This window comes from Escherichia sp. WS1152 (assembly GCF_046487665.1).
In the GTDB taxonomy this organism is placed as follows: domain Bacteria; phylum Pseudomonadota; class Gammaproteobacteria; order Enterobacterales; family Enterobacteriaceae; genus Escherichia; species Escherichia coli.
This window is the reverse complement of record NZ_JBJQJA010000013.1, coordinates 1-108,641: the sequence shown is the minus strand read 5'-3', so window position 1 is coordinate 108,641 and position 108,641 is coordinate 1. Positions and strand designations below refer to the sequence as shown.

The window sequence follows — 108,641 nt, the reverse complement described above, 5'->3', positions numbered from 1 at the left end:
GGTGGTCCCACCTGACCCCATGCCGAACTCAGAAGTGAAACGCCGTAGCGCCGATGGTAGTGTGGGGTCTCCCCATGCGAGAGTAGGGAACTGCCAGGCATCAAATTTAGCAGTAAGCCGGTCATAAAACCGGTGGTTGTAAAAGAATTCGGTGGAGCGGTAGTTCAGTCGGTTAGAATACCTGCCTGTCACGCAGGGGGTCGCGGGTTCGAGTCCCGTCCGTTCCGCCACTTATTAAGAAGCCTCGAGTTAACGCTTGAGGTTTTTTTTCGTCTGTATATCTATTATTGCCAGAATCGCAAAAATCCTCTGCATTTTACGCTCTTTTTCCTCAACAGTCTGAAGCCCATAATCACCTCAGTTAACGAAAATAGCATTAAAAGAGGCATATTATGGCTATCCCTGCATTTGGTTTAGGTACTTTCCGTCTGAAAGACGACGTTGTTATTTCATCTGTGAAAACGGCGCTTGAACTTGGTTATCGCGCAATTGATACCGCACAAATCTATGATAACGAAGCCGCAGTAGGTCAGGCGATTGCAGAAAGTGGCGTGCCACGTCATGAACTCTACATCACCACTAAAATCTGGATTGAAAATCTCAGCAAAGACAAATTGATCCCAAGTCTGAAAGAGAGCCTGCAAAAATTGCGTACCGATTATGTTGATCTGACGCTAATCCACTGGCCGTCACCAAACGATGAAGTCTCTGTTGAAGAGTTTATGCAGGCGCTGCTGGAAGCCAAAAAACAAGGGCTGACGCGTGAGATCGGTATTTCCAACTTCACGATCCCATTGATGGAAAAGGCGATTGCTGCTGTTGGCGCTGAAAACATCGCTACTAACCAGATTGAACTCTCTCCTTATCTGCAAAACCGTAAAGTGGTTGCCTGGGCTAAACAGCACGGCATCCATATTACTTCCTATATGACGCTGGCGTATGGTAAGGCCCTGAAAGATGAGGTTATTGCTCGTATCGCAGCTAAACACAATGCGACTCCGGCACAAGTGATTCTGGCGTGGGCTATGGGGGAAGGTTACTCAGTAATTCCTTCTTCTACTAAACGTAAAAACCTGGAAAGTAATCTTAAGGCACAAAATTTACAGCTTGATGCCGAAGATAAAAAAGCGATCGCCGCACTGGATTGCAACGACCGCCTGGTTAGCCCGGAAGGTCTGGCTCCTGAATGGGATTAAGCCTCTCTGACAGCTCCTCCGGGAGCTGTTTTTACATGCTCGCTAAGGAAATCGATAAAAGCCCGGATGCGCGTACTTACCGCACGGTCGCTGTAATAGACTGCACTGAATGGCATTTCCACTGGCAACACTTTATCTGCCATTAACTCCACCAATTCTCCGCGAGCGATTTCTCTGTCGATCATATAGTCGGACAAACACGCAATCCCGTTGCCACTCAGGCAAAGCTGTTTCAGTGTTTCCCCACTATTGGATGACAAACCGTACTTCACCTCATGTAATTGTCCATCGCTACAGGCTATCGGCCAGGTATTGAGGGAAGCGGGTTCAGTGAATCCCAGGCAAACATGTTGCTTTAAATCGTCGATCGTTTCTGGCTTCCCGTAGCGGGAAATATAATCGGGGGAGGCGATAATTTTTCGATAACTGTTAAATAACGGCCTGGCACGTAAGCTGGAATCCGTTAACGTACCAGCGCGTATCGCGACATCCACTTTTCTTTCGATCAAATTAATAATCGTTTCGGACGAGACTAGCGACAAAGTGACTTCCGGATAGCGTTCACGGAAAGGCTTAATTAACGGCATCAGAAAGTGCAGCACCACTGGAGTTGCGGCATCGATCCGTAACAGTCCACGCGGTGTATTACGCGTCTCCATAATTTCTGATTCTGCCGCTGCCATCTCCTGCAAAATTGACTGTACGCGACGGAAATAACGCTCGCCTTCTTCCGTCAGGCTAAGTTGTCGCGTGGTCCGATTAAGCAGGCTAACGCCAAGTTTCATCTCCAGCTTTTTCACCGCCCGGCTTACCGCTGAGTTTGCTTGCCCTAATTGTTCCGCTGCCCGGCTAAAGCTGCCGCTTTCTACGACCGAAACAAAAATGGCGAGTTCTTCCGAAGTGGCTTTCATTTTTGCTCCTGTTGCAAAATAGAAGAGATATTTTGAATTTATTTGTCATTAAACCATCAGGATGCGTGATATGTCATCCGATTTAATGTTCTCAATAATGAGCAAAATTCTGACCGGTGTAAGCACTTGCTTACATAACAATATACAATTGCTCGTTGAAAGAGTGAGCTAAAATCCCTATAACAGTAGAACCCTCCCGAGTGCGGAAGGGTTGACGTAATAGAGGTTTCAAAGTCAAAAGTGCGAAAAAACACCTATGCCATGCGCTATGTTGCCGGACAACCTGCGGAAAGGATCTTACCGCCGGGGTCTTTTGCGAGCATCGGCCAGGCATTACCACCTGGAGAACCGTTAAGTACCGAAGAGCGTATTCGGATCCTGGTGTGGAACATATACAAACAGCAACGCGCTGAATGGTTGTCGGTATTAAAGAACTACGGCAAAGATGCACATCTGGTGTTATTGCAGGAAGCGCAGACAACGCCAGAGTTAGTACAGTTTGCGACCGCTAACTATCTTGCCGCCGATCAGGTACCCGCTTTCGTGCTGCCACAACATCCTTCTGGCGTAATGACCCTTTCGGCGGCGCATCCAGTGTATTGCTGCCCGTTACGTGAACGAGAGCCCATTTTGCGTCTGGCGAAGTCGGCACTGGTGACGGTCTATCCATTACCTGACACCCGCCTGTTGATGGTGGTTAATATACACGCCGTCAACTTCAGTCTGGGCGTGGATGTCTATAGTAAGCAGTTACTTCCTATTGGTGATCAGATAGCTCACCACAGCGGCCCGGTCATTATGGCGGGAGATTTCAATGCCTGGAGCCGTAGAAGGATGAACGCGTTATATCGTTTTGCGCGGGAAATGTCGCTGCGTCAGGTGCGTTTTACCGATGATCAGCGCCGTCGGGCGTTTGGTCGCCCGCTCGATTTTGTTTTCTACCGTGGTCTGAACGTCAGTGAAGCTTCTGTACTGGTTACGCGCGCTTCCGATCACAATCCGCTACTCGTTGAATTCAGTCCCGGCAAGCCTGATAAATAAGGTATGTCAGGTCTGCCACAGGGCAGACCAACGTTTGGCGCTGCCCTTTTATACTCAAATAACAAAAGGACAGCGCAATGACAATACAATCCCACCATGACCATGTAGAAAAGCAGTTTAGCTCTCAAGCCAGCGAATATCTGACCAGTACCGTACATGCATCCGGACGAGATTTACAGCGCCTGGCGGTGTGTCTGGCTGATTATCCTGATGCAAGTGTACTTGATATGGGCTGCGGAGCAGGGCATGCCAGCTTTGTCGCTGCGCAAAACGTGAGCACGGTGGTGGCGTATGACTTATCTGCCCAAATGCTGGATGTCGTGGCACAAGCTGCCGAAGTCCGGCAACTGAAAAATATCACCACCCGCCAGGGTTATGCCGAAAGTCAGCCATTTGCCGATAACGCATTTGATATTGTTATCAGCCGTTATTCTGCCCATCACTGGCATGATGTTGGTGCAGCACTGCGTGAAGTGAACCGGATATTGAAACCTGGCGGTAGGCTGATTGTGATGGACGTAATGTCTCCGGGCCACCCAGTGCGCGACATCTGGTTACAGACGGTAGAAGCATTACGCGATACCTCTCACGTACGAAACTACGCCAGCGGTGAGTGGTTGAGGTTAATCAATGAAGCCAATCTGATAGTTGATAATTTAATTACAGATAAGTTACCGCTGGAATTTTCTTCATGGGTCGCGAGAATGCGTACGCCAGAAGCGTTAGTAGACGCTATTCGCATTTACCAACAGAGCGCATCGACAGAGGTGAGAACGTATTTTGCCTTGCAGAATGATGGCTCTTTCACCAGTGATATCATCATGGTAGATGCACATAAAGCGGCATAAATAAAAAAGGCACCGGGGGAATCGGTGCCTTTTTATTATCTGGTTTGTCAGGAATCTGGCATGTTGTTGTTTTTCACAAACAACGTCAGCTTATCGCCTGGTTGCAGATTCGCAGTGTCGCTGTTCCAGCGCATCACATCTTTGATGTTCACGCCGTGGCGTTTAGCAATGCTTGAAAGCGAATCGCCTTTGCGCACACGATACGTAATGCTATCGCTGTTGTTTGCCAGTCGCTGTGCGCTACTGCCTGCACCAATCGTCAAACTTTGGCCTGGCTTCAGCTTAGATCCGCGCAGTTTGTTCCACTGCTGCAAATCTTTGGTGCTTACGCCGAGACGTGAAGCGATGCTTGAAAGCGTGTCGCCAGAGCGTACGGTGTAAACACGGCTGTTAAGCGGCGTATTGTCGGCAACCAGCGTCGACTGTACAGCAGCAATCTCGCCTGAAGCGAGAGATTCACGCAGTTGATCTGCATGCTTCTTTGGCACCATCACGTACTGCGGACCACTTGCGCCCAGCGTGGAGCCTTTCACGCCAGCGTTGAATGTCTTCAGCTTGCTGACGGAAATCCCCGCCATATCTGCAACCTTCGCCATTTCAACCGGGCTGCTCAGGTGCACACGCGCCAGAGCACGGCTTTCATCGGTCGTTGGCAGACGTACGCCATAACGCTTGCTGTTTTTGAGAATATCACTCAATGCCAGCATTTTAGGCACGTACTGCTTCGTTTCCTGCGGCAACGGTAACGACCAGAAGTCCGTGGATTTCCCACGCGCTTTGTTCGTTTTAATTGCCTTCATGACCCGACCTTCGCCGCTGTTATAAGCCGCTACGGTCAGAAGCCAGTCGCCGTCAAACATTTTGTTCAGACGCTGCATCATGTTCAGCGCGGCAGTTGTTGAAGCAACAACATCGCGACGCGCGTCATAATTGCGGGTCTGTTTCAAACCATAATTGCGCCCCGTGCTCGGAATGATCTGCCAGATGCCTGCGGCATTGGCGCCAGACGTTGCGTGAGGATCAAAAGCGCTCTCCACTATGGGTAGTAGTACCAGTTCCATAGGCATGTTACGTTTTTTAACTTGCCCGGCTATCCAGTACATATACGGCTCTGCCCGTAAAGTTACATCGTGGAGATAGCTCTTATTGCGTAAATATTTCTGTTTCTGTTCGCGAATCCGGTCATTTTCCGGAATTCCCATCTTTAGCTCGTCGCCAATGAAAGCCCACAAGTCACCATCTGGCGCGATAGACGTCCCATCGTCCATCCATCGTGCCTGACTTGTAAACTTTGCTGCTTCCCCTTGACCAGCTGCAGAAAGGCTCTGTGCGTGCTGTTGTACGTTGCCGGTACTCTGGCAACCCACGAGCAGGACAGAGGCGAGTAATATCGCTTTTGCCTTCATGTGTGTGTCAATAGTTGCTTAAAAGACGACCGATCATAACGGCGAACGGAGCCGATGACAAGAAAGTTTTATCAGAACCTATCTTTCTTTGACCTTAACCATGCAAAACGTTCTTCAGGTTGTTGCAATAATGTTTCTTCATTAATTACATTAATTAAATCAATATCTTCTGTTCTTAAAAAAACATTAATTTGCCGCTCATTTTTCAGAATTACGGGTAGTGTTATTTGATTTTTTGCCCGTAACTCCTTAACTTTACGATAATAATCATTTATGGACAAATCGTGCGGAAGAATACTCAAAGCAAACTTCATATTTGATAACGTATATTCATGAGCACAACATACCAGTGTATCGTCAGGTAACGCACTTAACTTTTTAAGTGATTGATACATTTGTGATGCTGTCCCTTCAAACAACCGACCACACCCACCAGAAAACAGCGTGTCGCCGCAAAATAGATAAGGTTTACTGAAGTAACAGATATGTCCTAAAGTGTGACCCGGTGTGGCAATTACACTAAATTCATGCCCCAAAACGAAGGCAGTTTCGCCATCTTTGACTACCTGTGTTGTTCCCTTATCTTGTGTCTCTTGTGGGCCATACACCACAATTTGCGGAAACTTTTCCACCAGTTCTTTTACGCCGCCAACGTGATCGTGGTGATGGTGGGTGAGAAATATGGCCTCCGGTTGCCAGTTATTGGCGGCAATGGCGTTTAATACTGGCTCTGCGTCTCCGGGATCGACAATCAGGCAGCGACCTGCTTCATCATTCAAAACCCAGATGTAATTGTCATCAAAGGCGGGAATACTGTTAAGATTCATAGATTACCTCTCAGTGTGAAACGGAAGGTTGTGATGAAACCGGCAAGAGTCCCTCAAACTGTCGTGGCTCCTGATTGCTGGGGCGATTTGCCCTGGGGAGAGCTTTATCGCAAGGCGCTGGAGCGCCAGCTCAACCCGTGGTTCACTAAAATGTATGGTTTTCATCTGCTTAAGATTGGCAATTTAAGCGCAGAAATCAATTGCGAAGCGTGCGCGGTTTCTCATCAAGTGAATGTTTCTGCGCAAGGAATGCCCGTCCAGGTGCAGGCGGACCCACTTCATCTTCCTTTTGCCGATAAATCCGTTGATGTTTGTCTACTGGCACATACATTGCCGTGGTGCACAGATCCGCATCGTTTATTGCGTGAAGCCGATCGGGTATTGATTGATGATGGCTGGCTGGTCATTAGTGGCTTCAATCCCATCAGTTTAATGGGATTACGCAAACTTGTGCCGGTATTGCGAAAAAACTCGCCCTATAACAGCCGGATGTTTACTCTGATGCGGCAGCTGGACTGGCTCTCTTTGTTGAATTTTGAAGTGCTACACGCCAGCCGTTTCCACGTTCTCCCGTGGAACAAACACGGAGGAAAACTATTGAATGCGCATATTCCTGCGCTTGGTTGCTTACAACTTATTGTTGCCCGGAAACGGACTATTCCTTTAACGCTAAATCCGATGAAACAGAGTAAAAACAAGCCACGAATTCGCCAGGCGGTTGGTGCCACCCGGCAATGCCGTAAACCACAGGCTTAAGCTTCGACTTGATAGCCCGTATCTTCCAGTGTGGGATTCATCGCTGCGGCACGAGCCAGTTCATCGCAACGTTCGTTTTCCGGGTGTCCTGCATGGCCTTTAACCCATTCCCATTTGATTTGATGCTGCCCCAATGCAGCATCAAGACGTTGCCAGAGATCGACATTTTTTACTGGTTTTTTGTCTGCGGTTTTCCAGCCACGTTTTTTCCAGTTATGGATCCACTGGGTGATACCCTGGCGGACATACTGGCTGTCGGTACTCAAAATGACTTCGCAATGTTCTTTTAACGCCTCCAGCGCGACAATAGCGGCCATCAACTCCATGCGGTTGTTGGTGGTGCGGGTGTAGCCAGCGCTAAAAGTTTTCTCGCGTCCGCGATAGCGTAAAATAGCGCCGTAGCCCCCAGGTCCAGGATTACCCAGACACGAACCATCGGTGAAAATTTCTACCTGTTTAAGCATCTCTGGTAGACTTCCTGTAATTGAATCGAACTGTAAAACGACAAGTCTGACATAAATGACCGCTATGAGCACTGCAATTACACGCCAGATCGTTCTCGATACCGAAACCACCGGTATGAACCAGATTGGTGCGCACTATGAAGGCCACAAGATCATTGAGATTGGTGCCGTTGAAGTGGTGAACCGTCGCCTGACGGGCAATAACTTCCATGTTTATCTCAAACCCGATCGGCTGGTGGATCCGGAAGCCTTTGGCGTACATGGTATTGCCGATGAATTTTTGCTCGATAAGCCCACGTTTGCCGAAGTAGCCGATGAGTTCATGGACTATATCCGCGGCGCGGAGTTGGTGATCCATAACGCAGCGTTCGATATCGGCTTTATGGACTACGAGTTCTCGTTGCTCAAGCGCGATATTCCGAAGACCAATACCTTCTGTAAGGTCACCGATAGCCTTGCGGTGGCGAGGAAAATGTTTCCCGGTAAGCGCAACAGCCTCGATGCGTTATGTGCCCGCTACGAAATAGATAACAGTAAACGAACGCTGCACGGGGCATTACTCGATGCCCAGATCCTTGCGGAAGTTTATCTGGCGATGACCGGTGGTCAAACGTCGATGGCTTTTGCGATGGAAGGAGAGACACAACAGCAACAAGGTGAAGCAACAATCCAGCGCCTTGTACGTCAGGCAAGTAAGTTACGCGTTGTTTTTGCGACAGATGAAGAGCTTGCAGCACATGAAGCCCGTCTCGATCTGGTGCAGAAAAAGGGCGGAAGCTGCCTCTGGCGGGCATAAATACATGTAAAAGGCGCTAAAAATAGCGACTTGGGCGATTTTTGCAGCAAATGATTCAAAAGATGAGAAAAACCGTTGACGAAGGGTGAGGCAATCCGTAATATTCGCCTCGTTCCCAACGGAACACAACGCGGAGCGGTAGTTCAGTCGGTTAGAATACCTGCCTGTCACGCAGGGGGTCGCGGGTTCGAGTCCCGTCCGTTCCGCCACTATTCACTCATGAAAATGAGTTCAGAGAACCGCAAGATTTTTAATTTTGCGGTTTTTTTGTATTTGAATTCCACCATTTCTCTGTTCAATGATTTTACTCTGGCGTAAGTGCGTGATTCTCGCTTGTTGTCTCATTCATTAAAATTCAATAATGATATCGAACCATTCAGCTTAAATATATTTCCAGAGAATAAATTTATATTGATTAAATGAATGTATATTTCAAATTGATTTTGTTTGTTATTATTTAAGTGGGGTATATAATTAGAGTCCGTTATCAATGCTAAATATTCTAATCATTATGACAGGCGAGGGAGTGTCCAATTATGAATTCAAAAAAGCTTTGTTGCATATGTGTGTTATTCTCGCTGCTTGCAGGATGTGCCTCTGAATCTTCTATTGATGAAAAGAAGAAAAAAGCTCAAGTCACACAAAGTAATATTAATAAAAACACTCCCCAGCAACTGACAGACAAAGATTTATTCGGTAATGAAACCACTCTGGCCGTATCCGAAGAGGATATTCAAGCAGCGCTTGATGGAGATGAGTTCCGCGTTCCCCTTAATTCTCCTGTAATACTTGTTCAATCCGGCAACCGCGCACCGGAAACCATTATGCAGGAGGAGATGCGAAAATATTATACTGTTTCCACATTCTCTGGTATCCCGGACAGGCAAAAGCCTCTGACTTGTAACAAAAACAAAGATAAAAATGAGAACGAGGATGTTGCCCGTGCTGAGAATATGAACTGGATGCAGGCACTGCGTTTTGTGGCTGCAAAAGGACATCAGAAAGCGATTATTGTTTACCAGGATATGTTGCAGACAGGAAAATATGACTCTGCGCTGAAATCAACAGTATGGTCCGACTATAAAAATGAAAAACTCACTGACGCTATCTCCCTGCGCTACCTGGTACGTTTCACGCTGGTGGATGTGGCAACAGGTGAGTGGGCTACCTGGTCGCCGGTGAATTATGAATCGAGAGTAATTTTTCCGCCGGCTGGAATTACAAAAACGAGCAATAAAGAACTATCAAATGACCATGTTACGGAAGCGCAACTGTTTAATTTGAAACAAAAAGCATATGTATCGATGGTGAAAGACTTGGTGAGTCGATTCCAGTAATCGTTATTGTTATGCTGCCGCCTGTAGTTTAGGGTGGCAGCAAACAGGAGTTGAGTATTTCTATAATGTAAATATGATTGTTTTTATAAAGTTATAATATATATTACCAGTGTATTGCATGTGAGTTATTTTTTTAATTCTTCATAAATTAAAATAGTATCATCTGCAATGGAAAGAATTGCTATTATCTCTTCATTTTTTTTATATTTTTCTTTTAATGTCTTGTTTCTTTCTTTTAATGGAGTACATTCATTAATAATATCATTCTTAGCTGTCATTGAGTCAGTTTCGATATCGAATGCTAAATCTACAAAGCAATAATCTACGTAGAACATAAATCTACGTATATCTTCCGGTATAGCAGTGGAAAAATAACGGTATTGCGTGTAAGTGGTTTGATCATCGAATTCGTCTGATTGTACTGAATATGTAAATGTGGCCAGTATAAATAGTAATGTTAATCTTAAATTTATAATAATCATTTGCTGGATATCTCATCTGGATTTTGAAAGTCAGAAATGTAAGCATTGTTTAGTTGCATGGCTCTTATTTTGTTTAACTCAGTATAGCATGGATATAGCCGAGAGAATGCCAGTCGCCCTACTCTGGCCCCCCAGGTTAGAGTAAAAGAGCATTGAGCAAATCTGTAACGTATAAATTCCCTATTAGAAGACTCTAGTCTTTTTAAAGAAATAACTGCTTCTTTTCTTATTGCTTCGTCCTCATCACTATTCCATTTTTGAATTTTCTCTTTTATATTTGCTTCTGCTTTTTTAAGTGTAATAGTGCTCATAATAAATGAGTTTTTAACACAATCAATAAATTCAACTTCATCAACACCACTACATTCTTTAGACATGGAAATGTCAAATGCCAGACCTTTTGTACATGAGAATGTCAGCAGTAGAATAATTGTTATTTTTCGCATTCTCATAATACTCTGTTTTTTGTGAGTAATGTATAAACGAACTGAAGTTTTATTGCATACTTGGGATCGCCACCACCATTATAATTCATCGCTACATTTTTTATTGTGATAGGTTTCCATCCAGTAATTATTACTTTCATGGATGCTTTTTGATAATATAAAATATCTCCCGGGTGTATTTTATCGAGATTTTTTCCAGGATTGTTTTTCGTTAAGTTAGGTATGGTCGTTTTTCTCTCTTTTCTGATGTTGTCAGCCAAATCGCCTTTTTGGACAATGGCGCTATATAGAGTTGAGTCATATTGATCGATAGTTGATTCTTCCTTTGTATTAGAAAGTTTCATCATTAAGTAAGTAATTGCTGCTTTGATATTCTCTTCTGGAGAGCCAGTTATTTGTTCTTTTGCCCAGTAATTTCTTTCTGGATCTTTTAACCCATTGAATGCTTTGTTTCTCCATTGTGGTGGGGTAACAAGGGCTGTAGATTTTTCTCCAGAGATTAAGGCTGGCATCGCTTTATCTTTCCGAAAACGACCAATTTGTAATGGATACCCATTCCACTGAGAAGTATTTTCCGCATCGTTTTCAGTCCAGAGCATGGCTTTTATTATATACCAATCCAACGGCTGAAAGTATGGAGTGCTGGACAAATGAATGTTGATTTCATTAACAGATTTTAAAATTAATAAGTCATATTTATTCCATTCTTTATGATTGCTCACAAATGCCAACTCTCTTATTTTTTTCCATTTAAAAAAATCACTTTCATCTTCTGTTATTCTTGATGCGAAATCTTGTCTTAGTTGAAATGGGAATTTTTCATTAAATAACGTACTGTCAGTGCTTGTATTTTTGCTTTCACTGTCTGATGTTGAAGAGTGTAAAATATTGTTAGCCATTATAATAATCCCATATGTTTTTAAAAAAGACGATCTTCCCATAAACTGTATGCACTAGTGCCAGCGGAACAATGCTCCCATATAATTGACTCATAACTGAAAGAAACTGACTCTTCGGGTTGAACGCTGTTATCAACAACAATATGTGATATAGAGACATGAATGTCGCTTATCTTTGCTCCAGTTAATTTGATTTTATAGTACAGTTCATTAATTCCAAATTTATTTGTACGATAAAAGGAAAAATCACATGTCAATAATTCATTGTCGCAAATTGCTTTGCCTAATAAGGGTGATGCTTTATCTATAGGTTTTTTTATTGTCAAATGATGATGGTTGACGTTTTGATCTCGATTTAATCCATGCATGAATTCATAAATCATAATTTGATCAATGTGTGCTGTTTGAGCTTTATTTCCAATGGATGGTTGTGATGAACAACCACTTGAAATGAGCCCTTGATTATCACCATTTAGTGTTAAATAAATTAAATTCGCCATTTAAAACTCCTTTGTATTCATGAATGTTATTGAAATTCAATGCCTTTTTTTATCGTCGGTATCGTATTATTATTCAGCAGCAGCCAGCGGCTTAACACGCCTTCGAGTCGCTCATTAATTTGTTTTTCCAGCGCATCTGTATTCTGCTTCTGCGCACGGGCATCCTGGTACTGCGTCAACAGAGACTCAACGGGTGTTTCCTGCCCCAGTCCCCGCTCCGCCTGCCAGATGACATTTTTGATATAGGAAAGGGTTAGTCCCTCTTTCTCGCGCTGCATCACTAGATCTGCAAAAGCATGTAAGTCCTGGCGGGTCTGCAACCAGCCACGCAACTGCGGGCTATTCTGTGCGCGGGTTTTGAGTGCCTCATTCCATTGTGTCGAGGCCTGTTGCTGTTGCAGGCTTTCCGGCCAGCGACTGTCGGCAACACGCATCATCTGCATCCCGGTTTCCAGCGGCTGTACCGGGGAGGTATCAAGAAGTTGTTGCAGCCTGCGCTCATAGTTTTCGAGTTCAGGTGAGGCCATCCACACCGTTGCTGCGCCCTGAGCGGTGTCGTTAACCTGTAACAGTTGCTGCTGCACCGGATAGACCTGCCACCACCACAATGCTGAGGCGACAGCCACTGAACAGGCGATCCCTGCGATAAACCCTCTTACCGTACTGCCTTGCTTTATCACACTGGCCTGTGGGGGATTCTCTGTCAGACTGCGCACTTCCACTTTCATCTCAGGCAGGCCGGGCAGGGGAGGCACTACCGCTTCTGGTGTGGAAGATGCCTGTGTTTCCGGGGCATAAATCAGCGTTCTGACCGTGGTCTGTGCGGCGTTCTCAGTGTTACTCTTCAGCTGGGGTTCAAGCCGTTTACGCGTGTTCTGCATAAAATAGAGCAGATTCTCCACGCGCGGAACGCGCTTCAGTTCCACCTGCTGGAGCTTATCGCAGATAAGCTGCAATGCCCGCTCTGTGCGGTAGATCAGTGGTAGGTCGGATTCCGCAAAGGAGATTTGCTGACGCAGAATATTGCCGGTTCGGGAGTTAAACCAGTCCAGCATTTCAGTACGCGCCGGGCCGCCCTGCGGCCAGAACTTATCCCAGTCGTGGCTTACCATTGCCGCCAGCAGTTCCGCACCTTCGCAGAATCCCGCCAGTCCCTGTGTCCGTGTCCGGGCAAGCGTATAGTAGGTGGCGGTGTGTAAATCCACACCGTTGGCTTTAAAAATCGCCAGCGCCAGCGACTCCACCAGTTTCCAGTTCAGCTCAGGCTGTGACGGGTGGCTGGCTTTGTTTATTTCCTCGCGGATGGCGCTGAATTCCGGCAGCCCGCGCGGGTCACTGCCGGTAACGATAGTTTGTGTCAGTACGTTACTATTCATCCCTGCTTCCTCAGTACAGTGTGTCTGACAGACCAAACTGGCTGAACAACCCACCGCTGAACGGGTTATCTTCCGTGTCGGTATGCACACGGTAGGTCATCGCGCCACCGTCCACGCTAAAGCGCACGGTAAAGTTGCCATCCTGTACTCCGGTCAGTTGTCCGGCCCCGAACAGGCGGAACTGCGCCCACGGCCCGCTGAAGCTGATACTGCGCGGTGCGCCACCGCTGGCACCAACCAGCGTCAGTTTGCTTTCGTTGCCTTCGCGCATATTGTTAGGCCAGACCAGATGGGCGGTATAGTTACGGCCCTGGCTGTAATCGACTAACTGACCGTCAAGGTTCAGTACGCTGCGGCGTTTGTTGCCGGAGAGCGATACCGTTTCCACGGCAAAGGATGTTCCCAGACCGTTCTGTTTGCTGAAGAAGATGTCACGGATTTTCTGCGCGGTTTTCAGTTGCGCAATAATATCTTCGCGAATAATGACGCTGTTATCGCCATCCTCCAGACTCAGGTCATTGTCGATAAACAGCTTCAGGTTCTGCTGGTAGAAGGTATCCAGTATGCCATCCGGTTTAAAGAAGCGTTCGAAGGCATCCAGTGAGGCATCCTGTGCAGAACGCGGATTAAACGGATAGTTATTTGCCAGTTGCTCGTTAAACGGTTTCACCACGCTGTCGCGCCAGTCCACTTCCATATAGTGAACGGCCTCCACCATCACCACATGCCAGGCCTGGTCAGCCAGCCTGCCAACCCAGCGGTTGAGCGGAGCAGGCAGCGTTTTTGCCATCTGGCGGGTGGCGAATATCGGATCGCTGCTGTTCTGATCAAGCCGTAACTGCACGGCTTTCAGCGCCGATTTCCCTGGTACAGGCGCGTTCTGGATTGCCAGCAGGTAGCGGTGCAACTCGGTGAGTTGCTGATATACTGCCTGCATCGTGCTTTCTTTGTCTTTCTGTACTGCCAGGGTACTGTTTTCCGGGGCGAACTCATGCCCGAGACGGGTGAGTAACTGGTAGTCCGGCTCTGCCAGGGCCTCATCCCGTTCTTTGGCAGAGAGTTTTTCAGAAAAGACGCCTGGCTGTGTGTTGTCACGCAGCACGGTCAGCGCCCGCTGCAAAGGCTGGTCGCCGCTGATAACCTGCTCCAGCGCCCCGGTCAGTTGTCCGATGGACTCAAAATTGCGGATATTCAGATTGTCCATCCCGGCCCGCCAGGTGGCGGTGTAGTCGCTGATATACTGCTCGGTGAGCTGGCGCTGGATTTCCGCGCGGTCGGCGTCACTGTATTTCACGCTGCGGGTAAGGTTAAGTACCCAGGAATCCATCGCCGTCAGTTCAACCAGTTCATCGCGCTGTTTTACAAAATAGCTTTGCAGGCCGTAACGGGTAAGAAACTGTGGAACAACCAGTTTGTTGTCATCGGCAGATGTAAACACCTGGTCAAAGGTTGGCCCTACCTGGTCACGCAGATTGAGGTCGGCAGGAAGAACGCCCAGCGCCCGCGTTTTCAGGCTCTGGTAAACCCGCTGGTAGACAGGCAGTTTGCTCAGTTCTTTCTGTGCTGATACCACGGGCTTGTCATATGGCGTCCAGCGGCTGATGGCGTCACCGTCGCCCGCCTGACGCTCTGCGTGCCAGTCAGTATGAGCCAGCGCGTAGTCAAGATGGGACATCAGTTGCGCCTGGATATCGCGCTGGCCGTGGAACTTTTCGCTCCAGCGTTTTGCCATATACTGCTTCACCACCTCATTGTTACGTCCGCTTTTGTCCTCCAGCATTCGCATCACGCGCAGCACCGCGAGTTTTTCTTCACTCTCCGGCGGCGCGGCATTCATCGCTTTAACCAGCCCGTTAAACAGCGAGGGCAGGTAACGTTGCTCCAGCAGTTGCAGATAGGTCTGTTCCACATAAGGCCCGATACGTCGTCCCTGGTACAGTCCCATATCGGCCAGACGGCTGCGGTCGCCCCAGTCGCCATAGGCCAGTGTGGCATCGCGTACCGGGTTCAGCAGCGGCAGTTGCAGGTTGCCGTAGTCATCTTCCCCCTGTGGAGGCGGCACATCCATAAATGCTTTGGCCTGCTTAAGCACGGTGATGCCGGACTGATAGTTACCGTTGTAATAGTGATGCCAGCCGGTGATGAGCAGCAGTGCCGCCACGCCTCCTGTGGTAGAGAAAACCGTCAGGCGGCGACGGGAACGCATCAGCCAGGCGCGGCTCTCCGTTGCCAGATTAGGCTCTGCGAGTAATGCCTGCGGGAACAGGCTGCGGGTGAAATAAGGCGCGGTGTCCACCAGAGGCCAGGACGCCAGTGGGTTATTGCCCAGCCGGTACTGGCGGGCGGCAGACTGGGTGAATATATCATCCATCTGTCCGCGCTGAAGTGAAGAGGTGAGATAGACACCACGCAGCATCACGTTCATATTTTCACCGTCAAGCAGACCCTCAAGCAATGACACCAGCGGTTCACGGCTTCCCTGCATCTGGCGGGAAAAACTGAATAAAGACGCGCGGGTGTGAGTCTGGGTGATCATCAGATCCGGCAACGCCAGATTCATTCGATCCACCCATGTCTGCCAGAACGCATTCAACTCTGTTCGCCAGTCATCATTTTCATGGGCACGGCGGGTGAACGTGACGCCCAGAATCGCATCGCGATCCTGTCTGTTCAGTGACTGAAACAGGGCGGCAAAACCCTGTAATAAATCAAGCCGGGTCAGTACCACGTAAACCGGTAACTGGCAGTGAAGATGCTGGCGTATATCCTGCAAGCGGCTGCGTAGCGTCTGTAACAGATGCTCGCGGCGGCGTTTGTCTGCGGTAAGCAGATCGGGTAAATCGAGTGTCAGAATAATCCCGTTCAGCGGCTGGCGCGCGCGCTTTTCTTTCAGCCAGCCGAGGGCATGTTCCCACAGACGGCGATGCAGGATATCCGCATCAGCGGGAGCGCAGAGTGTGCCGTCGATATCAAAGATAACCGCCTGTTTACCGACATGGGGCGTAAGGTACAGGCGTTGTTCTGTGCCGCGCGCGCCCTCCGGGGCATAAATAATGTCTGACGGAAACCCCTCGCGCAGCAGTGTCGTTTTGCCACTGCCCGCCGGGCCGATGACCATATACCACGGCAACTGCCACAGGAAACGGCGGTTGTCGAGATGGCGTTGCAGGCGCAGCAGCCAGCGGTCAAGGTAACGCTGCTGGGCGTTCAGCTCCACACTGAGCGGATCAATGGCCTCCTCGCGCTGCTGCTTTTGCATTTTTTCAAGTTGTTGCAGGCGCTTCATCACCCGGACGGTAAGCCACACCAGGGCGATAATCCCCCATGCCGCCGTTGCCAGCCAGCGGTTCGCCAGTGGTTTGAGCCACTGTTCTTCATACAGCGTCCACGTCGGGCCTTTCCACCAGATCCATACCAGCAGAAAAATCCACGCCAGTATCAGCAGCCAGAAAGCGGAGACTTTAAACCGGGGCATCGCCGGGCGTAGGGCTGATTTGAGTCCGCTGAGTAGTCGGGGTGTTGGTAATCTGAACACAAAAACTCCTGTTATCGCTTATTGTTCTGCCGTGAATTTTTGTTCAAGCTGCGTAAGTAATGATGGCTCCCAGTCAGACACCATCATCTGACTCCCTATCATCAACAACATCCGGTACTGTTGCTGCGCAAGCTGTATCAGCCCCGCCTCCTCCGTCAACTGTGCGGCAAGGTACTGGCGGTGAAACTGATCGCGGGGATCGCCTTCGGGTAGCATGTCCAGATATCGCAGCGCCGCCTCCAGACCCTGCCCAGCAAAACAGGCTCTGGCTGCCTGCGATTCCTCACCGATTTGCGCAACCGGTGCAACTTTGCCGTCGGGCGAAGCAGCCAGCCATTGTTTCGTCTGCTCACTGAGAAACGGTGTGCGGTCATTAAACAGCAGCCCGGTAAGCTGGGGCAGACGCTCAAGGAAGCGGATGACCTCATCGCGGATGGTGTCTGCCACCTGTTTGTAACCCAGACGCAGTGCCGTCTGTGCAGAAAGACAGTGACCGTCCAGCCAGTAAGGAGCCAGCAATACGCTTTTCTCAACCTGCTGCCACAGCGCCATATCCGCGCTGGCAAGCCGGGACTGGTAATCCGCCACCATATCGGCAGAGACCGCAGCCAATGGGGTACGTCCATCGCTTTCCGCCTGGGGTGTACTGGTGATGGATTGCCACAGGGCATGGCGGCGCAGGCGATAGCCCTGCGGCGAGTCCGGCTGGCGTTCACATAAAATAGCCGCCACTTTTAACAGCGTGTCGCGCCAGGCTTTGTCGTCGTGACTGTCGATGGCGATTTGGGGAGTCGGAGCACTGGGTTGCGTCACGCCGCTTTCAGACGTGGCGGTGGTCTGTGGTGAACTATCGGAGGCCGCCGGAGTGGGGGCAGGAGCCGGTGCCGCACGATTAAACGCACGCTGGTACAGGGCAAAAAGATCATCGGTAGCCAGTGCCAGTTCCGGGGCGTTATGTGACTGCCAGCACTGCGCCAGTTTCGCCAGTTCCCCTGACAGTGCGTCGCGCTGCGCTGTGGCGGCGTTCTGTGAAAAGCCTTCAATACCTGTTTCAAAGCGTTTAATGACCTGGCTGGCAAAGCGTTTTTTATGTGCCATATTCTGCGGCGCAGCCACCGACCAGTAATGCTCCACATACAGCGCCAGCAGGCGCAATGCGAGATGAGGATCACCGGCGTGTTGCAGGGTTCTCAGCAGATGCGCCAGCAGACGAAAGTCCTTACTCTCCGAAGCCAGAATGACCAGCCCCCGGCGCTGGAGTTCCGGGATATCCAGTTGACTGTGGGCCAGAGATCCCAGTTTGACGATTTCGCCGTCGATATACTCCCAGTCCGGGTTGTCATCTTTCAGCGCCGATGCCAGTTTTTCTTCTGGCAGGTTTTCCAGCAGGTGCGATATCCAGACATTCGGATCGCGTAAGTCCATTGCCATATTTTTATTCTCCCGCCCAGTGGCAGGCATCGCGCAGGGGGGCAATCGCCCTTGCCAGCCCGTCAATGTTAAAGGTCAGCTTTCCTGCGGCGTTATCTGCGCCGGTATCCACTGTCAGCGTTTTTGCGCCGAACAGTTGCTTAATTTCATCAATCCCGGACAGCCCCCGGCTGGACTCCAGCAGGGTGCCGTTCTCGCGCACAAACCAGTGGCTGCGCAATGCCCGGCTGTCGGCATTCAGAGTGACGGCGATATCATGGACATCCAGAGGGTGCATCAGCGCCACCTGCATCCTGGTGATATTGTCCACGCAACTGAACATCAGCACCGGGCGCGGCGGAACATGGCCGATAGCCGGGGTGGTTATCACCACCGTCGGGCGCTCCCCCGGCACCTGCGTCACCAGCAGTTCTGTGGTGTTGCCCTCGCGGCGTTTTTCCTGCTCTGTGGCGCGGGTCCAGGCCTCGCCCACAAAACCGGCTTTGACCAGCGCCCCGTCAAACCCTGACGGGGACAGCGGTGCCAGCAGGCGGTCATAGCAGTCAAGCCGCTCCAGCGCCGCGGACTCCCGCCGACAGGACTGCATGGCCTGTAACGTGGCTGTCGCATCCGGCGGGGTCGTGGTGGCGACGGCGACCGCCACACCGGCCATTGACGATGCTTCTGCGGGCGCGGCAGTGGCGGGTAAGCCCGTCATCAGGCCCGCGATAAACCATCCTGTCTGCCGGAAAACGCGCAACCTGCTCATAAAACCGTTTCATCCTTTGTGACGGACTCGTCGTTCTGAGCATCTTCCACGTCTGCCGTAAATGCGCCGTCCACTGCCGACAACCGAATCCGGGCAATCGCCGTGTTAGCCGCCATTTTCTGCAACAGCAGCAGCGAGAGCGGCGGTAGCATGTCGCCATCGATGACCGATTCCAGCATCCTCGCGCCGTTTTCCGCGCGGGTGACGCGGCTCATGATTTCGTCCGTCACTTCCGGTTCAATGACCACTTCTGCACCAAAGCGACTGCACAGCACGTTATCCAGACGGGCCAGTTTCCCGGCGATAATGGTGGCGAGCGTCTCTTTCGACAGCGGCAGATACGGCACCACTTCCATACGCGCCAGCAGGGCAGGTTTGAAGAAGTCGGCCAGCACCGGATACAGTACTTCCTGCATGGTTTCCGGGTCATCGGCATGCTCGACTATTACCTGGTAGCCGAGGTTGGACGTCAGGAAGAAGACGATATTTTTGCAGTCAATCAGGCGGCCTTCACCGTCTGCCATTTCGCCCTTATCGAACGCCTGGTAGAACAGGTTGAGCACATCCGGGTGCGCTTTTTCCACTTCATCGAGCAGTACTACCGAGTAGGGTTTCTGGCGAATCGCTTCGGTCAGTACGCCGCCTTCACCGTAGCCAACGTAGCCCGGAGGCGAACCAATCAGCCGCGAGACGGTGTGTTTCTCCTGGAATTCGGACATATTGATGGTGGTCAGGTACTGGTGACCGCCGTAGAGCAGCTCTGCCAGTTGCAGGACGGTTTCGGTTTTACCCACACCGCTGGGGCCAGCCAGCAGGAACGCACCGAGCGGGCGTCCCGGACGACGCAGGTCGGCGCGTGCGGTCAGTAGATGCTTATGCAGGCTGGCAATCGCCAGGTCCTGGCCTTTGATGGTGTCGCCCAGCCATTTCGGCAGGTCGGTGATGACCGACATTTCATTCTGCGACAGGCGGTTGAGCGGCACGCCGGTCCATTCGGCAATCACCGCCGCAATCTGTTTTTTATCGACGTGCGGGGAGACCAGCAACCGGTCGTTATGCAGGGCGTCCAGTTCGGCAGTGAGCTGGGCCAGCCGCTGTACCGGGGAAACTGTTTCAGCGGTCTCTTCCGGCTGTGTACTGCCCGCATCATCAGCCGGTGCGGTACCGGTATTATCCTGTTCTGACTCTGGCGGCGTATCCACTACGGCATCTGTGTCCTCTGTCACACCCAGCAATAGCTGGCGCAGCGCGATAATTTCCCGTACCAGCGTCTGCTGCTGGTGCCAGGCCGCTTCCAGTTCATCCAGCGCCGTCAGCGTTTCATCGTACTGCACCAGCACCTCAGTCATCCGTGAAGTGTCGGTACGCAGCCCGATGCGAAGCTCGCGCTCAAGCTGGCGAATTTCCGCCTCCTGCTGGTGGCTCAGGGTGGTCAACGCCGAGATTTGCTTCGGTGGCGATGACAGGTTGATGGCCACACGGGCGCAGGCGGTATCCAGCACATCAATCGCTTTGTCCGGCAACTGACGCCCGGAGAGATAACGCTCACTTAATGTCGCAGAGGCCTGCAAGGCGTCATCATCAATCAGGACGCCGTGAGACTGTTCATAGACCGCCGACAGACCACGCAGAATAATGGTGGCTTCGGCGGCGTTGGGTTCGCTGACCTTCACCAACTGGAAGCGGCGCGACAGGGCGGCGTCTTTCTCGAAGTATTTTTTGTACTCGCTCCAGGTGGTGGCGGCGATGGTTTTCAGCTCGCCGCGCGCCAGCGCCGGTTTGAGCAGGTTGGAGATATCCAGCCCGCCCTGCTGGTTGCCCGCGCCAATCAGGGTATGCGCTTCGTCGATAAACAGAATGACCGGCACCGGAGAGGAAATGACCTCCGCCATCAGCCCCTTGAAGCGTTTTTCAAACTAACCCTTCACCGATGCCCCGGCCTGCAATGCGCCCAGGTCAAGGGTCATGATATCGGTGTTTTTCAGTTTGTCCGGCACCTGGCCTGCCACGATGCGCAGTGCCAGCCCTTCAATCAGCGCGCTTTTACCCACGCCTGCTTCGCCCACCACCACCGGGTTGTTTTTACGGCGGCGGCAGAGAATGTCGATCATCAGGTCGATTTCGTGGTCGCGGCACAGTACTGGGTCTAGCCTGCCGTTACGGGCGTCTTCTGTCATGTTTTTGGCGTAGCGGGCAAGCAGGGTGTCAGAGGCGTCCGTCAGTGTGCCTGCGCCTTTACCGTCTGCATCCGGCACGACTGATTCCGCCGACTCCTGTGTCCACTGCACAAAGTCCTGTTGCAGACGGTCACGGTTAATGCTGGTCAACAGCCGGGCGGCAGCAGGCGGTATATAACGCAGCGGCGAATGCAGCAAGGCCAGCAGCAACACGCCGCCGCGCAGTTCGCTGTGCTGCATCTCAGCCGACGCCAGCAGCCAGCCCTCTTTAAGCCACTCAACCAGCATCGGGGAAAACGCCGGGTAGCTGTCCGCAGAACGGGCGGTTGTGTAGTTCTCTACCGTCAACGCCTGGCGCAACTCTTCCATGCCAATATCGCCCTGGCGGGTAATAACCCGCAGGTCACTGCGTGGCATGGCGAGCATCTGAATAAGCACATGGCTGACGGTAATTTCCGCTGCCTGCTGGCTCATACATTCTGAGGCGGCCATCTCCAGCGCCTGGCGGGAGAACAGGTTCAGCCGTTTTACCAGCGTGGGAAGATCAATCTGGATCATAAACGTCCTTATCGAAGTAATTTGTTTAGCTGGTGCAGGATGTCCTGCGTCTGGCTGTCCAGCCGCAACAGATAGAACAGGTAAAACAACGCCAGCACGACAACGCCACCACAAAAAATATGTTTAACAGTCAGGCGACTGATGAGCTGATAACGCCCGCCCTGGGTTTTTTTGTCCTGGTGTAACAGCGGGAAAGGGGCATCGCCGCGCAGTTTATGCAGAACGTGGTACAGACGGCGGTAGATCTGCTCAAATTCCCCCTGATCCTGTACTGCCACTTTGTAGCGCCCGCGAAATCCCAGAGAAAAACAGAGCCAGAGAAATTCCAGCAGATCCTGGTAACGTTTGGGTTCACGGATCAGGCGCTCCAGCAGGATGAAAACTTTCTCGCCACCCCAGGCTTCGTTGTGGAAATGGACCAGCAATGACTGCTTGATCCACTCGTTCTTGTTCGACCAGCCGTTACCGAGCGCCGCTTCATCAATAAACGTGCAGAGGATGTAGCGAAACGAGATAATCACGCCCGGTTCGTAGCCCTGTTCCTGAAGCAGTTGCTCCACGGCCTGAACATCTGTCACCACCTGAGCAAAAAGATGCTCCGGCATCGTCTGGCTGTTCATGGTGGAAAGGCGCATTACCATACCGAGTAGCGGCGTCGCCGCGTCGATCATCGGATTCAGGCTGTTGCCACGAAGCGCGAGATGGTAGTCGCGCAGGCTTTTTTCGTCGTATCCGGTAAATGGTGGCAGAGACAGTGACCCCTCATCCATCGTCTTACCCTCTTATCGCCCACAGTTGCATGTTCAGATCCGGGAAACTGCCGGATACATGCAGTGCAACGGCCCCGGCGGCAGCCATTTCTGTCCAGGCCTGGCCGCTCTTGTCGAGTTCGAAATAGCTGAACCCGGAATGGTAGGGAAGCTGGCGGGGGGCCACCATCAGTGCGCGCAGAGGAATACCCGGGATCTGCACACTGACCATATTGCGGATTTTTTCCGGCGAGGAAATTTTCGACTGCTGGATAAACTGACGCTGGATCTGATCGACAGGCATATTTGCTGCCACGGCCAGTACAAAGGTGGCAGACTGTAGCAGTTCCGAGTCATGAACATCGGCCTGCCAGATGCCGTCACGCAGATGCAGCGGCAGATTGACCGCTCTTGGCGACAGTACGGTATGCAGCGCCCGTTTGACTTCCGGTAACAGTGTTTTAAATGTTTTGGTCAGGTCATGATGATCATACACATCAAGCGGGCAGGGCAGGCGTGACGGCTCTGTAAAGGTCATCAGTTCACCCAGCAACCCGGCAAGATCAAGGTAGAAATCTTCCGGGTGGAGCTGGGATCGGCGGGCGCGATGGGTAAACCTGGTCTGGTTACGGTTAAGCAACTGCAACATCATAAATTCCGCCACATCCGCGATGCCGCTCTGCGCCGGAGAGCCAATACGGTTTGCCAGATCGCTTGCCCGTCCGCCAATGGCCCCCTGTACCTCTTTGAGATAAACACGCAGTTTCTTACTGACCTGAATATTCTGGCAGGAGGGGATAAAATCGTCATCCAGCGTCAGGGAGCCGTCGGCATGGCGATCGCTGATACGGCAAAGCGGGAGCGTAATATAGGCACTCATATCTTCTGCACCGCTCATAATGCGCGGCGTCAGTTGTCCCAGCGTCAGTGTTCGCGCGTCGCCTTCTTCTGAATGCAGATCCCGGACATCGGCATAATTCAGCCGGTAACGCCCGATTCGCCGCCCGTCGCTGATTTCATTTCTCACATCACTGGCGACCGGCAGAGCGAGGTAAATATTGCGGCTTCTTTCGTCCGGAAAATTTTGCGGGTGCAGCGGATCGGGCAGTGCGTCCTGGTCGGGGATAGAAAAGACGGTGCCGTCAGGCAGTGTGCCTGACGCGCTGTCAATCATGATCTTACCCTGCGCCAGCAGTTCATTGTTGAGGGTGAGTTCGGTAAATCCCCAGGATAAATCATTCATGGCCCGGAAACGCTGGTTATCCAGGTAGTCGTTGTAACGCTGCTGTTGCTGGAAATGGTGTGGGCGCATCAGCATCCCTTCCTGCCACATCACCTTGTTGCGGGTGGTTGCCATAATTATTCATCCTCTTTTTTCATTTCGATGCTGCTTTGACGTACATGCACCAGCAGGCGGTAATGGTGGCCGGTTCCTTCCACCGTCTCGATTTGTTTCCATTCAGTGGCCTGGTCATCGGAGAAATAGGCCACGACACCAATAAACTGCGTTTTCTCATCCAGCTTTATCGGCGGCAGGGTTTTGATGGTGTCCGGCAACAGGTTGAAATCCTGGTGGTCGATATAGTTTTTACCCAGCACATCCGGTAGCGGCGTACTGGCTATCTGGTCATAGTCGGCTGCCTGCAATTTTGAGTCGTCAGTCAGGTACACCAGTTGCACATCCACGGCGGCTGATTCACCCTCCGCATTGGTATTGGTGTCCGGTTCAGTCAGCAGGGTGACGGTTATTTCCGAAGGTTGCTCCTTCAGGCTCCCGACCTGGATATCCGGGTTTTTGATCACCTCGCTGATTTTTTTCGCCGTTTCGCAGCCGGTTAATATGACGCACATCAGCACGCAGGCCAGAAACGCCTTCCTGTTCATGCTTCCGGCTCCCGCTGTTTTTCACGAAGCACCCGGTCATAGACCTGGGCGTAGACCTCGTTAAACAGCATCTCAAACCCCTGCTGGCGATCGGAGGCCAGTTCTTCGTAATAATGGCTGTACATTTGCCATGCTCCGGCATCATCCAGCGGCTGGCGCAGTTCATGGCTGCGGCGGTACTGCACAAAGCGGCGCAGCAGATTTTGTGGTGAGAAAGCATCCAGCAGGACACGAAGCGACTCCACAATCGCCGCCCGGTTAGCTTCTTCGTGGTGGCGGACATTGCGCAGGCTTTCACTGACGGCGGCGGGAGCCGCCAGATGTACCGGGCTTTTACCTTCGGCAAACATCACGTCGAGCGCGGTGGCGTAATCCATGTTCAGGCGCAGCGGGTTATCTTCCAGCGGGCGCAAATGTTTGTCTGAGAGGCTGTTACGCTGCTGCTGCAAATCGAGCAGACCTTTTATTGCGGCCTGTAACGTTCGTCCGGCCTCCTCCAGAAAATCATCCGCATCGTCGGAATTGCTCACGGTAAGCGAGCCGCCAAGACCGCGCAGTAAGGGGGTGACCGCAAGGTGGCGTTGCGCCATTTCTGCCGCAGAGATGTCATCATTATGATCGCCAGGGCTGGCATAAATGGGCGGCAGATCCATAAACGGAGTATTGATCCCCCCATTACTTGCCGGATCGGACAGCGGTGCCGATGGCCGGACAGCCGCAATGCCTGAAAGCGGATCGCCCGTGGTAATCAGGCTTTCGGACTGAAGTGCCTGGAGTGGATCGGCAGAAAAACCGTTTACCACGGTGTCTGCAAGCTGGTGCCGGTGAGTCATTCCCGGATAGTGTGGCGCACCCTCCGTTGATAGCAGGGTATCCGTGAGCATATCGCGATTGGTAACGATGGTTTCGGGAGTGGCCATTTCCTCATCGTAATGGGGAATATCTCCCCGGTTCAGATGAACCCTCACCATCAGCCGTCCGATCTGGATCTCATCGCCCTGGCGCAACTGTATCAGGTCTGATGTTGCTGTGACTTTTGCCTGATTCAGCCACAGTTGTGCCGTCTGCGGGCGTAGACAAAATGTGCCATCGTGCAGGATAACGGTAAAAGCCTGGGCCGGAATGCTCTGCTGACGATCCTGTACCGACCAGTGGCATTCGGGGCCATGGCCGACATTTCCCTGCTGTGTGAACAGACAGCGCGCCGCCCGCCCGCTTTCCAGCTCACTGCCGTTAATGACCTGCAATGAAAGCGTCTGTAGTTTCTCTTCCGGCATATTCTGCTCCGTGATTATCATAATTTACGACCGTACCCTGATGGTGACTGAGGGTCGTTCTTCCGGTGTGCCGAGGAAGCTGGTCCAGCCCAGCAGCGCACTTTTGTTATCGCCCAGGCGCATTGCGCCCACCTGCTCCGGCGCCAGCCCCAGATGTAAGTCCCAGGCAAGCTGATCGCGCAGGATGAAGGACACGAACATCGTCAGTGGCAGGAAGTTTTCGCCGGACGGCAGAAAAGAGAGGAACTGTTTTCGGGTCAGGCTGGTAATACTGAGCTGGAATTTTCCGCTGAGATCGGGCACTCGTGTACCCAGAACAAAGTTGCCCAGTACCGATCTTCCCGCCAGTTTTTCGCCATTTTTAAGAGAATAGCTCCCCAGACTATTTTGCTGATCCGGTTCAATATCCACCTTGCGACGTTGCCAGTTTTGCAGCGTCACTTCTGACAAATCAAAGCAGTGGGACACCAGGCCACAGATAATTTCCGGGGATCGTCCCGGATTTGCCAGGATCCCGGAATACGCCAGCATTTTGCTGTGATTAATCGCCAGCTTATCGCGAAGCTGGCGGTGGCCCAGCCCGACAAGGGAGTACATGCGCTGCGAGAACGCATCCACACCGCCGTTACGAAAACTGATGTGATAGCGGTACTTACGCCAGATATGCCAGACAAACTGGGTCAGGCGGTGGCTGAACATATCCAGAAAATCACCTACCGGACTTTGTTCATGTACCGCTTTCCAGGCCAGGTGATCGAGGTAATAACCGGGGAGAGGCGACTGGCTCCCCTGTAACCCCATAAAGGTGGTGGTCATCCTGAATGCCCCTGACGTATCCCGTTTCAGCGCACTGATATCACTGCACGGGAAGGCAAGGCTGGCATCGGCGCTGAAACGCAGGGTTTCCTGTGCCGGATCGTCGCGCAGGGATAATTCTGGCGTCCCCTTTTCACCCTTTGCCAGGCGGTGCAACAGCTCCGCCATCGCAAAAAAATTGTAAGAGCAGGCATTATGGAAAACCTGTGCCAGCGGATCATTCTGCTCTTTATCTGCCGGGGGATTTCCCGGACTCAGATAAGAGGATGCTGCCCGATTCTTTCCGTCCATTTCCATGTCTCCTGGCTTTCTGTGTTCACAACGGTCAGCATGTGGAATGAGTTAACGCTGGCGTACAGCGACAGAAAATGCGAAAGCACCGTACCGAGCAGATACATTTCCCCTTCACAGACAAACGGCTCCGGGTGCAGATACAGCGTGGAGGCCAGTCCCCGGACGGGAATACCCGTAAACAGGCGATCAACGGGGCGGGTCTCCAGACGCTCAATGGCATCCAGCTTTTGTTGTGACAGCCGCGCCGTCTGCGGATGGTGGATTGCGTGGCGATCAAAGTTGGCGATGACCTGCTTCAGCGCGTCCGTATCCAGTAATGACAGATAATTCAGGTTCATGGCGGAGAGCAGGGACCAGTGCAGGCTGCCATCAATGACCGGCCAGAGTGGTTGCGTCGGGCGGGTAATGTTGCGAAAGGAAGCAACAGCCGCATTTTTACCGGTTGTGCCGGTGATATCGCCGGAACGAATTTGTGACGGAAGCTCACGGTTGGTACAGGTCAGCGATACCGAAACCACTTCATTACTGAGCAGAGATTCGTCTGACGGATAACTGCCATCAGCATGTATAAAGGCAAGGGTATGATCAAAGCCGCGATGGAACAGGGATGTTTTGGTCCGGTGATGCCAGTACACCACTTCCCGCTTCCGGCTGTATTCCATCTGATGGCTGAAACTTTCAAAGGCTGGCCACTGGCGCGCGGCCTGCGTCGAAACAGGACGCCCCAGATCTTTTTTCCTGAACATATCCTGGACCTGGCTCACCACACTGTTAACGGAAAATACATCGTAATGTTGTGGGTAATGGCGGCTGGGAACCAGCGGATAGTCTGCCCGCCGGTTGTCCAGCGTGATGGCTTCTGCATGGTGGATAAATAAATTAATGGCAGGTGCGCAATACAGGCGCAGGGAATCGCGGCGCAGCCGGATGTCCACGGGCAAAGGGCGCGAAAAACGCAGTTGCAGGGTAAAGAATTCCGCCTGCAATCCGTCAGGCAAAGCCGGACAACCACAAAGATCAAAAAAGAGAAACGCATCGGGGTAACAGAAATACTCCTGAAGGATCCGGTAGCCGCTGTGGACGTTTTTCGGCCAGGGCAGCATGGCATCCTGCGGCTCAAAACCGACAGCTTTTAGCATAAACTCAGGCAGGCGAATATGCTGTTCACCCATAGTCAGGTCGGCACCCTGCAAGTATTCGCAGAACCATAAATAAAGCTGGTCACGGGTATAGTTGTCGTCATTGCCGAGCCAGAAGCGAAGTTTGTTCAGATCCAGCGTGCGGAAGTCCGTTCCCGGTGCGACCGAAAAGGTGATGTTGATAACACCATTACGGGTCGTACTGCGGTTTTCAATCTGCTCCAGGCGAACGGGCAGCAGCCAGATATCCCGGCAGAGGGTGAAGGTACAGGGAGGCGGCTCCTCCTTTTTAGCATCAGAGGGCAGCACTTCATCAACTCTGATTTCCCCGGCGTTGGTTGTAAACTGCTCATTACGGGGGATTAACACCGGTACAGAAGACTTATCCATATCCGGCGTATATTCAATAAGGGTCATTGCCGGAACCGGACGCAGGTAATTAGGCCATAGCATCTTAATAAGCCCGTGCGTCAGTTCTGGGAATTCATCCTCAATTTTCTGGCGGAGATTGCCGGTAAGAAAAGCCACCCCTTCCAGCAGGCGTTCAATATCCGGATCCGCATCTTTTTCGGCCAGGAAGCGGGCCAGATGGGGTTTTTCCGTTGCCAGCAGCTTGCTAAGCTGGCGCAGGTAATCGAGTTCTTCCCGAAAATAGCGTTCTTCAAATTCCATTTGTCAGTCCACCCGGTAATGCTGGCTGCCATTCGGTGCCATATCAAATTCAAGCACCTCATGCGTTTCGTTAAATGTCACCCAGGCTGTAATATGAAACGTCATATCCAGCGGGCTGGAGGCGGATGAAACCACTGCCTGCACTTCAGCGTGTGAGATCCGGGGTTCATAGCGTTCTATACATTGCTCGATGGCCCGACTCATGGATTCGCGGAAGTTTTCAGCCCCTTCCGGTTCATCAATGCCCAGCTCAGGCGCACCCCGGCAACTACCGGACCGGGTATTAAGAATGTTTCGTAGGTTCTGGCGAATGGATTGCCTGAGCGAATGAATACTGCCTCCCTGCCGGTTTCTGGCCGAAGAGGCTTCCATACGCTCAAAAAGAGAACCTGTGGTTCTTTCCCGATTCGGTAACATGGTGTGTTACTCCCTGTCTAACCGGCCAACCAGGGAAAGCTCAAAATTTGCCCCCATAAATTTAAAATGAGGTCTCACGCTTAGCGCAACCTGGTACCAGCCGGGTTCGCCTTCTACATCCATAACCTCAACTTTGGCAGCGCGCAGAGGTTTGCGGCTGCGCACGTCTGCAGGCGGGTTTTCCTGGTCGGCAACATACTGACGGATCCAGGTATTAAGCTCTCTTTCTAAGTCGCTCCTTTCTTTCCATGACCCCAGTTGTTCACGCTGCAACACCTTGATGTAGTGCGCTAACCGATTGATGATGAAGAGATAAGGAAGCTGCGTACCCAGCTTATAGTTGGTTTCTGCATCTTTTCCCGGAAAGTGCTTCGGTTTTTGTACCGAGTTTGCAGAGAAAAAGGCTGCATTATCAGAGTCTTTACGCATGGTAAGGGTGATAAAACCCTCTTCAGCCAGTTCAAATTCGCGGCGATCGGTGACCAGCACCTCGGTTGGGATTTTGGCCTGAATCTGCCCCATCGTTTCGAACAGATGCACCGGCAGATCTTTCACTGCGCCGCCGCTTTGCGGACCGATAATGTTTGGACACCAGCGGTATTTGGCAAAACTGTCTGCGATATTGCATGCCAGCATCCAGGCCGTATTACCCCACAGATAATCTTCGTGGTTCTGGCTGACATCTTCGTAATAGTTAAAGTTCTTAACAGGGTTATCTGTTGGTGAATAGGGCTGGCGAAGCAGGAAGCGGGGTGCCGTAAGCCCTAAATAGCGCGAATCTTCCGAGTCACGCAGGGCGCGCCATTTGGTGTAGGCCGGACCTTCAAAGATGGCATAAAGATCTTTGATATTAGGCAGTTCGGTCCACGAGTTCAGCCCCATAAACTCCGGGGAAACGGAGGACAGGAACGGTGCGTGCGCCATTGCGCCCACGGCACTGACGTATTGCAGCAGTTTCATGTCAGGCGCGGTATTTTTGAACTCATAAGCGCCCAGCACGGCAGCGATGGGTTCACCGCCAAACTGTCCGAAACCGGACGAATAAACGTGCTTATAAAATCCGGACTGAATAATTTCTGGCGCAAACTCAAAGTCTTCCAGAAGTTCCTGCTTGGTGACATGAAGCACGTTGACCTTGATGTTTTCACGGAAATCAACGCGATCCACCATGGTTTTCAGTGAGCGCCAGAACGACTCGACCTGCTGAAAGGCAGGCGCATGGATGATGACATCCATCTGGCGGCTGATGCGTTCATCAATATCTGCAATCATGCTGTCCACGGCCAGTTTATTGACCGGTTCGGCAGATGCAGTGGATTGCAGGATGCTGGCAATAAAGGCTGTCACACCCTGGCGGGCAACGTCATAACCTTCCGAACCGGGCTGAATACGGGTCTGTGCCATGATTTGATCAAGCAGCGACGATGCCTGCTCAGGCTGCCCGGCATGACTGGAAACGAGTTCCTCTTCCTGTAAAGACATACTGAAAATCCTTCTGTTTTAGCTGTGTTTCTGAAACCGGCTTTTCGCCGTCAGTGAAGTACGCGCTGCCAGTGCGACGCGCTCTGCTGAAACTCACAAAAATGGATAATCTCATCCAATAGATCACTGATACGGCGATCCAGTGTTGTAATCAGCGCAGCCACACCATCCTGGTTGATTTCAACGGACGGGCTGAAACATACCTGGTAAACCACCTGCAGAATGTCTGCAACAGAGAGGTGGTATGTCCCGGAGATATTTTTGTGTGCCGTCATGCCTGGATAACCCTGTTTAATGAAATAGTGGTGGTTATTTATTGCTCACCTGGCCGATTTCTTTGAGCAACTGCTCGCGGGACTCTTCATTTTCCAGCAATGCCTGGAGCTGGGTACGGAATGCCGGAAGGTTACCCATCGGCCCCTTCAGTGCAGTCAGTGCTTCACGCAGTTCCAGCAATTTATTCACTTCCGGAACCTGCCGGGCCACGCTATCTGGTGAAAAATCATCCAGTGACTTGATATTCAGCGCCACATTCAGCTCATCGTCCGTTGTGCTTCCCTTCAGCGTGGCGGGGACGGTAAAATTGAGGCCAATGGCTGCTTCAGCCATCACTGCACCGAAATTGTGCTTGTTAACGGAAACTGCCTGACGTTCATCCAGTGAGGATGTTTCCTGCGTATTTCCGGTATCGCCGACAACGAGCATGTTAAGCGGAAGTTCCACTTCAGCCGTCTGGCCATCTGTTTTTGGGACATACGATATATTAATACGTTCGCGAGGCGCGACGCTGCCTTCAAATTTTTTGCTCATAAAAGTGATCCGTCATGTTATCTCGTACAGGCCATGAACACGGCATATTCGTACCGCAAAAAATATCGGAAATGCCGCCTTGATGGCGGTGAAAATAAAATCACCACTCCTTCATCACCCCGCATTTTACGCTTCAAAATAAATAATAAAAGGACTTTTTATCGATCGTAAAGAGGGGTATTCTGCAAGCGTTAAATAGATTGTATGAACCTGTGCAATTCGCGTCAGGTGTATTATGGCAATAATTTAAATATAGAGTTTTTTATGTATCTTATTGAATTATATAATAATTTTATTAAACATAAGCTAATCTAATGATTGCTTGTTTATATATTTGTTTTGTGATTGATTAAGTGGGTATTTTTAAGGAATATCTCAAAAATTATCAAAATGATAATTCAGAAAGGATAAATACAATATTTATTCATGATTCAGCTTTGGCCATTTTATGGAGGCAATACGGACTTTGAACAGTTGGGTATGGTTATCCAGATATATATTATTAAGTTATTGCTGAATAAGAGATTTAATGATTTTAAAAATAGTTTTTACGACAACCGTAAATTCTAGCTCGGTTTGTATGTAAAAAATACTGAAAAATGATGCGGTTCCGTGAAGTGAGCTGCATCTGCCTGCCTGGGATTAACGGCAGGTCATTGTAAGTAGTAATTAACCACGTTAACAAGGAGTTTACAAATGCCAACACCGTGTTATATCTCCATCACTGGTCAGACCCAGGGAAATATTACTGCAGGTGCATTTACCGCTGATTCTGTCGGCAACATCTATGTGCAGGGGCACGAAGACGAGATGCTGGTGCAGGAATTCCTGCATAACGTTACTGTCCCGACCGATCCTCAGTCCGGTCAGCCTGCGGGTCAGCGTGCTCACAAGCCTTTCATTTTTACCGTGGCGCTGAACAAAGCGGTTCCGCTGATGTACAACGCACTGGCCTCCGGCGAAATGCTGCCAACCACTGAACTTCACTGGTGGCGTACCTCTGTGGAAGGCAAACAGGAGCATTATTTCACTACCCGCCTGACTGATTCGACGATTGTCGATATGAAACTGCATATGCCGCATTGCCAGGACCCGGCGAAACGCGAGTTCACCCAGTTGCTCGAAGTTTCACTGGCCTACCGCAAAATTGAATGGGAACACGTCAAATCTGGCACCTCCGGTGCCGACGACTGGCGCGCACCGCTGGAAGCATAAGTTAAGCCAACAGCATCCGGCTATCAGGCCGGATGCTGTTTTTGTATTACGCCGTAGAAAGAAAGGTTGTCAGTAAGGGGTTACGTTCACGGGAGATGGCGGCTGCCGGAAACTTCGGCGGTAGCGTGCCTGAACGCAAGCGTAACACTGTACTGTCACAGCCGCTTTAACAGCGAACTGTCTGTTTTTCCTTAACCCCGGAGGTTGCTATGTCAACCGGATTACGTTTCACGCTGGAAGTGGACGGCCTGCCACCGGATGCTTTTGCGGTGGTCTCCTTTCATCTGAACCAGTCACTCTCTTCGCTTTTTTCCCTCGATCTCTCTCTGGTCAGCCAGCAGTTTCTCTCCCTTGAATTCCAGCAGATCCTCGACAAAATGGCCTACCTGACGATATGGCAGGGCGATGACGTACAGCGCCGGGTGAAAGGTGTGGTGACCTGGTTTGAACTGGGGGAGAACGACAAAAACCAGAAGCTGTACAGCATGAAGGTATGCCCGCCGCTGTGGCGCACAGGGCTGCGCCAGAACTTCCGTATCTTCCAGAATGAGGACATCGAAAGCATCCTCGGCACGATATTGCAGGAAAACGGGGTGACCGAGTGGAGCCCGCTGTTCAGCGAGCCACATCCTTCCCGTGAGTTTTGTGTCCAGTACGGTGAGACTGATTACGATTTCCTGTGCCGGATGGCGGCGGAGGAAGGCATCTTCTTTTATGAGGAGCACGCGCAAAAAAGTACCGACCAGAGCCTGGTCCTGTGCGATACCGTGCGTTATCTGCCGGAGTCCTTTGAGATCCCCTGGAATCCGAACACCCGTACCGAGGTAAGCACCCTCTGCATCAGCCAGTTTCGCTACAGCGCACAAATCCGCCCTTCTTCCGTGGTGACCAAAGACTACACCTTTAAACGACCCGGCTGGGCAGGGCGTTTTGATCAGGAAGGCCAGTACCAGGATTACCAGCGCACACAGTATGAAGTGTATGACTACCCCGGACGTTTCAAGGGTGCCCACGGGCAGAACTTTGCCCGCTGGCAGATGGATGGCTGGCGCAACAACGCAGAAGTGGCGCGCGGAACAAGCCGTTCGCCGGAGATATGGCCGGGACGGCGAATTGTGCTGACGGGGCATCCGCAGGCGAACCTGAACCGGGAATGGCAGGTGGTGGCGAGCGATCTTCACGGCGAACAGCCGCAGGCGGTACCGGGACGCAGGGGTTCAGGCACCACGCTGGATAACCATTTTGCGGTAATCCCGGCAGACCGGACATGGCGACCACAGCCGTTGCTGAAACCGCTGGTGGACGGCCCGCAGAGCGCCGTCGTGACGGGACCGGCAGGCGAGGAAATCTTCTGTGATGAACATGGCCGCGTGCGGGTGAAATTTAACTGGGACCGCTATAACCCGTCAAACCAGGACAGTTCATGCTGGATCCGTGTGGCACAGGCGTGGGCAGGCACCGGATTCGGTAACCTTGCGATACCGCGCGTGGGTCAGGAGGTGATTGTGGACTTCCTCAACGGCGATCCGGACCAGCCGATCATTATGGGGCGCACCTACCACCAGGAAAACCGCACACCCGGCAGCCTGCCGGGAACAAAGACGCAGATGACCATTCGTTCGAAAACCTATAAGGGCAGCGGGTTTAATGAACTGAAGTTTGACGATGCGACAGGGAAAGAACAGGTCTACATCCACGCGCAGAAGAACATGAACACCGAGGTGCTGAATAACCGCACCACGGATGTGATAAACAACCATGCCGAAAAAATAGGTAACAACCAGGCGATCACCGTTACCAATAACCAGATCCAGAACATTGGCGTTAATCAGATACAGACGGTTGGTGTCAACCAGGTGGAAACGGTAGGCAGTAACCAGATTATCAAAGTGGGATCAAACCAGGTTGAAAAGGTGGGGATCATTCGTGCGCTGACGGTGGGTGTGGCGTATCAGACGACGGTAGGCGGCATTATGAATACCTCGGTGGCGTTGTTGCAGTCCTCACAGGTAGGGCTGCATAAATCACTGATGGTGGGAATGGGCTACAGCGTCAATGTAGGGAATAACGTCACCTTCTCGGTGGGCAAGACAATGAAGGAAAACACCGGACAAACAGCAGTTTATTCTGCCGGTGAGCATCTTGAACTCTGCTGTGGTAAGGCAAGGCTGGTGCTGACGAAGGACGGAAGCATATTTCTCAATGGTACGCACATTCATCTGGAAGGGGAGTCGGATGTGAACGGTGATGCGCCAGTGATTAACTGGAACTGTGGTGCCACACAACCTGTACCGGATGCGCCTGTGCCGAAAGATTTACCCCCCGGAATGCCGGATATGCGGCAATTTTGAGTCAGGTGCAAAAAATTAAAACGGAACTGGTGCAGTGACCAGATAAACCATATTAAAAGCAGAAGGAATTGATTCATGGGCGGAAAACCGGCGGCGCGGCAGGGTGACATGACCCGCAAGGGACTGGATATTGTGCAGGGTTCAGCAGGGGTGCTGATAGGTGCGCCGACGGGAGTGGCCTGTTCGGTATGTCCCAACAGCCCGATAGAGGAGCAGAAGGGCAACCCGGTGAACCCGCTGCTGGGAGCAAAGGTGCTGCCGGGCGAGACGGACCTTGCACTGTCCGGCCCGCTGCCGTTTATTCTTTCCCGCGCCTACAGCAGCTACCGGACCAGGACGCCCGCGCCGGTGGGGGTGTTCGGCCCCGGCTGGAAAGCCCCTTTCGATATCCGCTTACAGGTTCATGAGCGGGAACTGATACTCAACGACAACGGCGGCAGGAGCATTCACTTTGAGCCGCTGTTTCCCGGCGAGATAAGCTACAGCCGCAGCGAGTCGTTCTGGCTGGCGCGGGGCGGGGTGGCGGAGCAGCACAGTTCGCAGCCGCTAAGCGCGCTCTGGCAGGTGCTGCCGGAAGATGTTCGCCTGAGTCCGCATGTGTACCTGGCGACAAACAGCCTTCAGGGGCCGTGGTGGATACTCAACTGGCCGGAGCGGGTGCCGGAGGCGGACGAAGTGCTGCCGCCTCCGCCGCCCGCATACCGGGTGCTGACGGGCGTGGTGGACGGCTTCGGGCGTTCACTGACTTTCCACCACGAGGCCGCAGGCGAACTGGCTGGCGAAATCACCGGGGTGACGGACGGCGCGGGCCGCCGTTTTCACCTGGTGCTGACCACACAGGCGCAGCGGGCGGAAGCCTTCCGTAAACAGCGTGCCACGTCTTTATCTTCCCCTGCCGGTCCCCGTTCTGTTTCCTCTTCTTCAGCTTTCCCCGACACGCTGCCCGCCGGTACAGAATACGGTGCCGATAACGGTATCCGGCTGGAGGCGGTGTGGCTGACACACGACCCGGCATACCCGGATGAACAGCCGACTGCGCCGCTGGCGCGCTACACGTACACGGCCAGCGGAGAACTGCTGGCGGTGTATGACCGCAGCGGGATGCAGGTGCGCGGGTTTACTTATGATGTGCAGCACGCCGGGCGGATGGTGGCGCACCATTATGCGGGTAGGCCGGAGAGCCGCTACCGGTATGATGATACCGGCCGGGTGACGGAGCAGGTCAACCCGGAGGGGCTGGACTACCGCTTTGAGTACGGGCAGGACCGTGTGACCATCACGGACAGCCTGAACCGGCGGGAGGTGCTGTACACGGAGGGCGAAGGCGGCCTGAAGCGGGTGGTGAAGAAGGAGCATGCGGACGGGAGCATCACCCGCAGCGAGTATGATGAGGCGGGGAGGCTGAAGGCACAGACGGATGCGGCGGGGCGGCGGACGGAGTACAGCCTGCATATGGCGTCGGGTGCGGTGACGGCGGTGACGGGGCCGGACGGCAGGACGGTACGGTATGGCTATAACAGCCAGCGGCAGGTGACGTCGGTGACGTACCCGGACGGGCTTCGCAGCAGCCGGGAGTATGATGAGAAGGGAAGGCTGGCGGCGGAGACCTCACGCAGCGGTGAGACGACGAGTTACAGCTATGATGACCCGGCGAGTGAGCTGCCGACAGGGATAGAGGATGCGACGGGCAGTACAAAACAGATGGCATGGAGCCGTTACGGTCAACTGCTGGCCTTTACGGACTGCTCGGGGTACACGACGCGGTATGAGTATGACCGGTACGGTCAACAAATCGCCGTTCACCGGGAGGAAGGCATCAGCACTTACAGCAGTTATAACCCGCGTGGGCAACTGGTCAGTCAGAAGGATGCGCAGGGGCGTGAAATCCGTTATGAGTACAGCGCCGCAGGCGACCTGACAGCAACGATATCACCGGACGGTAAACGCAGCACCATCGAATATGATAAACGCGGGCGTCCGGTGAGTGTGACGGAAGGCGGGCTGACGCGCAGCATGGAGTATAACTCTGCCGGGCGCATCACCGTGCTGACCAACGAGAACGGCAGCCAGTCCACGTTCCGGTATGACCCGGTGGACAGGCTGACTGAACAGCGCGGTTTTGACGGCCGGACGCAACGTTACCACTATGACCTGACCGGAAAACTCACGCAGAGTGAAGACGAGGGGCTTATCACCCTCTGGCACTACGATGCGTCGGACCGCATCACGCACCGGACGGTGAACGGCGACCCGGCAGAGCAGTGGCAGTATGATGAGCACGGGTGGTTAACCACCCTCAGCCATACCAGTGAAGGCCACCGCGTGTCGGTCCACTACGGCTATGACGATAAAGGCCGCCTGACGGATGAACGGCAGACGGTGGAGAACCCGGAGACGGGGGAGATGCTGTGGGAGCATGAGACGGGGCATGCGTACAGCGAACAGGGGCTGGCGACCCGTCAGGAGCCGGACGGTCTGCCGCCGGTGGAGTGGCTGACGTATGGCAGCGGTTATCTTGCGGGGATGAAGCTGGGCGGAACACCGCTGGTCGAGTACACGCGGGACCGGCTGCACCGTGAGACGGTGCGCAGCTTCGGCAGCATGGCAGGCAGTAATGCAGCATATGAACTGACCAGCACATACACCCTCACAGGCCAGCTCCAGAGCCAGCACCTGAACCTCCCGCAGCTTGACCGTGACTACGACTGGAACGACAACGGACAGCTAATCCGCATCAGCGGCCCGCAGGAGAGCCGGGAGTACCGTTACAGTGACACGGGAAGGCTGACGGGCGTCCACACCACGGCAGCGAACCTGGATATCGATATCCCGTATGCGACGGACCCGGCAGGAAACCGGCTGCCGGACCCGGAACTGCACCCGGACAGTACCTTCACGGCGTGGCCGGATAACCGCATCGCGGAAGATGCGCACTATGTCTACCGCCACGATGAATACGGCAGGCTGGCGGAGAAGACGGACCGCATCCCGGAAGGGGTGATACGGATGCACGACGAGCGGACCCACCACTACCACTACGACAGCCAGCACCGTCTGGTGTTCTACACGCGGATACAGCACGGTGAGCCGCAGGTGGAGAGCCGCTACCTCTATGACCCGCTGGGCCGCCGGACGGGAAAACGGGTGTGGCGGCGGGAGCGTGACCTGACGGGGTGGATGTCGCTGTCGCGTAAACCGGAGGTAACCTGGTACGGGTGGGACGGTGACAGGCTGACGACGGTACAGACCGGCACCACGCGTATCCAGACGGTATACCAGCCGGGGAGCTTCACACCACTCATCAGAATCGAAACAGAGAATGGCGAACAGGCGAAGGCGCGGCACCGGAGCCTGGCGGAGGTGTTGCAGGAGGACACGGGGGTGACGCTACCGGCGGAGCTGGCGGTGATGCTGGGAAGGCTGGAGCGGGAACTGCGCGCGGGTGCGGTGAGTGCGGAGAGTGAGGCATGGCTTGCGCAGTGCGGGCTGACGGCGGAACAGATGGCGGCGCAACTGGAGGCGGAATACATCCCGGAGAGGAAACTTCATCTTTACCACTGTGACCACCGGGGACTGCCGCAGGCGCTCATCAGCCCGGAAGGGGAAACGGCGTGGCAGGGGGAGTATGACGAGTGGGGAAACCTGCTGGGCGAAACCAGCGCGCAGCACCTGCAACAGCCGTACCGTCTGCCGGGACAGCAGTATGATGAGGAGTCGGGGCTGTATTACAACCGTCACCGGTACTATGACCCGTTGCAGGGACGGTATATCACCCAGGACCCGATTGGGCTGGAAGGAGGATTAAATCCTTACCAGTACCCACTCAATCCTATTGAACATATAGATCCGTTGGGGTTAGCTAATGTAACGCCGCAAATGATATTTGGAACTAATTATTATAACACTATGCAGGGGGCTAATGTTGGATTCGCCCCGAACCTGTCAGATGAAGAAAAATTTAAAGCGTTGGATGATTTTTCAAGTATGCGTGGAGTGTATAATCCATTAGACGATTATGTAAAAGGATGGGCTTTACTGCCTCCTGTTATTGCCGGAGTAGTATTTACCGGGCCAGTAGCAAGTGCGGCTGCATTAGAAGGGGGGACTCTTACATGGGGGGAGATAGCAATTGGAAGTCTTAGTTCATGTGGTGCGGTTGCTACGACTGACTATATGTCTGATCATAAGATGCCGGATAAATCCGAGTTGGCGCTATGTGCTTTAGGTGGTTCTTGGGGAGCGGGAAAAACGTTTGTTGAGAAAATAGCTTTGAAAATGGGATTGTCATTTTTAAGTAAGGGAGGGGATTTTAAATCTGGTGTTTATGCTGCTGCTGATACAGGAGCGGAGTAATTATTAGGTGCAACTTTGGGTAAATTACCCTTTGTGCCTGAAAATGCATTTGGAGATTATATTACTGACATGACTTCTAGTGAAGCGGTAGATAAATTTAAAGGTGATGATAAAAAAGATGCCGATAAAAAATAACCGAAAAATATTAATGTGTGTTGTTGTGATGTTTTTTTTTGAAGTGTTGAGTATTCCTGTTGCAATTGGGGTGACAGAAGACACAGCAGCCTCCAATAAAATGACATATATAAGAAAAGATGCTGATAAGGGAGATGCTACTGCGCAATTTAAACTCGCGGAGTTATATCGAAGTGGTTCTGAAGGAATCCAGAGTTATAAAGATGCAGTATATTGGTACTCGCTTGCAGCAAAACAGGGGCTGACAGAGGCTCAGTATAACCTCGGTGTTATGTATGCTCATGGTTATGGGGTGTCTCAAAATTATGAAAAAGCATTTGAATGTTATCAAATGGCAGCTGAAAAAGGTTTTCCAGAAGCGCAGGGAAACTTAGGAGTATTATATAGTAAAGGGAGTGGCGTGATAAGAGATTATGGTAAGGCCATAGCGTGGTTAAATAAAGCTGCAAATTCTGGATTAGTTACGGCTCAAACTAACCTTGCTTTACTATATGATGAGACTAATAAAAAAGATCTGGCAGATAAGTGGTATCGTATCGCTGCGGAGCAAGGGGATAAGGTTGCTCAGTATCATTTAGGGCGACTCTATTATGAAGGCGTTATTATTAAAAAGGATTATAATAAAGCCGCCTTTTGGTATGATAAATCGGCAAGTCAAGGTTTCATAAAAGCACAATCAGCACTAAGTATCTTTTACTATGAAGGACTGGGTGGGATTACTGTAAATAAATATAAAGCAATAGAACTGTTAAGAAAGTCAGCCACACATGGTGATCCTGTTGCACAACATAATCTTGCATTAATCTATTCCGTAGGCACGAAAGAGTTACCACTCGATAATAAAAAGGCATATGCCTGGTTCAGTGCCGCATACGCTCATGGACTTGATAAAAGTGTTCAATATAAATTGAAGATGGAAAATAGATTAACTCCTGAAGAGTTTGAAAAGGCGCGAATCCTTTCAAAAGAATATATTGAGAAATATAAAAACTAAAGATAATTGGCTGTATTTCATGATAATAATCTAATGAGGGATTTTTCTGAACATCAAATCACATCGAAGTCAGTTAGAGTGCTGCGATTGTCTTGCACGTATTAAATTCAGAGAGAAAATATAGTTGTGGGTATGGAAAATAACCAACCTAATGTAAATCCAGGGAAAGATCATCAGAAGTTCACTTTTTGTACTAAATAGTTCGCATTTTATGTTTAAAAATTGAGATATTCCTCATTACCTGAAGCTGTTTTTATTGCTTATACATGATCAAATACTCCTTGCATAATTAAGGAGAACAAAATGGAACTTAAAAAATTGATGGAACATATTTCTATTATCCCTGATTACAGACAAGCCTGGAACGTGGAACATAAATTATCGGATATTCTACTGTTGACTATTTGTGCCGTTATTTCTGGTGCAGAAGGTTGGGAAGATATAGAGGGTTTTGGGGAAACACATCTCGATTTTTTGAAGCAATATGGTGATTTTGAAAATGGTATGCCTGTTCACGATACCATTGCCAGAGTTGTATCCTGTATCAGTCCTGCAAAATTTCACGAGTGCTTTATTAACTGGATGCGTGACTGCCATTCATCAAATGACAAAGACGTCATCGCGATTGATGGAAAAGCGCTTCCACACTCCTATGATAAAAGTGGTCGCAGGAGAGCGGGCTTTCGTAGTCTTACCCCGACTCTCCCCGGCCCTAAACACAGCCCCCACTCACCGCAACCTAAACTCATCCGCATCTCGCCATGCCGGAAACTTATCGCGATATTCCCTTAACACCGCCATCGACAGCTCGGCATCAATGCGCGTTGCCTGATGCGCGTCGGCAGTAGCGATAATCTCGCCTTGTGGATTAATCACCCGGCTGTCACCGCGATAATGGCAGCCGTTGCCATCGCTGCCGACGCGATTGCATCCCGCCACATACGCCTGATTCTCAATCGCGCGGGCCGTCAGCAATGCCTGCCAGTGCAGAGAGCGCGGAGCAGGCCAGTTGGCGACGTACAGGGCGAGGTCATAATCGTTGAGATTGCGCGACCACACAGGAAAACGTAAGTCGTAGCACACCAGCGGCAAAATACGCCAGCCGCGCCATTCCACAATCACTCGCGCATTGCCCGCTTTATAATGCAGATGCTCATCTGCCATGCGGAACAGATGACGCTTATCATAAAAATGTACCGTGCCGCCCGGCTCAACCAGCAAAAAGCGGTTAACCGAACCAGACTCCGTTTGTAATGCAACACTGCCTGCAATCAGCGCATTGCACTGCTGCGCTTTAGCTGTCATCCAGTTCACTACGTCATCTTGCGCTAGCGACGAAGCTGCCGCTTCCATGGCAAAGCCGCTGGTAAACATCTCCGGTAGAACGATCACATCGCGCCCGGTAATACCTTCCAGTTGACGATCAAAATGGCGCAGGTTGGCAGGACCATCCATCCACACCAGTGGTTGCTGCAAAAGCGTAATCTTCAAACCAGGCACGGTGTACAACTCCTTTATGCGAAGGGTTTTATAACTTTAACACCTTATCAGGCAGTTGCCTTAGCGCAGAATAAATTGATAACCAACGCTGATATTGGAAATATCTGATTTGCAAATTATCGTGTTATCGCCAGGCTTTAGGAGGTTAATAACATGGGCAGGATAAGCTCGGGAGGAATGATGTTTAAGGCAATAACGACAGTCGCCGCTCTGGTCATCGCCACCAGTGCAATGGCGCAGGATGATTTAACCATTAGCAGCCTGGCAAAGGGCGAAACCACCAAAGCTGCGTTTAATCAGATGGTGCAAGGGCATAAGCTACCTGCATGGGTGATGAAAGGCGGTACTTATACTCCCGCACAAACCGTAACGTTGGGAGATGAGACGTATCAGGTGATGAGCGCGTGCAAACCGCATGACTGTGGCTCGCAACGTATCGCTGTGATGTGGTCCGAGAAATCTAATCAGATGACGGGGCTGTTCTCGACTATTGATGAGAAAACGTCGCAAGAGAAACTCACCTGGTTGAATGTGAACGATGCGCTTTCGATTGATGGTAAAACGGTGCTGTTCGCGGCGTTGACCGGCAGCCTGGAAAACCATCCGGATGGCTTTAATTTTAAATAATTAGCGGATAAAGAAACGGAGCCTTTCGGCTCCGTTATTCAATTACGCGGCTTCAACTTTCCGCACTTTCTCCGGCAACTTTACCGGCTTCGTCGCCAGCTCTTCCGGATCAAAATCATCAACGTTAATACTGCGCAGACGGCTTTCTTCCGCTTTCACCAGAATAGCGGCTTCATCTTTATCAATCAGCCCCTTCGCCAGCGCGTTGTGCGCCAGTTCATCCAGACGGGTAAATGGCAGATTTTTACCCAGCTCTTTACAGATCCGCTGATGAATCGGGTCGGCGGCAATCACATCCACCAACGCCTCTTCCAGTAAACCAACCGGGTTATGCTCGCTTGGCGTCAGGTACTGACCGCGACCAATACGTGAACGAGTGGCGTTCGGCACTTGTAAAATCTTCGCCACTTTATGATCCAGCTTGTCAGACGGTGCCAGATAATGACGTCCGGTCGGGAAGATCACCACATTCAGCAGCCCGGCAACCACGCGGTTCGGGAAGTTTTGCAGTAAATCGTCCATCGCCTGTTCTGCCTGATACAGCGCATCCTGTACGCCCCAGTGCACCAGCGGCAGATCGGCTTCATTACGGCCTTCGTCGTCATAACGCTTCAGAACGGCAGAGGCGAGGTAAAGCTGGCTTAAAATATCCCCCAGACGTGCCGAGATACGCTCACGACGTTTCAGGCTGCCGCCCAGCACTGCCATCGAGACATCAGAAAGCAGGGCGAGGTTGGCGCTCAGGCGGTTAAGATGCTGATAGTAGCGTTTAGTGGCATCGCCGGTTGGCGTGCTGCTGGTTAAACCGCGCGTCAGGCCCAGCCAGAAGCTGCGAACTTTGTTGCTACCGACGTGACCGATATGTTTGAACAACAGTTTATCGAACGCGTTGACGTCATTGTTCTTCGCCGCTTCCATCTCTTCCAGCACGTACGGATGGCAACGAATCGCTCCTTGTCCGAAGATCATCATGCTGCGGGTCAGAATGTTAGCCCCTTCAACGGTGATGGCAATCGGTGCGCCCTGGTAAGCACGCGCCAGGAAGTTGCTTTGCCCGAGCATAATGCCTTTACCGCCGGTAATATCCATCGCATCAATAATCGACTGCTGCCCGCGGTGGGTACAGTGATACTTAACGATAGCCGACAGCACGGCAGGTTTTTCGCCGAGCATAATGCCGTAGGTAATCAGCGATGCCGCAGCATCCATTACATAAGCGTTCCCGGCAATACGCGCCAGCGGCTCTTCAATCCCTTCCATCTTACCGATAGAGATTTTGAACTGACGGCGAATGTGAGCATACGCGCCGGTTGCCAGCGCTACCGATTTCACGCCGCCGGTTGAGTTGGAAGGCAGTGTGATGCCGCGGCCTACCGAGAGGCACTCCACCAGCATCCGCCAGCCTTGCCCGGCCATTTTCGGCCCGCCGATGATGTAATCGATCGGCACGAAGACATCTTTACCGCGCGTCGGTCCGTTCTGGAACGGTACGTTCAGCGGGAAGTGGCGACGACCAATTTCCACGCCCGGCGTGGTGGTCGGGATCAGCGCACAGGTAATACCTAAATCTTCTGCGCCACCCAGCAATTTTTCCGGGTCGGAGAGTTTAAATGCCAGACCCAGCACGGTCGCAATCGGTGCCAGCGTAATGTAGCGTTTGTTCCAGGTCAGTCGCATGCCCAGCACCTGCTGGCCCTGCCATTCACCCATGCAGACAATCCCGGTATCCGGAATCGCGCCCGCATCGGAACCCGCTTCCGGGCTGGTTAGTGCAAAGCAAGGGATTTCCTGACCACGCGCCAGACGCGGCAGATAGTGATCTTTCTGCTCGTCAGTGCCGTAATGTTGCAGCAGCTCGCCCGGGCCTAATGAGTTCGGCACGCCGACGGTAATCGCCAGGATCCCGCTCACGCCGGAGAGTTTTTGCAGCACACGAGACTGGGCATAAGCCGAGAACTCCAGCCCGCCGTACTCTTTTTTGATGATCATCGCGAAGAAGCGATGCTCTTTAAGGTACGCCCACAACTCCGGCGGCAAATCAGCCAGCTCATGGGTGATCTGGAAATCATTCGCCATCCGGCAGGCTTCTTCTACCGGGCCGTCGAGAAACGCTTGCTCTTCAGCCGTCAGGCGCGGCTGCGGATAGTTATGCAGCTTTTTCCAGTCCGGCTTGCCCTGGAACAAGTCGCCCTCCCACCAGGTGGTGCCCGCATCAATCGCTTCTTTCTCAGTGCGCGACATCGGCGGCATCACCTTACGGAAACCGCGAAATACCGGCGCGGAAATCATCGACTTACGCATAGGCGCAAAGTTAAATGGCACGAGGATAATGGCCAGAGGCACCAGTACCCACGCCGACCACAGACCAGCAACGCCGAGGGCGGCTGTCCAGGCGAGCAAAATCAGACTGCTGATAAATAAGCTCACGCGGTGATAGAACAACGCGCCGAGCAGGACAACCGTAGCGAGAATACTCAAAATCATCATAACGAAAAGCCCCTTACTTGTAGGAGGTCTGACCACTTGTGATGATATGGTTGTAGTGGATGTAAAAACATTTAGCAATGTGTTTACAATATAATTACAACAAAGCTCACATTGTTGCTGTTTTTATCCGCACTTCAGGTCAAAAAGTCCTGGTCATAGCACCTGCCCGTACTTCTCGCTTTTGGCGGTATCCGGTACACTGCATTTTGTCTATTACATTTATGCTGAAGGATATCCTCATGTACCAGGATCTTATTCGTAACGAACTGAACGAAGCGGCGGAAACGCTGGCTAACTTTTTAAAAGATGACGCCAATATTCACGCCATTCAGCGCGCGGCGGTCCTGTTAGCAGACAGCTTTAAAGCCGGTGGCAAAGTGCTTTCCTGCGGCAACGGCGGTTCCCATTGCGACGCTATGCACTTTGCCGAAGAGTTGACCGGTCGCTACCGTGAAAACCGTCCGGGCTACCCGGCGATTGCTATTTCTGACGTTAGTCATATTTCCTGCGTCGGTAACGATTTCGGTTTCAATGATATTTTCTCCCGTTACGTTGAAGCGGTAGGTCGCGAAGGCGATGTACTGCTGGGGATCTCCACCTCCGGTAACTCTGCAAACGTGATCAAAGCGATCGCAGCGGCGCGTGAGAAGGGAATGAAAGTGATCACCCTGACCGGTAAAGACGGCGGCAAAATGGCTGGCACGGCGGATATCGAAATTCGCGTACCGCACTTTGGTTATGCCGACCGCATTCAGGAGATTCACATTAAAGTGATCCATATCCTGATCCAGTTGATTGAAAAAGAGATGGTTAAGTAAGTCTGGCGTAGGCCGGATAAGACGTTTACGCCGCATCCGGCAATTGTGCACCGATGCCTGATGCGACGCTGACGCGTCTTATCATGCCTACAAATCTGTACGCGAACCGTAGGCCGAATAATGCGTTCACGCCGCATCCGACCTGAAAATTCTTAAATCAATCTTCGCCGGGGGCCATGCGCTCCCGCTGTTGTGGAGGTTACCCATGTGCGAATTGCTCGGGATGAGCGCCAACGTCCCTACCGATATCTGCTTTAGTTTCACCGGTCTGGTGCAGCGTGGTGGTGGAACCGGGCCACATAAAGATGGCTGGGGCATTACCTTTTACGAAGGTAAAGGCTGTCGCACATTTAAAGATCCGCAACCCAGCTTTAACTCACCTATCGCCAAACTGGTCCAGGACTACCCGATAAAATCCTGTTCGGTGGTGGCTCATATTCGCCAGGCTAATCGGGGCGAGGTGGCGCTGGAAAATACTCACCCGTTTACCCGCGAGTTATGGGGGCGTAACTGGACTTATGCCCATAACGGGCAACTGACGGGCTACAAATCACTGGAAACCGGCAACTTCCGCCCGGTCGGTGAAACCGACAGCGAAAAAGCCTTTTGCTGGCTCCTGCATAAATTAACGCAGCGTTACCCGCGCACGCCGGGCAACATGGCGGCAGTGTTTAAATATATCGCCTCACTGGCGGATGAACTGCGGGCGAAGGGCGTTTTCAACATGCTGCTTTCGGACGGTCGCTATGTAATGGCGTATTGCTCGACTAATTTACACTGGATCACCCGCCGCGCGCCGTTTGGCGTGGCAACGTTGCTGGATCAGGATGTAGAAATCGACTTCAGCTCGCAGACCACACCGAATGATGTGGTCACGGTGATTGCGACACAGCCGCTGACGGGCAATGAAACCTGGCAAAAGATTATGCCAGGCGAATGGCGCTTATTTTGCCTCGGGGAGCGTGTAGTTTGATGCCAGTTGTGGTTGCACAACTTCGTGGCTTAACGGCTTGCTGACCACGTAACGGCCATTGACCACAGAAACGGTCGGTGGCTTACGGGTTTGCTCAAAGTAGTCGTAGCCTGGCTTCAGTTGCTCCCAGAAGTCCTTAAAGTTGGAATATTTGTGGCGCTTCATATTAGCGTCGGTCATGCGGAACGGGTAAATACTCACTTGCACGCTCGGCTGACCAAACACCAGCGCACCAGTAACGAACTGGAAGATCTCATCAATACCCTGATTGGTCATTGCGTAGCAGCCGATGGAAACACAATCGCCGTGGATCATCAGGTATTTCCCTTCATAACCATGCGCACGGTCATAGGCATTGGGGAAACCAATATTAATCGCTTTGTAGTAACGGCTGTCTGGTTTTAACTGATTACGCTGGACGCTATAAAACCCTTCCGGGCTTTTGAAATCGCCCTGACGCTGTTTTGGCCCTAAGCCGCCGGAATATTTACAGATTTTATAGCTGTCGAGCAGTTGATATTGCTCACCCATTTTGACGTAGAGATCGAGCGTACGTTCTTCCTTGAAGATCTGGATGTAGACAGGGGATCCCATCAACTGCTGCTTATACTCTTTGCTCACTGGCGTGGTCGAGCTACTGCTGCCCAGCAAACCGGCAAACGAAACGCACGGGATCAACAACATCGCAAGAATTAATGCGATTTTACGCATACTGCTTATTCCTTGATAAAACGGTTACACACGCCAGGACGGCAAAATGGATCCCAAATCGGAATAGTCTGGATTTGGAAGGCTCACATTATCACCAAAAGAGTTTTACGCAAGCCTGTCGGCGCAGGGTTTACAAATTTCATCGGCAGCGGGCTTTACCCAAAGAGCGCCGCGTGAGTTCCAGTTCTCTCAAATCGTAAAAGTTTATCGGTAAGTTTGTAAATCAGGAGCCAGTCCGGTTCGACATGAGCATCGCGATAACCTTTCCATGAACCTTGCAGCGGGTGGTCTTTATAAACAGCTGGAAGCGGTAAAGTATTATTGATAAGAAGCGTCATAAGATATTTCAATTTATTCATATCCTTATGACGCTTTTGTGCAAGTTTTACATCCTTTGAAAATTGTCCCGAGTATTCAATATCCCTTTGAATCATATTTAAATTCCTAATTTATCAAATAAATCATCGGCGTCTTTGGCCTTATGAACACCAACGCCAGCTTCGCTGTTTTTGATTGATTGAATGGTTAATTGATTAGGCTCGCGTAAATCAAACGGCAATGCCTTTTCACGCGCGACCTTTGTGAGGGTTATGCGAACCAGGTCAGAGATGGTCAGCCCCATCCCGGCCAGTACGTCCGCCGCCTGATTCTTCAGATCTTCATCGATTCGGGCGCGAACAAATGCATTTGCAGCCATTGGGGTATCTCCTGTGCTGTATATATATTCAGCTTGAATTGTAGCTCAATTGAGCAACAGCGGCAATTTATGAGCAATTCAATAAACTGATGTATTTACATAATTCACTGAAATATATATGTTAATTTTATAATAATGGTTTATTAAGTTTGTTCAGAAACGATCCGGGATACACTGCAACATTAAAGCATGACCAGCCATTATTGAGTATGTCCTTGCCGTCGATTCCATCCTTTGTATTGTCGGGATTACTGTTGATTTGTTTGCCGTTTTCTTCATTTGCCAGCGCCACCACATCACATATCTCTTTCAGCTACGCCGCCCGCCAGCGGATGCAAAACCGTGCGCGTTTATTAAAACAGTACCAAACCCATCTGAAAAAGCAGGCCAGCTATATTGTGGAAGGCAATGCCGAAAGCAGAAGGGCGCTGCGCCAGCACAACCGCGAACAGATAAAACAGCATCCAGAATGGTTTCCTGCGCCGCTCAAGGCGAGTGACAGACGCTGGCAGGCGCTGGCGGAAAACAACCACTTTTTAAGCAGCGACCATCTGCATAACATTACCGAAGTGGCGATTCACCGCCTGGAGCAGCAGCTTGGCAAGCCTTACGTCTGGGGCGGCACGCGGCCTGATAAAGGCTTTGACTGTAGCGGGTTGGTTTTTTATGCCTACAACAAGATCCTCGAGGCGAAGCTCCCGCGTACGGCTAATGAGATGTATCACTACCATCGGGCAACGATTGTGGCGAATAACGACCTGCGCCGGGGAGATTTGCTGTTTTTCCATATCCACAGCCGCGAGATTGCCGACCATATGGGGGTATATCTGGGCGACGGTCAGTTTATTGAGTCACCGCGCACCGGGGAAACCATTCGGGTAAGTCGGTTAGCTGAACCTTTCTGGCAGGATCATTTTTTAGGCGCGCGCCGGATTTTGACGGAAGAGACGATTTTGTAGGACGGATAAGGCGTTTACGCCGCATCCGGCAGTTGTACGCAGGTGCCTGATGCGACGCTGGCGCGTCTTATCATGCCTACGAGCCCGCGAATATTTGCGAGCCGCTTTCCCGATATAAAACAACCTCATTGCCAACCTTTCCTTTTCTTCTTACCGTTGAGAAAAAGGAGTCGCTATGTCTGAATATCGTCGGTATTACATCAAGGGGGGAACCTGGTTTTTCACGGTTAACCTACGAAATCGTCGAAGCCACCTTCTGACCGCTCAGTTCCAGATGCTCCGTAACGCTATTATTAACGTTAAGCGAGACAGACCTTTTGAAATCAACGCTTGGGTCGTTTTGCCAGAGCATATGCATTGCATATGGACATTACCTGAAGGCGATGATGATTTTTCCTCGCGCTGGAGAGAGATTAAAAAGCAATTCACCCATGCTTGTGGATTGAAAAATATCTGGCAACCACGTTTTTGGGAGCATGCCATCCGTAATACAAAAGATTATCGGCATCATGTTGATTATATTTATATAAATCCAGTGAAACATGGCTGGGTAAAGCAGGTGTGTGATTGGCCATTCTCAACGTTCCATCGCGATGTGGCGCGAGGGTTATATCCCATTGATTGGGCGGGTAACATAACGGATTTTAGTGCCGGGGAGCGTATCATTTCATAATTGTGCGCGGATGCCTGATGCGACGCTAGCGCGTCTTATCATGCCTACAAACTTGTGCCGCATCCGGCAATTGTGCGCGGATGCCTGATGCGACGCTGGCGCGTCTTATCATGCCTACAAACCTGTGCCGGATCGGTAGGCCGGATAAGGCGTTCACGCCGCATCCGGCGGTTGTGCACCGATGCCGGATACCTACATCAACGCCCCCATAATCTTCAACTCCAGCTCATCCGGCACTTCGTTATACGACAGCACATGCAGCCCCGGCGCAAACAATCTCGCATAGCGCGCCAGCAAAGGGCGAAGCTGCGGCGGCACCAGCAGCACCGGGTCTTTCCCCGCCGCTTTCATCTGCTCTTTTACCTGCGGCATCGTGCTCTGGAACTGGTTGAGCATATTCGGGTCAACCGGCACGCTGTCGAGCATCACTTTGCCGCCCTGTTGCGCCTGATTCACCACATTGGTGAGCAGATTTTCCAGCTCATTATTCAGCGTATACACCGTCAGCTCCTGCTTGCGAACGAACGGATGGGTAATGCTGCGCCGCAGCGCCAGGCGTACATCGGCCGCCAGCAGAATATGATCTTTAGTCACCGCGCTACTGGCGACCAGCACGGTGGCGATGGTGACGATATCGCGCAGGGAAACGCCTTCGGTCAGTAGTGTGCGGTACACTTTCAGCAACTGGCTGTAATTCAGCGCCGCGCTTAAGTCTTCTGCCAGGCGCGGTGCCATCGACGACAAACGATTATGCAACTGCGTAATATCATCATAGTTAAACAAATCAGGAATATAGCTGCGCACAATCTTATTCACATGGGTGGCAATCACGCTGGCGCTGTCGATCACCTGATACCCCATATTCAGCGCCTTCGCTTTCTGCGCGGGCTGGATCCAGGTCACCGGCATCCCGTACGCCGGGTCGTTCCCCAGCACGCCGTCAATCTCGCCGTAGGTTTCGCTGGAGGGCAGGGCCATCAGTTTATCCGCCGGAATATCCGCTTCATCAGCCTTAATACCGTTGATGAAAATGGCGTACTGGCTGGGCTTGAGGCGGAAATTTTCCCGAATGCGGATCTCCGGCAGCAGCACGCCGTTGCCGTCGGATATCACCTGTCGCACGCCGCGGATCCGCTGGGTGAGTGGGTTGCCCTGGGCTTTGTCCACCAGCGCCACCAGTTTGTAGCCGAGGCTTAAACTGATAGGCTCGATCAGCGGTATCGTTTCCCAACTGACCTGTTGCTCGCTGGTTTCGGTGATGGTGCGGGTCAGCGTTTCGAGACTTTTCTCCTCCGCCTCCGCTGCCTGCGGGCGTTTGCTCATCCGCCAGCCGGTAAAGCCAAGCAGGGCGCTGAACAGCAAAAACGGCAGATGCGGCATTCCCGGCACCACCGCCAGCACAAACATAATCCCGGTGGCGGTGTAGAGCACCGACGGGCTTGCCAGCAGCTGGTGGCGCACGTCATGGGCGATATCGCCGTTGTCGCTGACGCGGGTGACGATAATCGCCGCCGCGGTGGAGAGCAGCAGGGAAGGGATCTGCGCCACCAGCCCGTCGCCGATGGTCATCAGCACATATTGCTGGAAGGCAGCATCGGCGCTCAGGTTGTATTTGAAGATCCCGATACAGACACCGCCGATCAGGTTGATCGCCAGAATCATCATCCCGGCGATGGCGTCCCCGCGCACAAACTTTGATGCCCCGTCCATCGCGCCGTAGAAATCGGCCTCGCTGGCGACATCTTTACGCCGGGTTTGCGCCTGCGCCTGGTTGATCAACCCGGCGTTAAGGTCGGCGTCAATCGCCATCTGTTTGCCGGGCATCGCGTCCAGGGTAAAGCGGGCAGAAACCTCGGAAATACGCTCGGCCCCTTTGGTGACGACGATAAAGTTGATTGTCAACAGCGTCAGTAAATCCGAGCGTGAAAGCATTATCGCCGCGCTGCACGGGCAGTCGATTTTTAACGGTGGTGGGCTGTCGCCGTTAAATAAAATCAGCCCGTCTCATCCGCCAAAACCTGCCACCGTGGCGGTGCCGGAAGAGACGGAGAAAAAAGCGCGTGATGTGAATGAGAAAACGGCGCTGCTGAAGAAGAAATCCGCCACCGAGCTTGGCGAGTTGGCAACCAGTATCAACACCATTGCCCGTGATGCGCATATGGAAGCGAATCTGGAGATGGAGATTGTTCCCCAGGGATTACGCGTGCTGATTAAAGACGACCAGAATCGCAATATGTTCGAACGCGGCAGCGCGAAGATTATGCCGTTCTTTAAAACGCTGCTGGTGGAGCTAGCGCCAGTGTTCGACTCGCTCGATAACAAAATTATTATTACCGGGCATACCGATGCGATGGCCTACAAAAACAATATCTACAACAACTGGAACCTTTCGGGCGATCGCGCGCTTTCAGCTCGTCGGGTGCTGGAAGAGGCCGGAATGCCGGAAGATAAAGTGATGCAGGTAAGCGCAATGGCGGACCAGATGCTGCTGGATGCCAAAAATCCGCAAAGCGCGGGCAATCGGCGTATTGAGATTATGGTGCTGACCAAAAGTGCGTCCGATACGCTGTATCAATACTTTGGTCAGCATGGGGATAAAGTGGTGCAGCCACTGGTGCAAAAGCTGGATAAGCAGCAGGTGCTTTCGCAGCGAACGCGTTAAATGCTGAATCTTTACGCATTTCTCAAACCCTGAAATCACTGTATACTTTACCAGTGTTGAGAGGTGAGCAATGCGTAAAATCATTCATGTGGATATGGACTGCTTTTTCGCAGCGGTGGAGATGCGCGACAATCCCGCCCTGCGCGATATCCCTATTGCTATTGGCGGCAGCCGCGAACGTCGAGGGGTGATCAGCACCGCCAATTATCCCGCGCGTAAATTTGGCGTACGTAGCGCTATGCCGACAGGGATGGCGCTCAAATTATGCCCACATCTCACCTTGCTTCCGGGGCGCTTTGACGCCTACAAAGAAGCCTCAAATCATATCCGTGAAATCTTCTCGCGCTACACCTCGCGCATTGAACCGTTGTCACTGGATGAAGCCTATCTCGATGTCACCGACAGCGTCCATTGCCACGGTTCTGCGACCCTCATCGCCCAGGAAATCCGCCAGACGATTTTCAACGAGCTGCAACTGACGGCATCTGCGGGCGTGGCACCAGTAAAGTTTCTCGCCAAAATCGCCTCCGACATGAATAAACCCAACGGCCAGTTTGTGATTACGCCGGCAGAAGTTCCGGCATTTTTACAAACCTTATCACTGGCAAAAATCCCCGGCGTCGGCAAAGTCTCGGCGGCAAAACTGGAAGCGATGGGGCTGCGGACCTGCGGTGATGTACAAAAGTGTGATCTGGTGATACTGCTTAAACGCTTTGGCAAATTTGGCCGCATTTTGTGGGAGCGTAGTCAGGGGATTGACGAACGCGATGTTAACAGCGAACGGTTGCGAAAATCCGTCGGCGTGGAACGCACGATGGCGGAAGATATTCATCACTGGTCTGAATGTGAGGCGATTATCGAGCGGCTGTATCCGGAACTTGAACGCCGTCTGGCAAAGGTAAAACCTGATTTACTGATTGCTCGCCAGGGGGTGAAATTAAAGTTCGACGATTTTCAGCAAACCACCCAGGAGCACGTCTGGCCGAGGCTGAATAAAGCTGACTTAATCGCCACCGCGCGTAAAACCTGGGATGAACGCCGCGGCGGGCGAGGTGTGCGTCTGGTGGGGCTGCATGTGACGTTGCTTGACCCGCAAATGGAAAGACAACTGGTGCTGGGATTATGAATAACATACAAATAAGAAACTATCAGCCTGGCGATTTTCAGCAACTATGCGCTATTTTCATTAGAGCGGTTATGATGACCGCAAGTCAGCATTATTCACCACAACAAATTGCCGCCTGGGCGCAGATTGACGAATCTCGCTGGAAGGAGAAACTCGCGAAATCACAAGTGCGGGTTGCAGTCATTAATGCACAACCGGTTGGTTTTATTTCCCGCATTGAACATTATATCGATATGTTATTTGTTGACCCTGAATACACCCGCCGTGGGGTTGCCAGCGCTTTGTTAAAACCTTTGATTAAGTCTGAATCCGAACTTACGGTGGACGCAAGCATAACCGCAAACCCTTTTTTGAACGTTATGGTTTTCAGACAGTTAAGCAGCAGCGCGTTGAATGCCGGGGAGCGTGGTTTACTAATTTTTCTATGCGATATAAACCGCAACATTAAATCCAGCTTGCAATGAAAATAACGCCCGCCTGGTATGTGCGCGTTTTCTTATTCCACAAACTGCAAGGAGGTAAATCATGACAAATCCTTTATCAATGACTCTTTGCAGACCTTTCCAGGATTAATTCTTTTTTTCTTGCCCTGGATTCGTCTGCCATTTCCTGATTTTTAATATTTATATACTCTAAATAATTCGAGTTGCAGGAAGGTGACAAGCGAGTGAATCGCCAGGAGCTTACTAAAGTAAGTGACTGGGGTGAACGAACGTAGTCGCAGTACATGCAACTTGAAGTATGACGAGTATAAATGGAATGGTACATGGGCAAATATATTCGTCCCTTATCCGATGCGGTATTTACCATCGCATCTGATGACCTGTGGATCGAGAGTTTAGCGATCCAACAATTACACACCACGGCAAATTTACCCAACATGCAGCGCGTAGTGGGGATGCCAGATTTACACCCCGGACGCGGCTACCCGATTGGCGCAGCGTTCTTCTCTGTTGGTCGTTTTTACCCGACAAGACGTCGCGGTAACAGTGCTGGAAACAGAAACAGGTCGTTACTCTGACACCCTGCGTTCAGCGCTGGTTTCTCTGAATGGCGACAACGCATGGGCATTAAGCGAAAGCTGGTATGGCACTATTCAGTGGATTTGTCGGAGTCCGTATCGCCCACATCATGGGCGTAAAAACTGGTTTCTGGGCATTGGGCGTTTTACTGCTGATGAGCAGGAACAATCCGACGCGGTCCGTTATGAGACGCTGCGTTCGTCGGGGCCGGGCGGTCAACATGTCAATAAAACCGATTCGGCGGTGCGCGCCACGCATCTGGCTACCTGGATTAGCGTGAAGGTTCAGTCAGAGCGCAGCCAGCATGCCAACAAGCGGCTGGCACGATTGCTGATTGCCTGGAAGCTGGAGCAACAGCAACAGGAAAATAGCGCAGTGCTGAAATCGCAGCGGCGAATGTTCCATCACCAGATTGAACGTGGCAACCCGCGACGAACGTTTACAGGGATGGCTTTTATCGAAGGATAATGAAGGATGAAACTGCCGGAAGGCGATTAAACGCCATCCGGCAGCAAATCAAATAATTACTTCGCTGGAATTTCTTTCAGCAGTTCAGTCAGCAGTGTCCAGTAATGACCTACGCTTTCGATGTGAACTTGCTCATCCGGAGAGTGTGGACCGGTGATTGTTGGCCCGATAGAAACCATGTCCATTTCCGGATACGGTTTTTTGAACAGACCACATTCCAGGCCCGCGTGGATAATCTGGATGTTCGGCGTCTTGTTGAACAGACGCTGATAGGTTTCACGTACCAGATGCATCACCGGAGAGTTAGCGTCCGGCTGCCAGCCAGGATATGCGCCTTTCGCTTCGGTTTTCGCGCCAGCCAGTTTACCCAGCGAATCCAGCATGCTCACCACGTAGTCTTTACCGCTGTCGATCAGAGAACGGATCAGGCAGTGAATTTCTACATTATTGTCAGTCATGGTCACCACACCGACGTTCAGGGAGGTTTCGACCACACCTTTTGCCACGTCGGAATTGCGGATAACACCGTTCGGGGTGGCGTTCAGCAGACGAATAAAGGTATCGCGAGATTTCGCAATCAGGGCAGCTTTATCGTTCGCTACAGAGTCCAGCAACAAGGCCAGATTTTTCTCTTTCTCTGCCAGCTCGTTTTTCAGGATCTCCTGATAGGTATTCACCAGAGATTTCAGGGCGTCGACTTTATCAGCTGCGACAGCAATGGTCGCAAAGGCTTCACGCGGGATGGCGTTACGCAGTGTGCCGCCGTTGAAATCAATAAGACGCAGATCCAGTTCTTCTGCATGACCCGCCAGGAAGCGCACCAGCAGTTTGTTGGCATTACCCAGGCCAACGTGGATTTCACCGCCGGAGTGACCGCCTTTCAGACCTTTTAAGGTTAACTTGAAGGTTTCAAAACCAGCTGGAACCGCTTCACGATCTAAATGCAGGTTGGAGGTGAAGTCGATACCCCCCGCACAACCCATGTAGATTTCACCTTCTTCTTCGGAGTCGGTGTTAATCAGAATATCAGCCTGCAACCAGTTGCTCTGTAAGCCGAACGCACCGTCCATACCGGCTTCTTCGGTCATGGTCAGCAGCACTTCCAGCGGACCGTGAACCACGTTTTCGTCAGCCAGAACCGCCAGCGCAGACGCCATACCAATGCCGTTATCCGCACCCAGCGTGGTGCCGCGCGCTTTAACCCATTCGCCATCAATATAAGGCTGGATAGGATCTTTCGTGAAGTCATGCACGGTGTCGTTATTTTTCTGCGGCACCATATCGAGGTGGGCCTGTAAGACGACCGGTTTACGATTTTCCATACCTGCGGTAGCAGGTTTACGAATCAGGATATTACCTACCTGATCGCGTTCGACATGGAAACCTTTCTCTTTTGCCCAACCAACAATGTATTCAGCGAGTTGCTCTTCATGATAGGACGGGTGAGGAATAGAACAGATTTTGGCAAAAATATCCCACAGCGGCTGTGGAGATAATTGAGACAGTTCAGACACGTTAAGTCTCCTTGTCGATCACCCGCAAAACAGTATTGCAGGTCACAGGGTTAGCAGAAAATGTTGTCAACACAAGACAGGCTTGCGAGATATGTTTGAGAATACCACTTTATCCCGCGTCAGGGAGAGGCAGTGCGTAAAAAGACGCGGACTCATGTGAAATACTGGTTTTTAGTGCGCCAGATCTCTATAATCTCGCGCAACCTATTTTCCCCTCGAACACTTTTTAAGCCGTAGATAAACAGGCTGGGACACTTCACATGAGCGAAAAATACATCGTCACCTGGGACATGTTGCAGATCCATGCACGTAAACTCGCAAGCCGACTGATGCCTTCTGAACAATGGAAAGGCATTATTGCCGTAAGCCGTGGCGGTCTGGTACCGGGTGCGTTACTGGCGCGTGAACTGGGTATTCGTCATGTCGATACCGTTTGTATTTCCAGCTACGATCACGACAACCAGCGCGAGCTTAAAGTGCTGAAACGCGCAGAAGGCGATGGCGAAGGCTTCATCGTTATTGATGACCTGGTGGATACCGGTGGTACTGCGGTTGCGATTCGTGAAATGTATCCAAAAGCGCACTTTGTCACCATCTTTGCAAAACCGGCTGGTCGTCCGCTGGTTGATGATTATGTTGTTGATATCCCGCAAGATACCTGGATCGAACAGCCGTGGGATATGGGCGTCGTATTCGTCCCGCCAATCTCCGGTCGCTAATCTTTTCAACGCCTGGCACTGCCGGGCGTTGTTCTTTTTAACTTCAGGCAGGTTACAATAGTTTCCAGTAAGTATTCTGGAGGCTGCATCCATGACACAGGCAAACCTGAGCGAAACCCTGTTCAAACCCCGCTTTAAACATCCTGAAACCTCGACGCTAGTCCGCCGCTTTAATCACGGCGCACAACCGCCTGTGCAGTCGGCCCTTGATGGTAAAACCATCCCTCACTGGTATCGCATGATTAACCGTCTGATGTGGATCTGGCGCGGCATTGACCCACGCGAAATCCTCGACGTCCAGGCACGTATTGTGATGAGCGATGCCGAACGTACCGACGATGATTTATACGATACGGTGATTGGCTACCGTGGCGGCAACTGGATTTATGAGTGGGCCACCCAGGCGATGGTGTGGCAACAAAAAGCCTGTGCGGAAGAAGATCCGCAACTCAGTGGTCGTCACTGGCTGCATGCGGCTACGTTGTACAACATTGCCGCCTATCCTCATCTGAAAGGAGATGACCTGGCCGAGCAAGCGCAGGCTTTGTCAAACCGCGCCTATGAAGAGGCCGCTCAGCGTCTACCGGGCACGATGCGGCAGATGGAGTTTACCGTACCTGGCGGTGCGCCCATCACCGGCTTTTTGCATATGCCGAAAGGCGATGGCCCGTTCCCGACGGTATTAATGTGTGGTGGTCTGGATGCGATGCAGACGGACTATTACAGCCTGTATGAACGTTATTTTGCGCCGCGCGGCATTGCGATGCTGACTATTGATATGCCGTCGGTGGGCTTTTCTTCAAAATGGAAGCTCACCCAGGACTCCAGCCTGTTGCATCAGCACGTCTTAAAGGCACTGCCTAACGTACCGTGGGTGGATCACACTCGCGTCGCGGCCTTTGGTTTCCGTTTCGGCGCTAACGTTGCCGTGCGTCTGGCATACCTTGAATCGCCGCGTCTGAAAGCGGTTGCCTGTCTTGGTCCGGTAGTTCATACCCTGTTGAGTGATTTTAAGTGCCAGCAACAGGTGCCGGAAATGTATCTTGACGTTCTGGCCAGTCGTTTGGGGATGCATGATGCTTCCGACGAAGCGTTGCGCGTGGAGCTGAATCGCTATTCATTAAAAGTGCAAGGATTGCTGGGACGTCGCTGCCCAACGCCAATGTTATCAGGCTACTGGAAGAACGATCCGTTCAGCCCGGAAGAGGACTCACGCTTAATCACCTCATCATCTGCTGACGGTAAATTATTAGAGATCCCATTTAACCCGGTGTATCGGAATTTTGACAAAGGTCTTCAGGAAATCACAGAATGGATCGAAAAACGTTTGTGTTAAAAATTTGCTAAATTTTGCCAATTTGGTAAAACAGTTGCATCACAACAGGAGATAGCAATGACGTTACCGAGTGGACACCCGAAGAGCAGATTGATCAAAAAATTTACCGCACTAGGCCCGTATATTCGTGAAGGTAAGTGCGAAGATAATCGATTCTTTTTCGATTGTCTGGCTGTATGCGTCAACGTGAAACCGGCACCGGAAGTGCGTGAGTTCTGGGGCTGGTGGATGGAGCTTGAAGCGCAGGAATCCCGTTTTACCTACAGTTACCAGTTTGGTCTGTTCGATAAAGCAGGCGACTGGAAGAGTGTTCCGGTAAAAGACACTGAAGTGGTTGAACGACTGGAGCACACCCTGCGTGAGTTTCACGAGAAGCTGCGTGAACTGCTGACGACGCTGAATCTGAAGCTGGAACCGGCGGATGATTTTCGTGACGAGCCGGTGAAGTTAACGGCGTGAGTGAAATGTGCCGGATGCATCACATCCGGCAATAATCATTAAAACTGATAGGTCATGCCAACCGCGACAATATCATCATTATTAATATTCAATTTGTTATCGCTATCCAGTTGGTTGATTTTATAATCAACAAACGCTGACATATTTTTGTTGAAATAATATGTAGCCCCGACATCGATATAATTGACCAGATCTTCATCACCGATACCTTCAATATCTTTCCCTTTCGATAAGACATAACCCAGCGATGGACGCAGACCAAAGTCAAACTGGTATTGAGCGACCGCTTCAAAGTTCTGTGTCTTATTGGCAAAGCCGCCAGTTATTGGCGTCATTTTGCGTGTTTCAGAATAAAAAGTTGCCAGATAAATATTATTGGCATCGTATTTCAGACCTGTAGCCCATGCTTCTGCACGCTTGCCTGTGCCACGGCTTTGCAGGTTCTGCTCGTTGGTGCGATCTGAGTTGGTATAGGCCCCACTAATGGCGAAATCGCTGCCGCCAAAGTCATATGTCAATGACGTGCCGAAGCCATCGCCGTTTTGCTTTTTAACGTCGCGGTTTTCGTTTTTCCCTTGATATTGCAGGGTTAAGTTCAGGCCATCGATAACGCCGAAGAAGTCGGTGTTCCGATACGTCGCCAGACCGCTGGCGCGTTTGGTCATAAAGTTGTCGGTCTGCGCCGAGGAGTCGCCACCAAATTCCGGGAACATATCGGTCCAGGCTTCCACGTCATACAACGCGCCCAGGTTACGACCATAATCGAAAGAACCCAAATCTTTATATTTCAACCCGGCAAAAGCGAGACGCGTTTTTTGCTGTGCAGTATCACTCTCCGCTTTATTTCCGGCAAACTCCGCTTCCCAACGGCCATAGCCAGTCAGTTGATCGTTAATTTGTGTTTCGCCTTTAAAACCAAAACGGATATAACTCTGGTCGCCATCTTTACTGTCGTTATCACTCATATAATGCATGGCTTTAACTTTGCCATAGACATCCAGTTTATTACCGTCTTTGTTATATATTTCTGCGGCCTGTACGGATGCAGATGCCACAATGCCCATCACCACTAATGCCAGAGTGCTCTTTTTCATTTTCATTCCTGATTTTAATTAACGCGCGAATATTCAGCGGGAGAGTCCCGTTGAAAACAGGAAAGTTTTTAACCTGAGATTGTTAAAGATATATTACAGATTAATGATATTCTGAAAATGTGGTAATTTATTAAATCTGTAATAAAAGCGTAAACAACTGCCGCTACGCTTGCTGATCCCGCGCAACAAAACGCCATGCTTTGCTCGCAGATGGTTGGCAACCGACGACAGTCCTGCTAAAACGTTCGTTTGATATCATTTTTCCTAAAATTGAATGGCAGAGAATCATGAGTGACAGCCAGACGCTGGTGGTAAAACTCGGCACCAGTGTGCTAACAGGCGGATCGCGCCGCCTGAACCGTGCCCATATCGTTGAACTTGTTCGCCAGTGCGCGCAGTTACATGCCGCCGGGCATCGGATTGTTATTGTGACGTCGGGCGCGATCGCCGCCGGACGTGAGCACCTGGGTTACCCGGAACTGCCAGCGACTATCGCCTCGAAACAACTGCTGGCGGCGGTAGGGCAGAGTCGACTGATTCAACTGTGGGAACAGCTGTTTTCGATTTATGGCATTCACGTCGGGCAGATGCTGCTGACCCGTGCTGATATGGAAGACCGTGAACGCTTCCTGAACGCCCGCGACACCCTGCGTGCGTTGCTCGATAACAATATCGTTCCGGTAATCAATGAGAACGATGCTGTCGCTACTGCAGAGATTAAGGTCGGCGATAACGACAATCTTTCTGCGCTGGCGGCGATTCTGGCGGGTGCCGATAAACTGTTGCTGCTGACCGATCAAAAAGGTTTGTATACCGCTGACCCGCGCAGCAATCCGCAGGCAGAACTGATTAAAGATGTTTACGGCATTGATGACGCACTACGCGCGATTGCAGGTGACAGCGTTTCAGGCCTCGGAACTGGCGGCATGAGTACCAAATTGCAGGCCGCGGACGTGGCTTGCCGTGCGGGTATCGACACCATTATTGCCGCGGGCAGCAAGCCGGGCGTTATTGGTGATGTGATGGAAGGCATTTCCGTCGGTACGCTGTTCCATGCCCAGGCAACGCCATTAGAAAACCGTAAACGCTGGATTTTCGGTGCGCCGCCTGCGGGTGAAATCACGGTAGATGAAGGGGCAACCGCCGCCATTCTTGAACGCGGCAGCTCCCTGTTGCCGAAAGGCATTAAGAGCGTAACTGGCAATTTCTCGCGTGGTGAAGTCATCCGCATTTGCAACCTCGAAGGTCGCGATATCGCCCACGGTGTCAGTCGTTACAACAGCGATGCATTACGCCGTATTGCCGGACACCACTCGCAAGAAATTGATGCAATACTGGGATATGAATACGGCCCGGTTGCCGTTCACCGTGATGACATGATTACCCGTTAAGGAGCAGGCTGATGCTGGAACAAATGGGCATTGCCGCGAAGCAAGCCTCGTATAAATTAGCGCAACTCTCCAGCCGCGAAAAAAATCGCGTGCTGGAAAAAATCGCCGATGAACTGGAAGCACAAAGCGAAATCATCCTCAACGCTAACGCCCAGGATGTTGCTGACGCGCGAGCCAATGGCCTTAGCGAAGCGATGCTTGACCGTCTGGCACTGACGCCCGCACGGCTGAAAGGCATTGCCGACGATGTACGCCAGGTGTGTAACCTCGCCGATCCGGTGGGGCAGGTAATCGATGGCGGCGTACTGGACAGCGGCCTGCGTCTTGAGCGTCGTCGCGTACCGCTGGGGGTTATTGGCGTGATTTATGAAGCGCGCCCGAACGTGACGGTTGATGTCGCTTCGCTGTGCCTGAAAACCGGTAATGCGGTGATCCTGCGTGGTGGCAAAGAAACCTGTCGCACTAACGCGGCAACGGTAGCGGTGATTCAGGACGCCCTGAAATCCTGTGGCTTACCGGCGGGTGCCGTGCAGGCGATTGATAATCCTGACCGTGCGCTGGTCAGTGAAATGCTGCGTATGGATAAATACATCGACATGCTGATCCCGCGTGGTGGCGCTGGTTTGCATAAACTGTGCCGTGAACAGTCGACGATCCCGGTGATCACTGGTGGTATAGGCGTATGCCATATTTACGTTGATGAAAGTGCAGAGATCGCTGAAGCATTAAAAGTGATCGTCAACGCGAAAACTCAGCGTCCGAGCACATGTAATACGGTAGAAACGTTGCTGGTGAATAAAAACATCGCCGATAGCTTCCTGCCCGCATTAAGCAAACAAATGGCGGAAAGCGGCGTGACATTACACGCAGATGCAGCTGCGCTGACACAGTTGCAGGCAGGCCCTGCGAAGGTGGTGGCGGTTAAAGCTGAAGAGTATGACGATGAGTTTCTGTCATTAGATTTGAACGTCAAAATCGTCAGCGATCTTGACGATGCCATCGCCCATATTCGTGAACACGGCACACAACACTCCGATGCGATCCTGACCCGCGATATGCGCAACGCCCAGCGTTTTGTTAACGAAGTGGATTCGTCCGCTGTTTACGTTAACGCCTCTACGCGTTTTACCGACGGCGGCCAGTTTGGACTGGGTGCGGAAGTGGCGGTAAGCACACAAAAACTCCACGCGCGTGGCCCAATGGGGCTGGAAGCACTGACCACTTACAAGTGGATCGGCATTGGTGATTACACCATTCGTGCGTAAATAAAACCGGGTGATGCAAAAGTAGCCGTTTGATTCACAAGGCCATTGACGCATCGCCCGGTTAGTTTTAACCTTGTCCACCGTGATTCACGTTCGTGAACATGTCCTTTCAGGGCCGATATAGCTCAGTTGGTAGAGCAGCGCATTCGTAATGCGAAGGTCGTAGGTTCGACTCCTATTATCGGCACCATATAAATCAATGAGTTACACATCATTAGTGCCTTCCTTATTTTTTGACTGGGACAAATTTGGGACCAATGGGTTCAGAATCGAGTCTATTTGCCGTGCGTGTTCGGTAAGGTGATCAGGTGCGAGGTGAGCATATCGACGAACCATTTCGATAGACTCCCAGCCTCCCATTTCCTGTAACACTGACAACGGGACTCCGGCTTGAACCAGCCAACTTGCCCAAGTGTGTCTCAAGTCGTGAAATCTGAAATCATCAATACCTGCTCGTCTCAGCGCCGCTTTCCAGGCTGTGTTTGCGTCATACCGCATCTTCCTGACCGTTGGCGCTTTCGTTCCGTCTGGTTTGGTACAGCTTTCCTTGTACACAAATACCCAACGGTGATGATTCCCGATTTGTTTTTTCAATACGCGACATGCAGTATCATTCAGCGCAACGCCAATTGCGCGGTTTGATTTACTCTCTTCCGGGTTTATCCATGCCACCCGGCGCTGCATGTCTATTTGTTGCCATTCAAGGTTGATGATGTTCGAGCGTCTTAAGCCTGTTGCCAGTGCAAATTCAACAACAGACTTTAATGGCTCCGGACATTCATCAATCAGCCTTTGTGCTTCATGAGGCTCCAGCCAGCGGATCCGTTTATTCTTTGGTTGAGGCACTTTAATAATTGGTGCTTTATCCAGCATTTTCCATTCACGCTCTGCGGCTCTTAGCAGGGCCTTTATAAATGAAAGATGCGTTGCCTTCGTTGCAACGGACGCTGGTTTTGGCGTGTATTCTGGAACAGGTTTCCCTTTTTTTCTGCATGCTTCTGCCCTGAGTTTCCAGTTTTCCTCATGACGCCGGTTCGTCATTTTCTGCATCGCTGAATAAATTTTTGATTCAGTGATGTCTCTTAGTTGCATCCCTGCGAAATGTTGAAGCCAGAATCCGATCCGGCTTTTGTCATCGTCCAGTGATTTCTTATGTGCTTTCTCTTCGAGCCACCTGACACACGCTTCCTCAAACGTCATATCAGGTATTTCACCAAGTTTGCTGACCCGCCATGCTTCAGCCTTTAGCTTGTCATGGAGCTCTGTCGCCTGCCTTTTGTCCTTTGTTCCAAGAGACTGTTTAAATCTTTTACCGTTCGGCAATGTGAAACTGGCGTACCATATTTCACTTCTGCGGAAGAGTGACATTTTCTTTCCTCTGTTATGCCATCACCCGCGCTCACCTTGATAGTATGCAGCGGAGACTGAAGCGCCGCAATGCAGGCTTGTCGCGTTGTGAGGTAAGGAGATTTTGGTTTAGTGGGGTCTTTGCGTGTTGCCTGTAGGCGGCCTGTTCGTATCCAGTTGGTGGCGGTTGGTCTGGATATCTTAAGAAACTGACAGGCCTCATCGAGTGTGAGGCTGTATGATTCCATGGTTACCTCTGCTTTTTGAACGCATGTCACGTAACTTCTTAATGTGTTCTGCCGTTTCGATCTCTACTGCTATCCGATCTGCATCAGCTTTATTCACAGGTTCAAAGTCATGATTAAAGCGGAACATGCTGGCGATACATGTTCTGCCTTTTCGGATGTAGTGAACTTTGTTGTGGGTAGAACGCAGGATTTTGCAGGGAGTGCCGTGGTGGTCGACGTACCAGGTGTTAGGCAAAATGATTCTGAACATTTTTACACCTCAGTTGGACGATGTTGAAATTTGCTCCTTTGAGGTCATCACAATCCCCATTGTTTGTTCTTAAGTTCGATCTCCTCCTGGCAACTTGCACAAGTCCGACAACCCTGAACGGCCAGGCGTCTTCGTTCATCTATGGGATCGCCACACTTACAACAATGAGTGGCAGATATAGCCTGGTGGTTCAGACGACGCATTTTTATTGCTGTATTGCGCTGTAATTCTTCGATTTCTGATGCTGAATCAATGATGTCTGCCATCTTTCATTAATCCCTGAATTGTTGGTTAATACGCTTGAGGGTAAATGCGAATAATAAAAAAGGAGCCTGTAGCTCCCTGATGATTTTGCTTTTCATGTTCATCGTTCCTTAAAGACGCCGTTCAACATGCCGATCGCCAGGCTTAAATGAGTCGGTGTGAATCCCATCAGCGTTACCGTTTCGCGGTGCTTCTTTAGTACGCTACGGCAAATGTCATCGACGTTTTTATCCGGAAACTGCTGTCTGGCTTTTTTGATTTCAGAATTAGCCTGACGGGCAATGCTGCGAAGGGCGTTTTCTTGCTGAGGTGTCATTGAACAAGCCCCATGCCGGCAAGCATAAGCACACAGAATATGAAGCCCGCTGCCAGAAAAATGCATTCAGTGGTTGTCATACCTGGTCTCTCTCATCTGCTTCTGCTTTCGCCACCATCATTTCCAGCTTTTGTGAAAGGGATGTGGCTAACGTATGAAATTCTTCGTCTGTTTCTACTGGTATTGGCACAAACCTGACTCCAATTTGAGCAAGGCTATGTGCCATCTCAATACTCGTTCTTAACTCAACAGGAGATGCTTTGTGCATACCGCCTCCCGTTTATTATTTATCTTCTCAGCCAGCCGCTGTGCTTTCAGTGGATTTCTGATAACAGAAAGGCCGGGAAATACCCAGCCTCGCTTTGTAACGGAGTAGACGAAAATGATCGCGCCTACCCGGATATTATCGTGAGGATGCGTCATCGCCATTGCTCCCCAAATACAAAACCAATTTCAGCCAGTGCCTCGTCCATTTTTTCGATGAACTCCGGCACCATCTCGTCAAAACTCGCCATGTACTTTTCATTCCGCTCAATCACGACATAATGCAGGCCTTCACGCTTCATGCGCGGGTCATAGTTGGCAAAGTACCAGGCATCTTTTCGCGTCACCCACATGCTGTACTGCACCTGGGCCATGTAAGCCGATTTTATTGCCTCGAAACCACCGAGCCGGAATTTCATGAAATCCCGGGAGGTAAACGGGCATTTCAGTTCAAGGCCGTTGCCGTCACTGCATAAACCATCGGGAGAGCAGGCGGTGCGCATACTTTCGTCGCGATAGATGATCGGGGATTCAGTAATATTCACGCCGGAAGTGAATTCAAACAGGGTTCTGGCGTCGTTCTCGTACTGTTTTCCCCAGGCCAGCGCCTTAGCATTAACTTCCGGAGCCACACCGGTGCAAACCTCAGCCAGCAGGGTGTGGAAGTAGGACATTTTCATGTCAGGCCACTTCTTTCCTGAGCGGGGCTTTGCTATCACGTTGTGAACTTCTGAAGCGGTGATGACGCCGAGCCGTAATTTGTGCCATGCATCATCCCCCTGTTCGACAGCTCTCACGTCGATCCCGGTACGCTGCAGGATAATGTCCGGTATCATGCTGCTACCTTCTGCTCAGTGGCTTTCTGTTTCAGGAATCCAAGAGCTTTCACTGCTTCGGCCTGTGTCAGTTCTGACGATGCGCGAATGTCGCGGCGAAATATCTGGGAACAGAGCGGCAATAAGTCGTCATCCCATGTTTTATCCAGGGCGATCAGCAGAGTGTTAATCTCCTGCATGGTTTCATCGTTAACCGGAGTGATGTCGCGTTCTGGCTGACGTTCTGCAGTGTATGCAGTATTTTCGACAATGCGCTCGGCTTCATCCTTGTCATAGATACCAGCAAATCCGAAGGCCAGACGGGCACACTGAATCATGGCTTTATGCCGTAACATCCGTTTGGGATGCGACTGCCACGGCCCCGTGATTTCTCTGCCTTCGCGAGTTTTGAATGGTTCGCGGCGGCATTCATCCATCCATTCGGTAACGCAGATCGGATGATTACGGTCCTTGCGGTAAATCCGGCATGTACAGGATTCATTGTCCTGCTCAAAGTCCATGCCATCAAACTGCTGGTTTTCATTGATGATGCGGGACCAGCCATCAACGCCCACCACCGGAACGATGCCGTTCTGCTTATCAGGGAAGGCGTAAATTTCTTTCGTCCACGGATTAAGGCCGTACTGGTTGGCGACGATCAACAATGCGATGAACTGCGCATCGCTGGCATCACCTTTAAATGCCGTCTGGCGAAGAGTGGTGATCAGTTCCTGTGGGTCGACAGAATCCATGCCGACACGTTCAGCCAGCTTCCCAGCCAGCGTTGCGAGTGCTGTACTCATCCGTTTTATACCTCTGAATCAATATCAACCTGGTGGTGAGCAATGGTTTCAACCATGTACCGGATGTGTTCTGCCATGCGCTCCTGAAACTCAACATCGTCATCAAACGCACGGGTAATGGCTTTTTTGCTGGCCCCGTGGCGTTGCAAATGATCGATGCATAGCGATTCAAACAGGTGCTGGGGCAGGCCTTTTTCCATGTCGTCTGCCAGTTCTGCCTCTTTCTCTTCACGGGCGATCTGCTGGTAGTGACGCGCCCAGCTCTGAGCCTCAAGACGATCCTGAATGTAATAAGCGTTCATGGATAAACTCCTGAAATTTTGATGTGCGGATCCAGACAGTGCGTTAACTGCATAGTTGTTTGAATGAACTCGCTTGATTAATCAAAATGTTGGATCACACTATGTCTTGCTCAAAATCTGATAAATAAGGTGTCTAGAATGCTGATTGATAAGTTAAAGTCTTCTCCGATGTACCCAACCGCAGAAATGGGTAAGCAGTCGAAAAAGAATCATTGGTATGTAAGGGAAAAGGGGAGTGATCAACCGCAAGACCAGACCTGGAGAGCTTGGTGGGAATCTCGCTCGCTTGGCAAAGGCCATATCAATTGGAGATCTACATGCGTAGCAGAAAATGTACTCGATCCATTCAATCCGCCATCTCGGTTTGAGGTTGATTTCAAAGCCCCTGATGGGAGTATCTACAACCTTGAATTTGCTTTGGCTCCACACGGCCCAAACAAGTGAGTAGTTAGTGGCTCAGACCACCGCCAGTACCATTCAGGTAAACCTCCACGAGCAAATCTTTTGTGTACGTTCGTTCGATGCCGCGATGCAAGTAAAGCCGACCGCGCAAATTAGCTGATGCCGTCCAGGTACCATCTTTGTGTTTAACCAGCATACCTGGCCGGACGGCACCGCGATTAACGGTCTGAGTTCCGTAATGTTGATGAACCATAAAAACTCCTGCCCGTAAGCTGGGCTGCTGAACATATAGAGACTTCTGCGCGTATTCAGGCGGTGGATGGCCGCCGGTTGTCATAACTAAGCCGCCTCGTTGAAGCGACTGAGGTATGAAGTGTTGAGTTGATTTCAGCTGGTCACACCGACGTTCACGCGTCCGCTTCACCCCTCGCACTCCCCGGAGCCTGCTGAAATTCAAGCTGCGGATCTAAGCGGTCATCGCAACGGCGAATCAGGTGGTTGCCGTATCGTTGTGTTGTTGCGATGAACTCATTTAAAACTATAGTTGTTTTATCGTCAACAACAAAAGTTGTTTTATTGGTTTTTTTAGATATAACTGGTTGTATTTAGGATGGATTTATTTTGTGACTTGAATCGCATAGCGATAACTGAAGGGAGGTTGTGGTGGTTTTTTGAACGGTGTGTGATGAGGGGAGGGCAAAAGAAAACCCGGCACGGTGGCCGGGTTTAGATGATTGGTTAAGAGCGAGGGTAATGGGGAATGAAAAATCGCTTTACCTAATGCAAGGGTGCGAGCATTTTCTTAAGCACTAAAGAAAAAGTACATTGATAGCTTATAAAGTCCTGTTCCTGCAGCGATGATTGCTGGAACACCAAGCAATACCGCAAGCTTTGCGTCTGAAATCTTTCTATCGACAGCATCACTTGATGGCTTGTTTGTTAAGGATTCTTTTATAGAGTCCAGACGTGCAAGAATAGTTATCATATTTTTGTCGATAGCTTTAACGTCTGTTTTAAGTTCATCAACGTCTCGTTTGATATGAGCAACATCGGACTCCAGTTTTGCAACTTTTTCAGGCATGTTATCACTCCCAGACCCACTGCTACCACTTGATTGTAGCATGTCCCATCTTTTTCCAGATATACCTGCTAGCTGGGAAGACGCACTGGAGTGCAAACAAAATGATTCTGCCGCCTTTGCAATTTTATCATTTAGGTTTGGAGCTTCGTAATAATCGTGTTTCATAATTAATTACGATTAGTTTGTTTTAGCTTTGTCATGCTGGTCGCGAATGAAGTCAGCCAATTTAAGCATCAATTCTTCGGGCATTCTAATGGTTGCAATGTTGTACTTTATGTTCTCAACATCGTCACTTTCATCAACAGGCCATTCAGTTACATTATGAAAAAAAGAAATTGAACCTAGGCGCTGAGAGCCGTCACCAAACGAAGAGTAGCCAAACGCGTCGGCGTATGCATCGACACAGTTATTTGATTTTTTAACAAGTGTTTTATTACTCATTTTTTGCCTTTCCCGTAATGTTATTTTTTATAAGGTATTTTCTTCAGCGTATTACCCAAAAGCCTCATCAACACGCGGCTGATTATCCGTGTTTTCTGTACGTCTGCGGCATGCTCCCAATAACCTTACCGAATATGAATACCCGGTTCATCTCGTCTTTCTCGATCGGGTCCCACGGTGAGTAGCTCTTGTTATCAGAGATAACCAGTAGCTTATCCTTCATCATTTGCAGGCGCTTTACATGGGCGGTGTCGTCGTACAGAAACGCATAGATGCCATCACCGTCGAAAGATTTAACCGTGATATCAACGAACAGCAGATCACCTGGTTCGATCGTTCCTGACATGCTGTCACCACGCACGTTAATGATGCGGATATTTTCCGCCTTCCTGCCATCGAACATGTGACGAGCATCGTCAAACGAGTACTCAACCGAGCGTAGGACTTCTACAAACTCACGGTTGATGACTCCCGGCCCAGCACTGACTTCTATATCAAGAACGTCAATCTTGAAGTATTTGGAATGGCTGACAGTTGATTGTATTGGTTGCACTGTACTGTCTGACATATTTCCAACGCCAGAAGATAACCATTCTGCGCGCACACCCAAAGCGTTCGCGATCTCCACGATTTTAGTTGTTTGGTTAGCTTTCCCTGTTTCGATTTTCTGAATAGCAGCCTGGCTAACCCCAACCAAATCCCCAAGTGCCTTTTGTGTAAGGCCTCGCGCTAATCTGGCTTCTTTAAGTCTTTCTGAGAGTGTTGTTTTCATAGACCAAATGTACAACCAAGGTTTTATTCCATCAAACGAAAATGGTTGTTGACTAAAAACAACCATAGTTTTAATCTTGATTCAGATTAACCACGGAGGTTGTTATGAACCCAGCAATCAAAACAGCGATCAATATAGTTGGTTCACAAAAGAAACTGGGCGATGCCTGCGAAGTTTCACAGCAGGCCGTCTATAAGTGGCTTCACAACAAAGCAAAGGTATCCCCTGAACATGTCGGCAGCATTGTTACGGCTACTGGTGGAGTTGTGAAGGCATACCAGATTCGCCCGGATCTTCCGAAGTTGTTTCCACACACCGAAAAGAACGCAGCTTAAATTTCCATTTCACGCTCTTTAACAATAAGCAATCAACTTAACAGACTGATTAACAGTCAATTCAAACTAAAGGAATCAATTATGCAACCAATTACATACCAACAGACTAGCGGATTTACCCCGACTGCGGTGATAAATCGTTCTCAAACAAAACAGGCGCCAGGCCACGAAAAAATCCGTGATGCCGTTCGCGCCTGGTCGGCTGCAGATAATCAGGATGTTGTTGCCGCACTCATTGTGAATGAGTATCGGGAGCAGGGCGGCGGCACCATCGATTTCCCTGATGATGTCAGCCGTGCACGCCAGAAGTTGTTCCGCTTCCTCGATAACAAATTCGATTCTGAAAAATACCGAAATAACGTGCGTGAACTGACCCCGGCAATTCTGGCGGTACTACCGCTGGAATATCGCGGCCACCTGGTTGAGCAGGATAGCTTCATGGCTCGGTTGGCTGAAATGGATAAGGAACTCAGTGAGGCAAAGCAGGCGGTCATTCTCAACGCACCACGCCACCAGAAACTGAAGGAAATTAGTGAAGGTATTGTGTCGATGTTTCGTGTGGACCCGGATCTGGCTGGTCCATTAATGGCGATGGTTACCACCATGCTGGGGGCAATATGACAGGTTCAGAAATGGCGAAAGCCGGTCTGCGGGAACAGAGCCGACTTTCAGGTGCAAATCGTAACGCACTCATTGCGGAAGGAATTATGGCAAACACTGCTGAGATATTCAATTTTCCAGTGCCGGATGAGGCACAAAAGGAGCGGCGCGTGGCAGATCTCGATGATGGTTATACGCGCATTGCAAATGAGTTGCTGGAAGCTGTGATGCTGGCCGGATTAACACAGCACCAGCTTCTGGTCTTCCTGGCTGTCATGCGCAAAACATATGGCTTTAATAAAAAACTGGATTGGGTGAGCAACGAGCAACTTTCCGAGTTGACCGGGATATTGCCGCACAAGTGTTCTGCTGCAAAAAGTGTTCTGGTAAAGCGTGGGATTTTTATTCAGAGCGGGCGGAATATCGGCATTAATAATGTGGTCAGTGAATGGTCAACATTACCCGAATCAGGTAAGAAAAATAAAGTTTACCTGAAAGAGGTAAATTTACCTGAATCAGGTAAGAAAAGTTTACCCAAATCAGGTAAAGGCACTTACCCGAATCAGGTAAACACAAAAGACAAACTAACAAAAGACAATATAAAACCTTATTCGTCCGAGAATTCTGGCGAATACTCTGACCAGCCAGAAAACGACCTTCCTGTGGTGAAACCGGATGCTGCGATTCAGAGCGGCAGCAAGTGGGGGACAGCAGAAGACCTGACCGCCGCAGAGTGGATGTTTGACATGGTGAAGACCATAGCGCCATCAGCCAGAAAACCGAATTTTGCAGGGTGGGCTAACGATATCCGCCTGATGCGTGAACGTGACGGACGTAACCACCGCGACATGTGCGTGCTGTTCCGCTGGGCATGCCAGGACAACTTCTGGTCCGGTAACGTGCTAAGTCCGGCCAAACTCCGTGACAAGTGGACCCAACTCGAAATCAACCGTAACAAGCAACAGGCTGGAGTGACAGCCGGAAAATCAAAACTGGACCTGACAAACACTGACTGGATTTATGGGGTGGATTTATGAAAAACATCGCCGCACAAATGGTTAACTTTGACTGTGAGCAGATGCGTCGGATCGCCAACAACATGCCGGAACAGTACGACGAAAAGCCACAGGTACAGCAGGTAGCGCAGATCATCAACGGTGTGTTCAGCCAGTTACTGGCAACTTTCCCGGCGAGCCTGGCTAACCGTGACCAGAATGAACTGAACGAAATCCGCCGCCAGTGGGTTCTGGCTTTCCGGGAAAACGGGATCACCACAATGGAACAGGTTAACGCAGGAATGCGCGTAGCCCGTCGGCAGAATCGACCATTCCTGCCATCACCCGGGCAGTTTGTCGCCTGGTGCCGGGAAGAAGCATCCGTTACCGCCGGGCTGCCAAACGCCAGCGAGCTGGTTGATATGGTTTACGAGTATTGCCGGAAGCGCGGGCTGTATCCGGATGCAGAGTCTTATCCGTGGAAATCAAACGCGCACTACTGGCTGGTTACCAACCTGTACCAGAACATGCGAGCCAATGCGCTGACTGACGCGGAATTACGGCGCAAGGCTGCCGATGAACTGACCTGTATGACAGCGCGAATTAACCGTGGTGAGACGATACCTGAACCAGTAAAACAACTTCCTGTTATGGGCGGTAGACCTCTAAATCGTGCACAGGCTCTGGCGAAGATCGCAGAAATTAAAGCTAAGTTCGGACTGAAAGGAGCAAGTGTATGACGGGCAAAGAGGCAATTATTCATTACCTGGGGACGCATAAGAGCTTCTGTGCACAGGACGTTGCCGCGGTAACAGGCGCAACCGTAACCAGCATAAATCAGGCTGCGGCTAAAATGGCGCGGGCAGGAATCCTGGTCGTTGATGGTAAGGTCTGGCGAACGGTGTATTACCGGTTCGCTACCAGAGAAGAACGGGAAGGAAAGGTGAGCACGAATCTGATTTTTAAGGAGTGTCGCCAGAGTGCCGCGATGAAACGCGTATTGAGGGTATATAAAAGAACATCAATGGGTACACAATGATGAAACAGGTGAGTTGATTTCAAACTGTAGTACAATTCTCTCCAGTTTGAACAGGAAAGAATATGTTATGAACCCTTATATTTATCTTGGTGGTGCAATACTTGCAGAGGTCATTGGTACAACCTTAATGAAGTTTTCAGAAGGTTTTACACGGTTATGGCCATCTGTTGGTACAATTATTTGTTATTGTGCATCATTCTGGTTATTAGCTCAGACGCTGGCTTATATTCCTACAGGGATTGCTTATGCTATCTGGTCAGGAGTCGGTATTGTCCTGATTAGCTTACTATCATGGGGGTTTTTCGGCCAACGGCTGGACCTGCCAGCCGTTATAGGCATGATGTTGATTTGTGCCGGTGTGTTGGTTATTAATTTATTGTCACGAAGCACACCACATTAAAAATAATTTCTTTTAAAAGACTGAAATATGGCGGTTCATATCTTTACATGGGCCGCTTTTGTTAATGTTTTTAGTTTTTGTGTATTCTTTTGTGCCTTCAAGATTATTGCGTAAGCAAATTGCAATACGATTATTGTTGTATATTCAAAAGAATGTGATAGTAATTGTCTTTTTAAATAAAAATTAAACAAAAATTATATCTCACCACTAAGGTTTATAAAAGCATACGTTAGCAGGTGTCACCATGAAAAAAGCCATAGCATATATGCGATTTTCATCACCAGGTCAGATGTCTGGCGACTCATTAAACCGACAGAGAAGACTTATTGCTGAATGGTTAAAGGTAAATAGTGATTATTATCTTGATACCATAACATATGAAGATTTAGGATTAAGTGCATTCAAAGGAAAGCATGCACAATCAGGAGCTTTTTCGGAATTTTTAGATGCTATAGAGCATGGTTATATATTGCCAGGAACTACATTGCTAGTTGAAAGTCTGGACAGACTTTCAAGAGAAAAAGTCGGTGAAGCGATTGAGCGTCTGAAATTGATTTTGAATCACGGTATTGATGTTATAACTCTTTGCGATAATACAGTCTATAATATTGACTCTTTGAATGATCCATATTCATTAATAAAAGCCATACTTATAGCACAAAGGGCAAATGAAGAAAGCGAGATAAAGTCAAGTCGGGTTAAATTATCATGGAAGAAAAAACGGCAGGATGCACTGGAGTCAGGCACGATTATGACGGCGTCTTGTCCGAGATGGCTCTCATTGGATGACAAAAGAACAGCTTTTATTCCAGACCCCGACAGGGTGAAAACGATTGAGCTAATTTTTAAACTCAGGATGGAAAGGCGATCATTGAATGCAATAGCCAAGTATTTAAATGATCATGCTGTAAAAAATTTCTCAGGAAAAGAAAGTGCATGGGGGCCTTCTGTAATTGAAAAATTATTAGCGAATAAAGCTCTGATAGGTATATGCGTACCTTCATATCGTGCAAGAGGTAAAGGAATAAGTGAAATCGCTGGCTATTATCCCAGAGTCATATCAGATGATTTGTTTTACGCTGTGCAGGAAATTCGGTTGGCACCTTTTGGTATTAGCAATAGTAGCAAAAATCCTATGTTGATAAATCTACTTCGAACAGTTATGAAGTGCGAGGCTTGTGGTAATACCATGATTGTTCATGCGGTATCTGGAAGTTTGCATGGCTATTATGTTTGTCCGATGAGAAGACTGCATCGATGTGGCAGGCCATCAATAAAGAGAGATTTGGTTGATTATAATATCATTAATGAGTTGCTTTTTAATTGTAGTAAAATCCAACCAGTTGAAAACAAGAAAGATGCTAATGAAACTTTAGAGTTGAAAATTATTGAGCTCCATATGAAAATTAATAATTTAATTGCTGCATTATCTGTTGCGCCTGAAGTTACCGCTATAGCAGAAAAAATCAGAGTATTAGATAAGGAATTACGAAGGGCTTCTGTATCATTAAAAACTTTGAAGAGTAAAGCGGTGAGCTCACTTGGTGATTTTCATGCTATTGACTTAACCAGTAAAAATGGGCGAGAGCTATGTCGTACACTTGCCTATAAAACATTCGAAAAAATCATAATCAATACAGATAATAAAACCTGTGATATCTATTTTATGAATGGCATTGTTTTTAAACACTATCCTTTAATGAAAACAATATCCGCCCAGCAGGCGATAAGTACTCTCAAATATATGGTTGATGGTGAGGTTTATTTTTGAGTAATAATCACTTTTTCAACCGTGCTATAGTAAGAAAGTTAGGTAAGTACAATAAAATTATCTATCCTGAACGAAGCGTCCTGAGCTATGGTTTTACTATAGGGACTGCCAATGGATGCTGGCGTTCTCGTTCTAGCAGTTCAACAATCCCCAATCACAAAACAATTCACTGATAACGAACTTTGCACACTCGCCTGGTTATGGCGAGCAGGGAATGTGATGTTAATTGCCTACCAGAACGTTACTCATCTTCTTCAGGATGCGGAGCATGGTGAAACTGGTCACTTCACTTCCATCGAGCAAGAATATCCCCAGATACTCAACAGAGCGCGAGCAATCCTCGTCCGAGAAACGGCACATGTAAAACTTCAGCCGTGGCAGGATGATAAGTGGAGTCGAGTATTGCCGCATTTACCTCAGAATCTGTTTCAATAAAGGCGCTAGTTAGTAAGGCTTCCGTCATTCTGCGATGACGGAAGTGCGGGCTGCGTACGGGAGAGCAATTGCATGAATAATATAAATATTCCGCTCACTCCATATAGCGATTTCTGATACAAACTTATCTATTGTGGTAAAATTATAGAAACAAACTTATAGCGTACTAACCATATGGACAATATTAATAAACACGGGCTCTCAAGAAGAATACCTGAGACAATAAAACGTCAGATAAGGCAAAGGTGCGGCTTTGGCTGTGTAATTTGTGGATTTGGATTTTATGATTATGAGCATTTTAAACCTGACTTCGTTGATGCCAAAGTACATGATCCGAATGGAATGACACTTCTTTGCTCCCAATGCAATCAAAAAAGAGCTCGTGGTAGACTTTCAGCACAGACAGTGGAAATAGCTGACAGAAATCCCAAGTGCTTACAGGCTGGTTTTGCAAATGAAATGTTTGATTTTCATAATGAGCCTATAACAGTAAAATTTGCAGGAGTGACGTTTCATAACTGTCAAAATTTGATTGTAGTCAACGAACAACCCATTCTTTCTGTGAAACCTTCACCCATACCACATGGACCGATGCTTTTATCAGGAATTTTCTGTAATTCTATTGGTAAGGAGACTTTACTGATAGATGAAAATGAATGGAAAGCTAAATCAGACAATTGGGATGTGGAGTGTACCGGCCCGCGTATAACAATACGACGTGGGCCAGGAGAGTTTGCCCTCGTTCTAAAAATGGAACCTCCAACAGGATTGATTGTTGAGCGTCTTGATATGTTGTATGAAGGGGTCAGGATGAAAGGAGATAAAGATCTGCTGGAAGTTTCGATTAATGGAGGTCCCTTGCACAGATGGCAATCATGCTCAATGTCAAATTGCCATACAGGGCTTGCGATTCAGGGCGGTATTAGAGCTGCTAATGATCCTTTGTATTGCGCCTAAATCCACTAAATTGATTTTCAACAATCAACTTGCCATAATTAAGTCACCGGAGTTTGAACTCCTCCGGTGACTTCTGCGCTAAACGGGGACGTTTATGCGCACATACAATCCAACCTCTCTTCTCCATTCACAGATGCAGAAATGCAACTGCGATATTTTGCATCCAGCGTTTGATCTCTGCGGAGGTGAAGCGTGAACCTCCCACAAGATGGTATCAAATTGCATCGCGGTAACTTCACCGCTATCGGTCGGCAGATCCAGCCTTATCTGGAGGACGGCAAATGCTTTCGCATGGTGCTTAAACCGTGGCGCGAGAGACGCAGTCTTTCCCAGAATGCACTCAGCCACATGTGGTACAGCGAAATCAGTGAATACCTCATCAGCAAGGGTAAAACGTTCGCCACTCCAGCTTGGGTAAAAGATGCTCTCAAACACACATATCTCGGTTATGAAACCAAAGACCTGGTTGATGTCGTAACCGGTGATATCACCACTATCCAGTCGTTACGCCATACCTCCGATCTTGATACCGGAGAGATGTATGTCTTCCTGTGTAAGGTTGAAGCCTGGGCGATGAATATTGGCTGCCACCTGACTATTCCGCAGAGCTGCGAGTTCCAGCAGCTCCGCGACAAACAGGAGGCGTAATGGCTACACCGCTTATTCGTGTCATGAACGGACACATCTACAGAGTACCAAATCGTCGTAAGCGTAAACCGGAGCTGAAGCCTTCCGAAATACCAACACTGCTCGGATATACCGCCAGCCTGGTTGATAAAAAATGGTTGCGACTGGCAGCAAGGAGGAATCATGGCTGATTTGAGAAAAGCAGCGCGTAGTCGGGAATGCCAGGTAAGAATCCCTGGCGTATGTAATGGCAACCCTGAAACGTCTGTACTGGCACATATCCGGCTGACTGGATTGTGCGGCACCGGTACCAAACCGCCAGACCTGATTGCCACCATTGCATGTTCTGCCTGCCACGACGAAATCGACCGCCGCACACATTTTGTCGATGCTGCATATGCAAAAGAATGCGCGCTGGAAGGTATGGCGAGAACACAGGTTATCTGGCTGAAAGAGGGGGTTATTAAGGCGTGAATACCTACAGCATCACATTACCCTGGCCTCCGAGCAATAATCGCTATTACCGCCATAATCGCGGGCGCACGCACGTCAGTGCAGAGGGGCAGGCATACCGCGATAACGTCGCCCGAATCATTAAAAACGCAATGCTGGATATCGGCCTGGCTATGCCTGTGAAAATCCGCATTGAGTGCCACATGCCGGATCGCCGTCGCCGTGACCTGGATAATCTGCAAAAAGCCGCTTTTGACGCACTCACTAAAGCAGGTTTCTGGCTGGATGATGCTCAGGTCGTTGATTACCGCGTTGTGAAGATGCCTGTTACCAAAGGTGGGAGGCTGGAACTGACCATCACCGAAATGGGGAATGAATGATGTTTGAGTTTAATATGGCAGAACTTCTTCGCCACCGCTGGGGGCGTCTGCGCTTATATCGTTTCCCCGGTTCTGTTTTGACCGATTACCGAATACTGAAGAATTACGCCAAAACCCTGACAGGAGCAGGAGTATGAAGTCAGAGATAACAATCAACTAATACTGTTTTGTTGATTTTTGCTTGTAATTGGCGTTCTGGTCTGATTTTTGTGGAGTAAGTTGATGCGTGATATTCAGATGGTTCTTGAGCGTTGGGGAGCGTGGGCGGCTAATAATCATGAAGATGTGACCTGGTCGTCCATTGCCGCCGGTTTTAAGGGATTAATTCCTTCAAAAGTAAAATCTCGCCCGCAATGTTGTGACGATGACGCGATGATCATTTGCGGGTGCATGGCCCGTCTGAAAAAGAACAACAGCGATTTGCACGATTTATTAGTAGATTATTATGTAGTCGGTATGACATTCATGTCACTGGCAGGTAAGCATTGCTGCTCTGATGGTTATATCGGGAAAAGGTTACAGAAGGCTGAGGGCATAATTGAAGGGATGTTAATGGCATTAGATATCCGGTTAGAGATGGATATCGTTGTTAATAACTCTAATTAATATGCCAATTGTTTACTAAAAATTATTAAAAATGGGGCGTTGCAACGCCCCCAAAAATAAAGGGTAATATATAACAGAAGGTTTATATAGTTAGAAGCAAGGTTGTGCTCCTAAAGGAAGTGGCTTGAGGGAGCCACTTATATGTTGGGGAGGCAAAGCCTCCCGCAACATATCTTTTTCGTAATCAGATTAGAACTGGTAAACCAGACCTACAGCAACGATGTCATCAGTGCTTACACCGAGTGCTTTAGTGAAGTCATTTTTGTCAAGCAGGTTGATTTTGTAATCAACGAAAGTAGACATATTTTTGTTGAAGTAATAGGTTGCACCTACATCAACATATTTGACTAAGTCCTGATCGCCCCATACTCCAAGATCCTTACCTTTAGATTGCAGGTAAGCAACGGACGGACGCAGACCGAAATCGAACTGATATTGTGCAACAGCTTCGAAGTTTTGAGCTTTATTAGCAACGAAGTGATCAGCAAATACAGTCATATTCTGGGTTTCAGAATAGGTAGTGGCCAGGTAAATGTTGTTAGCGTCATATTTCAGACCTGCGGCCCAAACTTCTGCATTTTTACCGGAAGCAAATACTTCAGGAAGAACTTTCCCTGCATTAACTTGAGTGTCGGTACGATCAGATTTCGCATAAGTTGCACCGATACCGAACCCTTCGTATTCATAGGTAGCAGAGAAACCGAAGCCATCACCGTTACCTTCGGTGTAGTTATCGAAATCGCTACGATCGTTTTTGCCTTGGTACTGAGCAGCAAAGTTCAGACCATCAACCAGACCAAAGAAGTCGTTGTTACGATAGGTTGCAACACCAGTGGTGCGACCAGTCATGAACACATCTGTTTGGGTCCAGGTATCGCCACCGAATTCTGGCAGAACGTCAGTCCACGCACCGATGTCGTATGCTACACCGTAGTTACGGCCGTAATCGATTGAGCCGTAGTCACCGAATTTCAGGCCTGCAAATGCAAGACGGGTTTTGTCTTTGGAGGAACCTTGAGATTCAGCGCGGTTGCCTTTGAATTCATATTCCCACTGACCGAAACCAGTCAGCTGATCGTTGATTTGGGTTTCGCCTTTGAAGCCAAGACGAACATAAGTAGTATCACCATCATCTGCATCGTTAGAGGAAAAGTAGTGCTTGGCATTAACTTTCCCGTACAGATCCAGCTTGTTACTGTCTTTATTATAAATTTCAGCTGCCTGAGCAGACATCGCCATCAGTACTGATGCAGCTACAGCAGAAATTGCCACTGTTAATTTTTTCATCGTGAGCCCTTTTTTTTGAACTATTATTAAAAAATGATGTCACTGCGCGATAAATATTCATCTAATCAATGTGATTATTTCAAGATGTAAGTTTTAGTTTCTCATTTAATTTGTGAGGTAGATCTCTATTTTTATCTGAACTTTTTCTATCGAAACCTATTTATGGCTCTTATTTGAACAAAAATAAACCTATTAGCTAATTTATATTAATGGCTGTTATTTATGGGGGTTCTATAATTCGGTGGTTTAATTTAAATCAACTAAAAATAACGCCGGAAATTATTTATTGGTTATTTGTTGAGGTTTTCTTATGTATTTGTGGTGGTGTTTTGAACACTCGGTAGCATTCTCATAAATATCATTCAGTGGTTTACGTACGTAAAAAATTGGTTATGCTGTTAAGAGTGGTTACTTCGTCACACAGCTTAAACCCGCCGTCGAGCTGGTTTTTCCATTTTTTGAGTCTCGATATTAGCTGATAACTCAATACCTGAGTTATTCACTGACTCCGAGTCTGTTACGTTTCTGCTTTTTTGCGATACGTTGTATTCCCTCAATTTACACCCGCTTTGTCTGCGAGGTGGGGTTATGAAATCCATGGATAAGTTAACAACGGGTGTCGCCTATGGCACCTCAGCAGGTAGTGCCGGTTACTGGTTTTTACAGCTGCTCGATAAAATCACGCCCTCACAGTGGGCAGCAATAGGTGTGCTGGGTAGCCTGGTATTTGGCCTGCTGACGTACCTGACAAACCTTTATTTCAAGATTAAAGAAGATAAGCGCAAGGCTGCGAGAGGTGAATAATGCCTCCATCATTACGAAAAGCCGTTGCTGCTGCTATTGGTGGCGGAGCAATTGCTATAGCATCAGTGTTAATCACTGGCCCAAGTGGTAACGATGGTCTGGAAGGTGTCAGCTACATACCATACAAAGATATTGTTGGTGTATGGACCGTATGTCACGGGCATACAGGAAAAGACATCATGCTCGGTAAAACGTATACCAAAGCAGAATGCAAAGCACTCTTGAATAAAGACCTTGCCACTGTCGCCAGACAAATTAACCCGTACATCGAAGTCGATATATCGGAAACAACGCGCGGCGCTCTTTACTCATTCGTTTACAACGTGGGTGCTGGCAATTTCAGAACATCGACGCTTCTTCGCAAAATAAACCAGGGCGATATCAAAGGCGCATGTGATCAGCTACGTCGCTGGACATATGCTGGCGGTAAGCAATGGAAAGGTCTCATGACTCGTCGTGAGATTGAGCGTGAAATCTGTTTGTGGGGTCAGCAATGAACAGAGTAACCGCGATTATCTCCGCTCTGGTTATCTGCATCATCGTCTGCCTGTCATGGGCTGTTAATCATTACCGTGATAACGCCATTACCTACAAAGCCCAGCGCGACAAAAATGCCAAAGAACTGAAGCTGGCGAACGCGGCAATTACTGACATGCAGATGCGTCAGCGTGATGTTGCTGCGCTCGATGCAAAATACACGAAGGAGTTAGCTGATGCGAAAGCTGAAAATGATGCTCTGCGTGATGATGTTGCCGCTGGTCGTCGTCGGTTGCACATCAAAGCAGTCTGTCAGTCAGTGCGTGAAGCCACCACCGCCTCCGGCGTGGATAATGCAGCCTCCCCCCGACTGGCAGACACCGCTGAACAGGATTATTTCACCCTCAGAGAGAGGCTGATCACTATGCAAAAACAACTGGAAGGAACCCAGAAGTATATTAATGAGCAGTGCAGATAGAGCTGCCCATATCGATGGGCAACTCATGCAATTATTGTGAGCAATACACACGCGCTTCCAGCGGAGTATAAATGCCTAAAGTAATAAAACCGAGAAATCCATTTACGAATGTTTGCTGGGTTTCTGTTTTAACAACATTTTCTGCGCCGCCACAAATTTTGGCTGCATCAACAGTTTTCTCCTGTCCAATTCCCGAAACGAAGAAATGATGGGTGATGGTTTCCTTTGGTGTTACTGCTGTCGGTTTGTTTCCAACAGTAAACGTCTGTTGAGCACATCCTGTAATAAGCATTGCCAGAGCGGCAGAAAACAACATTTTTTTCATCTTATTATCCTGCATTGTTAAAAACGGCAGAATCCTATGTGACAACAATTAAACGATAGTTAAATGGATTGATGAAAATTAAAACTATATAGGTGGATGCTCAGCCTATTGGAGGAGGGGGGGGGGGCACTCAGAATCCTGTGGAATGAAATAAACCGCTCTATCTGTTCATTACCCTTTTAGCAGCGCTGTATCGTCGCCGTATTCCCGCATTAACCATGACCGTAGCCCGACGGGGAATTCCTTCTGCGTGAGTGTGCGGGAATAATCAAAAACGATGCACACCGGGTTTTTACCGCGTTTATGGTTCGCGGGGGTGTCCCTCATGCTCGCCAGTCCTGTGCGGGGGTGGAAGAAACAGGACGTGTATTCAGGTCTGTGTGACTGTGGTCTCAAGACTTTTGTCGTTCAGCTATTAAATCCCATTACGAAGTAGACCAGAACGGCCAACGGGTCCTTTCCGGCGATCCGACAGGTTACGGGGCGGCGACCTCGCGGGTTTTCGCTATTTATGAAAATTTTCCGGTTTAAGGCATTTCCGTTCTTCTTCGTCGTAACTTAATGTTTTTATTTAAAATACCCCCTGAAAAGAAAGGAAACGACAGGTGCTGAAAACGAGCTTTTTGGCCTCTGTCGTTTCCTTTCTCTGTTTTTGTCCGTGGAATGAGCAATGGAAGTCAACAAAAAGCAGCTGGCTGACATTTTCGGCGCGAGTATCCGTACTATTCAGAACTGGCAGGAGCAGGGAATGCCCGTTCTGCGAGGCGGTGGGAAGGGTAATGAGGTGCTTTATGACTCTGCCGACGTCATAAAATGGTATGCCGAAAGGGATGCTGAAATTGAGAACGAAAAGCTGCGCCGGGAGGTTGAAGAACTGCGACAGGCCAGCGAGGCAGATCTCCAGCCAGGGACTATTGAGTACGAACGCCATCGACTTACGCGTGCGCAGGCCGACGCACAGGAGCTGAAAAATGCCAGAGACTCCGCTGAAGTGGTGGAAACTGCATTCTGTACTTTCGTGCTGTCGCGGATCGCAGGTGAAATTGCCAGTATTCTCGACGGGATCCCCCTGTCGGTGCAGCGGCGTTTTCCGGAACTGGAAAACCGACATGTTGATTTCCTGAAACGGGATATCATCAAAGCCATGAACAAAGCAGCCGCGCTGGATGAACTGATACCGGGGTTGCTGAGTGAATATATCGAACAGTCAGGTTAACAGGCTGCGGCATTTTGTCCGCGCCGGGCTTCGCTCACTGTTCAGGCCGGAGCCACAGACCGCCGTTGAATGGGCGGATGCCAATTACTATCTCCCGAAAGAATCCGCATATCAGGAAGGGCGCTGGGAAACACTGCCCTTTCAGCGGGCCATCATGAATGCGATGGGCAGCGACTACATCCGCGAGGTGAATGTGGTGAAGTCTGCCCGTGTCGGTTATTCCAAAATGCTGTTGGGTGTTTATGCCTACTTCATAGAGCATAAGCAGCGCAACACCCTTATCTGGTTGCCGACGGATGGTGATGCCGAGAACTTTATGAAAACCCACGTTGAGCCGACCATCCGCGATATTCCGTCGCTGCTGGCGCTGGCCCCGTGGTATGGCAAAAAGCACCGGGATAACACGCTCACCATGAAGCGTTTCACCAATGGGCGTGGTTTCTGGTGCCTGGGCGGTAAAGCTGCAAAAAACTACCGTGAAAAGTCGGTGGATGTGGCGGGTTATGATGAACTTGCTGCCTTTGATGATGATATTGAACAGGAAGGCTCTCCGACGTTCCTGGGTGACAAGCGTATTGAAGGCTCGGTCTGGCCAAAGTCCATCCGTGGCTCCACGCCCAAAGTGAGAGGCACCTGTCAGATTGAGCGTGCAGCCAGTGAATCCCCGCATTTTATGCGTTTTCATGTTGCCTGCCCGCACTGCGGGGAGGTGCAGTACCTTAAATTTGGCGATAAAGAGACGCCGTTTGGCCTCAAATGGACGCCGGATGATCCCTCCAGCGTGTTTTATCTCTGCGAACATAATGCCTGCGTCATCCGCCAGCAGGAGCTGGACTTCACTGATGCCCGTTATATCTGCGAAAAGACCGGGATCTGGACCCGTGATGGCATTCTCTGGTTTTCGTCATCCGGTGAAGAGATTGAGCCGCCGGACAGCGTGACCTTTCACATCTGGACGGCGTACAGCCCGTTCACCACCTGGGTGCAGATTGTCAAAGACTGGATGAAAACGAAAGGAGATACGGGAAAACGTAAAACCTTCGTGAACACCACGCTCGGTGAGACATGGGAAGCGAAAATCGGTGAACGTCCGGATGCTGAAGTGATGGCAGAGCGGAAAGAGCATTATTCAGCGCCCGTTCCTGACCGTGTGGCTTACCTGACGGCCGGTATCGACTCCCAGCTGGATCGCTACGAAATGCGCGTATGGGGATGGGGGCCGGGTGAGGAAAGCTGGCTGATTGACCGGCAGATTATTATGGGCCGCCACGACGATGAACAGACGCTGCTGCGTGTGGATGAGGCCATCAATAAAACCTATACCCGCCGGAATGGTGCAGAAATGTCGGTATCCCGTATCTGCTGGGATATTGGCGGGATTGACCCGACCATCGTGTATGAACGCTCGAAAAAACATGGGCTGTTCCGGGTGATCCCCATTAAAGGGGCATCCGTCTACGGAAAGCCGGTGGCCAGCATGCCACGTAAGCGAAACAAAAACGGGGTTTACCTTACCGAAATCGGTACGGATACCGCGAAAGAGCAGATTTATAACCGCTTCACACTGACGCCGGAAGGGGATGAACCGCTTCCCGGTGCCGTTCACTTCCCGAATAACCCGGATATTTTTGATCTGACCGAAGCGCAGCAGCTGACTGCTGAAGAGCAGGTCGAAAAATGGGTGGATGGCAGGAAAAAAATACTGTGGGACAGCAAAAAGCGACGCAATGAGGCGCTCGACTGCTTCGTTTATGCGCTGGCGGCGCTGCGCATCAGTATTTCCCGCTGGCAGCTGGATCTCAGTGCACTGCTGGCGAGCCTGCAGGAAGAGGATGGTGCAGCAACCAACAAGAAAACACTGGCAGATTACGCCCGTGCCTTATCCGGAGAGGATGAATGACGCGACAGGAAGAACTTGCCGCTGCCCGTGCGGCACTGCATGACCTGATGACAGGTAAACGGGTGGCAACGGTACAGAAAGACGGACGGCGAGTGGAGTTTACGGCCACTTCCGTGTCTGACCTGAAAAAATACATTGCGGAGCTGGAGGTGCAGACCGGCATGACACAGCGACGCAGGGGACCTGCAGGATTTTATGTATGAAAACGCCCACCATTCCCACCCTTCTGGGACCGGACGGCATGACATCGCTGCGTGAATATGCCGGTTATCACGGCGGTGGCAGCGGATTTGGTGGGCAGTTGCGGGCGTGGAACCCACCGGGTGAAAGTGTGGATGCAGCCCTGCTGCCCAACTTTACCCGTGGCAATGCCCGCGCAGACGATCTGGTACGCAATAACGGCTATGCTGCCAACGCCATCCAGCTGCATCAGGATCATATCGTCGGGTCTTTTTTCCGGCTCAGTCATCGCCCAAACTGGCGCTATCTGGGCATCGGGGAGGAAGACGCCCGTGCCTTTTCCCGCGAGGTTGAAGCGGCATGGAAAGAGTTTGCCGAGGATGACTGCTGCTGCATTGACGTTGAGCGAAAACGCACGTTTACCATGATGATTCGGGAAGGTGTGGCCATGCACGCCTTTAACGGTGAACTGTTCGTTCAGGCCACCTGGGATACCAGTTCGTCGCGGCTTTTCCGGACACAGTTCCGGATGGTCAGCCCGAAGCGCATCAGCAACCCGAACAATACCGGCGACAGCCGGAACTGCCGTGCCGGTGTGCAGATTAATGACAGCGGTGCGGCGCTGGGATATTACGTCAGTGAGGACGGCTATCCTGGCTGGATGCCGCAGAAATGGACATGGATACCCCGTGAGTTACCGGGCGGTCGTGCTTCGTTCATTCACGTCTTTGAACCCGTGGAGGACGGGCAGACCCGCGGTGCAAATGTGTTTTACAGCGTGATGGAGCAGATGAAGATGCTCGACACGCTGCAGAACACGCAGCTGCAGAGCGCCATTGTGAAGGCGATGTATGCCGCCACCATCGAGAGTGAGCTGGATACGCAGTCAGCGATGGATTTTATTCTTGGCGCGAACAGTAAGGAGCAGCGGGACAGGCTGACCGGCTGGATTGGTGAAATTGCCGCGTATTACGCCGCAGCACCGGTCCGGCTGGGAGGCGCAAAAGTGCCGCACCTGATGCCGGGGGACTCACTGAACCTGCAGACGGCTCAGGACACGGATAACGGCTACTCCGTGTTTGAGCAGTCACTGTTGCGGTATATCGCTGCCGGGCTGGGTGTCTCGTATGAGCAGCTTTCCCGGAATTACGCCCAGATGAGCTACTCCACGGCACGGGCCAGTGCGAACGAGTCGTGGGCGTACTTTATGGGGCGGCGAAAATTCGTCGCATCCCGTCAGGCGAGCCAGATGTTTCTGTGCTGGCTGGAAGAGGCCATCGCTCGCCGCGTGGTGACGTTACCTTCAAAAGCTCGCTTCAGTTTTCAGGAAGCCCGAAGTGCCTGGGGGAACTGCGACTGGATAGGCTCCGGTCGTATGGCCATCGATGGTCTGAAAGAAGTACAGGAAGCGGTGATGCTGATAGAAGCCGGACTGAGTACCTACGAGAAAGAGTGCGCAAAACGCGGTGACGACTATCAGGAAATTTTTGCCCAGCAGGTCCGTGAAACGATGGAGCGCCGTGCAGCCGGTCTTAAACCGCCCGCCTGGGCGGCTGCGGCATTTGAATCCGGGCTGCGACAATCAACAGAGGAGGAGAAGAGTGACAGCAGAGCTGCGTAATCTCCCGCATATTGCCAGCATGGCCTTTAATGAGCCGCTGATGCTTGAACCCGCCTATGCGCGGGTTTTCTTTTGTGCGCTTGCAGGCCAGCTTGGGATCAGCCGCCTGACGGATGCGGTGTCCGGCGACAGCCTGACTGCCCAGGAGGCACTCGCGACGCTGGCATTATCCGGTGATGATGACGGACCACGACAGGCCCGCAGTTATCAGGTCATGAACGGCATCGCCGTGCTGCCGGTGTCCGGCACGCTGGTCAGCCGGACGCGGGCGCTGCAGCCGTACTCGGGGATGACCGGTTACAACGGCATTATCGCCCGTCTGCAACAGGCTGCCAGCGATCCGATGGTGGACGGCATTCTGCTCGATATGGACACGCCAGGCGGAATGGTGGCGGGGGCATTTGACTGCGCTGACATCATCGCCCGTGTGCGTGACATAAAACCGGTATGGGCGCTGGCCAACGACATGAACTGCAGTGCAGGTCAGCTGCTTGCCAGTGCCGCCTCCCGGCGTCTGGTCACGCAGACCGCCCGGACAGGCTCCATCGGCGTCATGATGGCTCACAGTAATTACGGTGCTGCCCTGGAGAAACAGGGTGTGGAAATCACGCTGATTTACAGCGGCAGCCATAAGGTGGATGGCAATCCCTACAGCCATCTTCCGGATGACGTCCGGGAGACACTGCAGTCCCGGATGGACGCAACCCGCCAGATGTTTGCGCAGAAGGTGTCGGCATATACCGGCCTGTCTGTGCAGGCTGTGCTGGATACCGAGGCTGCAGTGTACAGCGGTCAGGAGGCCATTGATGCCGGACTGGCTGATGAACTTGTTAACAGCACCGATGCGATCACCGTCATGCGTGATGCACTGGATGCGCGTAAATCCCGTCTCTCAGGAGGGCGAATGACCAAAGAGACTCAATCAACAACTGTTTCAGCCACTGCTTCGCAGACTGACGTTACTGACGTGGTGCCAGCGACGGAGGGCGAAAACGCCAGCGCGGCGCAGCCGGACGTGAACGCGCAGATCACCGCTGCGGTTGCGGCAGAAAACAGCCGCATTATGGGGATCCTCAACTGTGAGGAGGCTCACGGACGCGAAGAACAGGCACGCGTGCTGGCAGAAACCCCCGGTATGACCGTGAAAACGGCCCGCCGCATTCTGGCCGCAGCACCACAGAGTGCACAGGCGCGCAGTGACACTGCGCTGGATCGTCTGATGCAGGGGGCACCGGCACCGCTGGCTGCAGGTAACCCGGCATCTGATGCCGTTAACGATTTGCTGAACACACCAGTGTAAGGGATGTTTATGACGAGCAAAGAAACCTTTACCCATTACCAGCCGCAGGGCAACAGTGACCCGGCTCATACCGCAACCGCGCCCGGCGGATTGAGTGCGAAAGCGCCTGCAATGACCCCGCTGATGCTGGACACCTCCAGCCGTAAGCTGGTTGCGTGGGATGGCACCACCGACGGTGCTGCCGTTGGCATTCTTGCGGTTGCTGCTGACCAGACCAGCACCACGCTGACGTTCTACAAGTCCGGCACGTTCCGTTATGAGGATGTGCTCTGGCCGGAGGCTGCCAGCGACGAGACGAAAAAACGGACCGCGTTTGCCGGAACGGCAATCAGCATCGTTTAACTTTACCCTTCATCACTAAAGGCCGCCTGTGCGGCTTTTTTTACGGGATTTTTTTATGTCGATGTACACAACCGCCCAACTGCTGGCGGCAAATGAGCAGAAATTTAAGTTTGATCCGCTGTTTCTGCGTCTCTTTTTCCGTGAGAGCTATCCCTTCACCACGGAGAAAGTCTATCTCTCACAAATTCCGGGACTGGTAAACATGGCGCTGTACGTTTCGCCGATTGTTTCCGGTGAGGTTATCCGTTCCCGTGGCGGCTCCACCTCTGAATTTACGCCGGGATATGTCAAGCCGAAGCATGAAGTGAATCCGCAGATGACCCTGCGTCGCCTGCCGGATGAAGATCCGCAGAATCTGGCGGACCCGGCTTACCGCCGCCGTCGCATCATCATGCAGAACATGCGTGACGAAGAGCTGGCCATTGCTCAGGTCGAAGAGATGCAGGCAGTTTCTGCCGTGCTTAAGGGCAAATACACCATGACCGGTGAAGCCTTCGATCCGGTTGAGGTGGATATGGGCCGCAGTGAGGAGAATAACATCACGCAGTCCGGCGGCACGGAGTGGAGCAAGCGTGACAAGTCCACGTATGACCCGACCGACGATATCGAAGCCTACGCGCTGAACGCCAGCGGTGTGGTGAATATCATCGTGTTCGATCCGAAAGGCTGGGCGCTGTTCCGTTCCTTCAAAGCCGTCAAGGAGAAGCTGGATACCCGTCGTGGCTCTAATTCCGAGCTGGAGACAGCGGTGAAAGACCTGGGTAAAGCGGTGTCCTATAAGGGGATGTATGGCGATGTGGCCATCGTCGTGTATTCCGGACAGTACGTGGAAAACGGCGTCAAAAAGAACTTCCTGCCGGACAACACGATGGTGCTGGGGAACACTCAGGCACGCGGTCTGCGCACCTATGGCTGCATTCAGGATGCGGACGCACAGCGCGAAGGCATTAACGCCTCTGCCCGTTACCCGAAAAACTGGGTGACCACCGGCGATCCGGCGCGTGAGTTCACCATGATTCAGTCAGCACCGCTGATGCTGCTGGCTGACCCTGATGAGTTCGTGTCCGTACAACTGGCGTAATCATGGCCCTTCGGGGCCATTGTTTCTCTGTGGAGGAGTCCATGACGAAAGATGAACTGATTGCCCGTCTCCGCTCGCTGGGTGAACAACTGAACCGTGATGTCAGCCTGACGGGGACGAAAGAAGAACTGGCGCTCCGTGTGGCAGAGCTGGAAGAGGAGCTTGATGACACGGATGAAACTGCCGGTCAGGACACCCCTCTCAGCCGGGAAAATGTGCTGACCGGACATGAAAATGAGGTGGGATCAGCGCAGCCGGATACCGTGATTCTGGATACGTCTGAACTGGTCACGGTCGTGGCACTGGTGAAGCTGCATACTGATGCACTTCACGCCACGCGGGATGAACCTGTGGCATTTGTGCTGCCGGGAACGGCGTTTCGTGTCTCTGCTGGTGTGGCAGCCGAAATGACAGAGCGCGGCCTGGCCAGAATGCAATAACGGGAGGCGCTGTGGCTGATTTCGATAACCTGTTCGATGCTGCCATTGCCCGCGCCGATGAAACGATACGCGGGTACATGGGAACGTCAGCCACCATTACATCCGGTGAGCAGTCAGGTGCGGTGATACGTGGTGTTTTTGATGACCCTGAAAATATCAGCTATGCCGGACAGGGCGTGCGCGTTGAAGGCTCCAGCCCGTCCCTGTTTGTCCGGACTGATGAGGTGCGGCAGCTGCGGCGTGGAGACACGCTGACCATCGGTGAGGAAAATTTCTGGGTAGATCGGGTTTCGCCGGATGATGGCGGAAGTTGTCATCTCTGGCTTGGACGGGGCGTACCGCCTGCCGTTAACCGTCGCCGCTGAAAGGGGGATGTATGGCCATAAAAGGTCTTGAGCAGGCCGTTGAAAACCTCAGCCGTATCAGCAAAACGGCGGTGCCTGGTGCCGCCGCAATGGCCATTAACCGCGTTGCTTCATCCGCGATATCGCAGTCGGCGTCACAGGTTGCCCGTGAGACAAAGGTACGCCGGAAACTGGTAAAGGAAAGGGCCAGGCTGAAAAGGGCCACGGTCAAAAATCCGCAGGCCAGAATCAAAGTTAACCGGGGGGATTTGCCCGTAATCAAGCTGGGTAATGCGCGGGTTGTCCTTTCGCGCCGCAGGCGTCGTAAAAAGGGGCAGCGTTCATCCCTGAAAGGTGGCGGCAGCGTGCTTGTGGTGGGTAACCGTCGTATTCCCGGCGCGTTTATTCAGCAACTGAAAAATGGCCGGTGGCATGTCATGCAGCGTGTGGCCGGGAAAAACCGTTACCCCATTGATGTGGTGAAAATCCCGATGGCGGTGCCGCTGACCACGGCGTTTAAACAAAATATTGAGCGGATACGGCGTGAACGTCTTCCGAAAGAGCTGGGCTATGCGCTGCAGCATCAACTGAGGATGGTAATAAAGCGATGAAACATACTGAACTCCGTGCAGCCGTACTGGATGCACTGGAGAAGCATGACACCGGGGCGACGTTTTTTGATGGTCGCCCCGCTGTTTTTGATGAGGCGGATTTTCCGGCAGTTGCCGTTTATCTCACCGGCGCTGAATACACGGGCGAAGAGCTGGACAGCGATACCTGGCAGGCGGAGCTGCATATCGAAGTTTTCCTGCCTGCTCAGGTGCCGGATTCAGAGCTGGATGCGTGGATGGAGTCCCGGATTTATCCGGTGATGAGCGATATCCCGGCACTGTCAGATTTGATCACCAGTATGGTGGCCAGCGGCTATGACTACCGGCGCGACGATGATGCGGGCCTGTGGAGTTCAGCCGATCTGACTTATGTCATTACCTATGAAATGTGAGGACGCTATGCCTGTACCAAATCCTACAATGCCGGTGAAAGGTGCCGGGACCACCCTGTGGGTTTATAAGGGGAGCGGTGACCCTTATGCGAATCCGCTTTCAGACGTTGACTGGTCGCGTCTGGCAAAAGTTAAAGACCTGACGCCCGGCGAACTGACCGCTGAGTCCTATGACGACAGCTATCTCGATGATGAAGATGCAGACTGGACTGCGACCGGGCAGGGGCAGAAATCTGCCGGAGATACCAGCTTCACGCTGGCATGGATGCCCGGAGAGCAGGGGCAGCAGGCGCTGCTGGCGTGGTTTAATGAAGGCGATACCCGTGCCTATAAAATCCGCTTCCCGAACGGCACGGTCGATGTGTTCCGTGGCTGGGTCAGCAGTATCGGTAAGGCGGTGACGGCGAAGGAAGTGATCACCCGCACGGTGAAAGTCACCAATGTGGGACGTCCGTCGATGGCAGAAGATCGCAGCACGGTAACAGCGGCAACCGGCATGACCGTGACGCCTGCCAGCACCTCGGTGGTGAAAGGGCAGAGCACCACGCTGACCGTGGCCTTCCAGCCGGAGGGCGTAACCGACAAGAGCTTTCGTGCGGTGTCTGCGGATAAAACAAAAGCCACCGTGTCGGTCAGTGGTATGACCATCACCGTGAACGGCGTTGCTGCAGGCAAGGTCAACATTCCGGTTGTATCCGGTAATGGTGAGTTTGCTGCGGTTGCAGAAATTACCGTCACCGCCAGTTAATCCGGAGAGTCAGCGATGTTCCTGAAAACCGAATCATTTGAACATAACGGTGTGACCGTCACGCTTTCTGAACTGTCAGCCCTGCAGCGCATTGAGCATCTCGCCCTGATGAAACGGCAGGCAGAACAGGCGGAGTCAGACAGCAACCGGAAGTTTACTGTGGAAGACGCCATCAGAACCGGCGCGTTTCTGGTGGCGATGTCCCTGTGGCATAACCATCCGCAGAAGACGCAGATGCCGTCCATGAATGAAGCCGTTAAACAGATTGAGCAGGAAGTGCTTACCACCTGGCCCACGGAGGCAATTTCTCATGCTGAAAACGTGGTGTACCGGCTGTCTGGTATGTATGAGTTTGTGGTGAATAATGCCCCTGAACAGACAGAGGACGCCGGGCCCGCAGAGCCTGTTTCTGCGGGAAAGTGTTCGACGGTGAGCTGAGTTTTGCCCTGAAACTGGCGCGTGAGATGGGGCGACCCGACTGGCGTGCCATGCTTGCCGGGATGTCATCCACGGAGTATGCCGACTGGCACCGCTTTTACAGTACCCATTATTTTCATGATGTTCTGCTGGATATGCACTTTTCCGGGCTGACGTACACCGTGCTCAGCCTGTTTTTCAGCGATCCGGATATGCATCCGCTGGATTTCAGTCTGCTGAACCGGCGCGAGGCTGACGAAGAGCCTGAAGATGATGTGCTGATGCAGAAAGCGGCAGGGCTTGCCGGAGGTGTCCGCTTTGGCCCGGACGGGAATGAAGTTATCCCCGCTTCCCCGGATGTGGCGGACATGACGGAGGATGACGTAATGCTGATGACAGTATCAGAAGGGATCGCAGGAGGAGTCCGGTATGGCTGAACCGGTAGGCGATCTGGTCGTTGATTTGAGTCTGGATGCGGCCAGATTTGACGAGCAGATGGCCAGAGTCAGGCGTCATTTTTCCGGTACGGAAAGTGATGCGAAAAAAACAGCGGCAGTCGTTGAACAGTCGCTGAGCCGACAGGCGCTGGCTGCACAGAAAGCGGGGATTTCCGTCGGGCAGTATAAAGCCGCCATGCGTATGCTGCCTGCACAGTTCACCGACGTGGCCACGCAGCTTGCAGGCGGGCAAAGTCCGTGGCTGATCCTGCTGCAACAGGGGGGGCAGGTGAAGGACTCCTTCGGCGGGATGATCCCCATGTTCAGGGGGCTTGCCGGTGCGATCACCCTGCCGATGGTGGGGGCCACCTCGCTGGCGGTGGCGACCGGTGCGCTGGCGTATGCCTGGTATCAGGGCAACTCAACCCTGTCCGATTTTAACAAAACGCTGGTCCTTTCCGGCAATCAGGCGGGACTGACGGCAGATCGTATGCTGGTCCTGTCCAGAGCCGGGCAGGCGGCAGGGCTGACGTTTAACCAGACCAGCGAGTCACTCAGCGCACTGGTTAAGGCGGGGGTAAGCGGTGAGGCTCAGATTGCGTCCATCAGCCAGAGTGTGGCGCGTTTCTCCTCTGCATCCGGCGTGGAGGTGGACAAGGTCGCTGAAGCCTTCGGGAAGCTGACCACAGACCCGACGTCGGGGCTGACGGCGATGGCACGCCAGTTCCATAACGTGACGGCGGAGCAGATTGCGTATGTTGCTCAGTTGCAGCGTTCCGGCGATGAAGCCGGGGCATTGCAGGCGGCGAACGAGGCCGCAACGAAAGGGTTTGATGACCAGACCCGCCGCCTGAAAGAGAACATGGGCACGCTGGAGACCTGGGCAGACAGGACTGCGCGGGCATTCAAATCCATGTGGGATGCGGTGCTGGATATTGGTCGTCCTGATACCGCGCAGGAGATGCTGATTAAGGCAGAGGCTGCGTTTAAGAAAGCAGACGACATCTGGAATCTGCGCAAGGATGATTATTTTGTTAACGATGAAGCGCGGGCGCGTTACTGGGATGATCGTGAAAAGACCCGTCTTGCGCTTGAAGCCGCCCGAAAGAAGGCTGAGCAGCAGACTCAACAGGACAAAAATGCGCAGCAGCAGAGCGATACCGAAGCGTCACGGCTGAAATATACCGAAGAGGCGCAGAAGGCTTACGAACGGCTGCAGACGCCGCTGGAGAAATATACCGCCCGTCAGGAAGAACTGAACAAGGCACTGAAAGACGGGAAAATCCTGCAGGCGGATTACAACACGCTGATGGCGGCGGCGAAAAAGGATTATGAAGCGACGCTGAAAAAGCCGAAACAGTCCGGCGTGAAGGTGTCTGCGGGCGATCGTCAGGAAGACAGTGCTCATGCTGCCCTGCTGACGCTTCAGGCAGAACTCCGGACGCTGGAGAAGCATGCCGGAGCAAATGAGAAAATCAGCCAGCAGCGCCGGGATTTGTGGAAGGCGGAGAGTCAGTTCGCGGTACTGGAGGAGGCGGCGCAACGTCGCCAGCTGTCTGCACAGGAGAAATCCCTGCTGGCGCATAAAGATGAGACGCTGGAGTACAAACGCCAGCTGGCTGCACTTGGCGACAAGGTTACGTATCAGGAGCGCCTGAACGCGCTGGCGCAGCAGGCGGATAAATTCGCACAGCAGCAACGGGCAAAACGGGCCGCCATTGATGCGAAAAGCCGGGGGCTGACTGACCGGCAGGCAGAACGGGAAGCCACGGAACAGCGCCTGAAGGAACAGTATGGCGATAATCCGCTGGCGCTGAATAACGTCATGTCAGAGCAGAAAAAGACCTGGGCGGCTGAAGACCAGCTTCGCGGGAACTGGATGGCAGGCCTGAAGTCCGGCTGGAGTGAGTGGGAAGAGAGCGCCACGGACAGTATGTCGCAGGTAAAAAGTGCAGCCACGCAGACCTTTGATGGTATTGCACAGAATATGGCGGCGATGCTGACCGGCAGTGAGCAGAACTGGCGCAGCTTCACCCGTTCCGTGCTGTCCATGATGACAGAAATTCTGCTTAAGCAGGCAATGGTGGGGATTGTCGGGAGTATCGGCAGCGCCATTGGCGGGGCTGTTGGTGGCGGCGCATCCGCGTCAGGCGGTACAGCCATTCAGGCCGCTGCGGCGAAATTCCATTTTGCAACCGGAGGATTTACGGGAACCGGCGGCAAATATGAGCCAGCGGGGATTGTTCACCGTGGTGAGTTTGTCTTCACGAAGGAGGCAACCAGCCGGATTGGCGTGGGGAATCTTTACCGGCTGATGCGCGGCTATGCCACCGGCGGTTATGTCGGTACACCGGGCAGCATGGCAAACAGCCGGTCGCAGGCGTCCGGGACGTTTGAGCAGAATAACCATGTGGTGATTAACAACGACGGCACGAACGGGCAGATAGGTCCGGCTGCTCTGAAGGCGGTGTATGACATGGCCCGCAAGGGTGCCCGTGATGAAATTCAGACACAGATGCGTGATGGTGGCCTGTTCTCCGGAGGTGGACGATGAAGACCTTCCGCTGGAAAGTGAAACCCGGTATGGATGTGGCTTCGGTCCCTTCTGTAAGAAAGGTGCGCTTTGGTGATGGCTATTCTCAGCGAGCGCCTGCCGGGCTGAATGCCAACCTGAAAACGTACAGCGTGACGCTTTCTGTCCCCCGTGAGGAGGCCACGGTACTGGAGTCGTTTCTGGAAGAGCACGGGGGCTGGAAATCCTTTCTGTGGACGCCGCCTTATGAGTGGCGGCAGATAAAGGTGACCTGCGCAAAATGGTCGTCGCGGGTCAGTATGCTGCGTGTTGAGTTCAGCGCAGAGTTTGAACAGGTGGTGAACTGATGCAGGATATCCGGCAGGAAACACTGAATGAATGCACCCGTGCGGAGCAGTCGGCCAGCGTGGTGCTCTGGGAAATCGACCTGACAGAGGTCGGTGGAGAACGTTATTTTTTCTGTAATGAGCAGAACGAAAAAGGTGAGCCGGTCACCTGGCAGGGGCGACAGTATCAGCCGTATCCCATTCAGGGGAACGGTTTTGAACTGAATGGCAAAGGCACCAGTACGCGCCCCACGCTGACGGTTTCTAACCTGTACGGTATGGTCACCGGGATGGCGGAAGATATGCAGAGTCTGGTCGGCGGAACGGTGGTCCGGCGTAAGGTTTACGCCCGTTTTCTGGATGCGGTGAACTTCGTCAACGGAAACAGTTACGCCGATCCGGAGCAGGAGGTGATCAGCCGCTGGCGCATTGAGCAGTGCAGCGAACTGAGCGCGGTGAGTGCCTCCTTTGTACTGTCCACGCCGACGGAAACGGATGGCGCTGTTTTTCCGGGACGTATCATGCTGGCCAACACCTGCACCTGGACCTATCGCGGTGACGAGTGCGGTTATAGCGGTCCGGCTGTCGCGGATGAATATGACCAGCCAACGTCCGATATCACGAAGGATAAATGCAGCAAATGCCTGAGCGGTTGTAAGTTCCGCAATAACGTCGGCAACTTTGGCGGCTTCCTTTCCATTAACAAACTTTCGCAGTAAATCCCATGACACAGACAGAATCAGCGATTCTGGCGCACGCCCGGCGATGTGCGCCAGCGGAGTCGTGCGGCTTCGTGGTAAGCACGCCGGAGGGGGAAAGATATTTCCCCTGCGTGAATATCTCCGGTGAGCCGGAGGCGTATTTCCGTATGTCGCCGGAAGACTGGCTGCAGGCAGAAATGCAGGGTGAGATTGTGGCGCTGGTCCACAGCCACCCCGGTGGTCTGCCCTGGCTGAGTGAGGCCGACCGGCGGCTGCAGGTGCAGAGTGATTTGCCGTGGTGGCTGGTCTGCCGGGGGACGATTCATAAGTTCCGCTGTGTGCCGCATCTCACCGGGCGGCGCTTTGAGCACGGTGTGACGGACTGTTACACACTGTTCCGGGATGCTTATCATCTGGCGGGGATTGAGATGCCGGACTTTCATCGTGAGGATGACTGGTGGCGTAACGGCCAGAATCTCTATCTGGATAATCTGGAGGCGACGGGGCTGTATCAGGTGCCGTTGTCAGCGGCACAGCCGGGCGATGTGCTGCTGTGCTGTTTTGGTTCATCGGTGCCGAATCACGCCGCAATTTACTGCGGCGACGGCGAGCTGCTGCACCATATTCCTGAACAACTGAGCAAACGAGAGAGGTACACCGACAAATGGCAGCGACGCACACACTCCCTCTGGCGTCACCGGGCATGGCGCGCATCTGCCTTTACGGGGATTTACAACGATTTGGTCGCCGCATCGACCTTCGTGTGAAAACGGGGGCTGAAGCCATCCGGGCACTGGCCACACAGCTCCCGGCGTTTCGTCAGAAACTGAGCGACGGCTGGTATCAGGTACGGATTGCCGGGCGGGACGTCAGCACGTCCGGGTTAACGGCGCAGTTACATGAGACTCTGCCTGATGGCGCTGTGATTCATATTGTTCCCAGAGTCGCCGGGGCCAAGTCAGGTGGCGTATTCCAGATTGTCCTGGGGGCTGCCGCCATTGCCGGATCATTCTTTACCGCCGGAGCCACCCTTGCAGCATGGGGGGCAGCCATTGGGGCCGGTGGTATGACCGGCATCCTGTTTTCTCTCGGTGCCAGTATGGTGCTCGGTGGTGTGGCGCAGATGCTGGCACCGAAAGCCAGAACTCCCCGTACACAGACAACGGATAACGGTAAGCAGAACACCTATTTCTCCTCACTGGATAACATGGTTGCCCAGGGCAATGTTCTGCCTGTTCTGTACGGGGAAATGCGCGTGGGGTCACGCGTGGTTTCTCAGGAGATCAGCACGGCAGACGAAGGGGACGGTGGTCAGGTTGTGGTGATTGGTCGCTGATGCAAAATGTTTTATGTGAAACCGCCTGCGGGCGGTTTTGTCATTTATGGAGCGTGAGGAATGGGTAAAGGAAGCAGTAAGGGGCATACCCCGCGCGAAGCGAAGGACAACCTGAAGTCCACGCAGTTGCTGAGTGTGATCGATGCCATCAGCGAAGGGCCGGTTGAAGGTCCGGTGGATGGATTAAAAAGCGTGCTGCTGAACAGTACGCCGGTGCTGGACACTGAGGGGAATACCAACATCTCCGGTGTCACGGTGGTGTTCCGTGCCGGTGAGCAGGAGCAGACACCGCCGGAGGGGTTTGAATCCTCCGGCTCCGAGACGGTGCTGGGTACGGAAGTGAAATATGACACGCCGATCACCCGCACCATTACGTCTGCAAACATCGACCGTCTGCGCTTTACCTTCGGTGTACAGGCACTGGTGGAAACCACCTCAAAGGGTGACAGGAATCCGTCGGAAGTCCGTCTGCTGGTTCAGATACAACGTAACGGTGGCTGGGTGACGGAAAAAGACATCACCATTAAGGGCAAAACCACCTCGCAGTATCTGGCCTCGGTGGTGGTGGGTAGCCTGCCGCCGCGCCCGTTTAATATCCGGATGCGCAGGATGACGCCGGACAGCACCACAGACCAGCTGCAGAACAAAACGCTCTGGTCGTCATACACCGAAATCATCGATGTGAAACAGTGCTACCCGAACACGGCACTGGTCGGCGTGCAGGTGGACTCGGAGCAGTTCGGCAGCCAGCAGGTGAGCCGTAATTATCATCTTCGCGGGCGCATTCTGCAGGTGCCGTCGAACTATAACCCGCAGACGCGGCAATACAGCGGTATCTGGGACGGAACGTTTAAGCCGGCATACAGCAACAACCCGGCCTGGTGTCTGTGGGATATGCTGACCCACCCGCGCTACGGCATGGGGAAACGTCTTGGTGCGGCGGATGTGGATAAATGGGCGCTGTATGTCATCGGCCAGTACTGCGACCAGTCAGTGCCGGACGGTTTTGGCGGCACGGAGCCGCGCATCACCTGTAATGCCTACCTGACCACGCAGCGTAAGGCGTGGGATGTGCTCAGTGATTTCTGCTCGGCGATGCGCTGTATGCCGGTATGGAACGGGCAGACGCTGACGTTCGTGCAGGACCGACCATCAGATAAGGTGTGGACCTATAACCGCAGTAATGTGGTGATGCCGGATGATGGCGCGCCGTTCCGCTACAGCTTCAGCGCCCTGAAGGACCGCCATAATGCCGTTGAGGTGAACTGGATTGACCCGAATAACGGCTGGGAGACGGCGACAGAGCTTGTTGAAGATACGCAGGCCATTGCCCGTTACGGTCGTAATGTCACGAAGATGGATGCCTTTGGCTGTACCAGCCGGGGGCAGGCACACCGCGCCGGGCTGTGGCTGATTAAAACGGAACTGCTGGAGACGCAGACCGTGGATTTCAGCGTGGGTGCTGAAGGGCTTCGCCATGTACCGGGCGATGTCATTGAAATCTGCGATGATGACTATGCCGGTATCAGCACCGGTGGTCGCGTGCTGGCGGTGAACAGCCAGACCCGGACGCTGACGCTCGACCGTGAAATCACGCTGCCATCCTCCGGTACCACGCTGATAAGCCTGGTTGACGGAAGTGGTAATCCGGTCAGCGTGGAGGTTCAGTCCGTCACCGACGGACTTAAGGTGAAAGTGAACCGGGTTCCTGACGGCGTTGCAGAATACAGTGTGTGGGGGCTGAAGTTGCCGACGTTGCGTCAGCGCCTGTTCCGCTGTGTGAGTATCCGTGAGAACGATGACGGCACGTATGCCATCACTGCCGTGCAGCATGTACCGGAAAAAGAAGCCATCGTGGATAACGGGGCGCACTTTGACGGCGACCAGAGCGGCACGGTGAATGGTGTCACGCCGCCAGCGGTGCAGCACCTGACCGCCGAAGTCACCGCAGACAGCGGGGAATATCAGGTGCTGGCGCGCTGGGACACGCCGAAGGTGGTGAAGGGCGTGAGCTTCCTGCTCCGTCTGACCGTAACAGCGGATGACGGCAGTGAGCGGCTGGTCAGCACGGCCCGGACGACGGAAACCACATACCGCTTCACGCAACTGGCGCTGGGGAACTACAGGCTGACAGTCCGGGCGGTAAATGCGTGGGGGCAGCAGGGCGATCCGGCGTCGGTATCGTTCCGGATTGCCGCACCGGCAGCACCGTCGAGGATTGAGCTGACGCCGGGCTATTTTCAGATAACCGCCACGCCGCATCTTGCCGTTTATGACCCGACGGTACAGTTTGAGTTCTGGTTCTCGGAAAAGCGGATTACCGATATCAGGCAGGTTGAAACCACAGCCCGCTATCTTGGTACGGCGCTGTACTGGATAGCCGCCAGTATCAATATCAAACCGGGCCATGATTATTACTTTTATATCCGCAGTGTGAACACCGTTGGCAAATCGGCATTCGTGGAGGGCGTCGGTCGGGCGAGCGATGATGCGGAAGGTTACCTGGATTTTTTCAAAGGCAAGATAACCGAATCCCATCTCGGTAAAGAGCTGCTGGAAAAAGTTGATTTGACGGAGGATAACGCCAGCAGACTGGATGAGTTTTCGAAAGAGTGGAAGGACGCTAACGATAAATGGAATGCCATGTGGGGCGTCAAAATTGAGCAGACCAAAGACGGCAAACATTATGTCGCGGGTATTGGCCTCAGCATGGAGGACACGGAGGAAGGCAAGCTGAGCCAGTTTCTGGTTGCCGCTAACCGTATCGCGTTTATTGACCCGGCAAACGGGAATGAAACGCCGATGTTTGTGGCGCAGGGCAACCAGATATTCATGAACGACGTGTTCCTGAAGCGCCTGACAGCCCCCACCATTACCAGCGGTGGCAGTCCTCCGGTATTTTCCCTGACATCAGACGGAAAGCTGACCGCTAAAAATGCGGATATCAGTGGTAGTGTGAATGCGAACTCAGGAACGCTCAACAATGTCACGATTAACCAGAACTGTACGATTAAGGGCATGCTGGAGGCGACTCAGGTCAGAGGTGACTTCGTTAAAGCTGTATCCAAATCATTTCCGAAACAGGCTGGTACGTGGGGGAACACGGAAACACCAAACGGGACGGTTACAGTCACCATCAGCGATGATCATAACTTTGACCGTCAAATCATTATTCCGCCCATTATCTTTAACGGAATAGCGTATAGCGATCCGGGAAGTGGTAATAACCCGGGAGGTACAAGATACACGGGTTATGGTTTTGAAGTTCGCAAAAACGGTGTATTAATCGCATCCAGAGAAACTAAAGGGGCCATTCCCGGTAGCTACAGTGCGGTTATTGATATGCCGAGTGGCAGGGGAAGCGTCACTCTGGAGTTTAAGGTTTTCCATAAAGGCAATCAGTGGGCAGGTAATATCACCGACTGTACGGTGATTGTGACCAAAAAAGCCGCTTCCGGCATCAGTATTCGTTGAAATTGTTATAACCCATATAAGGGCACCAGAAATGGTGCCTTTTTTATTGCAGAAAAGCGAGAGGTAATTATGCGTAAACTTTATGCCGCCATTTTGTCCGCAGCCATTTGTCTGGCCGTATCCGGTGCGCCTGCATGGGCATCTGAACATCAGTCCACGCTGAGCGCGGGGTATCTTCATGCCTCGACGAACGTTCCCGGCAGCGATGATCTTAACGGGATTAACGTGAAATACCGTTATGAGTTTACGGACACACTGGGGCTGGTGACGTCATTCAGCTATGCAGGAGACAAGAATCGCCAGCTTACCCGTTACAGCGATACCCGCTGGCATGAAGATTCCGTGCGTAACCGCTGGTTCAGCGTGATGGTGGGGCCGTCTGTGCGCGTGAATGAATGGTTCAGCGCGTATGCGATGGCGGGTATGGCTTACAGCCGTGTGTCGACTTTCTCCGGGGATTATCTCCGCGTAACTGACAACAAGGGGAAAACGCACGACGTGCTGACCGGAAGTGATGACGGTCGCCACAGCAACACGTCTCTGGCGTGGGGAGCTGGCGTGCAGTTTAACCCGACCGAATCCGTGGCCATTGATATTGCTTATGAAGGCTCCGGCAGTGGCGACTGGCGCACTGACGGTTTCATCGTGGGTGTCGGTTATAAGTTCTGATTAGCCAGGTAACACAGTGTTATGACAGCCCGCCTGTTCAGGCGGGCTTTTTTGTGGGGTGAATATGGCAGTAAAGATTTCAGGTGTACTGAAAGACGGCACAGGAAAACCGGTACAGAACTGCACAATCCAGCTGAAAGCAAAACGTAACAGCACCGCGGTGGTGGTGAACACGCTGGCCTCAGAAAATCCGGATGAAGCCGGGCGTTACAGCATGGACGTTGAGTACGGTCAGTACAGCGTTATTCTGTTGGTGGAAGGATTCCCGCCGTCACATGCCGGGACCATCACCGTGTATGAAGATTCCCGACCCGGTACGCTGAATGATTTTCTCGGTGCCATGACGGAGGATGATGCCCGTCCGGAGGCTCTGCGCCGTTTTGAACTGATGGTGGAAGAGGTGGCGCGTAACGCGTCCGCGGTGGCACAGAACACGGCAGCCGCGAAGAAGTCAGCCGGCGATGCCGGCACATCTGCCCGTGAGGCGGCAACCCATGCGACTGATGCTGCAGGCTCAGCACGCGCAGCCAGCACGTCAGCCGGACAGGCCGCTTCGTCGGCTCAGTCAGCGTCTTCCAGCGCAGGAACGGCATCAACAAAGGCCACTGAAGCGGAAAAAAGTGCTGCCGCTGCAGAGTCCTCAAAAAGCGCGGCAGCTACCAGTGCCAGTGCCGCGAAAACGTCAGAAACGAATGCTGCAGCGTCACAACAATCAGCAGCCACTTCTGCATCCACCGCGACTACGAAAGCGTCAGAAGCTGCCACCTCAGCCCGGGATGCGTCGGCTTCAAAAGAGGCGGCAAAATCATCAGAAACGAGCGCAGCCTCGAGCGCCAGTAGTTCCGCTTCCTCGGCAACGGCGGCAGGCAATTCCGCGAAAGCGGCAAAAACGTCCGAGACGAACGCCAAGTCTTCTGAGACGGCAGCGGAACAGAGTGCCTCCGCAGCAGCAGACTCAAAAACAGCGGCTGCATCATCTGCCAGCGCCGCGTCAACAAGTGCCGGGCAGGCCTCAGCCAGTGCCACCGCTGCCGGAAAGTCGGCAGAAAGTGCTGCATCGTCTGCTTCAACAGCCACAACGAATGCTGGCGAAGCCGCTGTACAGGCCAGCGCAGCCGCGAGGTCAGCTTCCGCAGCGAAGACATCCGAGACGAACGCGAAAGCGTCGGAAACCAGCGCAGAATCCTCAAAAACGGCTGCCGCATCATCCGCCAGTTCGGCGGCGTCATCGGCATCATCTGCGTCTGCTTCAAAAGATGAGGCGACCAGACAGGCGTCAGCAGCGAAGGGCAGCGCCACGACAGCATCCACGAAGGCGACAGAGGCAGCTGGCAGTGCGACGGCGGCAGCACAGAGCAAAAGTACGGCGGAATCCGCGGCAACGCGCGCCGAGACAGCGGCAAAACGGGCAGAGGATATTGCATCCGCCGTGGCGCTTGAGGATGCGAGCACGACGAAAAAGGGGGTAGTACAGCTCAGCAGTGCGACCAACAGTACGTCTGAAACGCTGGCGGCAACGCCAAAGGCAGTAAAATCAGCCTATGACAATGCAGAGAAACGTCTGCAGAAAGACCAGAACGGCGCTGATATACCCGATAAGGGACGCTTCCTGAACAACATTAACGCGGTCAGTAAAACAGACTTTGCTGATAAGCGCGGTATGCGTTATGTGCGGGTTAACGCTCCTGCAGGTGCAACATCTGGAAAATATTACCCTGTTGTTGTTATGCGTTCTGCTGGCTCTGTAAGCGAACTGGCATCAAGGGTCATTATCACCACGGCAACGCGAACCGCAGGCGATCCGATGAATAACTGCGAGTTTAACGGATTTGTTATGCCTGGTGGCTGGACTGACAGGGGGCGTTATGCTTATGGAATGTTCTGGCAATATCAAAACAATGAACGAGCCATCCACTCAATAATGATGAGTAATAAGGGCGATGATTTGCGCTCTGTGTTCTATGTTGATGGCGCTGCTTTCCCTGTTTTTGCGTTTATCGAAGATGGCCTGTCAATATCCGCACCTGGTGCTGATCTCGTTGTTAATGATACGACCTATAAGTTTGGGGCAACAAATCCGGCGACTGAATGTATCGCGGCGGACGTTATCCTTGATTTTAAGAGTGGGCGTGGTTTTTATGAGTCTCATTCGTTAATCGTTAACGATAACTTGTCGTGCAAAAAACTTTTTGCCACAGACGAAATTGTAGCGCGTGGTGGTAATCAGATTCGAATGATAGGTGGGGAGTATGGTGCATTATGGCGTAATGATGGCGCTAAAACTTACCTGCTGCTTACCAATCAAGGTGATGTTTATGGTGGCTGGAATACATTAAGACCGTTTGCTATTGATAACGCAACCGGCGAACTGATTATTGGAACCAAACTGTCCGCAAGTCTGAACGGTAATGCATTAACAGCAACAAAGCTGCAAACGCCAAGACTGGTTTCTGGTGTTGAGTTTGATGGTTCCAAAGATATTACTTTAACCGCCGCGCATGTGGCTGCTTTTGCCAGAAGGGCAACGGATACATATGCCGATGCGGATGGTGGCGTTCCCTGGAATGCCGAATCAGGCGCTTACAATGTCACCCGCTCTGGCGACAGCTATATTCTGGTTAACTTCTATACCGGAGTCGGAAGTTGCCGGACCCTGCAGATGAAGGCGCATTACAGAAATGGAGGTCTGTTCTACCGTTCCTCAAGAGATGGCTATGGTTTTGAGGAAGACTGGGCAGAAGTTTATACCTCGAAAAATCTTCCACCAGAAAGCTACCCAGTCGGCGCACCAATCCCGTGGCCATCAGATACCGTTCCGTCTGGCTATGCCCTGATGCAGGGGCAGACTTTTGACAAATCTGCATACCCGAAACTTGCAGTGGCTTATCCGTCAGGCGTTATTCCTGATATGCGTGGCTGGACGATTAAGGGCAAGCCCGCCAGTGGTCGTGCCGTATTGTCTCAGGAACAGGACGGCATTAAATCGCACACCCACAGCGCCAGCGCATCCAGTACGGATTTGGGTACGAAAACCACATCGTCGTTTGATTACGGCACTAAATCCACGAATAACACCGGGGCTCATACGCATAGTCTGAGCGGCTCTACAAGCTCGGCTGGAGCACACTCGCACGTTGATGGGCGCAGGTTTAATACAAGCACTTTTAAAGACACCTATCAGTATGGTTCTACAGCTGTCGGAAGTAACTCATACCAGGTACAAGGGGCGGTTGGTCTGGGCGTTGGTACGATGGCGAATACGAACTCTGCTGGCGCGCACACCCACTCACTGTCCGGCACTGCTGCAAGCGCAGGCGCACACGCACATACTGTCGGTATTGGTGCACACACGCACTCCGTTGCGATTGGTTCACATGGACACACCATCACCGTTAACGCTGCTGGTAACGCGGAAAACACCGTCAAAAACATTGCATTTAACTATATTGTGAGGCTTGCATAATGGCATTCAGAATGAGTGAACAACCACGGACCATAAAAATTTATAATCTGCTGGCCGGAACTAATGAATTTATTGGTGAAGGTGACGCATATATTCCGCCTCATACAGGTCTGCCAGCAAACAGTACCTATATTGCACCGCCAGATATTCCTGCTGGCTTTGTGGCCGTTTTCAACAGTGATGAGGCATCGTGGCATCTCGTTGAAGACCATCGGGGAAAAACCGTCTATGACGTGGCTTCCGGCGACGCGTTATTTATTTCTGAACTTGGCTCATTACCGGAAAATGTCACCTGGTTATCCCCGGAAGGGGAGTTTCAGAAGTGGAACGGCACAGCCTGGGTGAAGGATACGGAAGCAGAAAAACTGTTCCGGATCCGGGAGGCGGAAGAAACAAAAAACAGCCTGATGCAGGTAGCCAGTGAGCATATTGCGCCACTTCAGGATGCTGTAGATCTGGAAATCGCAACGGAGGAAGAAATCTCGTTGCTGGCAGCCTGGAAAAAGTATCGGGTATTGCTGAACCGTGTTGATACATCAGTAGCACCGGATATTGAGTGGCCTGCTGTCCCTGTAATGGAGTAATCGTTTTGAGATACGCCGCATACACGTTGTATGCAATAACGTGCTGCGGCTGGCTGGTGAGCTTTCGATAGGGCGAGTATTGAATGATCTCCAGCCGTTATCGATTTTACGTATTTTTGTATGAGAGGATTTTTACCTCCTCCCACCGATCCTACATGACTTTACGACACAGTCTCTAGGACTGCTATGTGCCAGAAGCGGACGGTGCTAACTTTACTCTGGTAACAGATCAAGGTCAGGTTGATTAAGCATGGATTAGCGGTTAAATTCTTTTGAGTGAAATGTCTGCATGAAGACAATAGAGTTTACGTTGTGGGTCTTATAGATTTTGAAAAGATACTGTTGGGCAGTGAAAGGAATAGGAACAATGAATTCTCAAACATGGGAAAAAATTTGTGGTGACACAGTAAATACCATGATTCAACACGTGGCGCCATACTTGACTCCTATCTCATATGAAGAATCCCCTGATTATGGACGACACTATGGTAGCGGGTCTTACTTTGAAACAGAAGGTGAAAAGTTTCTCATCACGAATGAGCACGTTGCAAGAAAGGTTAAAGAAGCAACTTTAGCGTCTCAGTTTTTAGACAATGATAATATTATTCGGCTGACGAATCATTTTCACTGTGAAAACCATCCAATTGATCTTGCCATTAGCAAGATTGACTCAGAGATATGGAGTCATCATCATACAGGTTCTAAAGCAATCCCTTTAGAGCGATTTGCCAAGCAGCATAACCCAGTCAGTCATGAGCTATTGTTTTTTGCTGGCTATAGTGGTGAGCGCTCAACTTTTCGCTTTGGGCATCTGTTTACTAGGGGGACTCCATACTTGACTCAAGAGTCACCATTTCCCCAAGCCGTGTCCGAAGGGGACCCAGACTACCACTTCTCACTATTTTATCCGCCAGATCTTGCTAAGAGTGTCGACGGGACATCTCATTTACCGGATCCTCACGGTTTCAGTGGTTCTCTCGTTTGGGATACGAAGCGAGTAGCTTGCCTTTTGGAAAACAAGGCTTGGGAGCCTAGTATGGCTGAAGTTACTGGCATCGTATGGGGATGGCCTTCGTCAAGTGCATGTATTCTTGCGACTAAAGTAGATAAGTTGATGCTCCCTGATATTATTTATAATTATCTGAAAAACAAATAAAAACATCCACTTACTAGACGGAATTCTACATAGTTCTTAAATCGCCCCAGTATGAGGCACTAGATCTATGTACAACATTAATTCTTAAATAATAAGGTATTTTGATGAAAATTCTTAATTTTGAAATCCTATCAGACGGAGATATTGTTGAGCGTATTATCGACAACAAGGTACATGTTAGGAAACATAATGGAGCGTACATTGTGTACACTCTCCATACTGAAAATCCAGAGTTTATGGACTTTGATGTGTTTGTGGTACAAAAAGGTGATGGGTTTATTTCCACCAAACTGAACGCCGATTTGTCTGATTTAGATAAAACTTTAGGAGTTAGTGATGACTGATTCCAAAGAGATAAAACCAGAAGAAAGTACAACAGTTGCAGAAAACAATAATGTTTCTGTTTCTGTGATTTTTAGAAATGTACCTAAAGATAAGCGTGCTGCTTTAGAAAAGCTAGCAAAAGATTTTTCTAAGAAGCATAGGAAATTAGTCAACTACATAGAGAAATGAAATGAGTGACGAAAAAGATGTTCTTATTAAGATTAGCTACATTGAGAGTAATGATCAGCTTAATGAATTCTTGACGTTAGCACAGGAAATTGGTTTGCTGCCTGAAAGCATACGAAAAAAAGAACTTCCTGCTAAATCCAAAGCAATAACCGGGAGCAATACCAAAGACGTAATGATAACTGTTGCAGGAAATTCAGATAGTGCAAATAATATCATCAGTGAATTTCTTGAAATAGTAGATAGAGAATTGGAATTGTCTCCTGCATCCCGAAATGAAAAACTTTTGGAAGGAAAGTAAATGAAATCTAAAAGAGATAGCAGCCATAAAAAAGCGATCTCACTTGCTAAAACAAGAGAAAATAATATTTGCGAACTGTGTCAAAATGACACAAATATCCATGGGCATCATATTATTGATGTTGGTTTTGGGGGGGGAGGCGAACCCGAAAATATTTTGGTAGTATGTAAACCTTGCCACGACAAGATACATAATGGCGAAATAAAAATCAACACTTATGACTTTCGACATCAGCCATAATGAGGGGCTGAAATTTATGTTTTTATACGTTGTGCTTTTGGGATGAGATGAGCAAAGAGAGTATTAATAGAATAACATATCATACAAAAAATCAGTTTTAACGACTGTTCCTCGCTCGCAGCGGACCTTCAGTTCATGTAACTTTTCCGCTTCGTACCAAAAGCGGACGTCAAAATGTATGTTCAGCTAGCGTAAGTTGAGCGTTTCATAATGATGTCTCTC

At 51.2% G+C, this 108,641-nt stretch carries 115 protein-coding genes, 3 tRNA genes, 1 rRNA gene and 8 pseudogenes; 79 read left to right on the top strand and 48 right to left on the bottom strand.

What is annotated here, in order from left to right; translation table 11 throughout:
- The 3 genes from rrf to dkgB form a co-directional block, all read left to right on the top strand.
- Positions 1-99 (top strand): 5S ribosomal RNA (gene rrf / locus ACJHW7_RS18745); the annotation flags it as partial.
- A 54-nt stretch (positions 100-153) separates the two neighbouring features.
- A tRNA-Asp gene (locus ACJHW7_RS18740) sits at positions 154-230 on the top strand.
- 162 nt (positions 231-392) lie between these two features.
- Positions 393-1,196, top strand: a complete 804-nt coding sequence (gene dkgB / locus ACJHW7_RS18735) for a 2,5-didehydrogluconate reductase DkgB (protein ID WP_000997036.1) — start codon at positions 393-395, stop codon at positions 1,194-1,196.
- On the opposite strand, the gene yafC is transcribed toward dkgB, so the two are convergent.
- On the bottom strand, positions 1,193-2,107 hold the full coding sequence (gene yafC / locus ACJHW7_RS18730; RefSeq protein WP_000648583.1) for a DNA-binding transcriptional regulator YafC: 915 nt from the start codon (positions 2,105-2,107) through the stop codon (positions 1,193-1,195). The two genes, dkgB and yafC, sit on opposite strands and share 4 nt — an antisense overlap.
- Positions 2,108-2,347: 240 nt before the next feature.
- Between yafC and ACJHW7_RS18725 the strand changes: the two genes are divergently transcribed.
- Positions 2,348-3,148 carry an endonuclease/exonuclease/phosphatase family protein gene (locus tag ACJHW7_RS18725; protein WP_001230983.1) on the top strand — a complete coding sequence of 267 codons (801 nt, stop codon included), beginning with the start codon at positions 2,348-2,350 and terminating at the stop codon, positions 3,146-3,148.
- Positions 3,149-3,225: 77 nt separating this feature from the next.
- Positions 3,226-3,996: a class I SAM-dependent methyltransferase gene (locus tag ACJHW7_RS18720; RefSeq protein WP_021556434.1), complete on the top strand. Its 771-nt coding sequence runs from the start codon at positions 3,226-3,228 to the stop codon at positions 3,994-3,996.
- Between the two features lie 47 nt (positions 3,997-4,043).
- On the opposite strand, the gene mltD is transcribed toward ACJHW7_RS18720, so the two are convergent.
- Together mltD and gloB are read right to left on the bottom strand one after the other, a co-directional pair.
- Positions 4,044-5,402, bottom strand: a complete 1,359-nt coding sequence (gene mltD, locus ACJHW7_RS18715; RefSeq protein WP_000644685.1) for a murein transglycosylase D — start codon at positions 5,400-5,402, stop codon at positions 4,044-4,046.
- A gap of 71 nt (positions 5,403-5,473) precedes the next feature.
- Positions 5,474-6,229 (bottom strand): hydroxyacylglutathione hydrolase, encoded by a 756-nt coding sequence (gloB, locus tag ACJHW7_RS18710; protein WP_001052715.1) that lies wholly within the window; start codon positions 6,227-6,229, stop codon positions 5,474-5,476.
- 33 nt (positions 6,230-6,262) lie between these two features.
- On the opposite strand from gloB, the gene ACJHW7_RS18705 reads away from it, so the two are divergent.
- Complete coding sequence (locus ACJHW7_RS18705; RefSeq protein WP_021556435.1) at positions 6,263-6,985, top strand: class I SAM-dependent methyltransferase; 723 nt, start codon at positions 6,263-6,265, stop codon at positions 6,983-6,985.
- Here the strand turns inward: ACJHW7_RS18705 and rnhA are convergent.
- The gene (gene rnhA / locus ACJHW7_RS18700; RefSeq protein WP_021556436.1) at positions 6,982-7,449 is read right to left on the bottom strand and encodes a ribonuclease HI; all 468 of its coding nucleotides are present in this window, start codon (positions 7,447-7,449) and stop codon (positions 6,982-6,984) included. The genes ACJHW7_RS18705 and rnhA overlap by 4 nt on opposite strands.
- A 64-nt stretch (positions 7,450-7,513) precedes the next feature.
- On the opposite strand from rnhA, the gene dnaQ reads away from it, so the two are divergent.
- From dnaQ to ACJHW7_RS18685, 3 genes are all read left to right on the top strand, one after another.
- Entirely contained in the window at positions 7,514-8,245 is a 732-nt protein-coding gene (gene dnaQ, locus ACJHW7_RS18695) for a DNA polymerase III subunit epsilon (RefSeq protein WP_001301976.1), read from the top strand.
- A gap of 132 nt (positions 8,246-8,377) precedes the next feature.
- Positions 8,378-8,454, top strand: a tRNA-Asp gene (locus ACJHW7_RS18690).
- Between the two features lie 327 nt (positions 8,455-8,781).
- On the top strand, positions 8,782-9,582 hold the full coding sequence (locus ACJHW7_RS18685) for a hypothetical protein (RefSeq protein WP_001086135.1): 801 nt from the start codon (positions 8,782-8,784) through the stop codon (positions 9,580-9,582).
- Positions 9,583-9,707: 125 nt separating this feature from the next.
- Here the strand turns inward: ACJHW7_RS18685 and ACJHW7_RS18680 are convergent, their stop codons facing one another.
- The 20 genes and pseudogenes from ACJHW7_RS18680 to tssB all read right to left on the bottom strand — a co-directional run bounded on the left by ACJHW7_RS18680 (position 9,708) and on the right by tssB (position 31,274).
- Positions 9,708-10,064: a hypothetical protein gene (locus tag ACJHW7_RS18680; protein WP_000583961.1), complete on the bottom strand. Its 357-nt coding sequence runs from the start codon at positions 10,062-10,064 to the stop codon at positions 9,708-9,710.
- The gene (locus ACJHW7_RS18675) at positions 10,061-10,510 is read right to left on the bottom strand and encodes a DUF1311 domain-containing protein (RefSeq protein ID WP_021556437.1); all 450 of its coding nucleotides are present in this window, start codon (positions 10,508-10,510) and stop codon (positions 10,061-10,063) included. Before ACJHW7_RS18675 ends, ACJHW7_RS18680 begins: the two co-directional genes overlap by 4 nt.
- A 2-nt stretch (positions 10,511-10,512) precedes the next feature.
- On the bottom strand, positions 10,513-11,109 hold the full coding sequence (locus tag ACJHW7_RS18670; protein WP_000964776.1) for a hypothetical protein: 597 nt from the start codon (positions 11,107-11,109) through the stop codon (positions 10,513-10,515).
- Between the two features lie 81 nt (positions 11,110-11,190).
- Positions 11,191-11,409 (bottom strand): annotated as a pseudogene (locus ACJHW7_RS18665) (hypothetical protein); the annotation flags it as partial.
- Between the two features lie 20 nt (positions 11,410-11,429).
- Positions 11,430-11,909, bottom strand: a complete 480-nt coding sequence (locus ACJHW7_RS18660) for an Hcp family type VI secretion system effector (protein WP_001284959.1) — start codon at positions 11,907-11,909, stop codon at positions 11,430-11,432.
- Positions 11,875-13,285 (bottom strand): annotated as a pseudogene (locus ACJHW7_RS18655) (VasL domain-containing protein). Before ACJHW7_RS18655 ends, ACJHW7_RS18660 begins: the two are co-directional and overlap by 35 nt.
- A gap of 10 nt (positions 13,286-13,295) precedes the next feature.
- Positions 13,296-16,730, bottom strand: coding sequence for a type VI secretion system membrane subunit TssM (gene tssM / locus ACJHW7_RS18650; protein ID WP_122987911.1), 3,435 nt, complete (start codon positions 16,728-16,730; stop codon positions 13,296-13,298).
- A 108-nt stretch (positions 16,731-16,838) separates the two neighbouring features.
- Positions 16,839-18,251, bottom strand: coding sequence for a type VI secretion system protein TssA (tssA, locus tag ACJHW7_RS18645; protein ID WP_040234512.1), 1,413 nt, complete (start codon positions 18,249-18,251; stop codon positions 16,839-16,841).
- Between the two features lie 4 nt (positions 18,252-18,255).
- Positions 18,256-18,999, bottom strand: coding sequence for a type VI secretion system-associated protein VasI (vasI, locus tag ACJHW7_RS18640; protein WP_000088863.1), 744 nt, complete (start codon positions 18,997-18,999; stop codon positions 18,256-18,258).
- A pseudogene (gene tssH, locus ACJHW7_RS18635) lies at positions 18,996-21,734 on the bottom strand (type VI secretion system ATPase TssH). The gene vasI and the pseudogene tssH overlap by 4 nt, the downstream one beginning before the upstream one ends.
- Before the next feature lie 8 nt (positions 21,735-21,742).
- The gene (gene icmH / locus ACJHW7_RS18630) at positions 21,743-22,504 is read right to left on the bottom strand and encodes a type IVB secretion system protein IcmH/DotU (RefSeq protein ID WP_000343294.1); all 762 of its coding nucleotides are present in this window, start codon (positions 22,502-22,504) and stop codon (positions 21,743-21,745) included.
- 4 nt (positions 22,505-22,508) lie between these two features.
- Positions 22,509-23,840 (bottom strand): type VI secretion system baseplate subunit TssK, encoded by a 1,332-nt coding sequence (tssK, locus tag ACJHW7_RS18625; protein ID WP_000246440.1) that lies wholly within the window; start codon positions 23,838-23,840, stop codon positions 22,509-22,511.
- Positions 23,841-23,842: 2 nt separating this feature from the next.
- On the bottom strand, positions 23,843-24,367 hold the full coding sequence (gene tssJ / locus ACJHW7_RS18620; RefSeq protein WP_001080153.1) for a type VI secretion system lipoprotein TssJ: 525 nt from the start codon (positions 24,365-24,367) through the stop codon (positions 23,843-23,845).
- Positions 24,364-25,644, bottom strand: a complete 1,281-nt coding sequence (gene tagH, locus ACJHW7_RS18615) for a type VI secretion system-associated FHA domain protein TagH (RefSeq protein WP_001113711.1) — start codon at positions 25,642-25,644, stop codon at positions 24,364-24,366. Before tagH ends, tssJ begins: the two co-directional genes overlap by 4 nt.
- A gap of 24 nt (positions 25,645-25,668) precedes the next feature.
- Positions 25,669-26,751, bottom strand: a complete 1,083-nt coding sequence (tssG, locus tag ACJHW7_RS18610) for a type VI secretion system baseplate subunit TssG (protein ID WP_000348793.1) — start codon at positions 26,749-26,751, stop codon at positions 25,669-25,671.
- The gene (gene tssF / locus ACJHW7_RS18605) at positions 26,715-28,565 is read right to left on the bottom strand and encodes a type VI secretion system baseplate subunit TssF (RefSeq protein ID WP_000393832.1); all 1,851 of its coding nucleotides are present in this window, start codon (positions 28,563-28,565) and stop codon (positions 26,715-26,717) included. Before tssF ends, tssG begins: the two co-directional genes overlap by 37 nt.
- A 3-nt stretch (positions 28,566-28,568) precedes the next feature.
- Positions 28,569-28,982: a type VI secretion system baseplate subunit TssE gene (tssE, locus tag ACJHW7_RS18600; RefSeq protein ID WP_040234514.1), complete on the bottom strand. Its 414-nt coding sequence runs from the start codon at positions 28,980-28,982 to the stop codon at positions 28,569-28,571.
- Between the two features lie 6 nt (positions 28,983-28,988).
- Positions 28,989-30,464, bottom strand: a complete 1,476-nt coding sequence (gene tssC, locus ACJHW7_RS18595; RefSeq protein ID WP_000056978.1) for a type VI secretion system contractile sheath large subunit — start codon at positions 30,462-30,464, stop codon at positions 28,989-28,991.
- Positions 30,465-30,514: 50 nt separating this feature from the next.
- Positions 30,515-30,739: a hypothetical protein gene (locus ACJHW7_RS18590; protein WP_000123970.1), complete on the bottom strand. Its 225-nt coding sequence runs from the start codon at positions 30,737-30,739 to the stop codon at positions 30,515-30,517.
- A 34-nt stretch (positions 30,740-30,773) separates the two neighbouring features.
- Complete coding sequence (gene tssB, locus ACJHW7_RS18585) at positions 30,774-31,274, bottom strand: type VI secretion system contractile sheath small subunit (protein ID WP_000037397.1); 501 nt, start codon at positions 31,272-31,274, stop codon at positions 30,774-30,776.
- Positions 31,275-31,970: 696 nt separating this feature from the next.
- Between tssB and ACJHW7_RS18580 the strand changes: the two genes are divergently transcribed.
- The 5 genes and pseudogenes from ACJHW7_RS18580 to ACJHW7_RS18560 form a co-directional block, all read left to right on the top strand.
- Positions 31,971-32,489, top strand: a complete 519-nt coding sequence (locus tag ACJHW7_RS18580) for an Hcp family type VI secretion system effector (protein WP_001142958.1) — start codon at positions 31,971-31,973, stop codon at positions 32,487-32,489.
- A 209-nt stretch (positions 32,490-32,698) separates the two neighbouring features.
- Complete coding sequence (locus ACJHW7_RS18575) at positions 32,699-34,840, top strand: type VI secretion system tip protein VgrG (protein WP_021556443.1); 2,142 nt, start codon at positions 32,699-32,701, stop codon at positions 34,838-34,840.
- Positions 34,841-34,915: 75 nt separating this feature from the next.
- Positions 34,916-39,193: an RHS element core protein gene (locus tag ACJHW7_RS18570; protein ID WP_231236798.1), complete on the top strand. Its 4,278-nt coding sequence runs from the start codon at positions 34,916-34,918 to the stop codon at positions 39,191-39,193.
- Positions 39,194-39,311: 118 nt separating this feature from the next.
- Complete coding sequence (locus ACJHW7_RS18565) at positions 39,312-40,322, top strand: tetratricopeptide repeat protein (protein ID WP_001695458.1); 1,011 nt, start codon at positions 39,312-39,314, stop codon at positions 40,320-40,322.
- Positions 40,323-40,625: 303 nt separating this feature from the next.
- Positions 40,626-41,000 (top strand): annotated as a pseudogene (locus tag ACJHW7_RS18560) (ISAs1 family transposase); the annotation flags it as partial.
- Between the two features lie 51 nt (positions 41,001-41,051).
- Here ACJHW7_RS18560 and yafV read toward each other — a convergent pair.
- Entirely contained in the window at positions 41,052-41,822 is a 771-nt protein-coding gene (gene yafV / locus ACJHW7_RS18555) for a 2-oxoglutaramate amidase (RefSeq protein ID WP_001118038.1), read from the bottom strand.
- Between the two features lie 180 nt (positions 41,823-42,002).
- On the opposite strand from yafV, the gene ivy reads away from it, so the two are divergent.
- Positions 42,003-42,449 (top strand): Ivy family C-type lysozyme inhibitor, encoded by a 447-nt coding sequence (gene ivy, locus ACJHW7_RS18550; protein WP_001308392.1) that lies wholly within the window; start codon positions 42,003-42,005, stop codon positions 42,447-42,449.
- 42 nt (positions 42,450-42,491) lie between these two features.
- Here ivy and fadE read toward each other — a convergent pair whose 3' ends face one another.
- Positions 42,492-44,936, bottom strand: coding sequence for an acyl-CoA dehydrogenase FadE (gene fadE / locus ACJHW7_RS18545; RefSeq protein ID WP_000973081.1), 2,445 nt, complete (start codon positions 44,934-44,936; stop codon positions 42,492-42,494).
- A 239-nt stretch (positions 44,937-45,175) separates the two neighbouring features.
- On the opposite strand from fadE, the gene lpcA reads away from it, so the two are divergent.
- Positions 45,176-45,754 carry a D-sedoheptulose 7-phosphate isomerase gene (gene lpcA, locus ACJHW7_RS18540; RefSeq protein ID WP_000284050.1) on the top strand — a complete coding sequence of 193 codons (579 nt, stop codon included), beginning with the start codon at positions 45,176-45,178 and terminating at the stop codon, positions 45,752-45,754.
- Between the two features lie 205 nt (positions 45,755-45,959).
- Complete coding sequence (locus ACJHW7_RS18535) at positions 45,960-46,727, top strand: class II glutamine amidotransferase (protein WP_000333379.1); 768 nt, start codon at positions 45,960-45,962, stop codon at positions 46,725-46,727.
- Here ACJHW7_RS18535 and dpaA read toward each other — a convergent pair.
- From dpaA to dinJ, 3 genes are all read right to left on the bottom strand, one after another.
- Complete coding sequence (dpaA, locus tag ACJHW7_RS18530; RefSeq protein WP_001225679.1) at positions 46,698-47,438, bottom strand: peptidoglycan meso-diaminopimelic acid protein amidase; 741 nt, start codon at positions 47,436-47,438, stop codon at positions 46,698-46,700. The genes ACJHW7_RS18535 and dpaA overlap by 30 nt on opposite strands.
- 155 nt (positions 47,439-47,593) lie before the next feature.
- The gene (gene yafQ / locus ACJHW7_RS18525) at positions 47,594-47,872 is read right to left on the bottom strand and encodes a type II toxin-antitoxin system mRNA interferase toxin YafQ (protein WP_000615980.1); all 279 of its coding nucleotides are present in this window, start codon (positions 47,870-47,872) and stop codon (positions 47,594-47,596) included.
- A 2-nt stretch (positions 47,873-47,874) separates the two neighbouring features.
- Positions 47,875-48,135: a type II toxin-antitoxin system antitoxin DinJ gene (dinJ, locus tag ACJHW7_RS18520; RefSeq protein WP_000729709.1), complete on the bottom strand. Its 261-nt coding sequence runs from the start codon at positions 48,133-48,135 to the stop codon at positions 47,875-47,877.
- 209 nt (positions 48,136-48,344) lie between these two features.
- Between dinJ and ACJHW7_RS18515 the strand changes: the two genes are divergently transcribed.
- Both ACJHW7_RS18515 and rayT read left to right on the top strand, forming a co-directional pair.
- Entirely contained in the window at positions 48,345-49,094 is a 750-nt protein-coding gene (locus ACJHW7_RS18515) for a C40 family peptidase (RefSeq protein WP_000056850.1), read from the top strand.
- Positions 49,095-49,269: 175 nt separating this feature from the next.
- Positions 49,270-49,767 carry an REP-associated tyrosine transposase RayT gene (gene rayT, locus ACJHW7_RS18510; protein ID WP_021556447.1) on the top strand — a complete coding sequence of 166 codons (498 nt, stop codon included), beginning with the start codon at positions 49,270-49,272 and terminating at the stop codon, positions 49,765-49,767.
- Between the two features lie 192 nt (positions 49,768-49,959).
- Here the strand turns inward: rayT and ACJHW7_RS18505 are convergent.
- Positions 49,960-51,678, bottom strand: a pseudogene (locus tag ACJHW7_RS18505) (flagellar biosynthesis protein FlhA); the annotation flags it as partial.
- On the opposite strand from ACJHW7_RS18505, the gene lafU reads away from it, so the two are divergent.
- The 5 genes and pseudogenes from lafU to prfH all read left to right on the top strand — a co-directional run.
- Positions 51,644-52,429, top strand: coding sequence for a putative lateral flagellar export/assembly protein LafU (gene lafU, locus ACJHW7_RS18500; RefSeq protein WP_000207551.1), 786 nt, complete (start codon positions 51,644-51,646; stop codon positions 52,427-52,429). The pseudogene ACJHW7_RS18505 and the gene lafU overlap by 35 nt on opposite strands.
- Positions 52,430-52,499: 70 nt before the next feature.
- The gene (dinB, locus tag ACJHW7_RS18495; protein ID WP_040234527.1) at positions 52,500-53,555 is read left to right on the top strand and encodes a DNA polymerase IV; all 1,056 of its coding nucleotides are present in this window, start codon (positions 52,500-52,502) and stop codon (positions 53,553-53,555) included.
- Positions 53,552-54,003: pseudogene (locus tag ACJHW7_RS18490) on the top strand (GNAT family N-acetyltransferase). The gene dinB and the pseudogene ACJHW7_RS18490 overlap by 4 nt, the downstream one beginning before the upstream one ends.
- A gap of 318 nt (positions 54,004-54,321) precedes the next feature.
- A pseudogene (locus ACJHW7_RS18485) lies at positions 54,322-54,525 on the top strand (RtcB family protein); the annotation flags it as partial.
- Positions 54,524-55,045: pseudogene (prfH, locus tag ACJHW7_RS18480) on the top strand (peptide chain release factor H); the annotation flags it as partial. The pseudogenes ACJHW7_RS18485 and prfH, both read left to right, overlap by 2 nt.
- Before the next feature lie 56 nt (positions 55,046-55,101).
- Here the strand turns inward: prfH and pepD are convergent.
- On the bottom strand, positions 55,102-56,559 hold the full coding sequence (gene pepD, locus ACJHW7_RS18475) for a cytosol nonspecific dipeptidase (RefSeq protein ID WP_001293009.1): 1,458 nt from the start codon (positions 56,557-56,559) through the stop codon (positions 55,102-55,104).
- A 260-nt stretch (positions 56,560-56,819) separates the two neighbouring features.
- On the opposite strand from pepD, the gene gpt reads away from it, so the two are divergent.
- The 3 genes from gpt to crl all read left to right on the top strand — a co-directional run bounded on the left by gpt (position 56,820) and on the right by crl (position 59,073).
- The gene (gene gpt, locus ACJHW7_RS18470) at positions 56,820-57,278 is read left to right on the top strand and encodes a xanthine phosphoribosyltransferase (RefSeq protein WP_001291990.1); all 459 of its coding nucleotides are present in this window, start codon (positions 56,820-56,822) and stop codon (positions 57,276-57,278) included.
- A 91-nt stretch (positions 57,279-57,369) separates the two neighbouring features.
- Positions 57,370-58,614 carry an esterase FrsA gene (gene frsA / locus ACJHW7_RS18465; protein ID WP_000189542.1) on the top strand — a complete coding sequence of 415 codons (1,245 nt, stop codon included), beginning with the start codon at positions 57,370-57,372 and terminating at the stop codon, positions 58,612-58,614.
- A gap of 57 nt (positions 58,615-58,671) precedes the next feature.
- The gene (gene crl / locus ACJHW7_RS18460) at positions 58,672-59,073 is read left to right on the top strand and encodes a sigma factor-binding protein Crl (RefSeq protein WP_000174677.1); all 402 of its coding nucleotides are present in this window, start codon (positions 58,672-58,674) and stop codon (positions 59,071-59,073) included.
- 38 nt (positions 59,074-59,111) lie between these two features.
- Here crl and phoE read toward each other — a convergent pair whose 3' ends face one another.
- Positions 59,112-60,167 carry a phosphoporin PhoE gene (gene phoE, locus ACJHW7_RS18455; RefSeq protein ID WP_000749881.1) on the bottom strand — a complete coding sequence of 352 codons (1,056 nt, stop codon included), beginning with the start codon at positions 60,165-60,167 and terminating at the stop codon, positions 59,112-59,114.
- A gap of 287 nt (positions 60,168-60,454) precedes the next feature.
- Here phoE and proB point away from each other — a divergent pair, with 287 nt between their 5' ends.
- The 3 genes from proB to ACJHW7_RS18440 all read left to right on the top strand — a co-directional run bounded on the left by proB (position 60,455) and on the right by ACJHW7_RS18440 (position 63,013).
- A complete protein-coding gene (proB, locus tag ACJHW7_RS18450; protein ID WP_001285288.1) occupies positions 60,455-61,558 on the top strand; it encodes a glutamate 5-kinase in 1,104 nt (367 codons plus the stop codon).
- An 11-nt stretch (positions 61,559-61,569) separates the two neighbouring features.
- Positions 61,570-62,823, top strand: a complete 1,254-nt coding sequence (gene proA, locus ACJHW7_RS18445) for a glutamate-5-semialdehyde dehydrogenase (protein WP_000893267.1) — start codon at positions 61,570-61,572, stop codon at positions 62,821-62,823.
- Positions 62,824-62,937: 114 nt separating this feature from the next.
- Positions 62,938-63,013 (top strand) — tRNA-Thr (locus tag ACJHW7_RS18440).
- Positions 63,014-63,027: 14 nt separating this feature from the next.
- Here the strand turns inward: ACJHW7_RS18440 and ACJHW7_RS18435 are convergent.
- From ACJHW7_RS18435 to ACJHW7_RS18390, 10 genes are all read right to left on the bottom strand, one after another.
- The gene (locus ACJHW7_RS18435) at positions 63,028-64,146 is read right to left on the bottom strand and encodes a tyrosine-type recombinase/integrase (RefSeq protein WP_241685417.1); all 1,119 of its coding nucleotides are present in this window, start codon (positions 64,144-64,146) and stop codon (positions 63,028-63,030) included.
- Positions 64,068-64,418, bottom strand: coding sequence for a helix-turn-helix domain-containing protein (locus ACJHW7_RS18430; RefSeq protein ID WP_000446903.1), 351 nt, complete (start codon positions 64,416-64,418; stop codon positions 64,068-64,070). The genes ACJHW7_RS18435 and ACJHW7_RS18430 overlap by 79 nt, the downstream gene beginning before the upstream one ends.
- Positions 64,390-64,668, bottom strand: coding sequence for a DUF4222 domain-containing protein (locus ACJHW7_RS18425; RefSeq protein ID WP_000488420.1), 279 nt, complete (start codon positions 64,666-64,668; stop codon positions 64,390-64,392). The genes ACJHW7_RS18430 and ACJHW7_RS18425 overlap by 29 nt, the downstream gene beginning before the upstream one ends.
- Positions 64,669-64,715: 47 nt before the next feature.
- Positions 64,716-64,934: a TraR/DksA family transcriptional regulator gene (locus tag ACJHW7_RS18420; RefSeq protein ID WP_000763368.1), complete on the bottom strand. Its 219-nt coding sequence runs from the start codon at positions 64,932-64,934 to the stop codon at positions 64,716-64,718.
- Positions 64,935-65,032: 98 nt separating this feature from the next.
- Positions 65,033-65,248 (bottom strand): hypothetical protein, encoded by a 216-nt coding sequence (locus ACJHW7_RS18415; protein ID WP_000188870.1) that lies wholly within the window; start codon positions 65,246-65,248, stop codon positions 65,033-65,035.
- Positions 65,249-65,324: 76 nt separating this feature from the next.
- Positions 65,325-65,516, bottom strand: a complete 192-nt coding sequence (locus ACJHW7_RS18410) for a DUF1382 family protein (protein ID WP_000548537.1) — start codon at positions 65,514-65,516, stop codon at positions 65,325-65,327.
- Positions 65,489-65,671: a DUF1317 domain-containing protein gene (locus ACJHW7_RS18405; RefSeq protein WP_032270895.1), complete on the bottom strand. Its 183-nt coding sequence runs from the start codon at positions 65,669-65,671 to the stop codon at positions 65,489-65,491. Before ACJHW7_RS18405 ends, ACJHW7_RS18410 begins: the two co-directional genes overlap by 28 nt.
- Positions 65,668-66,348, bottom strand: a complete 681-nt coding sequence (locus tag ACJHW7_RS18400) for a lambda exonuclease family protein (protein ID WP_000611716.1) — start codon at positions 66,346-66,348, stop codon at positions 65,668-65,670. The genes ACJHW7_RS18405 and ACJHW7_RS18400 overlap by 4 nt, the downstream gene beginning before the upstream one ends.
- Positions 66,345-67,130, bottom strand: a complete 786-nt coding sequence (gene bet, locus ACJHW7_RS18395; protein WP_000100847.1) for a phage recombination protein Bet — start codon at positions 67,128-67,130, stop codon at positions 66,345-66,347. The genes ACJHW7_RS18400 and bet overlap by 4 nt, the downstream gene beginning before the upstream one ends.
- Positions 67,131-67,135: 5 nt before the next feature.
- Positions 67,136-67,432: a host-nuclease inhibitor Gam family protein gene (locus tag ACJHW7_RS18390; protein ID WP_000995439.1), complete on the bottom strand. Its 297-nt coding sequence runs from the start codon at positions 67,430-67,432 to the stop codon at positions 67,136-67,138.
- Between the two features lie 138 nt (positions 67,433-67,570).
- On the opposite strand from ACJHW7_RS18390, the gene ACJHW7_RS18385 reads away from it, so the two are divergent.
- Positions 67,571-67,876 carry a hypothetical protein gene (locus ACJHW7_RS18385; RefSeq protein ID WP_000904075.1) on the top strand — a complete coding sequence of 102 codons (306 nt, stop codon included), beginning with the start codon at positions 67,571-67,573 and terminating at the stop codon, positions 67,874-67,876.
- Positions 67,877-67,880: 4 nt separating this feature from the next.
- Here the strand turns inward: ACJHW7_RS18385 and ACJHW7_RS18380 are convergent, their stop codons facing one another.
- From ACJHW7_RS18380 to ACJHW7_RS18365, 4 genes are all read right to left on the bottom strand, one after another.
- Entirely contained in the window at positions 67,881-68,087 is a 207-nt protein-coding gene (locus tag ACJHW7_RS18380; protein WP_000233584.1) for a hypothetical protein, read from the bottom strand.
- Between the two features lie 549 nt (positions 68,088-68,636).
- The gene (locus ACJHW7_RS18375; protein ID WP_012565042.1) at positions 68,637-69,080 is read right to left on the bottom strand and encodes a hypothetical protein; all 444 of its coding nucleotides are present in this window, start codon (positions 69,078-69,080) and stop codon (positions 68,637-68,639) included.
- A gap of 12 nt (positions 69,081-69,092) precedes the next feature.
- Positions 69,093-69,356, bottom strand: coding sequence for a hypothetical protein (locus ACJHW7_RS18370; protein ID WP_000066829.1), 264 nt, complete (start codon positions 69,354-69,356; stop codon positions 69,093-69,095).
- Between the two features lie 82 nt (positions 69,357-69,438).
- Positions 69,439-70,128 (bottom strand): helix-turn-helix transcriptional regulator, encoded by a 690-nt coding sequence (locus ACJHW7_RS18365; RefSeq protein WP_000858975.1) that lies wholly within the window; start codon positions 70,126-70,128, stop codon positions 69,439-69,441.
- Between the two features lie 104 nt (positions 70,129-70,232).
- On the opposite strand from ACJHW7_RS18365, the gene ACJHW7_RS18360 reads away from it, so the two are divergent.
- The 17 genes from ACJHW7_RS18360 to quuD all read left to right on the top strand — a co-directional run bounded on the left by ACJHW7_RS18360 (position 70,233) and on the right by quuD (position 78,726).
- Entirely contained in the window at positions 70,233-70,463 is a 231-nt protein-coding gene (locus ACJHW7_RS18360) for a transcriptional regulator (RefSeq protein ID WP_001067459.1), read from the top strand.
- An 81-nt stretch (positions 70,464-70,544) separates the two neighbouring features.
- On the top strand, positions 70,545-71,084 hold the full coding sequence (locus ACJHW7_RS18355) for a toxin YdaT domain-containing protein (RefSeq protein WP_072847871.1): 540 nt from the start codon (positions 70,545-70,547) through the stop codon (positions 71,082-71,084).
- Positions 71,081-72,100, top strand: a complete 1,020-nt coding sequence (locus tag ACJHW7_RS18350; RefSeq protein ID WP_077251437.1) for a replication protein — start codon at positions 71,081-71,083, stop codon at positions 72,098-72,100. Before ACJHW7_RS18355 ends, ACJHW7_RS18350 begins: the two co-directional genes overlap by 4 nt.
- On the top strand, positions 72,097-72,798 hold the full coding sequence (locus ACJHW7_RS18345) for a replication protein P (protein WP_072847870.1): 702 nt from the start codon (positions 72,097-72,099) through the stop codon (positions 72,796-72,798). Before ACJHW7_RS18350 ends, ACJHW7_RS18345 begins: the two co-directional genes overlap by 4 nt.
- Entirely contained in the window at positions 72,795-73,097 is a 303-nt protein-coding gene (locus ACJHW7_RS18340; protein ID WP_000145915.1) for a protein ren, read from the top strand. The genes ACJHW7_RS18345 and ACJHW7_RS18340 overlap by 4 nt, the downstream gene beginning before the upstream one ends.
- Before the next feature lie 67 nt (positions 73,098-73,164).
- The gene (gene emrE / locus ACJHW7_RS18335; protein ID WP_001070446.1) at positions 73,165-73,497 is read left to right on the top strand and encodes a multidrug efflux SMR transporter EmrE; all 333 of its coding nucleotides are present in this window, start codon (positions 73,165-73,167) and stop codon (positions 73,495-73,497) included.
- Positions 73,498-73,561: 64 nt separating this feature from the next.
- Positions 73,562-73,684 (top strand): hypothetical protein, encoded by a 123-nt coding sequence (locus ACJHW7_RS18330; protein WP_032240663.1) that lies wholly within the window; start codon positions 73,562-73,564, stop codon positions 73,682-73,684.
- Between the two features lie 57 nt (positions 73,685-73,741).
- On the top strand, positions 73,742-75,268 hold the full coding sequence (locus ACJHW7_RS18325; protein WP_016248610.1) for a recombinase family protein: 1,527 nt from the start codon (positions 73,742-73,744) through the stop codon (positions 75,266-75,268).
- A gap of 111 nt (positions 75,269-75,379) precedes the next feature.
- On the top strand, positions 75,380-75,703 hold the full coding sequence (locus ACJHW7_RS18320; RefSeq protein WP_072847869.1) for a P22AR C-terminal domain-containing protein: 324 nt from the start codon (positions 75,380-75,382) through the stop codon (positions 75,701-75,703).
- Positions 75,704-75,877: 174 nt separating this feature from the next.
- On the top strand, positions 75,878-76,660 hold the full coding sequence (locus ACJHW7_RS18315; protein ID WP_001348590.1) for a hypothetical protein: 783 nt from the start codon (positions 75,878-75,880) through the stop codon (positions 76,658-76,660).
- A gap of 94 nt (positions 76,661-76,754) precedes the next feature.
- Positions 76,755-76,856 carry a hypothetical protein gene (locus ACJHW7_RS18310; RefSeq protein ID WP_072847868.1) on the top strand — a complete coding sequence of 34 codons (102 nt, stop codon included), beginning with the start codon at positions 76,755-76,757 and terminating at the stop codon, positions 76,854-76,856.
- Positions 76,853-77,308 carry a DNA base-flipping protein YbcN gene (ybcN, locus tag ACJHW7_RS18305; protein WP_001053027.1) on the top strand — a complete coding sequence of 152 codons (456 nt, stop codon included), beginning with the start codon at positions 76,853-76,855 and terminating at the stop codon, positions 77,306-77,308. The genes ACJHW7_RS18310 and ybcN overlap by 4 nt, the downstream gene beginning before the upstream one ends.
- Positions 77,308-77,478, top strand: a complete 171-nt coding sequence (locus ACJHW7_RS18300) for a NinE family protein (protein ID WP_000224914.1) — start codon at positions 77,308-77,310, stop codon at positions 77,476-77,478. Before ybcN ends, ACJHW7_RS18300 begins: the two co-directional genes overlap by 1 nt.
- Complete coding sequence (locus tag ACJHW7_RS18295) at positions 77,471-77,761, top strand: DUF1364 domain-containing protein (RefSeq protein ID WP_000774504.1); 291 nt, start codon at positions 77,471-77,473, stop codon at positions 77,759-77,761. The genes ACJHW7_RS18300 and ACJHW7_RS18295 overlap by 8 nt, the downstream gene beginning before the upstream one ends.
- Positions 77,758-78,120, top strand: coding sequence for a crossover junction endodeoxyribonuclease RusA (gene rusA, locus ACJHW7_RS18290; protein ID WP_001099712.1), 363 nt, complete (start codon positions 77,758-77,760; stop codon positions 78,118-78,120). The genes ACJHW7_RS18295 and rusA overlap by 4 nt, the downstream gene beginning before the upstream one ends.
- Positions 78,117-78,257, top strand: a complete 141-nt coding sequence (locus ACJHW7_RS18285) for a YlcG family protein (RefSeq protein WP_000971055.1) — start codon at positions 78,117-78,119, stop codon at positions 78,255-78,257. The genes rusA and ACJHW7_RS18285 overlap by 4 nt, the downstream gene beginning before the upstream one ends.
- An 85-nt stretch (positions 78,258-78,342) precedes the next feature.
- Entirely contained in the window at positions 78,343-78,726 is a 384-nt protein-coding gene (quuD, locus tag ACJHW7_RS18280; RefSeq protein WP_001204780.1) for an antitermination protein QuuD, read from the top strand.
- 189 nt (positions 78,727-78,915) lie between these two features.
- On the opposite strand, the gene ACJHW7_RS18275 is transcribed toward quuD, so the two are convergent.
- A complete protein-coding gene (locus ACJHW7_RS18275) occupies positions 78,916-80,013 on the bottom strand; it encodes a porin (RefSeq protein WP_000737283.1) in 1,098 nt (365 codons plus the stop codon).
- A gap of 588 nt (positions 80,014-80,601) precedes the next feature.
- On the opposite strand from ACJHW7_RS18275, the gene essD reads away from it, so the two are divergent.
- The 3 genes from essD to rzpD are packed head-to-tail and all read left to right on the top strand — an operon-like array spanning position 80,602 to position 81,772.
- The gene (essD, locus tag ACJHW7_RS18270) at positions 80,602-80,817 is read left to right on the top strand and encodes a phage lysis protein EssD (RefSeq protein ID WP_000839592.1); all 216 of its coding nucleotides are present in this window, start codon (positions 80,602-80,604) and stop codon (positions 80,815-80,817) included.
- On the top strand, positions 80,817-81,314 hold the full coding sequence (gene rrrD / locus ACJHW7_RS18265) for a lysozyme RrrD (protein WP_072847867.1): 498 nt from the start codon (positions 80,817-80,819) through the stop codon (positions 81,312-81,314). Before essD ends, rrrD begins: the two co-directional genes overlap by 1 nt.
- Positions 81,311-81,772 (top strand): prophage endopeptidase RzpD, encoded by a 462-nt coding sequence (rzpD, locus tag ACJHW7_RS18260; protein ID WP_001082736.1) that lies wholly within the window; start codon positions 81,311-81,313, stop codon positions 81,770-81,772. Before rrrD ends, rzpD begins: the two co-directional genes overlap by 4 nt.
- 31 nt (positions 81,773-81,803) lie before the next feature.
- Here the strand turns inward: rzpD and iss are convergent, their stop codons facing one another.
- Positions 81,804-82,097, bottom strand: coding sequence for an increased serum survival lipoprotein Iss (iss, locus tag ACJHW7_RS18255; RefSeq protein WP_000738421.1), 294 nt, complete (start codon positions 82,095-82,097; stop codon positions 81,804-81,806).
- 670 nt (positions 82,098-82,767) lie between these two features.
- Here iss and ACJHW7_RS18250 point away from each other — a divergent pair.
- From ACJHW7_RS18250 to ACJHW7_RS18115, 28 genes are all read left to right on the top strand, one after another.
- Complete coding sequence (locus tag ACJHW7_RS18250; protein WP_021541897.1) at positions 82,768-83,313, top strand: DNA-packaging protein; 546 nt, start codon at positions 82,768-82,770, stop codon at positions 83,311-83,313.
- The gene (locus ACJHW7_RS18245) at positions 83,288-85,213 is read left to right on the top strand and encodes a phage terminase large subunit family protein (protein WP_072847866.1); all 1,926 of its coding nucleotides are present in this window, start codon (positions 83,288-83,290) and stop codon (positions 85,211-85,213) included. The genes ACJHW7_RS18250 and ACJHW7_RS18245 overlap by 26 nt, the downstream gene beginning before the upstream one ends.
- Positions 85,210-85,416, top strand: coding sequence for a phage head-tail joining protein (locus ACJHW7_RS18240; protein WP_000198149.1), 207 nt, complete (start codon positions 85,210-85,212; stop codon positions 85,414-85,416). Before ACJHW7_RS18245 ends, ACJHW7_RS18240 begins: the two co-directional genes overlap by 4 nt.
- The gene (locus tag ACJHW7_RS18235; RefSeq protein ID WP_072847865.1) at positions 85,413-87,014 is read left to right on the top strand and encodes a phage portal protein; all 1,602 of its coding nucleotides are present in this window, start codon (positions 85,413-85,415) and stop codon (positions 87,012-87,014) included. The genes ACJHW7_RS18240 and ACJHW7_RS18235 overlap by 4 nt, the downstream gene beginning before the upstream one ends.
- Positions 86,995-88,314, top strand: coding sequence for a S49 family peptidase (locus tag ACJHW7_RS18230; protein WP_072847864.1), 1,320 nt, complete (start codon positions 86,995-86,997; stop codon positions 88,312-88,314). The genes ACJHW7_RS18235 and ACJHW7_RS18230 overlap by 20 nt, the downstream gene beginning before the upstream one ends.
- A gap of 9 nt (positions 88,315-88,323) precedes the next feature.
- Positions 88,324-88,656, top strand: coding sequence for a head decoration protein (locus ACJHW7_RS18225; RefSeq protein ID WP_001297109.1), 333 nt, complete (start codon positions 88,324-88,326; stop codon positions 88,654-88,656).
- A 55-nt stretch (positions 88,657-88,711) separates the two neighbouring features.
- A complete protein-coding gene (locus ACJHW7_RS18220) occupies positions 88,712-89,737 on the top strand; it encodes a major capsid protein (protein ID WP_000063280.1) in 1,026 nt (341 codons plus the stop codon).
- A gap of 41 nt (positions 89,738-89,778) precedes the next feature.
- Positions 89,779-90,177, top strand: a complete 399-nt coding sequence (locus ACJHW7_RS18215; protein WP_000158905.1) for a DNA-packaging protein FI — start codon at positions 89,779-89,781, stop codon at positions 90,175-90,177.
- A gap of 11 nt (positions 90,178-90,188) precedes the next feature.
- On the top strand, positions 90,189-90,542 hold the full coding sequence (locus ACJHW7_RS18210) for a head-tail joining protein (protein ID WP_000752979.1): 354 nt from the start codon (positions 90,189-90,191) through the stop codon (positions 90,540-90,542).
- Between the two features lie 11 nt (positions 90,543-90,553).
- Complete coding sequence (locus ACJHW7_RS18205; protein ID WP_000975070.1) at positions 90,554-91,132, top strand: phage tail protein; 579 nt, start codon at positions 90,554-90,556, stop codon at positions 91,130-91,132.
- Positions 91,129-91,524, top strand: coding sequence for a phage minor tail U family protein (locus ACJHW7_RS18200; protein ID WP_000683105.1), 396 nt, complete (start codon positions 91,129-91,131; stop codon positions 91,522-91,524). Before ACJHW7_RS18205 ends, ACJHW7_RS18200 begins: the two co-directional genes overlap by 4 nt.
- Before the next feature lie 7 nt (positions 91,525-91,531).
- On the top strand, positions 91,532-92,272 hold the full coding sequence (locus ACJHW7_RS18195) for a phage tail protein (protein ID WP_001349920.1): 741 nt from the start codon (positions 91,532-91,534) through the stop codon (positions 92,270-92,272).
- A 15-nt stretch (positions 92,273-92,287) separates the two neighbouring features.
- Positions 92,288-92,710, top strand: a complete 423-nt coding sequence (gene gpG, locus ACJHW7_RS18190) for a phage tail assembly chaperone G (RefSeq protein ID WP_000479153.1) — start codon at positions 92,288-92,290, stop codon at positions 92,708-92,710.
- On the top strand, positions 92,692-93,126 hold the full coding sequence (locus tag ACJHW7_RS18185) for a phage tail assembly protein T (RefSeq protein WP_000459457.1): 435 nt from the start codon (positions 92,692-92,694) through the stop codon (positions 93,124-93,126). The genes gpG and ACJHW7_RS18185 overlap by 19 nt, the downstream gene beginning before the upstream one ends.
- On the top strand, positions 93,119-95,680 hold the full coding sequence (locus ACJHW7_RS18180) for a phage tail tape measure protein (protein WP_072847863.1): 2,562 nt from the start codon (positions 93,119-93,121) through the stop codon (positions 95,678-95,680). The genes ACJHW7_RS18185 and ACJHW7_RS18180 overlap by 8 nt, the downstream gene beginning before the upstream one ends.
- Positions 95,677-96,006: a phage tail protein gene (locus ACJHW7_RS18175; protein WP_000847379.1), complete on the top strand. Its 330-nt coding sequence runs from the start codon at positions 95,677-95,679 to the stop codon at positions 96,004-96,006. The genes ACJHW7_RS18180 and ACJHW7_RS18175 overlap by 4 nt, the downstream gene beginning before the upstream one ends.
- Entirely contained in the window at positions 96,006-96,704 is a 699-nt protein-coding gene (locus ACJHW7_RS18170; protein WP_072847862.1) for a phage minor tail protein L, read from the top strand. Before ACJHW7_RS18175 ends, ACJHW7_RS18170 begins: the two co-directional genes overlap by 1 nt.
- A 5-nt stretch (positions 96,705-96,709) precedes the next feature.
- Complete coding sequence (locus ACJHW7_RS18165; protein WP_000194780.1) at positions 96,710-97,453, top strand: C40 family peptidase; 744 nt, start codon at positions 96,710-96,712, stop codon at positions 97,451-97,453.
- On the top strand, positions 97,450-98,022 hold the full coding sequence (locus ACJHW7_RS18160; RefSeq protein ID WP_000847666.1) for a tail assembly protein: 573 nt from the start codon (positions 97,450-97,452) through the stop codon (positions 98,020-98,022). Before ACJHW7_RS18165 ends, ACJHW7_RS18160 begins: the two co-directional genes overlap by 4 nt.
- A 60-nt stretch (positions 98,023-98,082) precedes the next feature.
- Entirely contained in the window at positions 98,083-101,496 is a 3,414-nt protein-coding gene (locus tag ACJHW7_RS18155) for a host specificity protein J (protein WP_072847861.1), read from the top strand.
- Positions 101,497-101,565: 69 nt separating this feature from the next.
- A complete protein-coding gene (locus ACJHW7_RS18150) occupies positions 101,566-102,165 on the top strand; it encodes an Ail/Lom family outer membrane beta-barrel protein (protein ID WP_001230375.1) in 600 nt (199 codons plus the stop codon).
- 64 nt (positions 102,166-102,229) lie between these two features.
- The gene (locus tag ACJHW7_RS18145; protein ID WP_072847860.1) at positions 102,230-105,628 is read left to right on the top strand and encodes a prophage tail fiber N-terminal domain-containing protein; all 3,399 of its coding nucleotides are present in this window, start codon (positions 102,230-102,232) and stop codon (positions 105,626-105,628) included.
- Positions 105,628-106,212, top strand: a complete 585-nt coding sequence (locus ACJHW7_RS18140; RefSeq protein WP_072847859.1) for a tail fiber assembly protein — start codon at positions 105,628-105,630, stop codon at positions 106,210-106,212. The genes ACJHW7_RS18145 and ACJHW7_RS18140 overlap by 1 nt, the downstream gene beginning before the upstream one ends.
- A 367-nt stretch (positions 106,213-106,579) precedes the next feature.
- Entirely contained in the window at positions 106,580-107,368 is a 789-nt protein-coding gene (locus ACJHW7_RS18135; RefSeq protein ID WP_072847857.1) for a hypothetical protein, read from the top strand.
- A gap of 104 nt (positions 107,369-107,472) precedes the next feature.
- On the top strand, positions 107,473-107,712 hold the full coding sequence (locus tag ACJHW7_RS18130) for a hypothetical protein (RefSeq protein ID WP_063863762.1): 240 nt from the start codon (positions 107,473-107,475) through the stop codon (positions 107,710-107,712).
- A complete protein-coding gene (locus ACJHW7_RS18125; RefSeq protein ID WP_153734619.1) occupies positions 107,705-107,881 on the top strand; it encodes a hypothetical protein in 177 nt (58 codons plus the stop codon). The genes ACJHW7_RS18130 and ACJHW7_RS18125 overlap by 8 nt, the downstream gene beginning before the upstream one ends.
- A 1-nt stretch (position 107,882) precedes the next feature.
- Complete coding sequence (locus ACJHW7_RS18120; protein ID WP_063863763.1) at positions 107,883-108,179, top strand: hypothetical protein; 297 nt, start codon at positions 107,883-107,885, stop codon at positions 108,177-108,179.
- Positions 108,180-108,419, top strand: coding sequence for an HNH endonuclease (locus ACJHW7_RS18115; protein ID WP_072847856.1), 240 nt, complete (start codon positions 108,180-108,182; stop codon positions 108,417-108,419).
- Positions 108,420-108,641: the final 222 nt, after the last annotated feature.

Coding starts and splice junctions, on each gene's coding strand:
- dkgB (WP_000997036.1), top strand. CDS start 393: ATGGCTATCCCTGCATTTGGTTTAGGTACTTTCCGTCTGAAAGACGAC.
- yafC (WP_000648583.1), bottom strand. CDS start 2,107: ATGAAAGCCACTTCGGAAGAACTCGCCATTTTTGTTTCGGTCGTAGAA.
- ACJHW7_RS18720 (WP_021556434.1), top strand. CDS start 3,226: ATGACAATACAATCCCACCATGACCATGTAGAAAAGCAGTTTAGCTCT.
- mltD (WP_000644685.1), bottom strand. CDS start 5,402: ATGAAGGCAAAAGCGATATTACTCGCCTCTGTCCTGCTCGTGGGTTGC.
- gloB (WP_001052715.1), bottom strand. CDS start 6,229: ATGAATCTTAACAGTATTCCCGCCTTTGATGACAATTACATCTGGGTT.
- ACJHW7_RS18705 (WP_021556435.1), top strand. CDS start 6,263: ATGAAACCGGCAAGAGTCCCTCAAACTGTCGTGGCTCCTGATTGCTGG.
- rnhA (WP_021556436.1), bottom strand. CDS start 7,449: ATGCTTAAACAGGTAGAAATTTTCACCGATGGTTCGTGTCTGGGTAAT.
- dnaQ (WP_001301976.1), top strand. CDS start 7,514: ATGAGCACTGCAATTACACGCCAGATCGTTCTCGATACCGAAACCACC.
- ACJHW7_RS18685 (WP_001086135.1), top strand. CDS start 8,782: ATGAATTCAAAAAAGCTTTGTTGCATATGTGTGTTATTCTCGCTGCTT.
- ACJHW7_RS18680 (WP_000583961.1), bottom strand. CDS start 10,064: ATGATTATTATAAATTTAAGATTAACATTACTATTTATACTGGCCACA.
- ACJHW7_RS18675 (WP_021556437.1), bottom strand. CDS start 10,510: ATGCGAAAAATAACAATTATTCTACTGCTGACATTCTCATGTACAAAA.
- ACJHW7_RS18670 (WP_000964776.1), bottom strand. CDS start 11,109: ATGCTCTGGACTGAAAACGATGCGGAAAATACTTCTCAGTGGAATGGG.
- ACJHW7_RS18660 (WP_001284959.1), bottom strand. CDS start 11,909: ATGGCGAATTTAATTTATTTAACACTAAATGGTGATAATCAAGGGCTC.
- tssA (WP_040234512.1), bottom strand. CDS start 18,251: ATGGCAATGGACTTACGCGATCCGAATGTCTGGATATCGCACCTGCTG.
- vasI (WP_000088863.1), bottom strand. CDS start 18,999: ATGAGCAGGTTGCGCGTTTTCCGGCAGACAGGATGGTTTATCGCGGGC.
- icmH (WP_000343294.1), bottom strand. CDS start 22,504: ATGGATGAGGGGTCACTGTCTCTGCCACCATTTACCGGATACGACGAA.
- tssK (WP_000246440.1), bottom strand. CDS start 23,840: ATGGCAACCACCCGCAACAAGGTGATGTGGCAGGAAGGGATGCTGATG.
- tssJ (WP_001080153.1), bottom strand. CDS start 24,367: ATGAACAGGAAGGCGTTTCTGGCCTGCGTGCTGATGTGCGTCATATTA.
- tagH (WP_001113711.1), bottom strand. CDS start 25,644: ATGCCGGAAGAGAAACTACAGACGCTTTCATTGCAGGTCATTAACGGC.
- tssG (WP_000348793.1), bottom strand. CDS start 26,751: ATGGACGGAAAGAATCGGGCAGCATCCTCTTATCTGAGTCCGGGAAAT.
- tssF (WP_000393832.1), bottom strand. CDS start 28,565: ATGGAATTTGAAGAACGCTATTTTCGGGAAGAACTCGATTACCTGCGC.
- tssE (WP_040234514.1), bottom strand. CDS start 28,982: ATGTTACCGAATCGGGAAAGAACCACAGGTTCTCTTTTTGAGCGTATG.
- tssC (WP_000056978.1), bottom strand. CDS start 30,464: ATGTCTTTACAGGAAGAGGAACTCGTTTCCAGTCATGCCGGGCAGCCT.
- ACJHW7_RS18590 (WP_000123970.1), bottom strand. CDS start 30,739: ATGACGGCACACAAAAATATCTCCGGGACATACCACCTCTCTGTTGCA.
- tssB (WP_000037397.1), bottom strand. CDS start 31,274: ATGAGCAAAAAATTTGAAGGCAGCGTCGCGCCTCGCGAACGTATTAAT.
- ACJHW7_RS18580 (WP_001142958.1), top strand. CDS start 31,971: ATGCCAACACCGTGTTATATCTCCATCACTGGTCAGACCCAGGGAAAT.
- ACJHW7_RS18575 (WP_021556443.1), top strand. CDS start 32,699: ATGTCAACCGGATTACGTTTCACGCTGGAAGTGGACGGCCTGCCACCG.
- ACJHW7_RS18570 (WP_231236798.1), top strand. CDS start 34,916: ATGGGCGGAAAACCGGCGGCGCGGCAGGGTGACATGACCCGCAAGGGA.
- ACJHW7_RS18565 (WP_001695458.1), top strand. CDS start 39,312: ATGCCGATAAAAAATAACCGAAAAATATTAATGTGTGTTGTTGTGATG.
- ivy (WP_001308392.1), top strand. CDS start 42,003: ATGTTTAAGGCAATAACGACAGTCGCCGCTCTGGTCATCGCCACCAGT.
- fadE (WP_000973081.1), bottom strand. CDS start 44,936: ATGATGATTTTGAGTATTCTCGCTACGGTTGTCCTGCTCGGCGCGTTG.
- lpcA (WP_000284050.1), top strand. CDS start 45,176: ATGTACCAGGATCTTATTCGTAACGAACTGAACGAAGCGGCGGAAACG.
- ACJHW7_RS18535 (WP_000333379.1), top strand. CDS start 45,960: ATGTGCGAATTGCTCGGGATGAGCGCCAACGTCCCTACCGATATCTGC.
- dpaA (WP_001225679.1), bottom strand. CDS start 47,438: ATGCGTAAAATCGCATTAATTCTTGCGATGTTGTTGATCCCGTGCGTT.
- yafQ (WP_000615980.1), bottom strand. CDS start 47,872: ATGATTCAAAGGGATATTGAATACTCGGGACAATTTTCAAAGGATGTA.
- dinJ (WP_000729709.1), bottom strand. CDS start 48,135: ATGGCTGCAAATGCATTTGTTCGCGCCCGAATCGATGAAGATCTGAAG.
- ACJHW7_RS18515 (WP_000056850.1), top strand. CDS start 48,345: ATGTCCTTGCCGTCGATTCCATCCTTTGTATTGTCGGGATTACTGTTG.
- rayT (WP_021556447.1), top strand. CDS start 49,270: ATGTCTGAATATCGTCGGTATTACATCAAGGGGGGAACCTGGTTTTTC.
- dinB (WP_040234527.1), top strand. CDS start 52,500: ATGCGTAAAATCATTCATGTGGATATGGACTGCTTTTTCGCAGCGGTG.
- gpt (WP_001291990.1), top strand. CDS start 56,820: ATGAGCGAAAAATACATCGTCACCTGGGACATGTTGCAGATCCATGCA.
- frsA (WP_000189542.1), top strand. CDS start 57,370: ATGACACAGGCAAACCTGAGCGAAACCCTGTTCAAACCCCGCTTTAAA.
- crl (WP_000174677.1), top strand. CDS start 58,672: ATGACGTTACCGAGTGGACACCCGAAGAGCAGATTGATCAAAAAATTT.
- phoE (WP_000749881.1), bottom strand. CDS start 60,167: ATGAAAAAGAGCACTCTGGCATTAGTGGTGATGGGCATTGTGGCATCT.
- proB (WP_001285288.1), top strand. CDS start 60,455: ATGAGTGACAGCCAGACGCTGGTGGTAAAACTCGGCACCAGTGTGCTA.
- proA (WP_000893267.1), top strand. CDS start 61,570: ATGCTGGAACAAATGGGCATTGCCGCGAAGCAAGCCTCGTATAAATTA.
- ACJHW7_RS18430 (WP_000446903.1), bottom strand. CDS start 64,418: ATGGAATCATACAGCCTCACACTCGATGAGGCCTGTCAGTTTCTTAAG.
- ACJHW7_RS18425 (WP_000488420.1), bottom strand. CDS start 64,668: ATGTTCAGAATCATTTTGCCTAACACCTGGTACGTCGACCACCACGGC.
- ACJHW7_RS18420 (WP_000763368.1), bottom strand. CDS start 64,934: ATGGCAGACATCATTGATTCAGCATCAGAAATCGAAGAATTACAGCGC.
- ACJHW7_RS18415 (WP_000188870.1), bottom strand. CDS start 65,248: ATGACACCTCAGCAAGAAAACGCCCTTCGCAGCATTGCCCGTCAGGCT.
- ACJHW7_RS18410 (WP_000548537.1), bottom strand. CDS start 65,516: ATGCACAAAGCATCTCCTGTTGAGTTAAGAACGAGTATTGAGATGGCA.
- ACJHW7_RS18405 (WP_032270895.1), bottom strand. CDS start 65,671: ATGACGCATCCTCACGATAATATCCGGGTAGGCGCGATCATTTTCGTC.
- ACJHW7_RS18400 (WP_000611716.1), bottom strand. CDS start 66,348: ATGATACCGGACATTATCCTGCAGCGTACCGGGATCGACGTGAGAGCT.
- bet (WP_000100847.1), bottom strand. CDS start 67,130: ATGAGTACAGCACTCGCAACGCTGGCTGGGAAGCTGGCTGAACGTGTC.
- ACJHW7_RS18390 (WP_000995439.1), bottom strand. CDS start 67,432: ATGAACGCTTATTACATTCAGGATCGTCTTGAGGCTCAGAGCTGGGCG.
- ACJHW7_RS18385 (WP_000904075.1), top strand. CDS start 67,571: ATGCTGATTGATAAGTTAAAGTCTTCTCCGATGTACCCAACCGCAGAA.
- ACJHW7_RS18380 (WP_000233584.1), bottom strand. CDS start 68,087: ATGGTTCATCAACATTACGGAACTCAGACCGTTAATCGCGGTGCCGTC.
- ACJHW7_RS18375 (WP_012565042.1), bottom strand. CDS start 69,080: ATGAAACACGATTATTACGAAGCTCCAAACCTAAATGATAAAATTGCA.
- ACJHW7_RS18370 (WP_000066829.1), bottom strand. CDS start 69,356: ATGAGTAATAAAACACTTGTTAAAAAATCAAATAACTGTGTCGATGCA.
- ACJHW7_RS18365 (WP_000858975.1), bottom strand. CDS start 70,128: ATGAAAACAACACTCTCAGAAAGACTTAAAGAAGCCAGATTAGCGCGA.
- ACJHW7_RS18360 (WP_001067459.1), top strand. CDS start 70,233: ATGAACCCAGCAATCAAAACAGCGATCAATATAGTTGGTTCACAAAAG.
- ACJHW7_RS18355 (WP_072847871.1), top strand. CDS start 70,545: ATGCAACCAATTACATACCAACAGACTAGCGGATTTACCCCGACTGCG.
- ACJHW7_RS18350 (WP_077251437.1), top strand. CDS start 71,081: ATGACAGGTTCAGAAATGGCGAAAGCCGGTCTGCGGGAACAGAGCCGA.
- ACJHW7_RS18345 (WP_072847870.1), top strand. CDS start 72,097: ATGAAAAACATCGCCGCACAAATGGTTAACTTTGACTGTGAGCAGATG.
- ACJHW7_RS18340 (WP_000145915.1), top strand. CDS start 72,795: ATGACGGGCAAAGAGGCAATTATTCATTACCTGGGGACGCATAAGAGC.
- emrE (WP_001070446.1), top strand. CDS start 73,165: ATGAACCCTTATATTTATCTTGGTGGTGCAATACTTGCAGAGGTCATT.
- ACJHW7_RS18330 (WP_032240663.1), top strand. CDS start 73,562: ATGTTTTTAGTTTTTGTGTATTCTTTTGTGCCTTCAAGATTATTGCGT.
- ACJHW7_RS18325 (WP_016248610.1), top strand. CDS start 73,742: ATGAAAAAAGCCATAGCATATATGCGATTTTCATCACCAGGTCAGATG.
- ACJHW7_RS18320 (WP_072847869.1), top strand. CDS start 75,380: ATGGATGCTGGCGTTCTCGTTCTAGCAGTTCAACAATCCCCAATCACA.
- ACJHW7_RS18315 (WP_001348590.1), top strand. CDS start 75,878: ATGGACAATATTAATAAACACGGGCTCTCAAGAAGAATACCTGAGACA.
- ACJHW7_RS18310 (WP_072847868.1), top strand. CDS start 76,755: ATGCGCACATACAATCCAACCTCTCTTCTCCATTCACAGATGCAGAAA.
- ACJHW7_RS18300 (WP_000224914.1), top strand. CDS start 77,308: ATGGCTACACCGCTTATTCGTGTCATGAACGGACACATCTACAGAGTA.
- ACJHW7_RS18295 (WP_000774504.1), top strand. CDS start 77,471: ATGGCTGATTTGAGAAAAGCAGCGCGTAGTCGGGAATGCCAGGTAAGA.
- ACJHW7_RS18285 (WP_000971055.1), top strand. CDS start 78,117: ATGATGTTTGAGTTTAATATGGCAGAACTTCTTCGCCACCGCTGGGGG.
- quuD (WP_001204780.1), top strand. CDS start 78,343: ATGCGTGATATTCAGATGGTTCTTGAGCGTTGGGGAGCGTGGGCGGCT.
- ACJHW7_RS18275 (WP_000737283.1), bottom strand. CDS start 80,013: ATGAAAAAATTAACAGTGGCAATTTCTGCTGTAGCTGCATCAGTACTG.
- essD (WP_000839592.1), top strand. CDS start 80,602: ATGAAATCCATGGATAAGTTAACAACGGGTGTCGCCTATGGCACCTCA.
- rrrD (WP_072847867.1), top strand. CDS start 80,817: ATGCCTCCATCATTACGAAAAGCCGTTGCTGCTGCTATTGGTGGCGGA.
- rzpD (WP_001082736.1), top strand. CDS start 81,311: ATGAACAGAGTAACCGCGATTATCTCCGCTCTGGTTATCTGCATCATC.
- iss (WP_000738421.1), bottom strand. CDS start 82,097: ATGAAAAAAATGTTGTTTTCTGCCGCTCTGGCAATGCTTATTACAGGA.
- ACJHW7_RS18250 (WP_021541897.1), top strand. CDS start 82,768: ATGGAAGTCAACAAAAAGCAGCTGGCTGACATTTTCGGCGCGAGTATC.
- ACJHW7_RS18240 (WP_000198149.1), top strand. CDS start 85,210: ATGACGCGACAGGAAGAACTTGCCGCTGCCCGTGCGGCACTGCATGAC.
- ACJHW7_RS18235 (WP_072847865.1), top strand. CDS start 85,413: ATGAAAACGCCCACCATTCCCACCCTTCTGGGACCGGACGGCATGACA.
- ACJHW7_RS18225 (WP_001297109.1), top strand. CDS start 88,324: ATGACGAGCAAAGAAACCTTTACCCATTACCAGCCGCAGGGCAACAGT.
- ACJHW7_RS18220 (WP_000063280.1), top strand. CDS start 88,712: ATGTCGATGTACACAACCGCCCAACTGCTGGCGGCAAATGAGCAGAAA.
- ACJHW7_RS18215 (WP_000158905.1), top strand. CDS start 89,779: ATGACGAAAGATGAACTGATTGCCCGTCTCCGCTCGCTGGGTGAACAA.
- ACJHW7_RS18205 (WP_000975070.1), top strand. CDS start 90,554: ATGGCCATAAAAGGTCTTGAGCAGGCCGTTGAAAACCTCAGCCGTATC.
- ACJHW7_RS18200 (WP_000683105.1), top strand. CDS start 91,129: ATGAAACATACTGAACTCCGTGCAGCCGTACTGGATGCACTGGAGAAG.
- ACJHW7_RS18195 (WP_001349920.1), top strand. CDS start 91,532: ATGCCTGTACCAAATCCTACAATGCCGGTGAAAGGTGCCGGGACCACC.
- gpG (WP_000479153.1), top strand. CDS start 92,288: ATGTTCCTGAAAACCGAATCATTTGAACATAACGGTGTGACCGTCACG.
- ACJHW7_RS18180 (WP_072847863.1), top strand. CDS start 93,119: ATGGCTGAACCGGTAGGCGATCTGGTCGTTGATTTGAGTCTGGATGCG.
- ACJHW7_RS18175 (WP_000847379.1), top strand. CDS start 95,677: ATGAAGACCTTCCGCTGGAAAGTGAAACCCGGTATGGATGTGGCTTCG.
- ACJHW7_RS18170 (WP_072847862.1), top strand. CDS start 96,006: ATGCAGGATATCCGGCAGGAAACACTGAATGAATGCACCCGTGCGGAG.
- ACJHW7_RS18165 (WP_000194780.1), top strand. CDS start 96,710: ATGACACAGACAGAATCAGCGATTCTGGCGCACGCCCGGCGATGTGCG.
- ACJHW7_RS18155 (WP_072847861.1), top strand. CDS start 98,083: ATGGGTAAAGGAAGCAGTAAGGGGCATACCCCGCGCGAAGCGAAGGAC.
- ACJHW7_RS18150 (WP_001230375.1), top strand. CDS start 101,566: ATGCGTAAACTTTATGCCGCCATTTTGTCCGCAGCCATTTGTCTGGCC.
- ACJHW7_RS18145 (WP_072847860.1), top strand. CDS start 102,230: ATGGCAGTAAAGATTTCAGGTGTACTGAAAGACGGCACAGGAAAACCG.
- ACJHW7_RS18140 (WP_072847859.1), top strand. CDS start 105,628: ATGGCATTCAGAATGAGTGAACAACCACGGACCATAAAAATTTATAAT.
- ACJHW7_RS18135 (WP_072847857.1), top strand. CDS start 106,580: ATGAATTCTCAAACATGGGAAAAAATTTGTGGTGACACAGTAAATACC.
- ACJHW7_RS18130 (WP_063863762.1), top strand. CDS start 107,473: ATGAAAATTCTTAATTTTGAAATCCTATCAGACGGAGATATTGTTGAG.
- ACJHW7_RS18125 (WP_153734619.1), top strand. CDS start 107,705: ATGACTGATTCCAAAGAGATAAAACCAGAAGAAAGTACAACAGTTGCA.
- ACJHW7_RS18120 (WP_063863763.1), top strand. CDS start 107,883: ATGAGTGACGAAAAAGATGTTCTTATTAAGATTAGCTACATTGAGAGT.
- ACJHW7_RS18115 (WP_072847856.1), top strand. CDS start 108,180: ATGAAATCTAAAAGAGATAGCAGCCATAAAAAAGCGATCTCACTTGCT.